104 protein-coding genes, 1 tRNA gene and 1 pseudogene (2 of these 106 cut by a window edge) are annotated in these 113,420 nt (G+C 74.1%); 57 read left to right on the forward strand and 49 right to left on the reverse strand.

From position 1 onward, the window contains the following. On the forward strand, positions 1-610 hold the 3' portion of the coding sequence (locus tag ABD353_RS02545) for a VOC family protein (protein ID WP_344621767.1). Its footprint begins 176 nt before the window's first position; only the last 610 of its 786 coding nucleotides appear in the window; its start codon lies off the left edge, out of view; its stop codon occupies positions 608-610. 106 nt (positions 611-716) lie between these two features. Here the strand turns inward: ABD353_RS02545 and ABD353_RS02550 are convergent, their stop codons facing one another. After that, positions 717-1,025, reverse strand: coding sequence for a hypothetical protein (locus tag ABD353_RS02550; RefSeq protein WP_344621768.1), 309 nt, complete (start codon positions 1,023-1,025; stop codon positions 717-719). A gap of 9 nt (positions 1,026-1,034) precedes the next feature. Next, positions 1,035-2,678, reverse strand: a complete 1,644-nt coding sequence (locus tag ABD353_RS02555; RefSeq protein WP_344621769.1) for a M6 family metalloprotease domain-containing protein — start codon at positions 2,676-2,678, stop codon at positions 1,035-1,037. 796 nt (positions 2,679-3,474) lie between these two features. Here ABD353_RS02555 and ABD353_RS02560 point away from each other — a divergent pair. Next, positions 3,475-3,777, forward strand: a complete 303-nt coding sequence (locus ABD353_RS02560; RefSeq protein ID WP_344621770.1) for a trypsin-like serine peptidase — start codon at positions 3,475-3,477, stop codon at positions 3,775-3,777. 66 nt (positions 3,778-3,843) lie between these two features. On the opposite strand, the gene ABD353_RS02565 is transcribed toward ABD353_RS02560, so the two are convergent. After that, positions 3,844-4,608: a DUF2470 domain-containing protein gene (locus ABD353_RS02565; RefSeq protein WP_344621771.1), complete on the reverse strand. Its 765-nt coding sequence runs from the start codon at positions 4,606-4,608 to the stop codon at positions 3,844-3,846. Positions 4,609-4,717: 109 nt separating this feature from the next. Then, on the reverse strand, positions 4,718-5,332 hold the full coding sequence (locus ABD353_RS02570; RefSeq protein WP_344621772.1) for a TetR/AcrR family transcriptional regulator: 615 nt from the start codon (positions 5,330-5,332) through the stop codon (positions 4,718-4,720). 126 nt (positions 5,333-5,458) lie between these two features. Between ABD353_RS02570 and ABD353_RS02575 the strand changes: the two genes are divergently transcribed. Genes ABD353_RS02575 through ABD353_RS02585 form a run of 3 tightly spaced genes read left to right on the forward strand, consistent with a single transcriptional unit; the run spans position 5,459 to position 7,970 of the window. Beyond that, the gene (locus ABD353_RS02575; RefSeq protein ID WP_344621773.1) at positions 5,459-6,214 is read left to right on the forward strand and encodes an SDR family oxidoreductase; all 756 of its coding nucleotides are present in this window, start codon (positions 5,459-5,461) and stop codon (positions 6,212-6,214) included. Continuing rightward, complete coding sequence (locus ABD353_RS02580) at positions 6,211-6,999, forward strand: SDR family oxidoreductase (RefSeq protein WP_344621774.1); 789 nt, start codon at positions 6,211-6,213, stop codon at positions 6,997-6,999. The genes ABD353_RS02575 and ABD353_RS02580 overlap by 4 nt, the downstream gene beginning before the upstream one ends. Before the next feature lie 5 nt (positions 7,000-7,004). Further along, the gene (locus ABD353_RS02585; RefSeq protein ID WP_344621877.1) at positions 7,005-7,970 is read left to right on the forward strand and encodes an NADPH:quinone oxidoreductase family protein; all 966 of its coding nucleotides are present in this window, start codon (positions 7,005-7,007) and stop codon (positions 7,968-7,970) included. A 73-nt stretch (positions 7,971-8,043) separates the two neighbouring features. Here ABD353_RS02585 and ABD353_RS02590 read toward each other — a convergent pair whose 3' ends face one another. After that, positions 8,044-8,592: a helix-turn-helix domain-containing protein gene (locus ABD353_RS02590; protein ID WP_344621775.1), complete on the reverse strand. Its 549-nt coding sequence runs from the start codon at positions 8,590-8,592 to the stop codon at positions 8,044-8,046. Positions 8,593-8,695: 103 nt separating this feature from the next. Between ABD353_RS02590 and def the strand changes: the two genes are divergently transcribed. Beyond that, positions 8,696-9,385, forward strand: a complete 690-nt coding sequence (gene def / locus ABD353_RS02595) for a peptide deformylase (RefSeq protein ID WP_344621776.1) — start codon at positions 8,696-8,698, stop codon at positions 9,383-9,385. Positions 9,386-9,505: 120 nt separating this feature from the next. Here the strand turns inward: def and ABD353_RS02600 are convergent, their stop codons facing one another. The 12 genes from ABD353_RS02600 to ABD353_RS02655 form a co-directional block, all read right to left on the reverse strand. Further along, a complete protein-coding gene (locus tag ABD353_RS02600) occupies positions 9,506-10,639 on the reverse strand; it encodes an acyl-CoA dehydrogenase family protein (protein WP_344621777.1) in 1,134 nt (377 codons plus the stop codon). Next, the gene (locus ABD353_RS02605; protein WP_344621778.1) at positions 10,636-11,820 is read right to left on the reverse strand and encodes an acyl-CoA dehydrogenase family protein; all 1,185 of its coding nucleotides are present in this window, start codon (positions 11,818-11,820) and stop codon (positions 10,636-10,638) included. Before ABD353_RS02605 ends, ABD353_RS02600 begins: the two co-directional genes overlap by 4 nt. Position 11,821: 1 nt before the next feature. Then, positions 11,822-13,045: an acyl-CoA dehydrogenase family protein gene (locus ABD353_RS02610; RefSeq protein WP_344621779.1), complete on the reverse strand. Its 1,224-nt coding sequence runs from the start codon at positions 13,043-13,045 to the stop codon at positions 11,822-11,824. 3 nt (positions 13,046-13,048) lie between these two features. Next, positions 13,049-14,077, reverse strand: a complete 1,029-nt coding sequence (locus ABD353_RS02615; RefSeq protein WP_344621780.1) for a phosphotransferase family protein — start codon at positions 14,075-14,077, stop codon at positions 13,049-13,051. A gap of 360 nt (positions 14,078-14,437) precedes the next feature. Then, positions 14,438-16,090, reverse strand: a complete 1,653-nt coding sequence (locus tag ABD353_RS02620; protein WP_344621781.1) for an APC family permease — start codon at positions 16,088-16,090, stop codon at positions 14,438-14,440. A 372-nt stretch (positions 16,091-16,462) separates the two neighbouring features. Continuing rightward, entirely contained in the window at positions 16,463-16,996 is a 534-nt protein-coding gene (locus ABD353_RS02625) for a COG4315 family predicted lipoprotein (protein WP_344621782.1), read from the reverse strand. Positions 16,997-17,173: 177 nt separating this feature from the next. Next, positions 17,174-17,419 (reverse strand): hypothetical protein, encoded by a 246-nt coding sequence (locus ABD353_RS02630; RefSeq protein WP_344621783.1) that lies wholly within the window; start codon positions 17,417-17,419, stop codon positions 17,174-17,176. A gap of 154 nt (positions 17,420-17,573) precedes the next feature. Beyond that, positions 17,574-18,143 carry a hypothetical protein gene (locus ABD353_RS02635; protein ID WP_344621784.1) on the reverse strand — a complete coding sequence of 190 codons (570 nt, stop codon included), beginning with the start codon at positions 18,141-18,143 and terminating at the stop codon, positions 17,574-17,576. Positions 18,144-18,288: 145 nt separating this feature from the next. Beyond that, positions 18,289-19,620 (reverse strand): glycoside hydrolase family 16 protein, encoded by a 1,332-nt coding sequence (locus tag ABD353_RS02640; RefSeq protein WP_344621785.1) that lies wholly within the window; start codon positions 19,618-19,620, stop codon positions 18,289-18,291. Between the two features lie 482 nt (positions 19,621-20,102). Then, complete coding sequence (locus ABD353_RS02645) at positions 20,103-21,128, reverse strand: NAD(P)/FAD-dependent oxidoreductase (protein ID WP_344621786.1); 1,026 nt, start codon at positions 21,126-21,128, stop codon at positions 20,103-20,105. After that, complete coding sequence (locus ABD353_RS02650; RefSeq protein ID WP_344621787.1) at positions 21,125-21,649, reverse strand: isoprenylcysteine carboxyl methyltransferase family protein; 525 nt, start codon at positions 21,647-21,649, stop codon at positions 21,125-21,127. Before ABD353_RS02650 ends, ABD353_RS02645 begins: the two co-directional genes overlap by 4 nt. Before the next feature lie 10 nt (positions 21,650-21,659). After that, complete coding sequence (locus tag ABD353_RS02655) at positions 21,660-22,724, reverse strand: type III polyketide synthase (protein WP_344621788.1); 1,065 nt, start codon at positions 22,722-22,724, stop codon at positions 21,660-21,662. 497 nt (positions 22,725-23,221) lie between these two features. On the opposite strand from ABD353_RS02655, the gene ABD353_RS02660 reads away from it, so the two are divergent. Together ABD353_RS02660 and ABD353_RS02665 are read left to right on the forward strand one after the other, a co-directional pair. Further along, positions 23,222-24,073 (forward strand): UbiA family prenyltransferase, encoded by an 852-nt coding sequence (locus ABD353_RS02660; protein WP_344621789.1) that lies wholly within the window; start codon positions 23,222-23,224, stop codon positions 24,071-24,073. A 173-nt stretch (positions 24,074-24,246) separates the two neighbouring features. Then, positions 24,247-25,230 carry an aldo/keto reductase gene (locus ABD353_RS02665; RefSeq protein WP_344621790.1) on the forward strand — a complete coding sequence of 328 codons (984 nt, stop codon included), beginning with the start codon at positions 24,247-24,249 and terminating at the stop codon, positions 25,228-25,230. 108 nt (positions 25,231-25,338) lie between these two features. Here the strand turns inward: ABD353_RS02665 and ABD353_RS02670 are convergent, their stop codons facing one another. Next, complete coding sequence (locus ABD353_RS02670; protein ID WP_344621791.1) at positions 25,339-26,130, reverse strand: hypothetical protein; 792 nt, start codon at positions 26,128-26,130, stop codon at positions 25,339-25,341. A 118-nt stretch (positions 26,131-26,248) separates the two neighbouring features. On the opposite strand from ABD353_RS02670, the gene ABD353_RS02675 reads away from it, so the two are divergent. After that, positions 26,249-26,758 (forward strand): pyridoxamine 5'-phosphate oxidase family protein, encoded by a 510-nt coding sequence (locus tag ABD353_RS02675; protein ID WP_344621792.1) that lies wholly within the window; start codon positions 26,249-26,251, stop codon positions 26,756-26,758. A gap of 70 nt (positions 26,759-26,828) precedes the next feature. Here the strand turns inward: ABD353_RS02675 and ABD353_RS02680 are convergent, their stop codons facing one another. From ABD353_RS02680 to ABD353_RS02695, 4 genes are all read right to left on the reverse strand, one after another. Beyond that, positions 26,829-28,391, reverse strand: coding sequence for an APC family permease (locus ABD353_RS02680; RefSeq protein ID WP_344621878.1), 1,563 nt, complete (start codon positions 28,389-28,391; stop codon positions 26,829-26,831). 137 nt (positions 28,392-28,528) lie between these two features. Further along, positions 28,529-28,990 carry an MmcQ/YjbR family DNA-binding protein gene (locus ABD353_RS02685; protein WP_344621793.1) on the reverse strand — a complete coding sequence of 154 codons (462 nt, stop codon included), beginning with the start codon at positions 28,988-28,990 and terminating at the stop codon, positions 28,529-28,531. Next, a complete protein-coding gene (locus tag ABD353_RS02690) occupies positions 28,983-29,429 on the reverse strand; it encodes a VOC family protein (RefSeq protein ID WP_344621794.1) in 447 nt (148 codons plus the stop codon). Before ABD353_RS02690 ends, ABD353_RS02685 begins: the two co-directional genes overlap by 8 nt. A gap of 66 nt (positions 29,430-29,495) precedes the next feature. Continuing rightward, the gene (locus ABD353_RS02695) at positions 29,496-30,344 is read right to left on the reverse strand and encodes a helix-turn-helix domain-containing protein (RefSeq protein WP_344621795.1); all 849 of its coding nucleotides are present in this window, start codon (positions 30,342-30,344) and stop codon (positions 29,496-29,498) included. Positions 30,345-30,475: 131 nt separating this feature from the next. Here ABD353_RS02695 and sigJ point away from each other — a divergent pair, with 131 nt between their 5' ends. Both sigJ and ABD353_RS02705 read left to right on the forward strand, forming a co-directional pair. Then, on the forward strand, positions 30,476-31,396 hold the full coding sequence (gene sigJ, locus ABD353_RS02700) for an RNA polymerase sigma factor SigJ (protein WP_344621796.1): 921 nt from the start codon (positions 30,476-30,478) through the stop codon (positions 31,394-31,396). A 62-nt stretch (positions 31,397-31,458) separates the two neighbouring features. Further along, positions 31,459-32,142 carry an NAD(P)-dependent oxidoreductase gene (locus tag ABD353_RS02705; RefSeq protein WP_344621797.1) on the forward strand — a complete coding sequence of 228 codons (684 nt, stop codon included), beginning with the start codon at positions 31,459-31,461 and terminating at the stop codon, positions 32,140-32,142. Positions 32,143-32,209: 67 nt separating this feature from the next. On the opposite strand, the gene ABD353_RS02710 is transcribed toward ABD353_RS02705, so the two are convergent. Beyond that, complete coding sequence (locus tag ABD353_RS02710) at positions 32,210-33,028, reverse strand: lysophospholipid acyltransferase family protein (RefSeq protein WP_344621798.1); 819 nt, start codon at positions 33,026-33,028, stop codon at positions 32,210-32,212. 41 nt (positions 33,029-33,069) lie between these two features. Further along, the gene (locus tag ABD353_RS02715) at positions 33,070-33,888 is read right to left on the reverse strand and encodes a GNAT family N-acetyltransferase (protein ID WP_344621799.1); all 819 of its coding nucleotides are present in this window, start codon (positions 33,886-33,888) and stop codon (positions 33,070-33,072) included. 472 nt (positions 33,889-34,360) lie between these two features. On the opposite strand from ABD353_RS02715, the gene ABD353_RS02720 reads away from it, so the two are divergent. From ABD353_RS02720 to ABD353_RS02730, 3 genes are all read left to right on the forward strand, one after another. Beyond that, the gene (locus ABD353_RS02720; RefSeq protein ID WP_344621800.1) at positions 34,361-35,587 is read left to right on the forward strand and encodes an AfsR/SARP family transcriptional regulator; all 1,227 of its coding nucleotides are present in this window, start codon (positions 34,361-34,363) and stop codon (positions 35,585-35,587) included. A gap of 146 nt (positions 35,588-35,733) precedes the next feature. Continuing rightward, positions 35,734-37,251 (forward strand): aldehyde dehydrogenase, encoded by a 1,518-nt coding sequence (gene adh, locus ABD353_RS02725; RefSeq protein ID WP_344621801.1) that lies wholly within the window; start codon positions 35,734-35,736, stop codon positions 37,249-37,251. Beyond that, positions 37,251-37,655: a DUF779 domain-containing protein gene (locus tag ABD353_RS02730; protein ID WP_344621802.1), complete on the forward strand. Its 405-nt coding sequence runs from the start codon at positions 37,251-37,253 to the stop codon at positions 37,653-37,655. Before adh ends, ABD353_RS02730 begins: the two co-directional genes overlap by 1 nt. A 19-nt stretch (positions 37,656-37,674) precedes the next feature. Here ABD353_RS02730 and ABD353_RS02735 read toward each other — a convergent pair whose 3' ends face one another. Beyond that, on the reverse strand, positions 37,675-38,661 hold the full coding sequence (locus ABD353_RS02735) for an aldo/keto reductase (RefSeq protein ID WP_344621803.1): 987 nt from the start codon (positions 38,659-38,661) through the stop codon (positions 37,675-37,677). Positions 38,662-38,857: 196 nt separating this feature from the next. Here ABD353_RS02735 and yidD point away from each other — a divergent pair, with 196 nt between their 5' ends. From yidD to ABD353_RS02750, 3 genes are all read left to right on the forward strand, one after another. Next, positions 38,858-39,394 carry a membrane protein insertion efficiency factor YidD gene (gene yidD / locus ABD353_RS02740; protein ID WP_344621804.1) on the forward strand — a complete coding sequence of 179 codons (537 nt, stop codon included), beginning with the start codon at positions 38,858-38,860 and terminating at the stop codon, positions 39,392-39,394. A 26-nt stretch (positions 39,395-39,420) separates the two neighbouring features. After that, positions 39,421-39,777 carry an MmcQ/YjbR family DNA-binding protein gene (locus ABD353_RS02745; protein ID WP_344621805.1) on the forward strand — a complete coding sequence of 119 codons (357 nt, stop codon included), beginning with the start codon at positions 39,421-39,423 and terminating at the stop codon, positions 39,775-39,777. Between the two features lie 214 nt (positions 39,778-39,991). Beyond that, on the forward strand, positions 39,992-41,680 hold the full coding sequence (locus tag ABD353_RS02750; protein ID WP_344621806.1) for an SWIM zinc finger family protein: 1,689 nt from the start codon (positions 39,992-39,994) through the stop codon (positions 41,678-41,680). Between the two features lie 324 nt (positions 41,681-42,004). On the opposite strand, the gene ABD353_RS02755 is transcribed toward ABD353_RS02750, so the two are convergent. Next, a tRNA-Leu gene (locus ABD353_RS02755) sits at positions 42,005-42,092 on the reverse strand. 882 nt (positions 42,093-42,974) lie between these two features. Between ABD353_RS02755 and ABD353_RS02760 the strand changes: the two genes are divergently transcribed. Then, positions 42,975-43,514: an ATP-binding protein gene (locus ABD353_RS02760; RefSeq protein ID WP_344621807.1), complete on the forward strand. Its 540-nt coding sequence runs from the start codon at positions 42,975-42,977 to the stop codon at positions 43,512-43,514. A 73-nt stretch (positions 43,515-43,587) separates the two neighbouring features. On the opposite strand, the gene idi is transcribed toward ABD353_RS02760, so the two are convergent. Continuing rightward, positions 43,588-44,229, reverse strand: a complete 642-nt coding sequence (idi, locus tag ABD353_RS02765) for an isopentenyl-diphosphate Delta-isomerase (protein ID WP_344621808.1) — start codon at positions 44,227-44,229, stop codon at positions 43,588-43,590. Between the two features lie 745 nt (positions 44,230-44,974). On the opposite strand from idi, the gene ABD353_RS02770 reads away from it, so the two are divergent. The 16 genes from ABD353_RS02770 (at position 44,975) to ABD353_RS02845 (ending at position 63,938) form a co-directional block, all read left to right on the forward strand. Beyond that, positions 44,975-46,762 (forward strand): DUF5941 domain-containing protein, encoded by a 1,788-nt coding sequence (locus ABD353_RS02770; RefSeq protein WP_425555062.1) that lies wholly within the window; start codon positions 44,975-44,977, stop codon positions 46,760-46,762. Further along, positions 46,759-47,514 carry a phosphocholine cytidylyltransferase family protein gene (locus ABD353_RS02775; RefSeq protein WP_344621809.1) on the forward strand — a complete coding sequence of 252 codons (756 nt, stop codon included), beginning with the start codon at positions 46,759-46,761 and terminating at the stop codon, positions 47,512-47,514. The genes ABD353_RS02770 and ABD353_RS02775 overlap by 4 nt, the downstream gene beginning before the upstream one ends. Beyond that, the gene (locus tag ABD353_RS02780) at positions 47,502-48,563 is read left to right on the forward strand and encodes an iron-containing alcohol dehydrogenase family protein (RefSeq protein ID WP_344621810.1); all 1,062 of its coding nucleotides are present in this window, start codon (positions 47,502-47,504) and stop codon (positions 48,561-48,563) included. The genes ABD353_RS02775 and ABD353_RS02780 overlap by 13 nt, the downstream gene beginning before the upstream one ends. 79 nt (positions 48,564-48,642) lie before the next feature. Then, positions 48,643-49,380, forward strand: a complete 738-nt coding sequence (locus ABD353_RS02785; protein WP_344621880.1) for a CDP-alcohol phosphatidyltransferase family protein — start codon at positions 48,643-48,645, stop codon at positions 49,378-49,380. Beyond that, the gene (locus ABD353_RS02790) at positions 49,377-50,261 is read left to right on the forward strand and encodes a glycosyltransferase family 2 protein (protein ID WP_344621811.1); all 885 of its coding nucleotides are present in this window, start codon (positions 49,377-49,379) and stop codon (positions 50,259-50,261) included. The genes ABD353_RS02785 and ABD353_RS02790 overlap by 4 nt, the downstream gene beginning before the upstream one ends. 58 nt (positions 50,262-50,319) lie before the next feature. Beyond that, complete coding sequence (locus tag ABD353_RS02795) at positions 50,320-51,240, forward strand: ABC transporter permease (protein WP_344621812.1); 921 nt, start codon at positions 50,320-50,322, stop codon at positions 51,238-51,240. Then, positions 51,233-52,048 carry an ABC transporter ATP-binding protein gene (locus ABD353_RS02800; RefSeq protein WP_344621813.1) on the forward strand — a complete coding sequence of 272 codons (816 nt, stop codon included), beginning with the start codon at positions 51,233-51,235 and terminating at the stop codon, positions 52,046-52,048. The genes ABD353_RS02795 and ABD353_RS02800 overlap by 8 nt, the downstream gene beginning before the upstream one ends. 184 nt (positions 52,049-52,232) lie before the next feature. Further along, positions 52,233-53,114 carry a squalene synthase HpnC gene (gene hpnC, locus ABD353_RS02805; RefSeq protein ID WP_425555061.1) on the forward strand — a complete coding sequence of 294 codons (882 nt, stop codon included), beginning with the start codon at positions 52,233-52,235 and terminating at the stop codon, positions 53,112-53,114. A gap of 41 nt (positions 53,115-53,155) precedes the next feature. Beyond that, on the forward strand, positions 53,156-54,013 hold the full coding sequence (gene hpnD, locus ABD353_RS02810) for a presqualene diphosphate synthase HpnD (protein WP_344621882.1): 858 nt from the start codon (positions 53,156-53,158) through the stop codon (positions 54,011-54,013). A 103-nt stretch (positions 54,014-54,116) separates the two neighbouring features. Continuing rightward, positions 54,117-55,517 carry a hydroxysqualene dehydroxylase HpnE gene (gene hpnE / locus ABD353_RS02815; protein ID WP_344621814.1) on the forward strand — a complete coding sequence of 467 codons (1,401 nt, stop codon included), beginning with the start codon at positions 54,117-54,119 and terminating at the stop codon, positions 55,515-55,517. 161 nt (positions 55,518-55,678) lie between these two features. Further along, a complete protein-coding gene (locus ABD353_RS02820) occupies positions 55,679-56,680 on the forward strand; it encodes a polyprenyl synthetase family protein (RefSeq protein ID WP_344621883.1) in 1,002 nt (333 codons plus the stop codon). 102 nt (positions 56,681-56,782) lie between these two features. Next, on the forward strand, positions 56,783-58,780 hold the full coding sequence (shc, locus tag ABD353_RS02825; protein WP_425555063.1) for a squalene--hopene cyclase: 1,998 nt from the start codon (positions 56,783-56,785) through the stop codon (positions 58,778-58,780). 37 nt (positions 58,781-58,817) lie between these two features. Beyond that, positions 58,818-59,483, forward strand: coding sequence for a phosphorylase family protein (locus ABD353_RS02830; RefSeq protein WP_344621815.1), 666 nt, complete (start codon positions 58,818-58,820; stop codon positions 59,481-59,483). Between the two features lie 2 nt (positions 59,484-59,485). After that, positions 59,486-60,511, forward strand: a complete 1,026-nt coding sequence (gene hpnH / locus ABD353_RS02835) for an adenosyl-hopene transferase HpnH (RefSeq protein WP_344621816.1) — start codon at positions 59,486-59,488, stop codon at positions 60,509-60,511. A gap of 126 nt (positions 60,512-60,637) precedes the next feature. Then, positions 60,638-62,548 (forward strand): 1-deoxy-D-xylulose-5-phosphate synthase, encoded by a 1,911-nt coding sequence (gene dxs / locus ABD353_RS02840; protein ID WP_344621817.1) that lies wholly within the window; start codon positions 60,638-60,640, stop codon positions 62,546-62,548. Then, the gene (locus tag ABD353_RS02845; protein ID WP_344621818.1) at positions 62,538-63,938 is read left to right on the forward strand and encodes an aspartate aminotransferase family protein; all 1,401 of its coding nucleotides are present in this window, start codon (positions 62,538-62,540) and stop codon (positions 63,936-63,938) included. Before dxs ends, ABD353_RS02845 begins: the two co-directional genes overlap by 11 nt. A 23-nt stretch (positions 63,939-63,961) precedes the next feature. On the opposite strand, the gene ABD353_RS02850 is transcribed toward ABD353_RS02845, so the two are convergent. From ABD353_RS02850 to ABD353_RS02870, 5 genes are read right to left on the reverse strand one after another with little or no spacing between them, the layout of a single operon-like run. After that, positions 63,962-64,774 carry an NAD-dependent epimerase/dehydratase family protein gene (locus ABD353_RS02850; protein WP_344621885.1) on the reverse strand — a complete coding sequence of 271 codons (813 nt, stop codon included), beginning with the start codon at positions 64,772-64,774 and terminating at the stop codon, positions 63,962-63,964. Further along, positions 64,771-65,931, reverse strand: a complete 1,161-nt coding sequence (locus ABD353_RS02855) for an enolase C-terminal domain-like protein (RefSeq protein ID WP_344621819.1) — start codon at positions 65,929-65,931, stop codon at positions 64,771-64,773. The genes ABD353_RS02850 and ABD353_RS02855 overlap by 4 nt, the downstream gene beginning before the upstream one ends. Positions 65,932-65,934: 3 nt before the next feature. Next, positions 65,935-67,236: an ABC transporter substrate-binding protein gene (locus tag ABD353_RS02860; RefSeq protein ID WP_344621820.1), complete on the reverse strand. Its 1,302-nt coding sequence runs from the start codon at positions 67,234-67,236 to the stop codon at positions 65,935-65,937. A gap of 59 nt (positions 67,237-67,295) precedes the next feature. Further along, positions 67,296-68,198, reverse strand: a complete 903-nt coding sequence (locus ABD353_RS02865) for a carbohydrate ABC transporter permease (RefSeq protein ID WP_344621821.1) — start codon at positions 68,196-68,198, stop codon at positions 67,296-67,298. An 8-nt stretch (positions 68,199-68,206) separates the two neighbouring features. Then, entirely contained in the window at positions 68,207-69,115 is a 909-nt protein-coding gene (locus ABD353_RS02870) for a carbohydrate ABC transporter permease (protein WP_344621822.1), read from the reverse strand. 254 nt (positions 69,116-69,369) lie between these two features. On the opposite strand from ABD353_RS02870, the gene ABD353_RS02875 reads away from it, so the two are divergent. Both ABD353_RS02875 and ABD353_RS02880 read left to right on the forward strand, forming a co-directional pair. Continuing rightward, entirely contained in the window at positions 69,370-70,323 is a 954-nt protein-coding gene (locus ABD353_RS02875) for a 5-dehydro-4-deoxyglucarate dehydratase (RefSeq protein WP_344621823.1), read from the forward strand. A gap of 57 nt (positions 70,324-70,380) precedes the next feature. Next, positions 70,381-71,581: pseudogene (locus ABD353_RS02880) on the forward strand (hypothetical protein). Positions 71,582-71,634: 53 nt separating this feature from the next. Here ABD353_RS02880 and ABD353_RS02885 read toward each other — a convergent pair. Together ABD353_RS02885 and ABD353_RS02890 are read right to left on the reverse strand one after the other, a co-directional pair. Beyond that, the gene (locus ABD353_RS02885; protein WP_344621824.1) at positions 71,635-72,150 is read right to left on the reverse strand and encodes a hypothetical protein; all 516 of its coding nucleotides are present in this window, start codon (positions 72,148-72,150) and stop codon (positions 71,635-71,637) included. Between the two features lie 125 nt (positions 72,151-72,275). Then, the gene (locus ABD353_RS02890) at positions 72,276-73,055 is read right to left on the reverse strand and encodes an IclR family transcriptional regulator (RefSeq protein WP_344621886.1); all 780 of its coding nucleotides are present in this window, start codon (positions 73,053-73,055) and stop codon (positions 72,276-72,278) included. A 181-nt stretch (positions 73,056-73,236) separates the two neighbouring features. On the opposite strand from ABD353_RS02890, the gene ABD353_RS02895 reads away from it, so the two are divergent. Further along, positions 73,237-74,760, forward strand: coding sequence for an aldehyde dehydrogenase (NADP(+)) (locus ABD353_RS02895; RefSeq protein ID WP_344621825.1), 1,524 nt, complete (start codon positions 73,237-73,239; stop codon positions 74,758-74,760). A 27-nt stretch (positions 74,761-74,787) separates the two neighbouring features. Here the strand turns inward: ABD353_RS02895 and ABD353_RS02900 are convergent, their stop codons facing one another. The 4 genes from ABD353_RS02900 to fabG form a co-directional block, all read right to left on the reverse strand. Beyond that, positions 74,788-75,063, reverse strand: coding sequence for a DUF6343 family protein (locus ABD353_RS02900; protein ID WP_344621887.1), 276 nt, complete (start codon positions 75,061-75,063; stop codon positions 74,788-74,790). A gap of 40 nt (positions 75,064-75,103) precedes the next feature. Next, on the reverse strand, positions 75,104-75,847 hold the full coding sequence (locus ABD353_RS02905; protein WP_344621826.1) for a phosphatase PAP2 family protein: 744 nt from the start codon (positions 75,845-75,847) through the stop codon (positions 75,104-75,106). 138 nt (positions 75,848-75,985) lie between these two features. Continuing rightward, a complete protein-coding gene (locus tag ABD353_RS02910) occupies positions 75,986-76,177 on the reverse strand; it encodes a hypothetical protein (protein ID WP_030272071.1) in 192 nt (63 codons plus the stop codon). A gap of 212 nt (positions 76,178-76,389) precedes the next feature. Further along, positions 76,390-77,157: a 3-oxoacyl-ACP reductase FabG gene (gene fabG, locus ABD353_RS02915; protein ID WP_030272069.1), complete on the reverse strand. Its 768-nt coding sequence runs from the start codon at positions 77,155-77,157 to the stop codon at positions 76,390-76,392. 484 nt (positions 77,158-77,641) lie between these two features. Here fabG and ABD353_RS02920 point away from each other — a divergent pair, with 484 nt between their 5' ends. Continuing rightward, positions 77,642-78,442 carry a MarR family winged helix-turn-helix transcriptional regulator gene (locus ABD353_RS02920; protein ID WP_344621827.1) on the forward strand — a complete coding sequence of 267 codons (801 nt, stop codon included), beginning with the start codon at positions 77,642-77,644 and terminating at the stop codon, positions 78,440-78,442. 150 nt (positions 78,443-78,592) lie between these two features. Here the strand turns inward: ABD353_RS02920 and ABD353_RS02925 are convergent, their stop codons facing one another. Beyond that, entirely contained in the window at positions 78,593-79,447 is an 855-nt protein-coding gene (locus ABD353_RS02925) for an aldo/keto reductase (protein WP_344621828.1), read from the reverse strand. Positions 79,448-79,787: 340 nt separating this feature from the next. Between ABD353_RS02925 and ABD353_RS02930 the strand changes: the two genes are divergently transcribed. From ABD353_RS02930 to ABD353_RS02980, 11 genes are all read left to right on the forward strand, one after another. Next, positions 79,788-81,650 carry an ABC transporter transmembrane domain-containing protein gene (locus ABD353_RS02930; RefSeq protein WP_344621829.1) on the forward strand — a complete coding sequence of 621 codons (1,863 nt, stop codon included), beginning with the start codon at positions 79,788-79,790 and terminating at the stop codon, positions 81,648-81,650. Beyond that, positions 81,629-83,419, forward strand: coding sequence for an ABC transporter ATP-binding protein (locus ABD353_RS02935; RefSeq protein ID WP_344621830.1), 1,791 nt, complete (start codon positions 81,629-81,631; stop codon positions 83,417-83,419). Before ABD353_RS02930 ends, ABD353_RS02935 begins: the two co-directional genes overlap by 22 nt. 156 nt (positions 83,420-83,575) lie before the next feature. Then, positions 83,576-83,836, forward strand: coding sequence for a LapA family protein (locus ABD353_RS02940; protein WP_344621831.1), 261 nt, complete (start codon positions 83,576-83,578; stop codon positions 83,834-83,836). 17 nt (positions 83,837-83,853) lie between these two features. Then, the gene (locus ABD353_RS02945; RefSeq protein WP_344621888.1) at positions 83,854-84,582 is read left to right on the forward strand and encodes an amino acid ABC transporter ATP-binding protein; all 729 of its coding nucleotides are present in this window, start codon (positions 83,854-83,856) and stop codon (positions 84,580-84,582) included. A 9-nt stretch (positions 84,583-84,591) separates the two neighbouring features. Beyond that, complete coding sequence (locus ABD353_RS02950; protein WP_344621832.1) at positions 84,592-85,503, forward strand: glutamate ABC transporter substrate-binding protein; 912 nt, start codon at positions 84,592-84,594, stop codon at positions 85,501-85,503. 75 nt (positions 85,504-85,578) lie between these two features. Continuing rightward, a complete protein-coding gene (locus tag ABD353_RS02955; RefSeq protein ID WP_344621833.1) occupies positions 85,579-86,223 on the forward strand; it encodes an amino acid ABC transporter permease in 645 nt (214 codons plus the stop codon). Then, a complete protein-coding gene (locus tag ABD353_RS02960) occupies positions 86,220-87,089 on the forward strand; it encodes an amino acid ABC transporter permease (RefSeq protein WP_344621834.1) in 870 nt (289 codons plus the stop codon). The genes ABD353_RS02955 and ABD353_RS02960 overlap by 4 nt, the downstream gene beginning before the upstream one ends. A gap of 136 nt (positions 87,090-87,225) precedes the next feature. Next, positions 87,226-88,131: a LysR family transcriptional regulator gene (locus tag ABD353_RS02965; protein ID WP_344621835.1), complete on the forward strand. Its 906-nt coding sequence runs from the start codon at positions 87,226-87,228 to the stop codon at positions 88,129-88,131. Positions 88,132-88,393: 262 nt separating this feature from the next. Next, positions 88,394-88,930: a cysteine dioxygenase family protein gene (locus tag ABD353_RS02970; protein WP_344621889.1), complete on the forward strand. Its 537-nt coding sequence runs from the start codon at positions 88,394-88,396 to the stop codon at positions 88,928-88,930. A gap of 5 nt (positions 88,931-88,935) precedes the next feature. Next, complete coding sequence (locus tag ABD353_RS02975) at positions 88,936-90,003, forward strand: YeiH family protein (protein ID WP_344621836.1); 1,068 nt, start codon at positions 88,936-88,938, stop codon at positions 90,001-90,003. Positions 90,004-90,054: 51 nt separating this feature from the next. Continuing rightward, positions 90,055-90,738, forward strand: a complete 684-nt coding sequence (locus tag ABD353_RS02980; RefSeq protein WP_344621837.1) for a spermidine synthase family protein — start codon at positions 90,055-90,057, stop codon at positions 90,736-90,738. Positions 90,739-90,756: 18 nt separating this feature from the next. On the opposite strand, the gene ABD353_RS02985 is transcribed toward ABD353_RS02980, so the two are convergent. From ABD353_RS02985 to ABD353_RS02995, 3 genes are all read right to left on the reverse strand, one after another. Beyond that, positions 90,757-93,009 (reverse strand): glycosyl hydrolase family 18 protein, encoded by a 2,253-nt coding sequence (locus ABD353_RS02985; protein WP_344621838.1) that lies wholly within the window; start codon positions 93,007-93,009, stop codon positions 90,757-90,759. 322 nt (positions 93,010-93,331) lie between these two features. Further along, positions 93,332-95,332, reverse strand: a complete 2,001-nt coding sequence (locus ABD353_RS02990; protein ID WP_344621839.1) for a hypothetical protein — start codon at positions 95,330-95,332, stop codon at positions 93,332-93,334. A 131-nt stretch (positions 95,333-95,463) separates the two neighbouring features. Next, a complete protein-coding gene (locus ABD353_RS02995) occupies positions 95,464-96,252 on the reverse strand; it encodes a TetR/AcrR family transcriptional regulator (RefSeq protein WP_344621840.1) in 789 nt (262 codons plus the stop codon). Positions 96,253-96,436: 184 nt separating this feature from the next. Here ABD353_RS02995 and ABD353_RS03000 point away from each other — a divergent pair, with 184 nt between their 5' ends. Next, on the forward strand, positions 96,437-97,090 hold the full coding sequence (locus ABD353_RS03000) for a molybdopterin-dependent oxidoreductase (RefSeq protein ID WP_344621890.1): 654 nt from the start codon (positions 96,437-96,439) through the stop codon (positions 97,088-97,090). After that, positions 97,074-97,736, forward strand: a complete 663-nt coding sequence (locus ABD353_RS03005; protein ID WP_344621841.1) for a cytochrome b/b6 domain-containing protein — start codon at positions 97,074-97,076, stop codon at positions 97,734-97,736. Before ABD353_RS03000 ends, ABD353_RS03005 begins: the two co-directional genes overlap by 17 nt. Here the strand turns inward: ABD353_RS03005 and ABD353_RS03010 are convergent. Beyond that, the gene (locus tag ABD353_RS03010) at positions 97,712-98,221 is read right to left on the reverse strand and encodes an NUDIX hydrolase (RefSeq protein WP_344621842.1); all 510 of its coding nucleotides are present in this window, start codon (positions 98,219-98,221) and stop codon (positions 97,712-97,714) included. The genes ABD353_RS03005 and ABD353_RS03010 overlap by 25 nt on opposite strands. Before the next feature lie 186 nt (positions 98,222-98,407). Here ABD353_RS03010 and ABD353_RS03015 point away from each other — a divergent pair, with 186 nt between their 5' ends. After that, a complete protein-coding gene (locus tag ABD353_RS03015; protein WP_344621891.1) occupies positions 98,408-99,634 on the forward strand; it encodes a serine hydrolase domain-containing protein in 1,227 nt (408 codons plus the stop codon). A 7-nt stretch (positions 99,635-99,641) separates the two neighbouring features. Here the strand turns inward: ABD353_RS03015 and ABD353_RS03020 are convergent, their stop codons facing one another. The 5 genes from ABD353_RS03020 to ABD353_RS03040 all read right to left on the reverse strand — a co-directional run bounded on the left by ABD353_RS03020 (position 99,642) and on the right by ABD353_RS03040 (position 104,872). Beyond that, a complete protein-coding gene (locus tag ABD353_RS03020) occupies positions 99,642-100,616 on the reverse strand; it encodes an acetylxylan esterase (protein WP_344621843.1) in 975 nt (324 codons plus the stop codon). 55 nt (positions 100,617-100,671) lie between these two features. After that, a complete protein-coding gene (locus tag ABD353_RS03025; RefSeq protein WP_344621844.1) occupies positions 100,672-101,025 on the reverse strand; it encodes a hypothetical protein in 354 nt (117 codons plus the stop codon). A gap of 36 nt (positions 101,026-101,061) precedes the next feature. Further along, positions 101,062-103,083, reverse strand: coding sequence for a glycoside hydrolase family 31 protein (locus ABD353_RS03030; protein ID WP_344621845.1), 2,022 nt, complete (start codon positions 103,081-103,083; stop codon positions 101,062-101,064). A gap of 239 nt (positions 103,084-103,322) precedes the next feature. Continuing rightward, positions 103,323-104,336 carry a LacI family DNA-binding transcriptional regulator gene (locus ABD353_RS03035; RefSeq protein WP_344621846.1) on the reverse strand — a complete coding sequence of 338 codons (1,014 nt, stop codon included), beginning with the start codon at positions 104,334-104,336 and terminating at the stop codon, positions 103,323-103,325. Positions 104,337-104,548: 212 nt separating this feature from the next. Further along, a complete protein-coding gene (locus tag ABD353_RS03040; protein ID WP_344621847.1) occupies positions 104,549-104,872 on the reverse strand; it encodes a nuclear transport factor 2 family protein in 324 nt (107 codons plus the stop codon). Between the two features lie 184 nt (positions 104,873-105,056). Here ABD353_RS03040 and ABD353_RS03045 point away from each other — a divergent pair, with 184 nt between their 5' ends. Then, positions 105,057-105,479 (forward strand): DUF6325 family protein, encoded by a 423-nt coding sequence (locus tag ABD353_RS03045; RefSeq protein ID WP_344621848.1) that lies wholly within the window; start codon positions 105,057-105,059, stop codon positions 105,477-105,479. A 304-nt stretch (positions 105,480-105,783) separates the two neighbouring features. Here the strand turns inward: ABD353_RS03045 and ABD353_RS03050 are convergent, their stop codons facing one another. Further along, the gene (locus tag ABD353_RS03050) at positions 105,784-106,734 is read right to left on the reverse strand and encodes a terpene synthase family protein (protein WP_344621849.1); all 951 of its coding nucleotides are present in this window, start codon (positions 106,732-106,734) and stop codon (positions 105,784-105,786) included. 280 nt (positions 106,735-107,014) lie between these two features. On the opposite strand from ABD353_RS03050, the gene ABD353_RS03055 reads away from it, so the two are divergent. From ABD353_RS03055 to ABD353_RS03070, 4 genes are all read left to right on the forward strand, one after another. After that, the gene (locus ABD353_RS03055; protein WP_344621850.1) at positions 107,015-109,975 is read left to right on the forward strand and encodes an ATP-binding protein; all 2,961 of its coding nucleotides are present in this window, start codon (positions 107,015-107,017) and stop codon (positions 109,973-109,975) included. 156 nt (positions 109,976-110,131) lie between these two features. Beyond that, complete coding sequence (locus tag ABD353_RS03060; RefSeq protein ID WP_344621851.1) at positions 110,132-111,199, forward strand: aldose epimerase family protein; 1,068 nt, start codon at positions 110,132-110,134, stop codon at positions 111,197-111,199. Positions 111,200-111,571: 372 nt separating this feature from the next. Then, entirely contained in the window at positions 111,572-112,855 is a 1,284-nt protein-coding gene (locus tag ABD353_RS03065) for an extracellular solute-binding protein (RefSeq protein WP_344621852.1), read from the forward strand. 73 nt (positions 112,856-112,928) lie between these two features. Beyond that, positions 112,929-113,420: the 5' end (the start) of a carbohydrate ABC transporter permease gene (locus ABD353_RS03070; RefSeq protein WP_344621853.1), read on the forward strand. Its footprint extends 510 nt past the window's final position; only the first 492 of its 1,002 coding nucleotides appear in the window; its start codon is at positions 112,929-112,931; its stop codon lies off the right edge, out of view.

Here is a 113,420-nt window from a genome sequence, read left to right on the forward strand (position 1 = left end):
GGTGGCCGGGCTCGGCGTGATGGCCGGCGACTGGCAGCCCCCGGTGGCCTGGACGACGTACTTCGGCATCGAGAGCGCGGACCGCGCGGCCGAGGGCGTCCGCGAGCGCGGCGGCACCCTCGCGGTCGGGCCGCTCGCCTTCGACGCCGGCCGGGTGGCGCTGGCCGCCGACCCCCTGGGCGCCGTCTTCGGCATCTGGGAGGGCGAGCCCGGCGTCGAGACCTGGATGAAGGAGCCGGGCGCCCCGGTCTGGATCGAACTGCGCTCCCCGGACCCGTTCGCCGCGGCGCTCTTCTACGGCGAGGTGTTCCGCTGGGACTCCCGGGACAGGGAGCACTTCGAGGTCCGCTACGAGCACGAGCGGGTGGTGCTCCGCTCGGAGGGCCGCAACGTGGCCGCGCTGCGGGCGGCCCGCGGCCAGGCGCCGCACTGGGAGGTGTTCTTCTCGGTGGCGGACACCGACGCGGCCGTCCTGCGCGCGGTCGAGCTGGGCGGCAGCGTCGCCGAGCCCACGGTGGACACCCCGTACGGCCGGACGGCGCGCCTCCAGGACACCGAGGGCGGCATCTTCTCGGTCATCGGCCCGGGCCACACCCTCGGCGACGGTTAGGGACGGCCTCCAAAGGCGCACGGGATGCCTCACGCGCCCCCTGGGAGGGCATTCGAGCCCTTTCGAGGGGCCGGCCGGGGCCGGCCCCCTCGTCCGCATGTCGGGCTCACCTCGGCGGCTCGACGGCGAAGGTGCCCGGATCGGGCCGCTTCTCGGCCATCGCCTCTCCCGAGGCGGCCAGCCTGGCCCTCGCCCGGACGGTGGACCCGGGCACCGCGTCCGCCAGGAGCCCGCCGGGCACGGCGAGCAGCAGGCGCTGCCCGACGTTCCTCGACAGCAGGTCGGCGTAGCCGGCCACCGGCTCGGCGCCGATGACATCGACCTCGGCCCGGTCCCAGCCCGCGAGCCGGGGGTGGGGTGCCGCCCGGACCAGCCGTGCGGTCAGGTCCGTGCGGTTGTCGGCTGTCTGCACCATGGGCGGAGGCTACCGGCGGGACGGGCCCCCGGACCGGGGTGTGCCGTGTCCGTTGCCCGCCTCGGCCAGCGGCGGCTGCGGCGCGGCCGCGGCACCCTTGAACTCGGGCCGCATGCTCCGCGCGAGGGCCGCCTCGGCGCCGGCCCAGGGTGCCACGGCCTGCTCCAGGGTGGCGAGCCGGTCCTGGAGGTCGTGGATCGTCCTGACCAGCCCGGGCGTGTCCTCCATCTCGGGCCCGGCCACGCCGGCGACGGGCCTGCGCACGGAGCCCGCCGCCGAGACCGACACCGTGGCGGTCATCGTGGCGTCGGGCGCCGAGATGTCGGTGATGGAGACACCGGTCGGGGCCCCGGCGTACGACTGGGAACCGGGCCTGCTGGACGGGCCGAAGGTGCTGTTGCCGGTGCTCCCGGGGTAGACGTCGCCCTCGTCGCCGCGGTTCGTCGCCCATTCGAGGTCGCGCCGGTTGTCCGCCTGGACCAGGCCCACCATGTAGTGGTTCTCGTTCGTGTTGTCGGGCTGGCCCTCGTCGACGTGCCAGATCTGCAGGCCGGGGGCGGGCAGGGAGACGTCGTACCCGGTCCGCTGGCGGTTCTCCACCAGGAAGTACTCCTTCCCGGGCCGGCCGTCCGTCCACAGCCGGTGCACCTCGAAGCTGTTCTTGACGTCGGGGATGGACAGCGTCCCGTCGCCCGTGACGTTGACGGCCTTGGCCCAGCCCTGCTGGATCTTGCACCACGCCGAGGGATGCGTCGGGACGTCACCGTCGCCACCCCATGAACCGGCGCCCATCAGGCACCAGTTGCCGACGCCCTCCGACGATCCGTCGACGTCGTACAGGTCGGGGAAGCCGAACAGCAGGTGCCCCAACTCGTGGGCGCAGACACCGATCCTGGCGTCCTCGGGGATCGTGAGGTAGCCGTAGATCCGGGCGCCGTCGGCGTTGTACGCGTTCGGCAGGACCCACTTGTGCGACCAGATGTCTCCCGGGTTGCCGGTGACCTCGCCTCCCGGGCCGGCGTGCAGGACGATGAACGCGTCGACGAAGCCGTTGCCGTCGTTGTCGTACGGCGCGTAGTTGATGAGCGGATCGGCGCTGACGGCGGCGTCCCGGGCCATGAGCTGCGCGCGCGGCTCGCCCGTCGGACGACCGATGCCGAAGTTGTCGTTGGCGTACCAGGAGAGCTCCTGCGGCAGCCGGACCGGGCCGATGACCTCGCCGACGATGTCCACCAGACCGTGCGTCACTTCGCGGTAGTAGTCGCGCACGCTTCCGTGCGGGAGCTCGCCGAGGGAGAAGAACAGCTTCTCGAAGTGCTCGTTGTCGGCCGTCATCGGCTTGTCCGGGAAGTCCGCCAGGATGACGGCGACCCGGACCGTGCCGGTCAGCGGGGGGCGGGTGGCGGCCGCGGTGCGGATGGCCTCGTGCGGAGTGCCCGGCGGGAACTCGCCGGCCGGGATGATGGTGCCGTCGTCGAAGCCGGGCATGCGGGGCGCGCCGCCGGGCCGGAACGCCCGGGTCAGGTCCGATGCGGCCCGCACCCGGTCCAGTTCCTGCAGCATCCTGCCGCGCAGCTCCGGGCTGGGGGCGATGGCACAGAAATCGGACCAGACGGCGACCGCGGAGTCTCGAACCGTGGCTGGGTCAGTCATGAGGAATCCTCCACACGGGGATGTTCTGGATCGTTCTTCGGGCGTGGCGCCGTTCACGCCGCGGCGCGGCGTGCCGACGGTGGTTCGGGGACCGGGCCCGGACGCTCGCCGGGCCGGGTGCGCGGCGGTCGACGGAGGGCCGTCCACCGTGTGCGCCGAACTCGGGGAAGGGGCGCCGGCCACGGGCGCAGGGTCGCCGCCGAAGCCGCGGACAGGACCGGCCGGCTCGTGACCAGGGCCACGACGCAAGTGATCCACGCGTGCAGGACGCCTGCAACACGACCACCCGTGCCGGTTGCCCGTCGCGGGGAACCGCGTCGACGGCGGAGAGCGGTATCCCCGTCGCCCGCCGGGTCCGTGCGCGGGGGAGCCCGGCGCCTCCGTGTCGCCCGGCCGGTCCGACTCGTCCGGGTCAACGGCCGGGCCCCGGAACGCGGAGCCGGGCGGAACTGCCGTGCACGGGACCGGGAATCCGGCTGCAACGGCATCGAACAGGCCATCGACACGTCCATGAGGGAGGATCCAGCGGATGTTCGGAAGGGCGGCGGTGTCCGCCGGGCTCCGGTGTGGACCGCCCGCAGCGGGGCGCGGGCCGAGGGCGCCGCCCCGGAGCTCCGTGCCCGCCGGCGCGGGCGGACCCCGGTCGCGAACTCCCGACCGCCGCTTCGCCGGTGGCGTCGGCGCCGGGGCTCCGGCCCAGGCCGCCCGACTCACTCCACCGGTGGCGACGACATGCGGGGTGCGGGCCTCGGCGGCACTCTCGGGGGTGGCACAAGAGTTGTCCGCCACAGGGTTGTTGACGCTTCATGCGACGTCGAGGACGTTCGCGGCGTCACGGCCCAACCGGCCCTGGCTGCACCTGAACTACCCGATCACCGACGACGACAACGACGGTGCCGGCGTGGAGCTGGAGTACCAGGCCGACACCGAGGGCGGCCAGAGCGGTGCTCCGGTCTTCGCGTGGTTCGACGGGGCGCCGTACGTGGTCGGCACCCACTCCGGAGGCGAGGACAACTTCGGTGAACCGCGGCAGAACGTCGCCGCGGGCGGCAACGCCCTGACGAACCTGCTGCACTGGGCGCGCAACAACTGGCCCTGACCGTCCGGGCGTCCCGTGTGAGGGACCTCCCCCGGGCGCGGCCGGCCGCTGACCACCTGCCGGTGGTCAGCGGTCCGCGGTGGCGTGGGCGAACAGCCGGCGCATCGCCTCCGGGAGGTCCTCGGCGGAGCGGACGGGGCGGCCGAACTCGAAGCGGGCGTCCAGCACCCGGCCGTCCTCGCCGACCAGCCGCAGCCGCAGGCCGAAGCGGTCGAGGGCGACCGGCCGGACGGCGCGGACGCCGTCGGCGCTCGGCGCGGAGCGCTGGCCGGCGGCCCGCAGTCCGAGGGCCCGCACCTGGTCGGCGTGCGAGGAGTCGAGGTGCTGCAGCAGCTGGGCCTCCTCGGCGGCGAGCGGGTCGGCGGAGGCGGCGGCGAACGCGGCCGGCTCGACGCAGCAGACCGAGCCCCACAGGTCCTCCACCGCGAGGTGCTCCGGCTCCAGGCAGAGCAGCACGTGGCCGGTCGCGCGGCGGCGCGGGAAGAGCGCGGCGACCCGGGCGGGGGTGGCCCGGGACATCACGGTCAGCCGGCCCTGCACCGCGGCCCGGCCGCGGATGCGGTGCGGCAGCGCGACGGGGGCCACGTCGACGGCGTCGAGCTCCGCGGTGACCGGGCCGTCGCGGCGGGCCAGCACCGCGATCCGGTGCACCGGCGAGCCGTCCTCGACCAGCACCGCCACCGCGCCGTCCGGCAGGACGGCGCAGTCCACCAGCGGCGGCGGCCCGGGCCGTTCGACCAGGTCGATCCCGGGTACGTCCAGCACCACCGAGGAGGCGAACTCCAGCAGCGTACGGATTCGTTCGGCGGCACTCGGCGCGGCGTCGGACATCGCCCCTCCTCGTCAGATTAGGTAAGCCTAGCCTAATTTCCGATGGGCGCCAGTGGCATGTGCGCACGTGTCCCGCGGGTCGGGGCCGGCCGGCGGTCCGTCGCCGCGGTCAGGCGGCCGCCGATCCGAGCATCCGCAGCACCAGGACGCCGTAGCGGCGGCCGAGCTCCTCGGGGCTCTCGGTGGAGCGGTCGGTGTACCAGCGGGCGACGTCGATGCCGAGCGAGGTCACGGCCCGGGCCGCCGTCCGGGAGTCCGGCACCTCGAACTCGCCCCGGGCGACGCCCTTCTCGATGATCCGGCGGACGGTGTCCTCGATCCGGATCCGCAGCTCGGCGACCTCGGCGAAGGCGTCCTCGGGCAGCGCGTGCAGCTCGTTGTTGACGATCCGGCCCACCGTGTGGCCGCGGGCGTGCCAGGCGGTGAACTCCTCCACGAGCCGCCGCATCTGCTCCACCGGCTCGCCGCTCGCCGCCTCGGCCCCCTCCACCAGGTCGAGGGTGGCCCGGTGGCCGGTACGGCTGATCTCGGAGAGCAGCGCCGCCTTGGACGGATAGTGGATGTAGAGCGCAGCGGGGCTCATCCCGGCGCCGGTGGCGATGTCCCGGGTCGTCGTGGCGTGGTAGCCGCGGCGGGCGAAGGACTCGACGGCCGCGAGCAGCAGGCGCCGGGCGGCCTCGGTGCGCTCCCCGGGCCACAGGTCGGCGGTCGCTTGGTCGGTCATGGCGTCAATCCTCGCAGACGGATCAAGGCCGGAGGCGCCCGGCTGTTGACAGTGTGGCCCGTCGCCAACATGCTAAGCAAGCGCTTAGTCAGCACCCTGTCGAGACGTACGGCGAAAGGTTCGGCGATGACACCCTCCTTCAAGGGCCAGGTGGCCCTGGTCACCGGCGCCAGCCGGGGCATCGGCCTCGGCATCGCCCGCGAACTGGTCCAGCGCGGGGCCAAGGTCTGCATCACCGCCCGCAACCCCGAGCCGCTCGCCGAGGCCGTCCGCGACCTCGGCGGCCCCGACCACGCCCTCGCCGTGGCCGGCAAGTCGGACGACGCGGCCCACCAGGAGGAGGCCGTCGCCCGCACCCTGGAGACCTTCGGCCGGCTCGACATGCTGGTCAACAACACCGGCATCAACCCCTCCTACGGCCCGGTGCTCGACACCGACCCCGCGGTCGCCGCCAAGATCCTCGCCGTCAACGTCCTCGCCCCGCTGGCCTGGACCCGCCGCGCCCACGCCGCCTGGATGGGCGAGCACGGCGGCGCGGTCGTCAACGTGGCCTCCATCGCCGGCATCCGCGCCTCCGCCAACATCGGCATGTACGGCGTCAGCAAGGCCGCCCTGATCCGCCTCACCATGGAACTCGCCGCCGACCTCGGCCCCGACATCCGGGTCAACGCGGTCGCACCCGCCGTGGTGAAGACCAAGTTCGCCGAGGCGCTGTTCGAGGGCCGCGAGGAGAAGGTGATCCGCGCCTACCCGCTCGGCCGCCTCGGCCTGCCCGAGGACATCGCCGGCGCCGTCGCCTTCCTGCTCTCCCAGGACGCCGCCTGGATCACCGGCCAGACCCTCGTCGTCGACGGCGGCGTCACCCTGGGCGGCGGGCTGTGACCGGCCTCGCCGGGCAGGGCGTCGTCGTCACCGGCGCCGGCCGCGGCATCGGCGAGGCACTCGCGGCCGCCTTCGCCGCCGCCGGCGCCCGCGTCGTCGTCAACGACCTCGACACCGAGGCCGCCGAGGCCGTCGCCGCCCGGATCGGCGGCATCCCCGCCCCCGGCGACGCCGCCTCGCCCGAAGGCGTCGCCGCCCTGATCTCCGCCGCCCGCGACGCCCTCGGCCGGATCGACGTCTACTGCGCCAACGCCGGCATCGCCCCCGTCGGCGGCGCCGACGCCGGACCGGAGGTCTGGGCCCGCGCCTGGGACGTCAACGTCATGTCCCACGTCCGCGCCGCCGAACAACTCCTCCCCGACTGGCTGGAGCGCGGCGAGGGCCGCTTCCTCGCCACCGTCTCCGCGGCCGGTCTGCTCACCATGCTCGGCTCCGCCCCGTACGCCGTCTCCAAGCACGGCGCCCTCGCCTTCGCCGAATGGCTCGCCGCCACCTACCGGCACCGCGGCCTCAAGGTCCACGCGCTCTGCCCGCAGGGCGTCCGCACCGCGATGCTGGAGGGCACCGGCGCCGCCGGCCAGGTCCTGCTCACCCCGAACGCCATCGAGCCCGACGAGGTCGCCGCCGCCACCCTCGCCGCGATCACCGAGGAGCGGTTCCTGATCCTGCCGCACCCCGAGGTCGCCGACTACTACGCCGCCCGCGCCACCACCCCCGACCGCTGGATCGGTGGCATGAACCACCTCCAGCAGGCCATCGAGACCAAGGAGGGCAGCCCCGCATGACCGGCATGAAGGCCTGGCAGGTCACCGAACTCGGCGAACCCGCCGCAGTGATGCGGCAGACCGAGACCGAACGCCCCGGAGCCGGCGAGGGCAAGCTGCTGGTCAAGGTCCGCGCCGCCGCCGTCAACTTCCCCGACGCCCTGATGTGCCGCGGCCACTACCAGGTCCGCCCGCCGCTGCCCTTCACTCCCGGCGTCGAACTCTGCGGCGAGATCGCCTCCGGCGACCGCGCGGGCGAACGCGTCGTCGGCACCCCGCTGCTGCCCGCCGGCGCATTCGCCGAGTACGCCCTGATGGACCCGGCCACCGCCTTCCCCGCCCCGGCCGCCCTCGACGACGCCGAGGCCGCCGCCCTCCACATCGGCTACCAGACCGCCTGGTTCGGCCTGCACCGCCGGGCCCGGATCCAGGCCGGCGAGACCCTCCTCGTGCACGCCGCAGCGGGCGGTGTCGGCAGCGCCGCCGTCCAGCTCGGCAAGGCCGCCGGCGCCCGGGTCATCGGCGTGGTCGGCGGGCCGGAGAAGGCCGCCGCCGCCGAGGCGCTCGGCGCCGACCTGGTGATCGACCGCCACCACGAGGACTTCATCGCCGCCGTCAAGGAGGCCACCGGCGGCCGCGGCGCCGACGTCGTCTTCGACCCGGTCGGCGGCGAGGCCTACACCGGCTCCACCAAGTGCATCGCCTTCGAGGGCCGGATCCTCGTCGTCGGCTTCGCCGGCGGCACCATCCCGGCCCCCGGACTCAACCACGCCCTGGTCAAGAACTACGCGATCCTCGGCCTGCACTGGGGGCTCTACAACGCCCACGACCCGCAGGCCGTCCGCGACTGCCACACCGAACTCACCGACCTCGCCGCCAAGGGCGTCGTCAAGCCCCTGATCGGCGAACGCTTCTCCTTCGACCGCGCCGCCGAAGCCGTCCAACGCGTCGCCGACGGCACCTCCATCGGCCGCCTCACGGTGCATCCGTAAAGCATCGGGCAGCCACCACAGGGGCGCGTGGGGAGAAACCCCGTGCGCCCCTGTTCCGTCCTGCCCGTGCAGTTCAGCCGTCGAGCAGCGGGAACAGCCGGGCGACCACCGCGACCGGCCGCGCCGCCGCCGGCCGCCGGGCCGGCAGGTCCTCACGGTCGCCGTACCGGGCGAGCAACTGCCGCACCTCTTCGGCGACCTGTGACATCTCCTCCGGCGTCAGGTGGACGACGGCGCTGAACGCCTCGTCGTGCCGCCACTCCTGGGGCGCCCGCCCGCGATGGGCCAGCCACTGCCGGTAGCTCTCGTCCTCCAGGCCCCGCGCCAGCTCGCCGAACTCCTGGCTCCCGCCCGGCTCTTCCGCCGTGCCGCCCGCCTGCCGCAGGCGCCAGGGCCTGGCGCGTCCGCCGGTCTGCGGCACCTCCTCGATCCGGCCGTGCCGGGCCAGCTGCCTGAGGTGGAACGAGCACAACCCCGAGCTGTACCCGAGGCGACCCGCCGCACTGGTGGCCGTGACCGTGCCCTCCTCCGCCAGCAGGCGCAGCAGCGCCGTCCGCACCTCGTGGTCGGACAGTTCTCCGCCGGGCCGTGCCGCTCGCCGAATTGACGCTTCCTCAGTCACTTTGCAAAGTCTGCTACTTTGCAAAGCGCCCGGCAAGCGCCGGCAGGCAGCCGAGGGCCCGTGCAGCCGAGGGCCCGTGCCCGACATGCGAGGGGGAACACCGATGCCGGAGCAGCGCCACCATCGGGCCCGGGCGGCCGACGGGCCGCGGGTCCTGGTCCAGGGCGAACCGGTCGACCACTGCCCGGTGCCACCGCCGGAGGCGACCCGCGGCTCGGTGCTGCGGATCACGGAGGCGGGTGAGGAGGTCCTGCACCGGCCCTGCCGCCCGGCCGGCGCGGAGTTCGGCAGCCCGGAGCTCGCCCGGCTGATCGACGACATGTTCGCCACCATGTACACCGCCGAAGGCGCCGGCCTGGCGGCCAATCAGGTCGGTGTCGACCTGCAACTCTTCGTCTACGACTGCCTCGACGACGCCGGCGTCCGCCACGTCGGCCACGTCCTCAACCCCGTGCTCGACCCGGAGGACGTGCGCGGGCGCCGCCTCCTCGACGACGACGAGGGCTGCCTCTCCGTCCCCGGCGCGGCCATGGAGGTGCCGCGCTCCGCCCGCACCGTCGTCCGCGGACAGGACCGCGACGGCCGTCCGATCACGGTCGAGGGCACCGGCTACTTCGCCCGCTGCCTGCAGCACGAGACGGACCACCTGCACGGCCGCCTCTACCTCGACCGCCTCTCCGGGCGGGACCGCCGCGAGGCCCTGCGGCAGACGGCGGAGCGGCGTGAGCGCGTCCTCGCGCAGCGCGCGGCGAGGGCGGAGCGGCTGCGCGCCGAGCACCCCGTCGTGCCGTGAACGGGCCGGGCGCCGCGGGGGAGACCGCCGTCGTCTCCCTCCGCGGCGCGGGGGGCGGGGGGGGGGGGGCGCCCCCCCCCCCCCCCCCCCCCGCCCCCCCCCCGCCCCCGCCCGTCCGTCTCAGCCGGCGACCGGCGCCGGCAGGTCGACCAGGCGGGCCAGCGCGGCCCGGTGGGTGCCGGGGGTGCCGAGGGCGATCTGGTCGGCCTTGGCGCGCTTGAGGTAGAGGTGCGCCGGGTGTTCCCAGGTCATCCCGATGCCGCCGTGCAGCTGCACGCACTCCTCTGCCGCCCGCACGGCCACCGCCCCGCAGTGCGCCTGCGCCACCGCCACCGCGACCTCCGCGTCGGCGTCGCCCCGCGCCAGCACGTCCGCCGCGTACCGGGCAGCGGCCCGCGCCCCGACGATCTCCAGCCACAGGTCGGCCAGCCGGTGCTTGAGCGCCTGGAACGAGCCGACCGGCCGGGCGAACTGGGTGCGGTCCTTCAGGTACGCCACGGTCGTCGACAGGCACCACTCGGCGATGCCCAGTTGCTCGGAGGCGAGCAGTCCGGCGCCGGTGAGCAGCGCCTGCCGCACCGCCTCCTCCGCGTCCGCGCCGACCGCGACGGCCCGTGCCGGCACGCCGGTCAGTGCCAGGTCGGCCAGCGGGCGGGTGAGGTCGAGCGAGGTGCGCCGTGCCACGGCCAGTCCGGCCGCGGCGGCCTCGACCGCGTAGAGCGCGGCGCCGTCCGGCCCGGCCGCGGGCACCAGCAGCACATCCGCCACCAGCGCGTCCGCGACCGAGGTGATCCGCCCGTTCAGCGTGCCGGCCCCGTCGACCCGGACGGTCGCCGGGAACCCGGTGCCGGGCGCGGTGGACAGCGGTACGGCGAGCGCCGCCGTCCGCTCCCCGCCGGCCAGCGCGGAGAGCAGCTCCTCGGCGCCGCAGGCGAGCAGCGCGGTCGTCGCCAGCACCGCACTGCCGAGGAACGGCACGGGTGCCGCGCTGCGCCCCAACTCCTCCAGGACGACGGCGGTCTCGCGCAGCGAGGCACCGGCCCCGCCGAGCGCCTCCGGCACCTGGAGGCCGGCCGCGCCGAGGTCGGCGGCGAGCTTGCGCCAGAGCGCGGGGTCGTACGGCGCGGGGCCCTCGCAGCGCGCGAGGATCGCCTCGGGCGGGCAGTGGTCGGCGAGCAACGCCCGTACGCTGCTGCGCAGTTCCTCCTCGACCTCGGAGTACAGCAGGTCGGCCGGGCCGGTGGCGTCGGTCATCGCGGCAGCTCCTTCCAGGGCACGTTCTTGTCGGCGCGCGGCTCGCCGGGCAGGCCGAGGACGCGCTCGGCGACGATGTTGCGCAGGATCTCCGAGGTGCCGCCCTCGATGGAGTTGCCCTTGGCGCGGAGGTAGCGGTAGCCGGCCTCGCGGCCGGTGAAGTCGACGTGGTCGGGCCGGACCATCGTCCAGTCGTCGTAGGCGAGGCCGTCCTCGGCGAGGAGTTCGACCTCCAGCCCGCTCAACTCCTGGGCGAGCCGGGCGAAGGCGAGCTTCATGGCGGCGCCCTCGGGGCCGGGCTGGCCCAGCGCGAGCTGCTGGCGCAGCCGTTCGCCGGTGAGCCGGGCGACCTCGGCGTCCACCCAGCCCTTGAGGAGCCGCTGGTGGAGGTCGTGGGTGCGCAGTTCGGGCCGGGCGCGCCAGGTCTCGGCGACGACGCCGACCATGCCGGCCTCGCGCGGGGCGGCCTGCCCGCCGATGGCGACCCGCTCGTTGTTGAGGGTGGTCTGGGCGACCTGCCAGCCCTCGCCGACGGCGCCGAGCCGGTGCGCGTCGGGGATGCGGACACCGGTGAGGAAGACCTCGTTGAACTCGGCCTCGCCGGTGATCTGCCGCAGCGGGCGGACCTCGACACCGGGGTCGGTCATGTCGCAGACGAAGTAGGTGATGCCCCGGTGCTTGGGCACGTCCGGGTCGGTGCGGGCGATCAGGATGGCCCAGCGGGCGGTGTGCGCGCTGGACGTCCAGACCTTCTGGCCGTCGACCGTCCAGGTGCCGCCGTCGAGGACGGCCCGGGTGCCGAGCGCGGCGAGGTCGGAGCCCGCGCCGGGCTCGGAGAAGAGCTGGCACCAGACCTCCTCGCCCGTCCACAGCGGCCGCAGGAAGCGCCGCTTCTGCTCCTCGGTGCCGTACGCGAGGATGGTGGGGGCGGCCATGCCGAGGCCGATGCCGATCTTCCGCGGGTCGTTGCCGGGTGCTCCGGCGGCGGCCAACTCGGCGTCCACGACGGCCTGCAGGGGTCGCGGTGCGCCGAGGCCGCCGAGCCCCTCGGGGAAGTGCACCCAGGCGAGTCCGGCGTCGAACCGGGCCCGCAGGAAGTCGAGCCGGTCGGTGGTCGCCGGGTCGTGTGCGGCGAGCAGGTCCGCCACCCGCTGCCGGAGGTCCTCTTCACGGACGGCCATGTCAGCCCTCCTTCTTCTGGTAGCGGCCGAGTTCGCGGCGGGCGAGCGAGCGGCGGTGCACCTCGTCGGGGCCGTCGGCGAGCCGCAGGGTGCGGTTGCCGGCCCAGAGCTGGGCGAGCGGGGTGTCCTGGCTGACGCCGGCGGCGCCGTGGGTCTGCACGGCCTTGTCGAGGATCCACTCGACGGTCTGCGGGACGATGATCTTGATGGCCTGGATCTCGGTGTGGGCGCCGCGGTTGCCGACGGTGTCCATCAGCCAGGCGGTCTTCAGCACCAGCAGCCGGGCCTGTTCGATCCGCACCCGGGACTCGGCGATCCAGTCCTGCACCACGCCCTGGTCGGCCAGCGGCCGGCCGAAGGCGACCCGGTCGACGGCCCGGCGGCACATCAGCTCCAGCGCCCGCTCGGCGATGCCCAGGGCCCGCATGCAGTGGTGGATCCGGCCCGGTCCCAGCCGGGCCTGGGCGACGGCGAAGCCGGAGCCCTCCTCGCCGATGAGGTTGGCGGCCGGCACCCGGACGTCCTCGAAGAGCACCTCGGCGTGCCCGCCGTGGTCCTGGTCCTCGTAGCCGAAGACGGTCATGCCGCGCTTCACCGTGACGCCCGGGGTGTCGCGGGGCACCAGGATCATCGACTGCTGCCGGTGCTTGGCGGCGGTGGGGTCGGTCTTGCCCATGACGATGAAGATCCGGCAGTTGGGGTTCATCGCGCCGGTGATGTACCACTTGCGGCCGTTGACGACGTACTCGTCGCCGTCCCGCTCGATCCGGGTGGTGATGTTGGAGGCGTCCGAGGACGCGACGTCCGGCTCGGTCATCGCGAAGGCGGAGCGGATCTCGCCGGCGAGCAGCGGCTCCAGCCACTGCTTGCGCTGCTCCTCGCTGCCGAACTGGTCGAGCACCTCCATGTTGCCGGTGTCCGGGGCGGCGCAGTTGAGCGCGGCGGGCGCCAGCAGCACCGAGCGGCCGGTGATCTCGGCGAGCGGCGCGTACTGGAGGTTGGTGAGGCCGGCGCCGGCCTCCCCGGGGAGGAAGAGGTTCCACAGGCCGCGTTCCCGTGCGCCGGCCTGGAGTTCGGCGACGACGGGCGGGATCGTCCACGGCTCGCGGGCCGGGTCGGCGAGCTGTGCGGCGAGCACCGGCTCGGCCGGGTACACGTGCTCGTCCATGAAGTCGAGCAGCCGGGAACGTAGCTCCTCGGTGCGGGCGTCGAAGGAGAAGTCCACGGGTCAGCGCTCCTTGAGTGCGGTGAGGCCGAACTGCACGAACAGCGGGACGAGTTCGCCGACCCGGTCGAAGCCGGCGCCGACCGTTCCGCCCTGGGTGAAGCGGTAGTGGATGCCCTCCAGCACGACCGCGAGCTTGAACGAGGCGAAGCCGGTGTACCAGCCGAGCGCCGAGACGTCCCGGCCGGAGCCGTCGGCGTACCGGGCGACCAGTTCGGCGGTCTGCGGGAAGCCCTCGGCGAGGGCGGCGCCGGGCAGCACGCCGTTGAAGCGGCGGGCCAGCTCGGTGTACATCACCAGCAGGCCGAGGTCGGTGAGCGGGTCGCCGAGGGTGGACATCTCCCAGTCGAGGACGGCACGGATCCGGTCGTCCGGGCCGACCAGGACGTTGTCCAGCCGGTAGTCGCCGTGCACCAGCGCGGGCGCGGGGGAGGCCGGCAGGGTACGGGCGAGCTGCTCGTGCAGCTCGTCGATGCCGGCCACCTCGCGGCTGCGGGAGGCGTCCAGCTGCTTGCCCCAGCGGCGCAGCTGGCGCTCCAGGAAGCCCTCGGGCCGGCCGAAGGCGTCGAGGCCGACCGCCGCGGGCTCGACGGCGTGCAGGTCGACCAGGGTGTCGACCAGGTGCAGGCCGAGCGCGTGCACCCGCTCCGGGCCGAGCGCGCCGAGCGCCCCGGCGTCCCGGTGCGGGGTGCCCTCGACGTACTCCATGAGGTAGAAGGGCGCGCCGATCACCTCGGTGTCCTCGACCAGCAGCAGCGGGCGCGGCACCGGGACGCGGGTGGGGTGCAGCGCGGCCAGCACGGTGTGCTCGCGGGTCATGTCGTGCGCGGTGGCGAGGACGTGGCCGAGCGGCGGCCGGCGCAGCACCCACCGCCCGGTGCCGTCCTCCAGCAGGTAGGTCAGGTTGGACTTGCCGCCCTCGAACAGCTTCGCCCGCAGCGGGCCGGTGACGGTGCCCGGCAGCTCTGCGTCGAGCCGCTCGCGCAGCCGGTCCAGGTCGAGACCGGGTGGGGTCTCGGGGGTGTCGGTCATGGGCCCTCGCCTCGGGAAGGACTGATCGGATCAAACACTGACGGAAGCACTGACGGGAAGCACTGTCGGAGAGTGCTGACTAAGCGCTTGCTTAGCTTCGCCGCGACGCCCTCCCCTTGTCAACGGCCCGCGCGGCCCCGCGGGCGTGCCGCGACCGCGTTCCGGCTGCGCCCCGGGAACGCCGCGAGCCGTCCGCGGCAGCGCTGCCGGGACGGCTCGTGGGGAGGGCGGGGCCTCGCAGGGCGGACGGGCGGCCCGGAGACCGGCGGAGCCCGGCCGCTGTGGGGCGGCCGGGCTCCTCGGGTGGTGCGGGCAGCAGGTCCGTTCGGTGACCCGACCGGTGCTGCCCGGAGGGTTGGATCAGTGGCCGCCCTCGTCGACGACCTCGACGTCCTCGATGTTCTGGTCGATCGCGTCGGCGGGCAGCGCCACGCGGATCGCCCAGTGGTAGATGCCGAGCGAGAACGCCGCGACGAGCAGCATGTCCCACCACATCGGGATGGTGCCGGTGCCGTCGCCGAAGCCGCCCAGCCAGGAGATCAGGCCGAGGCCGAGCAGGTACGCCGGCAGCCACTGCGCCGGACGCCAGTCGAGGCGCGGCGCGTTCGGCAGGCCCTTGCGGACGGCGTACGCGGCGTAGCTGCCGAGCAGCACGTAGCCGATGACGATGGCGATGCCGAGGCGGGCCAGGGTGTGCCAGCCGGTCCAGTAGATGATCAGGCTCGCCACGATGAAGGACAGCGGGGCGATGACCTCGCCGAACGGCAGGCGGTAGGAGCGCTCGCGGTCCGGCAGGCGGCGGCGCAGGGCGCCGAAGGCGAGCGGGGCGCCGGCGTACATCAGCACCGAGGCGGAGGTGATGAAGCCGACCAGCTCCTGCCAGCTCGGGAAGGGCAGGAAGCAGATGACACCGGTGACGAAGGAGATGATCAGGCCGAACCACGGCACGCCGCGCTTGTCGACCCGCTCGAACAGCTGCGGGGCGTAGCCGTTCTTGCTGAGGCCGTAGGAGATGCGCGAGGTGGAGGTGGTGTAGATCAGGCCGGTGCCGCCGGGGGAGACGATGGCGTCGAAGTACAGCACCCAGGCCAGCCAGCCGAGGCCGACCAGCGTGGCGAGGCCGGCGAACGGGCCGGAGATGCCGGGGAAGTCCAGGTTCTCCCAGCCCTTGGCGAAGGCGGTGCCGGGCAGCGCGGCGATGAAGACGACCTGCAGCAGGACGTAGATCAGGGTGCCGATGGCGACCGAGCCGAGCACCGCGCGCGGGATGTCGCGCTTGGGGTTCTTGCTCTCGCCGGCCAACTGGATGGCCTGCTCGAAGCCGAGCAGCGCGAAGATGATGCCGCTGGTGCTGATCGCGGCGAGCACGCCCTTGATGCCGAACGGCGCGAAGCCGTGCGAGGTGAAGTTGCCGCCGTGGAAGTTGGTCACCGCGAGCACGAGGATGGTGGCCAGCGGGACGGCGATCTTCAGCCAGGTCGCCACCGAGTTGGTGTGCGCCAGCACGCGGACGCCGAGGAAGTTGACCGCGACGAAGACGCCCATGAGCAGGACGGCGACGACGAAGCCGCTCGGGGTCAGGGTGCCGTTGTCGTTCAGGAAGCCCTTGGCGAACTCCCAGTGACCGGCGTAGCCGATCATGGCTTCGACCTCGATGGGGGCGACCGTCGCCGCCTGCAGCCAGGAGAACCAGCCGAACGACATGCCGGCGAGTCCGCCGAAGGCGTAGTGCGGGTAGCGGGCGGTGCCGCCGGCGACCGGGAAGAGGCCGCCGAGCTCGGCGTGGACGAACGCGAGCAGGACGATCGCGACCGCGCCGATGCCCCAGGAGACGAGGGCCGCCGGGCCGGCGACCATGACGGCGTTCTTGGCGCCGTACAGCCAGCCGGAGCCGATGATCGAGCCGACGGAGGCCCAGAGGAGGCCGATCAGCCCGACCTCGCGCCGCAGTGATCGGCTGCCTGAGCCGGTCGGCGGGGCGGAGGACGGGGCGAGCTGGTCGACAGAAGCCATGGGTGGGATTGACCTCTCCATGAAATGGCAGGGGTTGAGAGTTGCCCAAGGCTAGGCGGAGTGATTTGTCGAACAGAACCCCATGATTCCGAATAGTTATCTGGCTCGAACGAGAATGATCATGAGTATTCGTCAAAACCCTTGGAGCTCCCGGGAGTTGGCGTATGTGCAGGTAGGGCAAAGGTTTGTAAATTTGAGCTTCTCTTGAGGAATTGCCCGGCGGGGTATCGCCACCCGCCGCAGTGCATAATGATGAGGCGGACCGGTGGAGATTCCTGGGGTCCGTTGTGCAAGACTATGCAGGCCTCGAAAATGGTGCAGACCACCATTCAGTGCCGTTCGGGCGCTGCCGATCCGGGCCCCGCGCAGGGTTCAGCCGGCCGTCACCCTGTCGCCGAGCGCGTCCACCACGTACCACTGGTCCAGCTGCTGGCCGCCCGCGTCGCCGGGCGCCGCGTCCTCCGCGAAGTAGTACAGCGGGTGCCCCTTGTAGAGGACCTGGCCGACCCCGTCGGTCCGCTTCCCGACCCCCAGCAGCCCGTCGTCCACGCCGGTGCCCGCGACCGGGAAGCCGGTGGTGGTCAGCGGCGGCCACTGCCTCGCGCACTCGCCGTAGCAGGTCGACTGCGTGGAGGTGTCGCCCGCGAACAGGTAGAGGGTGCGGCCATGGGCGTCCACCAGGATCGGCCCGAACCCCGCACCGTCGGCCAGCGACACCTGGGTGCCCGGGGCCGGGGTCGCGGACGGCTCGGGCTCGGCGCTCGGGGCGGGGGACTCCGTCGACGGCTCCTGCTGCGCCGGCCGGCCCGGCAGCGGCGCCGGGTTCGGGTCGCCCGGGGCGCAGCCGAGGCAGACGGCGGCCAGCAGGGCGGCAACGAGAACGGCAGCCGGACGGACCTTGGGCATCGCGGACTCCTTCACCCGACGTGAGCGGTCAGCTACCACTACCGCCCCGCGCCGCCCGCCCGGCCACTCCAGCGGCCCGCCCCTCGGCGGATGGAGTGGCCCGATTGCCCTGGATGGCCGCCTCCGCCCGGGTGGACACCCGCCCGCGGGCGGGCTGCCCGCCGCGCGCGGCCCGCGTCAGTCCGCCGTCCAGACGGTGCGGTCGCCGCCGCGCCAGCCCACCAGGTCCGGGTCGTCCAGGTCCGGCTCGGACACCCCCGCGTGGCGGATGAACTCCGCCACGTCCTCCTCGCCGTACGCCCGGCCCACCAGCCGGCCGTAGATCTCGACCCGGCGGTACGGGCGGACGCCCCGGGTGGGCGGGCGCACCACGACGGGCGGGGTGAAGATGTCCCCGCCGCTCTGCTCCGGTGACGCTGCCATACCCCCAGTGTCACCCGCCGCGCACCCGAGCGGCCCGGTCGCGCCCCGGGCCGGACCCCCGGTTGCTCCGACCGGCCCACAGCGCGGCCCGTCGACCGGCCCGGTCCCCGCCCGGACGACGTTCCTCGGGCCGGCCGCTGCCGCAACGGTGTCGTCAGGCCGGCCGCTGCCGCGGTCGCTCCGGTGTGCCCTCGCTGAGCAGCGGCGCCCGGTACAGCGGCGGCGGCTCACCGGGCAGGTCGGCGAGGTACCAGTAGTGCCGCAGCATGACCTGCAGGATCCTTCGCACCCGTAGCAGCAGCAGCGCCGCCAGCGGCAGCTCCACCAGCAGGGCCGCGCCGACGCTCGCCCAGACGTCGTCCGTCCCCCAGGAGAGCATCACGTCGAACCAGGCGTCGCAGATCAGCAGAACGGCCGCCGCCAGCGCCCACGGCACCAGCAGCCGGCGCCGCCGCCAGCCGAACCAGGCGGTCGCCGCCAGCGCCACCAGCAGCCCGAGGTCGAAGCCGACCCAGGCCAGCCGCCACTGCCGGGCCTCGAAGTGCACCGGCAGCGTCGCCGCCAGGAAGCCGATCCACGGCAGCAGCGCCGCACAGCACACCACCAGCACGCCAAGGCCCCGGCGCCGGCGCCGGTCGATGCCCCGCAGCTCCTCCTCGGTGAGCCCGGCCCGCCAGTCGGTGGGGTGCCCGCAGTGCGGGCAGCTCTCGTGGTGCTGCGCCATGGCGTACTCCCTGGCCGGGCGGCCCCCTCCCGGCATTCTCCCGCGGCCCCCGTGACGCCGCAGGGCCCGCCCGGGCGGCCTCCGGGCCGCCGCGGGGGCGGGACCGGGGCGCCCGTGCGGGCCCTGGCGGGGATGGGGCGGTGGGTCAGTGCTGCCAGACCTTGACGTAGTCCACCTGCATGTCGGTGTCGGCGGTCACGGTGTCGGTCGTGTAGACGCCGTTGTTGAGGATCAGGTAGTGCGGGCTGCTGGTGATGCCCGTGGTGATCTGACCGACCTTCTTGCCGTCGTAGTAGTAGGTCACCGAACCGGGCGCCCACTCGGCGCCGTAGGTGTGCCAGCCGGTGTAGTCGCCGGGTGCGCAGCTGCCGGGGCCGCCGGAGGGCGAGTGGTAGTGGTAGCAGGCCTGGCCGCCCAGGCCCTCCATCACGTCCATCTCACCGTCGGTCGGCCAGCTCTGGCCGTCCGTCCAGAAGGCCGGCCAGTTGGAGATCTTGCCGCCGCTGCCGGGCAGGTAGATCCGGGCCTCGAAGGCGCCGTAGGTGAACTGCGCCTTGCCGTTGCTCTGCACCATGCCCGAGGTGTACGGGAAGGACTTGCCGTTCGCCGTCGCGGCCTTCGCCGTGGCCGTCAGGTGCAGGTTGCCGCCACTGACGGTCGCCTGCGAGGGCGCGTATGCGGCCTTCTCGTAGGAGTTCACGGGCGGGGTGGTGCAGGTCGCGCAGCCGAGCCAGTTCGCCGTCCACTTGGCGGAGTCGACCGAGGTGCCGTTGAAGTCGTCGGCGAAGACCTGGCGCCAGCTGCCCGCGATGCCCAGCGGGCCGCCGGTGCTGGGCGCGGTGGTCGCGGACGCCGAGGCGGTCGGGGCGGCGGTGGCGCTCGCGGACGGCGTCTGCGTGGCGCTCGCGGAGGTGCTGGGCGCGGCGGGCGTGGTCGGCGCGGTGCTCGCCGGGGCGGAGCTGCTCGCGGCGGCCGTCGGGGTCGGCGAGGCCGAGGTGGCCGGAGCGGACGGCGTCGGGTTCGGGGTCGTCACCGTGCTGCCGTTGGAGGTGAACGCCTTCTTCGGCGCCAGGTTGTGCCAGACGTTGTTCGCCTTGTAGGCGACGAACACGGTGTAGGCGCCGGCCGGGAACGTCCGGCTCTTGGGTACGAAGGTCTGCTGCGCCGAGGTCAGTGTGGTCGGGATCGCGCCGGCGAAGTCGTAGTTGGCGCCGCTCGAGGAGCGGACCGCGACGGTCAGCGCCTGGACGGCGGTCTGCTGGGTGGCGTGCACCTTGGCGGTGGCCGTCACCGTGGCGCCGGCGGAGGGTGCAGCGGGGGTGAGCGTCAGCGAGTCGACGACGACGGGGTCGGACGAGCCGCCCGGGGCGGCCCAGGCTGCGGCGCCGGTTCCGACGGCGGCGACGGCGAGTCCGAGGGCGGCGGCCCGGCGGGCGGTGAGTCGCGTGGTGCGGCGGTGCTTCGAGTTTCTGGGCATGGGGTGGGGGAACCTTTCGTACCCCCCTGCGGATGTGGCCCGCCCTTCCGAGACCGGAGGCGGACCGCTCAGCGCCAGAGCCTGCGCGACGGCCCGTCGGCGGCGCAAGCCCGCTGCACCGGCCGTACGGCGTCCCGATCGCGTGTACACGCCCAAAATCCCAGGTGGGGCGGCATGGCCGGGTGGTTGCTGTGATCTCGGGCACAGGAGGTTTATGTCCGAATTGATGCGAGTTGCCAGGGAATTGGGTGGTATCGGAGGTGCCTGCGGAGCGTCCCTGATGGCGCCTCACCCGTGCCGCGCCCCCGCTGTGCCGGGCCCGCGCTCCCGTGCTCCGCCCCCTGCGCCTGGCCCGGGGGCCGCCGTATGCCGTCCCCTTGAGGGGCGCCCGGGGGCGGTGCGGACCACCCGCCTCCCGGGCGACCAGACACCGCCCCGGGCGGCGCGCCGGGCGCCGCACGGGACACCCGTCCTGGACGGGCTCACGCCAGCAGGTTCACCCCGGCCTCGAAGGCCCGCGGCAGTCGGGCCGCGAGCGGCACGATCCGCGGGGCCAGCACCGGCCGCTGCCGCGCCCACAGCAGCGCGCCGGTCAGCAGCCGGTAGCTGCGCGAGGCGCGCCGCCACGCCCGCTCGTACGCCTCCGGCCGGCCCGTCCGCACGCAACGCACCAGCTCGTCCGCGCAGGCCAGGGCCACCGACAGGCCCTCCCCGGTGAGCGCGTCCAGGTAGCCCGCCGCGTCGCCCACCAGCAGCGCCCGCCCGGCGACCCGCGCCCGGACCCGCTGGTGCAGCGGCCCCGCGCCGCGCACGGCCGTGCCCGCCCCGGCCGGCAGTCGCGCCGCCAGCAGCGGGAACCGTGCCAACTGCTCGTCGAACGGCGCCCGGTCGCAGGTCAGCAGCGCCACACCCACCAGCTCCGGGCCGAGCGGGGTGACGTACGCCTCCGCCCGCGCCGACCAGTGCACCTCCACCGACCCGGACCACGGCGCCACCGGGTAGTGCCGACGCAGCCCGTACCGGACGGCGCGGCCCGGCGGCGCCGGCCGGTGCAGGCCGAGGGCGCGCCGGACGGGGGAGTGCAGCCCGTCCACGGCGACCAGGTGTCGGGCCGTCAGTCCGGCCGCCCGCACCGCGTGCGGGCCGACGTCCACCGCGCCGACCCGCAGCGGCAGCACCCGCACGCCGAGCTCCGCGGCCCGCGTTGCCAGCGCCGCGTGCAGCACCGTGCGCCGCACCCCGAGACCGTGCCCCGCGCGGAACCGTGCCTCGGCGGCCCGCGTCCCGGTCGCCTCCAGGTAGCGGATGCCGTGGAAGGCGTGGCCCTCCGGCGCCACGCCGAGCCCCGCCAGCGCCCGGACGGCGGCCGGCATCAGACCCTCCCCACAGGCCTTGTCCACCGGCGTCGGACGCGGCTCGGCCACCACCACCTCCAGGCCCGCGAGCGCCCCGTGCACGGCGGTGGCCAGCCCGGCCGGGCCGCCGCCCACCACCAGCAGGTCGATCACCGGGCGACCGCCGGCACCACCCCGCCGAGCGCGGCCTCCTCGCAGCGGATGCGCACGCCGAGCAGCCACAGGTTCAGCACCGTGAAGGCGCCCGCCGTCAGCCACGCCGAGTGCACCAGCGGCAGCGCCGCCCCCTCCACCACCACCGCCAGGTAGTTCGGGTGCCGCAGCCACCGGTACGGGCCGCGGGTGACCAGCGGCAGGCCCGGTACCACGATCACCCGGGTGTTCCAGCGCGGCCCGAGCGAGGCGATGCACCACCAGCGCAGCCCCTGCGCGGCGAGCACCAGCAGCAGCATCGGCACACCCAGCGCGGGCACGAACGGCCGTGCCAGCAGCGCCGGTTCGAGCAGACAGCCGACCAACAGCGCCTTGTGCAGCAGCACCATCGGCGGGTAGTGGCCGCGGCCGTGCTCGGTGCCGCCGCGGGCGAGGCTCCAGGCGGCGTTGCGGCGGGCGACCACGAGTTCGACGAGCCGCTCGGCGGCGACCAGCAGGACGAGCAGGGAGTACCAGGACATCGGGCCTCGATCACCAGCGGAGCAGGACGAGTTCGGACGAGAAGCCGGGCCCCAGCGCGAGCACCAGGCCGGCGGAGCCGGGCGGCGGGGGGCCGTCCGCCTGGACGTCGCGCAGGATGTGCAGCACCGAGGCGGAGGACAGGTTGCCCACCCGGGCCAGCGAGCGGCGGCTCGGCGTGAGCGCGGACTCCGGCAGGCCCAGCGCCTCCCCGAGAGCGTCCAGCACCTTCGGCCCGCCCGGGTGGCAGATCCAGGCGGCCACCTCGTCCGGCTTCAGGTCGTGCTCGGCGAGGAACGCCTCGACCTCCTCGGCCACGTGCAGCCCGGCCAGCTCCGGCAGCGCTCCGCCGAGGACGATCCGGAACCCGCGGTCGCCGATGTCCCACCCCAGCAGGTGCCCGGTGCCGGGGTACAGGCGGCTGCGGGTCGCCACCACCCGCGGACCGGGGGAGTCGTGGAAGTGCGGATGCTCCGGGCCGACCGCCAGCAGCGCGCCCGCACCGTCCCCGAACAGCGCCGAGGCCACCAGGTTGGCGGTCGAGGCGTCCGAGCGCTGCAGGGTCAGCGAGCACAGCTCGGTGGAGAGCAGCAGCGCGGCATGGCCGGGCCGGCCCGCCAGGTAGTCGTGCAGCCGGGCCAGTCCGGCCGCGCCCGCCGCACAGCCCAGCCCGAAGACGGGGAGCCGGCGGACGTCCTGCCGCAGCCCGAGCGGGCCGGCCAGTCGGGCTTCCAGCGACGGTGCCGCGATCCCGGTGACCGAGGTCGACACCACCAGCTCGATCTCCTCGGCGGCCAGCCCGGACTCCGTCAGCACCGTTCGCGCGGCCCGCTCGCCGAGCTCCAGGGCGGCGGCGATGAACGCGTCGTTGGCCTGCCCGAAGCCGTCGATGCCCGCGTACCGCTCCAGCGGCAGCGCCAGATGACGGGTCGCCACCCCGGCCCCGGCGTGCAGCCGCTCCAGCACCGCCCGGTCCGCGTCCGGCGGCAGGCAGAGCGCCGCCAGCGCCTCGGTGATCTCCTCCTGCCGGTAGCGGTGGACCGGCAGCACCCCGCTCACCGCCACAATTCGGGTCATCGGCTCAGCATAGGGAGGATTCGGTCTAATGTGACGAAATGGGGACTCTTGGGCGCGCCCGATTCGCTGTTCGGGGGTCGTGTCGCGTAGGTGATGCCGTGTCACTGTCGGGAGAGGGTGTTGGGTGGTGCGTGTGCTATGCCTTGGCGTTGGGGAGTCGCCGTTGCGGGAGTGATGGGGTGTAACCGTTGCTCTTGTGATGGTGTGTAACTGGAGCGATGGGGTGCCTGCGGTGCGGTCCGCTGTCACACCGGGGCGGCCGGTTGCTCTTGTGATGGTGTGTAACCGAGCGGAGAGCCTCTCGACGCGGCGTGCCCCCCGGCACCCGTCCCCCACCCGTAGCCATCGTGATGGCGTGTAACCGGAGGGACGGCCTGTCCGCCCCGCGAGCCCGCCTTCCTCGGGCCGCGACCCCCCGCGGCGCGCCCGGCCCGGACCCACCCCGCTCCCGCGTGCCGTTGCGGGGCGAACCGTCGGCGAGGCCCTAACCTGACGGCATGTCCAGTGGGATGGACGCGGCGGCGGCCGGGCGGTGGATCCGCCGGCCGGCCCTGTTGCTGGCCGCGTGCCACCCGGCCGCGGCCGCCGCCGTCACCGCCTTCGCCGCGGGGCTCGCCGCCGCCGCGGGCCGCAGCAGGGGTGTCGTCCTGCTCACCGCAGCCGCCACGGCGGCCGGCCAGCTGTCCATCGGCTGGTCCAACGACTGCATCGACTCCGCCCGGGACACCGCCGCCGGACGCGCCGACAAGCCACTCGCCCGCGGGGCCCTCACCGCCGGTGCCCTCACCCCCAGGGCGGTCGGCACCGCCGCCGCCGCCGCCCTCGCCGCCGCCGTCCCGCTCTCGCTCGCCTGCGGCACCCGGGCCGGAGCCGCCCACCTCACCGGCGTTGCCGCCGGTTGGGCCTACAACCTCCGGCTGAAGCGGACCGCCGCCTCCTGGCTCCCGTACGCGGTGGCCTTCGGGGCGCTGCCGGCCTTCGCCACGGCAGACGTCCCGCCCTGGTGGGTGACGGGCGCGGCGGCGCTGCTCGGTTGCGGTGCGCACTTCGCCAACGTCCTCCCCGACATTCCGGCGGACCGCGCCGCCGGCGTCCTCGGACTGCCCCAGCGCCTGGGCCGCCGCCCGTCCGCCGCGGTCGCAGCCGCCGCGACCTCGGCCGCCACCGCCGTCCTCGTCCTCGGCCCGGGACGGCCCGTCCCACCGGCGGAGGGCGTCGCGCTGGCCGTCGCCGTCGCCACCGCCCTGCTGGCCCCGATCGCGCCCGGCCGGATCCCCTTCCTCGCCACCATCGCCGTCGCGGGCCTGGACGTCGCCCTCCTGCTCGCCCGCGGCCCGGCCGCCGGCTGACCGGCCGCCGATCCGCCTGCTGCCCTGCTGCGCTGCCCCGCACATCGCCCGCTGCCCCGCACATCACCCCGGGAACCGTCCGACCGCCCGGCCCGCCGTCCGACCGCCCGGCCGCTCGGTACGGTGGGCGGTGATCGTGCACCTCCTTCCCGCTGGTCATTGAGAGGCTCCCCATGGAAAAGCGTGTCCTCGGCCGGACCGGCCGTCCCGTCTCCGTCGTCGGCCTCGGTACCTGGCAGTTGGGTGCGGACTGGGGCGACGTCCGCGAGCAGGACGCCCTTGCCGTGCTGGACGCCGCGGTCGAGAGCGGTGTCACCCTGTTCGACACCGCCGACGTCTACGGCGACGGCCGGAGCGAGCAGCTGATCGGACGTCACCTGAAGGAGCGTCCGGACGCGGGGGTGTTCGTCGCCACCAAGTTCGGCCGCCGGGTCGAGCAGCGGCCGGAGCACTACAACCTCGCCAACTTCCGTGCCTGGGCGGACCGTTCCCGGACCAACCTGGGTGTGGACCGGCTCGACCTGGTGCAGCTGCACTGCCCGCCGACCCCGGTGTACTCCTCGGACGAGGTCTTCGACGCCCTGGACACGCTGGTGGCTGAGGAGCGGATCGCCGCGTACGGCGTCAGCGTGGAGACGTGTGCCGAGGCGCTGACGGCGATCGCCCGGCCGGGCGTGGCCAGCGTGCAGATCATCCTCAACGCGTTCCGGCTGAAGCCGCTGGAGCAGGTGCTGCCGGCCGCCGCCGAGGCGGGCGTCGGCATCCTCGCCCGGGTACCGCTCGCCTCCGGTCTGCTCTCCGGCCGCTACACCCGGGACACCGTTTTTCCGGCGGACGACCACCGCACCTACAACCGGCACGGCGAAGCCTTCGACCAGGGCGAGACCTTCTCCGGGGTGGACTTCGCGACGGGCGTCGAGGCGGCCGTCGAGTTCTCGGCGCTCGCCCCGGAGGGTGCCACCCCGGCCGGGACGGCACTGCGCTGGATCGTCCAGCAGCTGGGCGTGACCACGGTGATCCCGGGTGCCCGCAACCCGGGGCAGGCCCGCGCCAATGCGGCGGCCGCCGCGCTGCCGCCGCTCTCCGACGCCACCCTGACGGCCGTCCGCGACCTCTACGACCGCCGGATCCGCCCGCAGGTCCACGACCGCTGGTGAGCCACCGCCGCCGCCCGGTCGGCGCACCGGCGTGGGTCGACGCACCCGCGCGGGTCGGTGCACCCGCGCGGGTCGGCGCGCATCCGTGTCAGGCGGTGCGCGCCCGCGTCAGAGTGCCACCACCGGGCGGCCGAACAGGTCGTCGCACCAGCCGCCGTCGTCGAGCAGCTCCGCGAGTTCCGGGTCGCGGTACGCGGTCGCCAGTGGCAGCCAGGCCAGGAACGAGCCGTAGCCGCCGCAGGTCGCGGACCCGCCGTCCCCGCCGCACATCACGCCCGGATCCGCGGTGACCTCCGGCCGGTACGGGTCCCGGGCGATGTGCAGCCCGAAGGCGTTCGGCCGGTGCTGCGGGCCGTCCGGGGCGCTGAACGGGTCGTCGGTGTCCGGGTGGGTGGCGCCCCAGCGGAAGAGCGTCGGCGCACCCGCCCCGCAGGCGTACTCCCACTCGTCGGGGGTGGGCAGCCGCCAGCCGTGTTCCTCGAAGTCCACCTCCCCGGCGTCGACCGCCTCGACGCCCACCAGCAGCGCCGGCAGCCGCACCGTCCGGACGGGGCTCAGCACCGCGGCCAGGTGCGTGCGCAGGTCCGCCGGGAAGCCGAAGCCGCGGCAGCTCTCCGCGTACGAGGCGGCCTGCTCCGGCGTCGCCTCGAAGGCGGCGGCATCGAAGCCCAGCTGCGCCTCGCCGCCGGGCACCAGCGCGAATTCCCGCCCGTGCAGCACCACGGTCGCGGTCCCGTCCGGCGCCACCGCCCAGCCGTCCGCCGCCAGCCGTTCCGCGGCCGTCCGAAGCACCCGGCCCTGCCACTCGTCCGTGCCGCCCCGCCACGCCCGCAGGGTCAGCTCCCCGATCTCCGTGCTCTCCACCCCCGCCGTACCCGCCATGCCTGCCATGCCAGCCATGCCCGGGATCCTGCCATCCGCCCACGACACCGGGGTGCCCCCGGTACGACCGCTGTGCGCCCCGAGGACACCCCTAGGCTGGAGGAAGGACCCGCCACCGTCGGAGGGAGAGGCCGCCATGACCGAGCCGACCGCCGGGCGCCCGCACATGCCCGGGTACGGCATCCGGCCCGCGGACGAGGGCACCGGTCTGCTCAGCTGGGAGTGGGCCGAGAAGCGTCTGACCGGGTCGCACGACTACTGGGTGTGCTCGGTGCGCCCCGACGGCCGTCCGCACACCATGCCGGTCTGGGGCGTGTGGCTGGACGGCGCGTTCTGGTTCTCCAGCAGCGTCTCCTCCCGCAAGATGCGCAATCTCGCGGAGCGGCCGGACTGCGTGGTCACCACCGAGGACCCGCGGGACCCGGTGGTGCTGGAGGGCCGGGCCGAGCCGACCGCCGACCGGGCCGAGATCGCGGGCTTCCTGGCGGCACTGAACGCCAAGTACTCGGTGGCGTACGGCATCGGCTTCCTCGACCCGGCGGTCAACGCCACCGTGCGGGTTCGCCCGGCGCAGGCCATCGGCCTGCTGCACACCGACTTCCGCGGTTCGCCGACCCGCTGGCGCTTCACCGACGGCGAGGACTGACCACGACGAGCGCTGACGGCGACGAGCGCTGACGACGACGAGGAACGACACTGACGAGCGGCGCCGGGCTTCAGGGCGCGGTGGCCGGGTCCGCCGCCTCCTTGGGCACGTCCGGCCGGCGGAACCAGGTGCCCTGCACGGCCCACTGCACGAGCATCAGGATCACGCCCAGCAGCAGCGCGCCGATGCCGATGACCGTCACGCCGCCGGTCTTGCCGAAGATCGGCAGGTCGATCGAGGTCGAGCCGTAGTCCGGGTCGGCGTACACGTCGAAGGCGCCGTAGCAGAAGAAGTACAGCAGCATCAGGCCACCCAGCAGCGGGGCGACGCCCTTGAGGACGAAGTCCTTGACGCTGCGGGTCAGCACCTTGCGGTAGTACCAGACGCAGGCGAAGCCGGTCAGGCCGTAGTAGAAGGCGATGCCGAGGCCGACCGAGGCGATCGAGTCGGCGAGGACGTTGCCGCTGATCGCGGTGAGCATCACGTAGAAGGCGATCGAGGCGAGGCCCATGCCGATGGTCGACCAGGTCGGGGTGAGGTGGCGGGGGTGCACCCGGCCGAAGTGCGAGGGCAGAGCCTTGTGGGCCGCCATCGAGAAGCTGGTGCGTGCGGTCGGCAGGATGGTCGTCTGGGTGGACGCTGCCGACGAGGTCAGCACCATGAAGATCATCAGTTTGCTGAGGAACCCACCGAAGCCGCTGGTGCCGAACACGGCGTCACCGAGCCCCGACAGCACGTCCCCCGAGTTGTCCTCGTTGCCGAGCCCGATGCCCTCCGTGCCGACGCCCGCGAAGGCCATCGCCGCGGTCGACACCAGGGCGTAGATGAGCAGCAGCAGGACGGTCGAGATGACGGCGGCCCGGCCCGGCGTGCGGGCGGCGTCCGCCGTCTCCTCGTTGACCGACACCGCGGTGTCCCAGCCCCAGTAGATGAAGACCGCGGAGAGGATGCCCGCCGTGAACGCCGTCGACGAGGACACCTCGAACGGGTTGAACCAGGAGGCGTCCACCGTGATGGCCGTGGACGGCGGGTTCGAGCCGTACACCTTGACCAGCGCCGTCACCGACAGCAGCACCAGCATCACGACCTCGATCGCCAGCAGCCACCGCTGCAGCGCCGCGGACAGCTCGATGCCGATGTAGCAGATCCAGGTCATGACGACGATCCAGACGACGCCGGCGACGGTCGTCCAGGTCGTCGAGTTCGCCAGTGAGTCCAGGCCGAACAGCTGGAAGCCGTACACGCCGGCGATCTGCGCCAGGTTCGCCATCACGATGATGTCGGCGACGATGATGCCCCAGCCGCCCATCCAGCCCGTTCGTGGGCCGAACGCCCGTGCCGCCCAGGTGAACGTCGTCCCGCAGTCCGGGTCGGAGGCGTTCAACTCCTTGTAGGAGAAGGCGATCAGCAGCATCGGGATGAACGCCAGGATGGTGATGATCGGCGCCTGCAGGCCGACCCCGACGACGAGGATGCCCAGCGTCGCCGCCAGGCTGTAGGCGGGGGCCGTGGAGGCCAGGCCGATGGCGACGGACGACACGAGGCCGAGCGCGCCGGTCTTCAGACCCTTCTCGCCGGCACCCGAGCCGGTCGAACGGGGTGCGGTGGAAGGAGTCTGACTGCCGGGAGGCATCGACACCGGACCCACCCCCTCTCTCCAGCCCGGAGGCTGTGACGGGGCCGCAAGGGCTCATACTCGCACCATCGTACGCCGGTACGTGCCACCCCACTCGGCATCCGCACCACCTGTGACCTGCGCAGACGTCAAGTTCACCCAGTGGGCCCAGCCCCCGTGGTGCCCTGCCGGGCCTCGGCGCGCAGCCGGGCGGGGGCCACCAGGAGGAAGGCGTCGAGCACCAGGTCCTCGACCTGCCGCCAGTCGACCTCGACGTCCAGGTACACCCCGATCCAGCCGCGGCCGCCCACGTACGGCGGGCGGAAGTACCGGTCCGGATCGGCCGCCACCAGGTGCTCCTGCACCCCGGCGGCGCCCCCCGCCCAGAAGGCCGTGCGGTCGTCGTGGTGCCGGTCCGAGGTCATGGCGAACATCGGCCGGCCCGCGAACCAGGCCGCCTCCCCGTGGCTCGGCCGCTCCTCGGCGCCGGGCAGCGCCAGGCACAGCCCGCGCAGCCGCTCCAACGCCGCCCGCAGCACCGCCCTGTCCCGGCCCGCAGTCTCGTCCCGGCCCGCAGCCCCGTCCGCCGCCTCCCCCTCGCGCGCCGTCTCAGTCACGGCCGCGCGGCTCGCCGCGGTACGTGCCGAAGTACCAGCGGTTGCCCTCCGGGTCGCGGGCGGCGAAGTCCCGCGAGCCGTAGTCCGTCTCGTGCAGGGCGTCCACGATCTCGGCGCCCGCGGCGACCGCCCGCGCGTGCACCGCGTCCGGGTCAGCCGTCACCACGTACGCCCCGAAGCTGCCCGGCGGGGTCGGACCGCTGCCCTGCGCACCGTCGACGCCGCCAGGGTCCTCGCGGACCGAGCCCAGCATCACCCCGCCGCCCTCCGGCCAGCTCAGCTGCGCGTGGTGCACCACGGAGCCCTCCCCGTACACCACCGTCTCCTCGAAGCCGAACGCCTCCACCAGGAAGGCGATCAGCTTGCGGGCGTCGTGCGACCGCAGCGTCGGCCACACCTGCGGTGCGGGCGTCCCGTCCGGGACCTGTGCCGTACCCATCACTCCACCTCCGTGCCGCGTCGGCCGGTGCCGGTCGCACCCGGGGCCGCCGCGCACCCCGTGCCGTCACACCCCAGCCTGTACCGCGGCCGGCACCCCGGCTTGGACGAATCGGAACTCCTCCGCCAGCCACACGCTCGGCGCGACGCCGGCGAGCGCCCGGAACTCCCTGGCCAGGTGCGCCTGGTCGAAGTACCCGCACCGTGCCGCGAGTTCGGCCAGCCTGCCGCCGTCCGACGCGGCCATCCGGCGGGCCCGGTCGAAGCGCACCACCCGGGCCGCGGCCTTCGGCGACAGCCCCGTCTCCAGCCGGAACCGCGCCGCGAGGTGCCGCTCGCTCCAGCCGACCTCCGCCGCCAGCGCCGACACCGGCAGCCGCCCGCCGCTGCGCCGCAGCAGCGCCCACACTCGCCGCACCTCCGGCGCCGCCTCGCCGTACGGCTCCGCGAGGCGCGGCAGCAGTGCGTCCAGCACCGCGAACCGCTCCGGCCAGCCGGGTGCGGCGAGCAGCAGCTCCCGGACCTCCCCGGCGAGCGGGCCCAGCAGGTCCTCGGCGGGCAGGTCCAGACCCGCCAGCTCGCCCGCCGGCAGGCCCAGCAGCGGTCGCGCAGCCAGCGGGTCCAGCGCCACCTGGATACCGGACTGCCGCCCGGGGTGGGTGATCAGCGCGGGCGTGGTGTGCAGCCCGCCCAGCAGCGCCGTGTAGTCCTGCGGCCCGCGGCCGGGTTCGGGATGCACCGCCACCGTCAGCGGGTCGTCCAGCGTGAAGATCAGCGTCAGCCACGGCGAGGGCAGGCCCCGGTGTCGGCCCGGCGGCAGACCGGCCTGCCGGTACCCGGAGTACCAGGCCGCGTACCGCGCCATCGCCCCGGTCGGCCGCACCCGGGGACCTTCGTCCACCACCGCCTCGTCCACCCCGCCAGTATCGGCCCGCCGGGCGCCGCGCGGGGTAGCCGGGTGAGACCCGGGTCACATCCGGCGGGGTGGATGTCACACCCGGCCCCCTGTGCTGCTCTCGATCGGTGACCGCACACGGGAGGCACACCATGACCGGCACCGCAGCGACCGGCAGCACGGACGACGGCGACGGGACGACCCAGGACTTCGTCGACCACCGAGACCTGCTCTTCTCGATCGTCTACAGCATGCTCGGCACCGTCGCCGACACCGAGGACGTGCTGCAGGAGACCTGGCTCGCCTGGTCCGGCCGCGGCACCGCGCTGATCGACAACACCCGCGCCTACCTGGTGCGGATCGCCGTCAACAAGGCACTCGCCCGCCGCGCCGCGGTCACCCGCCGCCGCGAGACCTACTTCGGCCCCTGGCTGCCCGAACCGCTCGTCGCCCCCGCCAATGCCGAACCGCCCGCCGGCACCGCGGAGGAGGCCGAGCGGGCCGAATCCGTCTCGATGGCCCTGATGGTCGTCCTGGAGACGCTCTCACCGCTGGAACGGGCCGTCTTCGTGCTGCACGAGGTCTTCGGCTACCAGCACACCGAGATCGCCGACCTGCTCGGCCGCACCCCCGCCGCCGTCCGCCAGACCGCCCACCGCGCCCGCGAGCACGTGCACGCCCGGCGCCCCCGTTACCGCACCGACGCCGCGCTGCGCCGCCGCGTCACCGAGCGGTTCGCCGCGGCCGTCGGCGGCGGCGACCTGCACGCCCTGCTCGACCTGCTCGCCCCCGACGTCACCCTGTGGGCCGACGGCGGCGGTCGCGCCCCGGCCGCCGGGCGGCTGCCCGTGCACGGCCGCGACCAGGTCGCCCGGACGCTGATGGCCGGCGCGGCCCGGAACGCCGCCACCCTGCACGTCCGCTGGGCGCGCGCCAACGGCGACCCCTCGGCCGTCCTGTTCGCCGGTGAGGAGCCGTTCGCCGTGCTGGTCGTCGAGCCGACGGCCGACGGCGACCACGTCCGCGACATCTATTTCGTGACCAACCCCGAGAAGCTCACCCGCATCCCCTGAGGCCCAGGGCCCCACAGACCAGACCAGAACAGACCGGACCGGACCGGACCAGGGAGACCACCGTGAAGATCACCGTCGTCGCCGCCACCGGCGGCATCGGCCGCCACCTCCTCGACCAGGCGCTGGCCGCCGGCCACCAGGCCACCGTGCTCGTCCGCAACCCCGACCGGCTGACCCCCGAGCAACGGGCGTCCGACCGGATACGGGTCGTCACCACCGACCTCGCCGACCCCGACCCGGCCGCCGTGGAACGCGCCGTCGCCGGTGCCGACGCCGTGCTCTCCGGACTCGGCGCCCGCTCCAACGCCGAGGCGGGCGTCGCCGAGCGCGGCACCCGCGCCCTCGTCCGCGCGATGCGCAGCACCGGCACCCGGCGGATCGTCGTGGTCAGCGCCGCACCCGTCGGCACCGTGCCCTCGCCCGGCCGCCCCACCCCGCCCCGGTACGACCCCGGCGACGGCTTCCTGATGCGCCACCTCTTCGGACCCGCCGTCAAGGCCGCGCTCCGGCCGCACTACGCCGACCTCGCCCGGATGGAGGACGAACTGCGGGGCAGCGGACTGGACTGGACGGTCGTCCGCCCGCCCCGCCTGACCGACGGACCGGCCACGGGCACCTCCCGGACGGCCCTCGGGCAGAACGTGCGCGGCGGCTGGACCGTCCCGCGGGCCGAGGTCGCCCGGCGGATGCTGCGGCTGCTCGACGACCCGCAGACCGTTCGCGAGGTGATCGCGGTGGCCCGCTGAGCCGTCGCCGTCGCCGTCGCCGTCGCTGGCGCTGTCGCCGTCGGCACCCGCCTTCGGCGTGCTGCGTTCAGGCGGAGGCCGGCAGCCGGTCGGCCATGTGCCGGACGCTCTCGACGGGAGCCGCCGGGGCGGGCAGGACAGGCGTGCCGAAGACCGCCGCCTGCGCGGCCGCGGCCAGCTCGCGGCGGCCCGCCGCACCCGCCGGGACCGGCGCACGGAACTCGACCTCCGCCACCAGCCCGCGGGCGGCGATCACCCGGCGCAGCGAGGCGAGCAGCCCGTCCTCGCCGACGAACGCCGCGACGGTCGCCGTCCGCCCGTCCGTGAGCCGGTAGTGCAGCGCCATCGGCTGGACGGTCGCGCCGGCCCGCACGACCGCCTCGAACAGCGCCGGCCGGAACCGTCCGCCGCGCCGCCCGCACCAGGTGCTGCCCTCGGGGAAGACCGCCACCCGCTCGCCGCGGCGCAGCGCCGCCGCGATCCCGTCCACGGTGGCCGGCAGCGCGCGCAGCCGGTCCCGGTCGAGGAACAGGGTGCCCGCCCAGGCCGCCAGCGGGCCGAGCAGCGGCCAGGCCCGTACCTCCGTCTTCGCCAGCATCCGCGCCGGCCGGACGGCCGCCACCAGCAGGATGTCCAGCCACGACACGTGGTTGGCCACCACCAGCACACCGCCGTCCGTCCGCGGGGCCCGGCCCGCCCGCAGCTCCACGCCGAACGCGGCGAGCAGCAGCCGTGCCCAGCGCTGCACCAGCCTCTCGCGCAGCGCCGGCCCGCAGCAGCCGCGGACCACCGGTGCCAGCGCCACCCCGGCCAGCAGCAGACCCGTGCAGGACGCGGCGCGCAGCAGCTGCCGCCCCGGGCCGACCACCGGGTCGGGGGCGGCCACGCAGTCCTCCGGCGTGCAGGGCGCCGTCGGCAGCCAGGCGCTCACAAGGCGGGCCCGGCGGACAGGAAGTGCCGCAGGTAGCGCGGGTCGGTCCGCTCCAGCGACAGCAGCACGTACAGGTCGGCGACGCCGAAGTCCGCGTCGTGCGCGGGCTCCCCGCACACCCAGGCGCCCAGCCGCAGGTAGCCGCGGAGCAGCGGCGGGATCGCGGCGCGGGCCGGCCGGGCGACGCCCTCGTGGTCCCAGGGGCGCAGCGGCGACACCCGGTACTCCTCCGGGGCGAGGTGCTTGGCGAGGACGGCGTCCCGGACGCCCGCGGCCTCCGTGCCGCCGTCCGCCAGCGGAACGGAGCAGCAGCCCGCCACCCAGGTGTTGCCGGTCGTCGTCAGGTAGCGGGCGATGCCGCCCCACATCAGGTTGATGACGGCTCCGCTGCCCCGGTGGTCCGGGTGGATGCAGGACCGGCCGACCTCCACCAGGCCGTCCCGCAGCCCGGCCAGCCGGGACAGGTCGAACTCGGTGTCGGAGTACAGCCGGCCGGCCCGGCGCGCCGCCTCCGGGCGCAGCAGCCGGTAGGTGCCGACCACCTCGTTGGTGCCGTTCTCGCGGACCAGCAGGTGGTCGCAGTGGTCGTCGAAGGCGTCGACGTCCAGGCCGGGCAGCGGGCTGTCCAGGACGGCGCCCATCTCCTCGGCGAACACCCGGTGGCGCAGCCGCTGCGCGGCCCGCACGTCGCCCTCGTCCTGGGCCAGCGCGACGCTGTAGCCGACGGGCACGGGGGCCTGCGGGGTCCGGGCGGCGGCCTGGGGAGCGGCGGCCCGGTCGGGGACGGACGGTGTGAGGACGGGGGCGGTGGTCATCTCGGCTCTCCCTGCTCGTGGACGGGACTGGACGCACTGCGCTCCGGACCGGCCCTTGTCCCGTCACGCTCATGACGGGCGGGTCACCCGTATGTCTCCCGTGGCAGGTCGGCATCGAGGTGGCCGTCCGACAGAGCGCAGATGTGGACCGGCTGAACGCCTGGCGCGCCCTCGCACCGCCCGCCGCCGGGGCCCCCGGGAGCCCGTCCCGACCCGTCCGCCCTCGGGCCGGCCCGTCCACCCGACCCGTCCCCTCGGGCCGCACCCCCGCTCGCACGGGTGCACCACACCGGACGGGTCGGTCCCACCGGAACGGGTCGGCCCCGCCGGCCCGGGGCATCCCGACTTCGCGGTGCGGCGTGCTGGCCGCACCCGCCGGGGGTCGGCCACACTGGCCCGATCGGGACGGGCGGCCCCGCGGGCGGGGCCGGCCGTGCCCGCCGTCGACGACGAGGTCGAAGGGGTCGATGCTGTGCGTGGAGATCTTCGCCGGCGCAGGGCCGCGCTGGAGGACGAGTGGTCCCGCTGGGTGCCCCACCGGGCGGCCCGGCCGCAGCACGCCGCGGACGGCACCGGGGTGCGCCCCGAGGTCGCGGACTCCTGGCTCCGCTCGCTGACCACCGTCGACCCCGCCCGCACCGCCGCCCCGCCCTCCGACCCCGGCGCGCACGGCCCCGACTGGGCGCACTCCCCGCTCCGCGTCCCGGTCGACGCCGTCGCCGACGAACTCCGGGCCATCGCCGACGACGCGGGCTTCATCGCCGCCGTCACCGACGAGGCCGGCACCATCCTGTGGACCTGCGGCGGCCCGGTCATGCAGCGCAAGGCGGAACGGGTCAACTTCGCGCCCGGCGCGCGCTGGGACGAGCAGGCGATGGGCACCAACGCCCTGTCGCTCGCCCTGAGCACCGGCCGCGCCGCCACCGTCTTCTCCGCCGAGCACCTGGTCTCCGTCCTGCACGGCTGGGTCTGCTACTGCGCGCCGATCCGCCGCCCGGACGGCAGCATCGCCGGCACCCTCGACCTCTCCACCACCTGGGACCGCTCGCACCCGCTCGCGCTGTCCACCGTCCGCACCCTCGCCGCCGCCGTCGGTGCCGCCCTGCCCGCGACCCCCGGCACCACCGCCCGCCCCGAGGGACTGCGCCTCACCTGCCTCGGCCGTGAACAGGCCACCCGCGACGGCGTCCCGCTGCACCTGCCGCCGCGCCGCCTGGAGATCCTCACCCTGCTCGCCCTGGAGGCCGACGGATTCACCGCCGAACGGCTGCGCACCGCCGTCTACGGCGACCGGCCGGTCACCGCCACCACCGTCAAGGCCGAGATCTCCCACCTGCGCCGCGACCTCGGCGGCGCCGTCTCCGCCCGCCGCTACCGGCTCACCGCGCCCGTGCAGTGCGACGCGGCCGAGGTGCGCCGCGCCCTCGCCGCGGGCGACACCGCCACCGCCGTGCGGCTGTACACCGGCCCGCTGCTGCCGCACTCCGACGCACCCGCCGTCGTCGAGCACCGCACCTACCTGGAGGTCGCCGTCCGCGCCGCCGTCCTCGCCGCGGCCGACCCCGCGCCCGCCCTGCGGTACGGCGAACTCGCCCGGTACGACGCCGAGGTGCACGAACACGCGCTGCGGCTGCTCGCCCCCGGCGACGGGCGGCGCGCGGTGGCGCTCAGCCGGCTGCACGCCGCCCTGCGCGACTGACGACCGTTCCGGCCGGGGGCCGCCGGGCGGTGCCAACCTTTCACCAACCCGAAGGGGTGAGAGTGGCCACCGTCCACGGCGGCCGCCCCTGGGACGACGGCCGTCGGACGCCACCCGTACGCGTCTTCCGACGAGGAGAGCCGCCCATGGTCTACGCCCGGCCCGGAACCGAAGGCAGCATCGTCAGCTTCGCCCCCCGCTACGACAACTTCATCGGCGGCAAGTGGGTCGCCCCGGTGGAGGGCCGCTACTTCGACGACCCCTCGCCGATCACCGGGCAGACGTTCTGCCAGGTCGCCCGCTCCTCGGCGGCCGACGTCGAACTCGCCCTGGACGCCGCGCACAACGCCGCCGAGGCCTGGGGCCGCACCTCCGTCACCGAACGCGCCAACATCCTCAACCGGATCGCCGACCGGATCGAGCAGAACCTCGAGAAGCTCGCCGTCGCCGAGAGCTGGGAGAACGGCAAGCCCGTCCGGGAGACGCTCGCCGCCGACCTCCCGCTCGCCGTCGACCACTTCCGCTACTTCGCGGGCGTGGTGCGTGCCCAGGAGGGCGGCATCGCCGAGATCGACGCCGACACCGTGGCGTACCACTTCCACGAGCCGCTCGGCGTGGTCGGCCAGATCATCCCGTGGAACTTCCCGATCCTGATGGCCACCTGGAAGCTCGCCCCGGCGCTCGCGGCCGGCAACTGCGTCGTCCTCAAGCCGGCCGAGCAGACCCCGGTCTCCATCCTGCTGGTCGTCGAGCTGATCGCCGACCTGCTGCCGCCCGGCGTCCTCAACGTGGTCAACGGCTTCGGAGTGGAGGCCGGCAAGCCGCTCGCCTCCAGCCCCCGGGTCGCCAAGGTCGCCTTCACCGGCGAGACCACCACCGGCCGCCTGATCATGCAGTACGCCAGCGAGAACATCATCCCGGTCACCCTCGAACTCGGCGGCAAGAGCCCGAACATCTTCCTGCCGGACGTCATGGCCGCCGACGACGAGTACCTGGACAAGGCCGTCGAGGGCTTCGTGATGTTCGCCCTCAACCAGGGCGAGGTGTGCACCTGCCCGTCCCGCGCGCTCGTCCACGCCTCCATCTACGACGAGTTCATCGCCCGCTGCATCGCCCGCACCGAGGCGATCACCGCCGGCGACCCGCTCGACCCCGCGACCATGATCGGCGCCCAGGCCAGCAACGACCAGTACGAGAAGATCCTGTCCTACCTGGACATCGGCCGGCAGGAGGGCGCCGAGGTGCTCACCGGCGGCGGCGCCCGCACCGTCCCCGGCCTGGAGGGCGGTTACTACATCGAGCCGACGATCTTCCGAGGCCGCAACGACATGCGGATCTTCCAGGAGGAGATCTTCGGCCCGGTGGTCTCCGTCGCCACCTACGACACCGTCGAGGAGGCCCTGCACATCGCCAACGACACCCTCTACGGCCTCGGCGCCGGCGTCTGGACCCGCGACGGCAACACCGCCTACCGCCTCGGCCGGGCCATCAAGGCGGGCCGGGTGTGGACCAACTGCTACCACGCCTACCCGGCGCACGCGGCCTTCGGCGGCTACAAGAAGTCCGGCATCGGCCGCGAGACCCACAAGATGATGCTCGACCACTACCAGCAGACCAAGAACCTGCTGGTCAGCTACTCCGGCCGGAAGCTCGGCTTCTTCTGATGAAGCCGGCTCCCGCCAGGATCGAACTCACGGGCGCAGCCGAGGAGTTGCTGCGGACACTGGTGGTCGTGCACGGGCCGGTGATGTTCCACCAGTCCGGCGGCTGCTGCGACGGCAGCGCACCGATGTGCTACCCCCGCGGCGAGTTCCGGGTCGGCGCCTCGGACCTGCTGCTCGGCCGCGTCGCCGAGGACACCCCGTTCTGGATCAGCGCCGACCAGTACGCGTACTGGCGGCACACCCACCTCACCGTGGACGTCGTCCCCGGCCGCGGCAGCGGATTCTCCCTGGAGGCACCCGAAGGCGTCCGCTTCCTGCTCCGCTCCCGCCTCTTCACCGAGACCGAGGCCGAACTCCTCGCCGCCCAGGGGCCGCCCCCGACCGGCGCCGAGCACCAGCCCTAAGCGTTCGTTCGACGGCGGATCAGTGCGCGGCATCCAGCCGTGCCCGCTGGTCCGCCGTCAGCTCCAACCCCACGGCCGCCAGGCTCTCGTCCAGCTGCGCCACCGAGGACGCCCCCACCAGCGGGATCACCGGCACCTCGCCGCCGATCAGCCAGGCCAGCACCACCTGGTTCGCCGTCGCGCCGGTCTCCGCCGCGACCTCCCGCAGCACCGCCAGCCGCTTCGCCGTCCCCGCGTGGTCGAAACCCTCGCCCAGCGGCTTGTCCGACCGCACGTAACTCCCGCCCAACAGCGGCGAGTACGCCACCATGGCCAGCCCCGGCTCCGACCGCAGGTAGCTCAGCACCTCGCCGCCCGCCACCCCGACCGAACCGTCCGCGGACCGCAAAGTCGGCAGATCGGTGCGGTGCCGCAGATAACTGTGGTGGTACTGCAGCACCTCCCACCCCGGCAGCCCGGCCGCGGCCGCCAGCGCCCGGCCGCGCTCCACCCGCCACACCCAGTGGTTGCTCACCCCGAGCAGACCGACCGAGCCCTGTGCCGCCAGCGACCCGAACGCCTCGACCGTCTCGGCGAGTTCGGTCCGCGGGTCCTCGATGTGCGCGTACAGCAGGTCGATCCGGTCCGTGCCGAGCCGCTCCATGCTGCGCTCCGCCGACTCCCTGACCGTCTTCGCCGACAGGCCCTCGACGTCCAGGGTGAATCCCCGCGACGGCGCGTGCGGCCGGGCCCCGAGCTTGGTGGCGATCACCACCTCGTCACCGATCCCGCGGCTGCGCCGCCACCGGCCGAGCAGTGCCTCGCTCTCGCCACCCTGCGAACCCTCCACCCAGAACGCGTAGTTGTTCGAGGTGTCGACGAAGGTGCCGCCCGCCTCGACGAACCGGTCCAGCAGCGCGAACGAGGTCCGCTCGTCCACCGCCGTGCCGAACAGCATCGCGCCCAGGCTCAGCACGCTCACCTCGCGGCGGGTCGACGGGTCGGTGCCGATCGTGCGGTACTCCATCGCTGCTCCTCGGTTCTCGCCTGCCCCTTGTGGGAACGAACGGTTCGGAGTCTGGTGGTTGGAGTGCACGCGAAGTCAAGGCCGGCAGGCGGACGGTGGAGGGAACCCGCAGGTGCGCTACCGTCGTCCGACCCACCGGGCCGGCCGCCACCGCGGCCGCCCGACCCGCACCCGGACGGAAGGCAGGCCCGCAGCCGTGTCCCAGCACCACCCGCACCACGTGCAGCAGCAGAGCGGCCCGCCGCCGCGCCCCGGTCGGGCCTGGTGGTGGCTGCCCGAGCACGAGCGTCGCCGCCGCCGGGAGCAGCGCCGCGCCCGCGAGGAGTGGAAGCGCCGCAACAAGCGGACGAAGGGCGACAACGACTGCTGCGACGCCTGCGACTGCCTCGGCGAGATCGCCGACCCCTGCATGATCGCCCTGATCCCGATCATGTTCGCCTCGGTGCTCAAGGCCGCCGTCGGCCGCGGCCACGGCCGGAGTGCCGCCGACCCGGCCGCCCCCGTCCCCGCAGGGCCGCTCGCCGCCGGCCTCTACGACGCCGTCCGCTTCTACCGCACCCGGATCAGCCCCACCCGGGCGGCGTGCTGCCCCTACACCCCGTCCTGCTCCACCTACGCCGTCCAGGCACTGCACCGGCACGGGGCAGTGCGCGGCAGCCGCCTCACCGCCGGCCGCCTCCTGCGCTGCCGCCCGGGCACGCACGGCGGTCACGACCCCGTTCCCGGGCGCTGAGCCCCGCGGACCGGCAGGCTGGTCGGATGGTCACCGTCGACGACGTGCGCCGCCTGGCGCTCTCGCTGCCCCGGACGGAAGAGGCGCTCGTCCGCGACCGGGTCAAGTTCCGGGTCGGGAGGATCGTCTACCTCGCCTTCAACCGCGACGAGTCCGTCCTCGGCTTCGCCTTCCCCAAGGAGGAACGGGCCGCCCTGATCGCCTCCGCCCCGGACACCTTCCTGCCGCCCGACCCGCCCGACGAACGCTTCAACTGGGTCCAGGTCAGAACGGCGGCCATCGACACCGAAGAGATGCGTGAACTCGTCCTGGACGCCTGGCGCATGGTCGTCCCCCGCCGCGTCGCCGACGAACACCTCGGCGGGGGCGGCGCCGGTCGGTGACGTGGGCGCCCGGGCATCAAGGCCGTCGTCAGTGTGCGGCACAACCGAGCGCACCATCCCGACCAGCCCTTGGAGCGGCATGCCCGACATCGGCGCGGTGTCCGCTCGCCATCGGTGTCCGGCCTGTCACGGCCGTGACCACCGGCTGAGCCCACTCCGCGGAAAACCGAAGCCGCGACGCCGCGGTGGCCCTTCCTCCGCTTGAATGAAGGCCATGACGAGCGCCAGCGCATTCACCGAGGACGACCTGCGATCGCTGGCCGGACCGCGCTCCTTCGAACGCGGTCTGGGCTATCAGGACGCTGTCGAAGAGTTCGAGGTGTCGGGAGGCCGGTTCACGGCCACCGTCTACGGGAGCGATGCCTACGAGGTCGTCCTCAGGCTCGACGGGGAGCACGGTTTGTCAGGGGAGTGTGACTGCCCGTACGGCCTGGACGGCAACTTCTGCAAGCACTGCGTGGCGGTCGGTCTGGTCGTGCTGGGGCTCGGGGCGGAGCTGCCCCGCCTGCGCGCGGACTCCGAGAGCCTGGTCGGGAGCCTTGAATCCTGGCTGGAATCGCGTTCCCAGGAGGAGCTGCTGGCCCTGGTGCGTGAACTGATCGATGAGGACCGGGGCCTGCGTCGCCGTCTGGAGTTGCGTGCCGCGACGGTTCAGGCCGATCCCGTCCGGATCCGCGAGCGGATCGTGGGCCTTCTCGCCACCGGGCGCTTCAGCCGGTACGGGTACATCGAATACGCCGATGTCCAGGCCTACGCGAAGCAGGCCGGCGAGGCGGTAGCCGCGATCAGCGCGCTGATCGCGGCCGGCCAGGCGGCCCGGGCGGTCGACCTGGCGCGGGAGGCGATCCGCCTGCTCGGGCGGGTGTACGACGACATGGACGACTCGGACGGCGCCGTCGGCAGCGTCGCCGACGATCTCGGCGAGGTGCACCTTCGGGCGTGCCTGGCGGCATCGCCCGATCCGGTACGGACCGCCGAGTGGCTGGTACAGCACCTGCTGGGCGATCAGGGTCACCTGCCCGAGGTCGAGCTGGACGACTACCGGGAACTCCTCGGCCGGACAGGGCTCGTACGAGTCCGGCAGCTCGCGGAAGAGGCGTGGCGGCGCAATCCGTCCGGCTGGGCCGAGAAGCACCTGATGGAACATCTGATCAAGACGGAGGGGGACCTCGATGCGCTGATCGCCATGCGCTCTGCCGACCTGGCCCCCTCGGGCTGGACACACCTGCTGATCGCCCGGGAACTCGATGCGGCAGGCCGCGAGGCCGAGGCGCTGCAGTGGGCCGAGCGGGGCATCCGCGACACCGCGGGACGATCGCATGTCGACGACCGGCTCCTGGACTACCTCACCGGCCGCTACGCCTCGACGGGGCGCTTGGCCGAAGCGGCGGCGCTGCGCCACGAACGGTTCCGGGCCTCGCGCTCACTGGATGCCTACCGGAAGCTGCGGGAGGCGTCCAGCGCCGCCGGTACCTGGGACGGTGATCGCGCCGCCGCGCTGGACCTGCTGCGCGCGGACGCCGGCCAGCGCCCGGACGGCGGCTGGCACCGGAACGGCGGGTCCGTACTGATCGACGTTCTGATCGACGACGGAGACCTGGACGCCGCGTGGGAGGCCGCGCCGGGCCGGGCCGGTACCCGGCAGTGGCTGACCCTGGCCGACCATGTGCGGGACACCCGCCCGGCCGACGCTTTGATGGTGTACCTGCGCGCCATCGAGCCGCTCAGGCAGATCACCGGGGACGCCAACTACCAGGAGATCGCGAGACTGCTCCTCAAGGCCCGTGCCTGCCACCGGGTGCTGGGCACGGAGCCGGCCTTCGCGGACTATCTCACAGCCCTGCGTGCCGACCAGAAGCGCAAGCGCAACCTCCTGAAGGTCCTCGATCGGCACGGCCTGTGACACCCCGGCAGACCCTTTCCGCGTGGCGCCCGAGGGCGGACCACGACTTCTGGTTGCGGTCCGTCGATTCCCTGTGCGTGATGGGGCGGGGTGTCATCCGCGGATCAGCACCTGATCGGGAACGGCGGTGAGAAGCGGCGGCTCGCGGTCGCCCGCGTAGCCGAAGTGCAGGTCGTGCCGTGCGCGGGTGGCGAGGACGTAATAGGTCATCCGCAGGGCCGCGGACGACGACGGTGTCGAATCAGATGTCGGTGTCCTGCCATGTCCGATGGCGGCGGAAACAAAAAATCCCCGCGGAGCTCCTTGAGCTCCGCGGGGATCCGCTGGTGTCCGAGGGGGGACTTGAACCCCCACGCCCGATAAAGGGCACTAGCACCTCAAGCTAGCGCGTCTGCCATTCCGCCACCCGGACGGGGTGTGTTGCCTCGGGGTTTCCGTTTCCTTCGCCCCCTGGCGACAGAGAGAACATTACCAGGCCGCGGGAGTGCTTCTCACCTGCGTTTCTGCCGCTCAGGGGCGGAGAGTGCAGAGCGAATCGGGCATATAGGCATGGATCGCCTTCAAAGGGGCATCGGCGGCCGTCGACCCGGAGGGGCTCACTCGGGTCGCCGCGCTCCTCCTCCCGGGCATCGGCATCTCCGGCCCGTGGGCGGGCAGCGAGCGGCAGGCACACCCGCCGGCCAGGTGCAGCTGCGCGGCGTCCTCGGCTCCGTGATCGGGCCGGCGGCGCCGGCTGGCCGGCCGGGCCGCCCGCACCCCGCGCCGGGCCGCCGCTGCGCGCCGCCCCCGTGTTCGGAGGTCCGGCCTGGTCAGCATCGGTGCGGGCCGCAGGCCGGTGCCCGGCGGCCGACCGGCGGCCGGGCGGCGGCAGTGGGGGAGTCGTGCGGCGGTGAACCGGCGCCGCCGGCGGTGCGGGCGGTCCGGTCGCGGGGCGGGGTCGTACCGGAGCGTACGCGGCGGCCGCCGGGCGCCCCGGCGGATGCCCCGGCGGGCGTGGAGAGCCCGGTGTCCGCCCGTGCTGATCTGGGAAAACCTCCCACGGTGTGACCGATCCGCTGGTACAACGAATCGTGACCGGGCCGAAGTGGTCCGATCGCGTTCGCATGTGGTCTGAACAGTTCACCCGCCGCCAGTTTCCAGTCCCTGGGCCAGTGGCCGACGGGTGCTCTCCTAGCCTCTGTGGACCAAGGGAGCCTTGAGCGGAACGCCCGATTCCCGAAAGGCCGCCGGCCCGCGCCGCCGTGCGTACGGCTCGCGGCAGAGCCTCCCGTCATGATGCGAAGGGTGGCTTGACGTGGAACAGATCAGCGGGGCGGCCTCGAGCACTTCGACGGACCCCGGCTCCCCGGACGGGGCCGCGGCCAGACGGCCGGGCGTCGGCCCGGAACCGGGCGCCTGGCGGTTCGTCGCCGATGCGCAGGAGGCCGCCGTCCCGCAGACCCGCCACGCGGTCCGTGACCGCCTCCTCGCCCAGGGCATGGCCGGCGAGCGCTACCAGGAGCTGATCGACGACCTGCTGCTGATCGTCTCCGAGCTGGTGAGCAACGCGGTGACGCACGCCGCCGTCGTCTCGCCCCGCCTCAGCACCGAGCTCGCCATCGGCGAGGGCTGGGTGCGCATCGCGGTGGAGGACCTCCACCCGTACCGGCCGAAGGCGCTGGAGAGCGACCTGGGCAACCTCGGCGGCCGCGGCCTGCTGCTGGTGAAGAGCGTGACCCTGCAGGCGGGCGGCACCTGCGACGTGGAGCGCACCGAGGGCGGGGGCAAGGTCATCTGGGCCTCGCTGCCGCTGCCGGCCCCGCGTGCGGCGGAGCCGGACGGCCACCTCTGGTGACGTGCGGCAGGCCCGGAGCGGTGGAGACCCGCCCGCGTCGGCAGCAGGGCCGCCCGAGCCCGCTGCGGGAGGACTACCAGCCGCGTCCGGTGATCTCCCGGATGCCCGGCCGCGCGGCCTCGAAGACCGTCCGGAACCAGGCGGAGAACGGCTTCTCCGCCTCCAGCTCCTTCAGCTCCTCCTCGGTGACGAAGCGGGTCTCGGCGATCTCGTCCGGGTCCGGCGCGAGGTCGGCGGTGACCAGGCCGACGAAGAGGTGGTTCCACTCGCGCTCGATCAGGCCGGAGGCCTCGTCCGGCAGGTCGTAGCGGACGGTGCCGGCCTCGCAGAGCAGGGCGGGGGCGATGCCGAGCTCCTCCGCCGTGCGGCGGGCGGCCGCGACGAAGGGCTGCTCGCCCGGGTAGGGGTGGCCGCAGCAGGTGTTCGACCACACGCCGGGGGAGTGGTACTTGCCGAGGGCGCGGCGCTGGAGCAGCAGCCGGCCCTGCTGGTCGAAGAGGAAGACCGAGAACGCGCGGTGCAGCCGGCCCGGCTGCTGGTGGGCGGAGAGCTTCTCCGCGGTGCCGATGGTGAAGCCGTCGTCGTCGACCAGTTCCAGCAGGATCTCGGTGGCGGGCTGCGCGGCACCGCCGGCGCCCGCACCGGGGCCTCTGTCGAGATCCGTGTCGATCTCCGGGAGGAGGTGCGTCCGGCTGGTCGACGAGATGTCGGACATGGGGTCCCCTTCGCAAGTGGCGTCGGGCCCCAAGTCTGCCGCATGCTCCGGGGTTCGACGGCCGCGACGCACGTGGGGCCCGGGAAGGGGCGAATGACCGGACGATGTGTTCGCACCCTGACCGAATTCGTTGCGCCGCCTTCACCTTGTGTCCGTTCGAAGGTCGTACGTACGCCCGATGTCCGTCCCTCCACGGCTTGAATGCCGGGCTCACCGTCCGGAATGATGACCCGCACGACCGGGCGGTCGAAACGGCCGCCGACCGCGGTGCCGCGCCGCCCGCCCGCACTGCCGGGTACCCGCGCGCGGCGCCCCGTGGGGCCGGGGATGCCCCGTTTCGGGGGCAAACGGGCCGTCCGGTAGCCTCAACCGGTGCGCCGGGCCCCGCAGGGCGGCGCCGCCACCACACCCCGTCCCACCGCTCGCCGTTGCGGCCGGAACCCCGTCCGTACCGTCGAACGTTCGCACCGTCAGGGAGTGAGTCCCGCTGTCCACTGTGATCGTGACCGGCTCCGAGCCGTCGGCCGTCCCGGGAGTCGGCGACCCGCTCCCGCTCAGCACCACCGGTGGGTACGGGACGGCCGCCACCGCCACCGTGACCACGGTGCCCATCCCGGCCCAGGCCGACCGCAGCCCCGACCGCGCCGCTCCCGCCGACCCGGCCACCGACCGGGCCGCCGGCCGCACCGCCGTCACCGCCCCCGGTCCGCTCGCCGCCGACCTCGCGGCGATCGGCTTCGGCCGGATCCTGCACGCCCGGGACGCCGTCGAACTCGCCGACCTGCTCGCGGCCGCCGACCCGGCCGAGCGGATCGCCGTCATAGACGCCGGCTTCGTCGGCCACCGGCACGCCCTGCGCCTGGCCCTCACCGACCCCCGCTTCCCGGCCGGCGCCGTCCCCGGCGCCGTCGCGGTCAACGGCAGCGCGGCTCGCGAGGCCCTGGACGCCGCCGCCCACGGCCTCACCGGCCACGAGCCGAACCTCCCGGACGCCCTGGCCGGCGCCGTCCAGCGCGGCGGCATCCCCGTCCAGCGCCCGGAGCTCGGCACCCTGGTCGCGACCGTCCCCGCCACCGCCGACGAGCTGGCCGCCGCCCGCGCCGCCGTCGCCGAGGTCGACGAGGAGGCGGTGCGGCTGCGCCGCGCGGTGAAGGCCCGCGACGGCTTCTTCACCACCTACTGCGTCAGCCCGTACTCGCGCTACATCGCCCGCTGGTGCGCCCGCCGCGGCCTCACCCCGAACCAGGTCACCACGGCCTCACTGGTCACCGCGCTCGCCGCGGCCGCCAGCGCCGCCACCGCGACCCGGCCCGGGTTCGTCGCCGCCGGCCTGCTGCTGATCCTCTCCTTCGTGCTGGACTGCACCGACGGGCAGCTCGCCCGCTACTCGCTGCAGTACTCCACGGTCGGCGCCTGGCTGGACGCCACCTTCGACCGGGCCAAGGAGTACTCCTTCTACGCGGGCCTCGCGATCGCGGCCACCCGCACCGGCGACCACGTGTGGGCGCTCGCCCTGGCCGCGATGGTGCTGATGACCTTCCGGCACAGCGTCGACTTCGCCTTCATGGCCGCCGACCAGGAGACCGCCCGCAACCCCGCCACCGCCGGCAGCAAGGCGCAGGCGGCGAACTCCAGCCCCACCGCCCAGCTCTCCAACCGGCTCGACCGGGTCGGCTGGACGGTCTGGGCCCGCCGCATCGTCGTGCTGCCGATCGGCGAGCGCTGGGCCCTGATAGCCCTGCTCACCGCCGTCACCACCCCCCGCACCACGCTCACCGTGCTGCTGATCGGCTGCGCCCTGGCCTGCTGCTACACCACCGCGGGCCGGGTGCTGCGCTCGATCAACCGGCGCCGTCCGCGCGCCGACCAGGCCGCCCGCGAGGTCGCCGTCCTCGCCGACGGCGGACCGCTCGCCGAGCTGCTCGCCCCGCTGCTGCGCCCCGTCGCCCGCCGGCTGCCGGGCCTCGCCGTCCCGGTGGTCGCCGCGCTCGCCTCGGCCGGCCTGCCCGTCGCCGTTTATTCGCTCGGCGGCACCTGGGCCTCGGTCGGCGCCGCCGCCGGCTACGTGCTGCTCAGCTCGCTCGTCCTGGCCAGGAAGCTGAACGGCGCCCTGGACTGGCTGGCCCCCGCGTTCTTCCGCGCCGGCGAGTACCTGACCGTCCTCGCGCTCGCGCTGCGCCTGGACACCGCCTCCCTCCCGGCCGCGTTCGGGCTGGTCGCGGCCGTCGCCTACCATCACTACGACACGGTGTACCGCCTCCGCGGCGGCACCGGCGCGCCGGCCCGCTGGCTGGTTCGCGCGACCGGCGGCCAGGAGGGACGGGCCCTGCTCGTCACCCTCTTCGCCGCTCTCGTGTACGGCGGCGCCCCCACCGGGGCGGTCGGGCACGAGGGGCCCGGAGCTGCCGCCCTGCAGGGCGGTCTGGTGGCCCTGGCCGCCGTCCTGGCCCTGGTCGTCGTCGCCGAGTCCATCCACTTCTGGGTGTTCGGCGACGCCACGGCAGAACACGACGAATCAGGAGACACCGCATGATCGGCCTCGTCCTGGCCGCCGGCGCAGGCCGCCGGCTCCGCCCGTACACCGACACCCTGCCCAAGGCGCTGGTGCCGGTCGACGGGGACCGGACCGTCCTGGACCTCACCCTCGGCAACTTCGCCGAGGTGGGGCTGCGCGAGGCCGCCGTCGTGGTCGGCTACCGCAAGGAGGCCGTGTACGACCGCAAGGACGCGCTGGAGCAGAAGTACGGCGTCAAGCTCACCCTGGTCGAGAACGACAAGGCCGAGGAGTGGAACAACGCCTACTCCCTGTGGTGCGCCCGCGAGCTGTTCGGCGAGGGCCTGCTGCTCGCCAACGGCGACACCGTGCACCCGGCGTCCGTCCAGCGCACCATGCTCGACGGCAACGACCGGATGGCCAAGGAGGGCAGCGCCCCCGGCATCCTGCTCGCCCTGGACACCGTGAAGAAGCTCGCCGACGAGGAGATGAAGGTCGTCGTCGACCCCGCCCTCGGCATGCGCCGCATCACCAAGCTGATGGACCCGGCCGAGGCGACCGGCGAGTACATCGGCGTCACGATCATCAACCCGTCCGCCAAGGACGCCCTCGCCGACGCCCTGCAGGCCACCTTCGAGCGCGACCCGCAGCTCTACTACGAGGACGGCTACCAGGAGATGGTGAACCGCGGCCTGCGGATCGACGTGCAGCCGATCGGCGAGGTCTCCTGGGTCGAGGTGGACAACCACGACGACCTGGCCCGCGCGCGGGAGATCGCGTGCCAGTACTGACCCGGCTGCTGCCCTCGCCGGTCTTCGTGGAGATCCGCGCGGGCGCCCTCGACGCGCTCGGCGGGATCCTCGCGGACCAGCGGCTGTCCGCCTCCGGGCGGATAGCGGTGGCGATCAGCAACGGCTCCGGCGCGGTGCTCCGGGAGCGGCTCGAACCGCTGCTCCCGGGCGCCGCCTGGTTCGAGGTCGCCGACGGCACCCTCGACGCGGCCGTCCGGCTCGCCGACGAGATGCGCGGCGGCCACTTCGACGCGCTGGTCGGCCTCGGCGGCGGCAAGATCATCGACGCCGCGAAGTACGCCGCGGCCCGGGTCGGCCTGCCGATCGTCGCGGTGGCCACCAACCTCGCGCACGACGGCATCTGCTCACCGGTCTCGATCCTCGACAACGACGCCGGGCGCGGCTCCTACGGCGTGCCCAGCCCGATCGGGATCGTCGTCGACCTCGACGTCATCCGCAGGGCGCCGCAGCGCTTCGTCGCGGCCGGCATCGGCGACGTCATCTCCAACATCTCGGCCTGCGCCGACTGGGAGCTGTCGAACCGGGTCACCGGCGAGCCGGTCGACGGCCTGGCCGTCGCGATGGCCCGCTCGGCCGGCGAGAACCTGCTGCGCCACCCCGGCGGCCTGGAGGACGAGGACCTCCTGATGGCCCTGTCGGAAGCCCTGGTACTGTCCGGCATCGCGATGAACATCGCGGGCAGCACCCGGCCCTCGTCGGGCGCCTGCCACGAGATCTCGCACGCCCTGGACGTGCTGTACCCCAAGCGGTCCGCCCAGCACGGCGAGCAGGTCGGCCTCGGCGCCGCCTTCGCCAGCCACCTGCGGGGCGAGCACGAGCTGACCGGTCTGATCGTGGAGCGCCTGGCGAGCCACGGACTGCCGGTGACCGCGGACCGGATCGGCTTCACCGAGGCGGAGTTCACCGAGGCGGTGCACTACGCCCCGAACACCCGCCCGGGCCGCTTCACCATCCTGGAACACCTCGACCTCTCCCCATCGGACATCAGGGACGCGTACGCCGACTATGTCAAAGCAGTCCACCGCTGACTCCCCCTCGGCCGCCCCGGTCGACCTGACCCGCCGCCCCTCCATCGAGGAGCTGCGGGCCGTCATCCACCCCGAGGGGATGCTGCAGCGCCGCAGCGCCGAGCACTGGGCCGGCCGGCTCTACATGCGGAAGATCTCGCTGCGGATCACCCGCGTCCTCAGCACCGTCACGGTGATCACGCCCAACGGGCTGACCTACCTGATGATGTTCACCGGCATCCTGGCCGGCGCCGCCCTGGTGATCCCGGGCATCACCGGCGCCGTCCTGGGCGCCCTGCTGATCCAGGTCTACCTGCTGCTCGACTGCGTGGACGGCGAGGTCGCCCGCTGGCGCCGGCAGACCTCGCTGACCGGTGTCTACCTGGACCGCGTCGGCCACTACATGTCCGAGGCCGCGCTGCTCACCGGCCTCGGCCTGCGGGCCGCCGACCTGTTCCACCAGGACGGCACCGCCACCGCCTGGCAGTGGGCCTTCCTCGGCACCCTCGCCGCGCTCGGCGCGATCCTGATCAAGTCGGAGACCGACCTGGTCGACGTGGCCCGCGCCCGCAGCGGCATGACCGCCGTCGAGGACAGCGCCTCGGTGCCGCGTTCCTCCGGCGTCGCCAAGGCCCGCCGGGCCGCCTCGCTGCTGAAGTTCCACCGCCTGATCGGCGCGGTCGAGGCCTCGCTGTTCATCCTCGCCGCGGGCATCGCGGACCAGGTGCACGGCGGCATCTTCTTCACCCGCCTGGCCGTGGTGGTGCTCGCCGCGATCGCCATGCTGCAGACCGTGCTGCACCTGCTGAGCATCGTCCTGTCGAGCAGGCTGCGATGAGCGACGCCCTGCGGCTCGGAGCCGTCATCATCACCCAGGGCAACCGCCCGGCGGAGCTGAACGCCCTGATCGAGTCCGTCCGGGCCCAGGACGGCCCGCCGGTCGAGCTGGCCGTGGTCGCCAACGGCGCCCCGCTGCCGCCGCTGCCCGCGGACGTCCGCACCGCCGAGTCGCCGGAGAACCTCGGCATCCCCGGCGGCCGCAACGTCGGCATCGAGCTGTTCGGCCCGGACGGCCGGGACGTCGACGTGGTGCTCTTCCTCGACGACGACGGCCTGCTGCCGGGCCGCGACTCCGCGGAGCTGCTGCGCCGGGCCTTCGCGGAGGACCCGCGGCTCGGCATCGTCTCCTTCCGGATCGCGGACCCGGACACCGGCGTCACCCAGCGCCGGCACGTCCCCCGGCTGCGCGCCAGCGACCCGCTGCGCTCCTCCCGGGTGACGACCTTCCTGGGCGGCGCCAGCGCCGTCCGCACGGCGGTCTTCCCCCAGGCCGGACAGCTCCCCGGCGAGTTCTTCTACGCGCACGAGGAGACCGACCTGGCCTGGCGCGCGCAGGACGCCGGCTGGGCCATCGACTACCGGGCCGACGTGGTGCTGCACCATCCCACCACCTCGCCGGCCCGGCACGCCTCGTACTTCCACAACGTGGCCCGCAACCGCGTGTGGCTGGCCCGGCGGAACCTTCCGGTCCCGCTGGTGCCTCTCTACTTGGGAACCTGGTTCCTGCTCACCCTGGCCCGCCGCCCGTCCGGTGACGCGCTCAAGGCCTGGCTGGGCGGATTCCGGGCCGGCTGGACGGAACCCTGCGGTCCGCGACGGCCGATGCGATGGCGTACTGTATGGCGACTGACCCGCCTGGGCCGACCGCCGATCATCTGATCGCTGCCACCGGCAAGCCCCCTGCCGGTCGAACCAAACTCCGTGATCAAGGACGAATGTGTCGACATTGAGTGACCCGCTCAGCCTCTCGGCCCCGAGGGGTGCCGACGCGGGCCTGACCCCCCAGCAGCTCGTGGCCAAGTACGGCCTGACGGTGAGCGGGGCGCGGCCACCGCTGCCCAAGTACGTCCAGCAGCTGTGGTCCCGGCGCCACTTCATCATGTCCTTCGCGACCGCCAGGCTGGTCGCGCAGTACAGCACGGCGAAGCTCGGCCAGGTCTGGCAGGTCGTGACCCCGCTGCTCAACTGCGTGGTCTACTTCCTGGTCTTCGGCCTGATCCTCTCGGGCAGCAAGTCGATCGGCAACTACGTTCCGTGGCTGTGCATCGGCGTCTTCATCTTCCAGTTCATCCAGACCGCGGTGCAGAGCGGAACCCGCTCGATCTCCGACAGCCTGGGCCTGATCCGGGCGCTGCACTTCCCCCGTGCGTGCCTGCCGATCGCCTTCACCATCATCCAGCTGCAGCAGCTGCTGATCTCGATGGTGGTGCTGGTCGGCATCGTGCTGGCCAGCGGGATCACGCCCGGTCTGAGCTGGCTGCTGGTGATCCCGGCGATCGCCCTGCTGTGCCTGTTCAACACGGGCATCGCGCTGGCCATGGCCCGGGTCGGTGCGAAGACCACCGACATGGCGCAGCTGATGCCGTTCATCCTGCGCACCTGGATGTACCTCTCGGGCGTGTTCTACAGCATCGAGCGGAACATCGAGACCTGGCCGAAGTGGATCCAGCTGGCCGCCGACGTGAACCCGGCAGCCGTCTACATGGACCTGGTCCGGTTCGCGTTCGACCCGAGCATCGACAACCGTCACTCGCTGCCGCCGCACGTCTGGGCCGTGGCGGTCGCCTGGGCGCTCGTCGCCTTCGTGCTCGGTTTCGTGTTCTTCTGGAAGGCGGAAGAGGAGTACGGCCGTGGCTGACACCGCAACGACCAACGTTCAGGAGGCGGCTCCGGTGGACGCCCAGCACGCCCGCGTGCCCACCGTCGTCGTGGACGACGTCCACATCGTCTACAAGGTGCACGGCGCGGGCTCCGGCCGCGGCAGCGCCACCTCTGCGCTGAGCCGGATCATCTCGCGCAAGCGCTCGCCCGCCATCCGCGAGGTGCACGCCGTCCGCGGCGTCAGCTTCGTGGCGTACAAGGGCGAGGCGATCGGCCTGATCGGCTCCAACGGCTCCGGCAAGTCGACCATGCTGGCCGCCATCGCGGGCCTGCTGCCGACCGAGGCGGGCGGCATCTACACCAACGGGCAGCCCTCGCTGCTCGGTGTGAACGCCGCGCTGATGAACGACCTGACCGGCGACCGCAACGTGGTGCTGGGCTGCCTGGCGATGGGCATGTCCCCCGCCGAGGTGCGGTCCCGCTACCAGGACATCGTCGACTTCTCGGGCATCAACGAGAAGGGCGACTTCATCACCCTGCCGATGCGCACCTACTCGTCCGGCATGGCGGCCCGCCTGCGGTTCTCCATCGCCGCGGCGAAGACGCACGACGTGCTGCTGATCGACGAGGCGCTGGCCACCGGTGACCAGAAGTTCCAGAAGCGCTCCGAGGCCCGCATCCGCGAGCTGCGCAAGGAGGCCGGCACGGTCTTCCTGGTGAGCCACAACAACAACGCGATCCGCGACACCTGCGAGCGCACCATCTGGATCGAGAAGGGCGAGCTCGTCATGGACGGGCCGACCGACGTCGTGGTGAAGGCGTACGAGCGCGGCGAGCGCCCCTGAGGGGTCCGCGGCGATCCCGCCGAGGCCGGTGCCGGGACTCTCCCGGCACCGGCCTCGGCGTGATCGGACGCGGTGCCCGGTACGCGTGTCCGAAGGGGACCGCCGGGCGGGAGCGGTGTAGAACGGGGGAGTGACGGCAGTGGTGGCTTCGGCCAAATCAGACAATCAGACAGATGGCGCCACGTTGCAGAAGGCGGACCTGGAGAACTTCCCGGTCGCGCCGTCCTTCCTGCCCGCCGCCTGGCGCACCGACCTGATGGCGGTCTACGGCTTCGCCCGGCTGGTCGACGACGCCGGCGACGGCGACCTCGCCGAGCCGGAGCGGGTGGCCGCACTGCTGGACGTCCCGGTCGTCGCCGACCGCACCGCCTTCCGGCTCGGCCTGCTGGACGGCCTGGAGCGCGACCTCGACCGCGCCTTCGAGACCGCCCTCGGCCAGGGCGGCGAGCCGCCCCGCCACCCGCTGATGCAGGCGCTCGTCCCGCTCGCCGACCGCCACCCCGTCACCCCGGAGCCCTTCCGCCGCCTGATCGAGGCCAACCGCGTCGACCAGACCACCACCCGCTACGCCACCTACCGCGACCTGATCGGCTACTGCACCCTCTCCGCCGACCCGGTCGGCCGGCTGGTGCTCGCCCTCGCCGGCGTCGCCACCCCCGAGCGGATCGTCCTCTCCGACGCGATCTGCAGCGGCCTGCAGGTCGTCGAGCACATCCAGGACGTCGCCGAGGACCTCGGCCGCGGCCGGATCTACCTGCCCGCCGACTCCCTCGAACGGTTCGGCGTCACCGAGGACGACCTCGCCGCGCCGACCGCCGGACGGCGGGTCCGCGAGCTGATCGCCTTCGAGGCCGAGCGGGCCCGGACCCTGCTCGACCGCGGCGCACCGCTGGTCGGTACGGTTCACGGGAGGCTACGGCTGCTGCTCGCGGGATTCACCGCGGGCGGGTACGCGGCCCTGGCGGCCGTCGAGGCCGCCGGGTACGACGTGCTCGCCCAGCAGCCCAAGCCGGACAAGCGCCGCCTGGCACTGCGGGCGGCGGCACTCTTCGCGAAGGGAAGGTGAACGCCCGAGTGGCGGCATCCCCACTGGCGTCGGCGCCGGTCATGGCGGCCTACCGGTACTGCGAGGCGGTCACCGCGCTGCAGGCCCGCAACTTCAGCTACGGCATCCGGCTGCTGCCGGAGCCCAAGCGCCTCGCCATGTCCGCGCTCTACGCCCTGGCCCGCCGGGTGGACGACATCGGCGACGGCGACCTGCCCGAGGACCGCAAGGCCGAGCAGCTGCTGCGCACCCGCGAGCTGCTGGACGAGGTCCGGGCCGGCGCGGTCGGCGAGGACGACACCGACCCGGTCAAGGTCGCCCTCGCGGACGCCGCCCGGCGCTTCCCGATCCCGCTCGGCGGCTTCGACGAGCTGATCGACGGCGTCGAGATGGACCTCAAGGGCGTCGAGTACCGGACGTACGAGGACCTCAAGGTCTACTGCCGCTGCGTCGCCGGCGCCATCGGCCGGCTGTCGCTCGGCGTGTACGGCTGCGAGGACCCGGAGCTCGGCGCGCACTACGCCGACACCCTCGGCCTCGCGCTGCAGCTCACCAACATCCTGCGCGACCTGCGCGAGGACGCCGCCAACGGCCGCACCTACCTGCCCACCGAGGACCTCGTCCGGTTCGGCTGCCAGGAGGGCTTCGCCCTGCCCGAGCCGCCGGTCGGCGCGGACTTCAGCGGGCTGATCGCCTTCGAGGCGCAGCGGGCCCAGCAGGCCTTCGAGGAGGGCCTGCGGCTGCTGCCGATGCTGGACCGCCGCAGCCGCGCCTGCACCGCCGCGATGGCCGGCATCTACCACCGCCTGCTCGGCCGGATCGCGGCCGAACCCGAGTCCGTCCTGCGCGGCCGGGTCTCCCTGCCGGGCTGGGAGAAGGCGTACGTGGCGCTGTCCGGGCTCGCCGGAGGGCGTTCTTGATTCTTCCGCCAGTTATGTCACGCTGTGTCAACAGGGAATCACGGGCATATGCGGTGATGTTGTCCACGAAACGACGGCGAGACCAGGGCAGGGGGTGGCACCGATGACCGCACGGGCGACGGCCGAGCGGCCCACCGCCGTCGTGGTCGGCGGCGGGCTCGCCGGCATCACCGCGGCCCTGCGCCTCGCCGAGGCCGACCACCGGGTCACCCTGCTGGAGACCAGACCCCGGCTCGGCGGCCTCGCCTTCTCCTTCCGCCGCGGCGACCTGGTCGTCGACAACGGCCAGCACGTCTTCCTGCGCTGCTGTACCGCCTACCGCGGCCTGCTGGACCGACTGGGCGCGGGCCGTCTGGTGGATCTCCAGCCGCGCCTCGACGTCCCGGTGCTCTCCGTCGCCCCCGACGGTCGGCGCACCTTCGGCCGGCTGCGCCGCGCGGGTCTGCCGGTGCCGCTGCACCTGGCCGCCAGCCTCGCCGGGTACCCGCACCTCGGCCCGGCCGACCGGCTGCGCGTGGTGCGGGCCGCCCTCGCCCTGCAGGCGCTCGACCTCGCCGACCCGGCGCTGGACGGGATCTCCTTCGGCGCCTGGCTGCGGCAGCACGGCCAGACCCCCGCCACCGTCGCGGCCCTGTGGGACCTGGTCGGCGTCGCCACGCTCAACGCCACCGCCGAGCAGACCTCGCTGGCGCTGGCCGCCATGGTCTTCAAGACCGGCCTGCTCTCCGACCCGGGCGCCTCCGACATCGGCATGGCCAACGTGCCACTCGGCCGGATCCACCACGACGCCGCCCTGGCCGAGCTGGAGCGCCTCGGCGTGCAGGTCCGGCTGCGCACCCGGGCGGCCGAGATCAAGCCCGCCGACCGGCACGGCGTCCGGCTGGAGGACGGCGAGCTGCTCTCCGCCAACACCGTGGTGCTCGCCGGCGCCCAGGAGTCCGCGGCGGCCCTGCTGCCGCCGGGCGCGATCCGCGACCAGCAGCGGATCGCCGGGCTCGGCCACGCGCCGATCCTGAACGTGCACGTGGTGTACGACCGCACCCTGCTGCGCCGCCCCTTCTTCGCCGCGCTGGGCTCGCCCGTGCAGTGGGTGTTCGACCGGACGGCCCATTCGGGCCTCGACGTTCCCGGCGCCCAGTACCTGGCGCTCTCGCAGTCCGCGGTGCAGGCCGAGATCGACCTGCCGGTGGCCGAGCTGCGCGAGCGCTACCTGCCGGAGCTGGCCCGGCTGGTGCCCGGTGCCCGCGAGGCGGAGGTGCTGGACTTCTTCGTCACCCGCGAGCGGACGGCCACCTTCGACCCGGCCCCCGGCACCGCCCCGCTGCGGCCCGCCGCGGCCACCGACGTGCCCGGCCTGCTGCTGGCCGGTTCGTGGACGGCCACCGGCTGGCCCGCCACCATGGAGAGTGCGGTGCGCAGCGGCCACGCCGCCGCGGACGCCGCGCTCGCCCGCACCGGCCGGCGGCTGCCCGCCGACCGCGGCGACGGACGGTGGCCGCGATGACGCCGCCCCGCCGGACGACCATTGACACCGCACCACGCCTGGCGCCCACGGCGGCCGGGCATCCGCACGGAGAGGGAACGTACGTGGAGGCTCGCACCCAGGGCGCCGGCTCGGTGAAGGACACCCCGTCGGTGCTGGACCTGCTGGCACGCGGCCGGACCATGTGCACCCCGTCGCTGCGGTCCGCAGTCGCCCGTTTGGCCGCACCGATGGACACCGTCGGCGCCTACCACTTCGGCTGGATCGACCGGGACGGCCGGCCCGCCGCCGGGGACGGCGGCAAGGCCGTGCGGCCCGCGCTGGCGCTGCTGTCGGCCGAGGCGGCCGGTGCTCCGGCCGAGGCCGGCGTGCCCGGAGGCGTCTCGGTCGAGCTGGTGCACAACTTTTCGCTGCTCCATGATGATCTGATGGACGGTGACGAGACCCGGCGGCACCGGGCCACCGCGTGGACGGTCTTCGGACCGGCCCAGGCGATCCTGGTCGGCGACGCGCTCGCCACGCTGGGTACCGAGGTGCTGCTCGACGCGGCGGTCACGGGCGGTGCGACCGCCGCGGACGCCGCACGCGCCGTCCGGCTGATCACGACCGCCACCCGCAAGCTCATCGACGGCCAGGCCATGGACGTCGCCTTCGAGCAGCGCGACGTGGTGACGGTGGAGGAGTGCCTGGAGATGGAGGGCGGCAAGACCGGCGCCCTGCTCGCCGCCTCCGCCGCGATCGGCGCCGTGCTCGCGGGCGCCGACGACCGGGTCTCCGACGCGCTGCAGCGCTACGGGTACCACCTCGGCCTGGCCTTCCAGGCGGTGGACGACCTGCTCGGCATCTGGGGAGCGACGGAGGTGACCGGCAAGCCGCACTGGGGCGACCTGCGCCAGCGCAAGAAGTCGCTGCCGGTGTGCGCCGCGCTCGCCGAGGGCGGCGCCGCCTCCCGCAAGCTCGCCGACCAGCTGGCCGACCCGCAGGGCCGCGGCGAGGAGAGCGAGCAGGTGCTCGCCGCCCGCGCCGGGCTGATCGAGGAGGCCGGCGGCCGGGCCTGGACGCAGGACGAGGCCCGCCGCCGGCACCAGACCGCCCTCGCCGCACTGGACGAGGTACCGATGACCGACGAGGTGCGCGAGCACTTCGTCGCACTCGCCGAATTCGTGGTGGTACGAGAGAGGTGACGTGAATTGACAGCAACCGCGGGCGGCCGGCTCGACCCCGAGTACGATTCCGAGCCGGTCGCGGTGGGTGACCGCCCTCCCGACCGGGTGGCCGATCGCCAGGTGCCGCTGCCGGACGGCCTCGTCCCGCCCCCCGAGGAGGAGCGGGCGGCCGACGGCCGGACTCCGGTAGGACGATCGGACGATGTGCCCGTCGAGGCGGCACTGGCCCGGGCCACCGCCCACCTGCTGTCACTGCAGAACCCCGACGGCTGGTGGAAGGGCGACCTGGAGACCAACGTCACCATGGACGCCGAGGACCTTTTACTGCGTGAGTTCCTGGGCATCCGCACCTCGGACCAGACCCGGGCCACGGCAGCCTGGATCCGCTCGCAGCAGCGCGCGGACGGCACCTGGGCGACCTTCCACGGCGGGCCTCCCGAACTGTCCACCACCGTCGAGGCGTACGTCGCCCTGAGACTCGCCGGGGACGACCCCGGCGAGGAGCACATGCGGTCCGCCGCCCGCTACGTCCGCGAGCACGGCGGCATCGCGGCCACCCGGGTCTTCACCCGCATCTGGCTCGCCCTGTTCGGCTGGTGGCCCTGGCAGCGCCTCCCCGAACTACCGCCGGAGATCCTCTTCCTGCCGAGCTGGGCCCCGCTCAACATCTACGCCTTCGGCCAGTGGGCCCGGCAGACCATCGTCCCGCTGACCGTGGTCTCGGCCCACCGCCCGGTACGCCGGGCCCCGTTCGACCTCACCGAACTGCACACCGACCCGGCCGACCCGTACCCGGCGCCGCCGATGGCCCCGGCCGTCAGCTGGGAGGGCCTCTTCCAACGCTTCGACCGGCTGATGCACCACTACCACCGGTACGCCGTGCGGCCGCTGCGCCGCAGCGCGCTCGCCCGGGCCGGCCGCTGGATCGTCGACCGCCAGGAGGCCGACGGCTGCTGGGGCGGCATCCAACCGCCCGCCGTCTACTCCCTGATCGCCCTGCACCTGCTCGGCTACAAGCTCGACCATCCGGTGATGAAGGCCGGACTGGCCGCCTTCGACGGCTTCACCGTGCACACCGAGGACGGCAGACGCTGGATGGAGGCCTGCCAGTCCCCGGTCTGGGACACCTGCCTGGCCACCATCGCGCTGCGCGACGCCGGGCTGCCCGCCGACGACCCGGCCGTCGTCCGGGCCGCCGACTGGATGCTCGACGAGGAGATCACCACCCGCGGCGACTGGTCGGTCAAGCGGCCGCGCCTGGCGCCCGGCGGCTGGGCCTTCGAGTTCCACAACGACACCTACCCCGACATCGACGACACCGCCGAGGTGGTGCTGGCGCTGCGCCGGGTCGCCCATCCGGAGCCCCCGCGGCTGAACGGCGCCGTGGAACGCGCCGTCCGCTGGTGCCTCGGCATGCAGTCCCGCGACGGCGCCTGGGGCGCCTTCGACGTCGACAACACCAGCCCGCTCCCCAACAAGCTGCCGTTCTGCGACTTCGGCGAGGTCATCGACCCGCCCTCGGCCGACGTCACCGCGCACGTGGTGGAGATGCTGGCCGAGGTCGGCGGCGCCGCCGACCCGCGGGCCCTGCGCGGCATCGCCTGGCTGCTCGACCACCAGGAGGAGGACGGCTCCTGGTTCGGCCGCTGGGGCACCAACTACATCTACGGCACCGGCTCGGTGCTGCCCGCCCTGGTCGCCGCCGGGATCCGCGGCGACCATCCGGCCGTCCGCCGGGCCGTGCACTGGCTGGAGAGCCGGCAGAACCCGGACGGCGGCTGGGGCGAGGACATGCGCTCCTACGACGACCCGGCCACCTGGGCCGGGCGCGGCGACTCCACCGCCTCGCAGACCGCTTGGGCGCTGATGGCGCTGCTCGCCGCCGGCGAGGCACCGGACGGCCCGGGCAGCGGCAGCGAGGCCGTGGAGCGCGGCGTCGCCTGGCTGGCCCGCACCCAGCGCGCCGACGGCACCTGGGACGAACCGCAGTTCACCGGGACGGGCTTCCCGTGGGACTTCTCGATCAACTACCACCTGTACCGCCTGGTGTTCCCGGTGACGGCGCTCGGCAGGTACGTGACCGGGCGACCGCTCGGGGCAGGAGGCGGTGACCGGTGAGAAAACGTCACTTCACCGAGACGGCCGGAGGTGTGCGATGACGGGTGAGCCCCTGCTGGTGCTGTGTGCGCTCGGGCCGGAGGCCTGGGCCCTGCGCGGCGGCGACTGGGCCGGTGCGATCGGCGGCTCGCCCGTCCTGGTCCGCACCGGGATCGGCCGCGGCCGGGCCGGGCAGGTCGTCCGGACCTTGCTCTCCACCGGCGACTACGGCGCCCTGGTGGTCGCCGGGTTCGGCGCCTCCGTCGCCCCCGGCACCGCCCCCGGCGAGGTCATCGTCGCGGACGCCGTCCGCGACTCGGAGGGCGGACGCTTCGCGCTCGACAGCGCCCCGACCCTCGCCAAGGCCCTGCAGGCCTGCGGTCTGACCACGCACACCGGACTGCACCACACCGCCGACCACGTGGTGCGCGGCTCCCAGCGCCGGGCGCTGCACGCCCGCGGCGCCCTCGCCGTCGACATGGAGGCCGCCGCCGTCCTCGCCGCCCGTGCCGAGACCCGGCCCGAGCTGCCGGCCGCGGTGCTCCGGGTGGTCGTCGACACACCCGAACGCGAGCTGATCCGGCCCGGCACCCTGCCGGCCGGCGTGGGCGCCTGGCGCGCCCTGCGGGCCGCCGTACCGGCCCTCACCGAGTGGCACCGCCTGGTCGCCACCGCAGCACCCCGTCCACCACAGCCCTCGACACTCCCGCAGGAGGCGAGTTAGCCATGGCCATGCCGCTGCGTCAGTCCGTCCGCGTGTCCACCTACCTGCTACAGCAGAAGCTCCGGCGCCGTGAGAAGTTCCCCCTGATCGTCGAGCTCGAGCCGCTGTACGCCTGCAACCTGGCCTGCGAGGGCTGCGGCAAGATCCAGCATCCGGCCGGGGTGCTCAAGCAGCGGATGCCGGTCGCCCAGGCGGTCGGCGCCGTCCTGGAGTCGGGGGCGCCGATGGTCTCCATCGCCGGCGGCGAGCCGCTGATGCACCCGCAGATCGACGAGATCGTCCGCCAGCTGGTCGCCCGCCGCAAGTACGTCTTCCTCTGCACCAACGCCCTGCTGATGCGCAAGAAGCTCGACAGATTCACTCCTTCGCCGTACTTCACCTTCACCGTCCACATCGACGGCCTGCGCGAGCGGCACGACGCCTCGGTGGCCAAGGAGGGCACCTTCGACGAGGCGGTGGAGGCGATCCGGGAGGCCAAGTGGCGCGGCTTCCGGGTCACCACCAACTCCACCTTCTTCAACACCGACACCCCGCAGACCATCATCGAGGTGCTCGACTACCTCAACGACGAGCTCAAGGTCGACGAGATGATGATCTCCCCGGCCTACGCCTACGAGAAGGCGCCCGACCAGGACCACTTCCTCGGCGTCGAACAGACCAGGGAGCTCTTCCGCAAGGCCTTCTCCGGCGGCAACCGGCGCCGCTGGCGGCTCAACCACAGCCCGCTCTTCCTGGACTTCCTGGAAGGGAAGGTCGACTTCGACTGCACCGCCTGGGGCATCCCCAACTACTCCCTCTTCGGCTGGCAGCGCCCCTGCTACCTGATGGCCGACGGCTACGTCCCCACCTACCGCGAACTCATCGAGAAGACGGACTGGGACAAGTACGGCCGCGGCAGGGACCCGCGCTGCGACAACTGCATGGCGCACTGCGGCTACGAACCCACCGCCGTCCTCGCCACCATGGGCTCGCTCAAGGAGTCCCTGCGCGCCGCCCGGGAGACCCTGGGCTCCGGCCGGATCAACTGACGCCCCGGGGCCCGCGGCGTGCGCCCGGCGCGCGCCCGGGCCCCCGGACAACAGGCGAGCCGACCGCACCGGCCGCACCCTGGACACAGACGGTCATCGCTCTCCACCGAGTCGCGAGGTGAAGCCATGTCACTCCTGTCCACCATCAAGGGGCCCGCCGACCTGAGACGCCTGCCCGCCGGCGACCTCCCCCTGCTCGCCGACGAGATCCGCGACTTCCTGATCGACGCCGTCACCCGCACCGGAGGGCATCTCGGACCCAACCTCGGCGTGGTCGAACTGACCATCGCCGTCCACCGCGTCTTCGACTCCCCGCGCGACCGCATCCTCTGGGACACCGGCCACCAGGCCTACGTCCACAAGCTCCTCACCGGCCGGCAGGACTTCAGCCGCCTGCGCGGCCGCGGCGGCCTCTCCGGCTACCCCTCGCGCGCCGAGTCCGACCACGACCTCATCGAGAACTCGCACGCCTCCACCGCACTCGGCTACGCCGACGGCATCGCCAAGGCCAACCAACTGCTCGGCCGCACCGACCGGCACACCGTCGCCGTCGTCGGCGACGGCGCGCTCACCGGCGGCATGGCCTGGGAGGCCCTCAACAACATCGCCGAGGCCGACGACCGCCCCCTGGTCATCGTCGTCAACGACAACGAACGCTCCTACGCCCGCACCATCGGCGGCCTCGCCCACCACCTCGCCACCCTGCGCACCACCCGCGGCTACGAACGCTTCCTCGCCTGGGGCAAGGAGGCCCTGCAGCGCACCCCGATCGTCGGCCAGCCCATCTTCGGCGCCCTGCACGGCGCCAAGAAGGGCTTCAAGGACGCCTTCGCCCCGCAGGGCATGTTCGAGGACCTCGGCCTCAAGTACGTCGGCCCGATCGACGGCCACGACATCGGCGCCGTCGAACAGGCACTGCGCCGCGCCAAGCGCTTCGGCGGCCCCGTCATCGTGCACTGCATCACCGAGAAGGGCCGCGGCTACCGCCCCGCCGAACAGGACGAGGCCGACCGCTTCCACGCCGTCGGCGCCATGGACCCGTACACCTGCCTGCCGGTCTCGCCCTCCCGCGGGACCTCCTGGACCTCCGTCTTCGGCACCGAGATGGTCGAACTCGGCAAGGAACGGGCCGACGTCGTCGCCGTCACCGCCGCCATGCTCCAGCCGGTCGGGCTCGCCGACTTCGCCGCCGCCCACCCCGACCGCACCTTCGACGTCGGCATCGCCGAACAGCATGCCGTCGCCAGCGCCGCCGGCCTCGCCACCGCCGGACTGCATCCGGTCGTCGCCGTCTACGCGACCTTCCTCAACCGGGCCTTCGACCAGGTGCTGATGGACGTCGCCCTGCACAGGCTCGGCGTCACCTTCGTCCTCGACCGGGCCGGCGTCACCGGCAACGACGGAGCCTCCCACAACGGCATGTGGGACATGTCGATCCTCCAGGTCGTCCCGGGCCTGCGGCTCGCCGCCCCGCGCGACGCCGAACAGCTGCGCACCCAGCTCCGCGAGGCCGTCGAGGTCCCCGACGCACCCACCGTGCTGCGCTTCCCGAAGGGCGACCTCGGCCCCGGCGTGCCCGCCCTGGAACGGGTCGGCGGCGTCGACGTGCTGCACCGCACCGGGCCAGCGCCCGAGATCCTGCTGGTCGCCGTCGGCGCGCTGGCCCCCGCCTGCCTCGACGCCGCCGCCCTGCTGCTCGCCGAGGGCTTCACCGCCACCGTCGTCGACCCCCGCTGGGTGAAGCCGGTCGACCCCGCCCTGGTCGACCTGGCCGCCGCCCACCGGCTCGTCGTCACCGTCGAGGACAACGGCCGCACCGGAGGCGTCGGCGCCGCCGTCGCCCAGGCCATGCGCGACGCCGGTGTCGACACCCCGCTGCGCGACCTCGGCGTCCCGCAGGAGTTCCTGGCGCACGCCGGCCGCGGTGAGATCCTCGAGGAGATCGGACTCACCGGCACCGGCGTCGCCGCCCAGACCGCCGCCCACGCCAAGCAGCTGCTACCGATCCGAGGAGCGAACCAGCACCATGCCGGCTGACCGTCCCACCGGGGGCCTCGACCTCGCCGCCCTGCTCGCCGACCGCGCCGCCGAGCGCTACGAGCTGCACGCCAAGTACCTCAACCCGCAGCTGCCCCGGATGCTGCACACCATCGGCTTCGACAAGTACTACGAGCGCGCCGAGGGCCCGTACTTCTACGACGCCGACGGCAACGAGTACCTGGACATGCTGGCCGGGTTCGGGATCTTCGCGCTCGGCCGGCACCATCCGGTGGTGCGCGCCGCGGTGCAGCAGGTGATGGACCTCGGACTGCCCGACCTCACCCGCTTCGACTGCTCCCCGCTGCCCGGCCTGCTCGCCGAGCGGCTGCTCGCCGAAGCCCCCGGCCTGGACCGGGTGTTCTTCGGCAACAGCGGCACCGAGGCGGTCGAGACCGCGCTCAAGTTCGCCCGCTGCGCCACCGGCCGGCGGCGGATCCTCTACTGCGACCACGCCTTCCACGGCCTGACGGCGGGCTCGCTCTCGGTCAACGGCGAGAGCGGCTTCCGCAAGGGCTTCGAGCCGCTGCTGCCGGACACCGCGGTGCCGCTCGGCGACCTCGGCGCGCTGGAGAAGGAGTTGAAGAAGGGCGACGTCGCCGCACTGATCGTCGAACCGATCCAGGGCAAGGGCGTGCACGCCGCCCCGCCCGGCTGGCTGTACGCCGCGCAGGAACTGCTGCACGCCCACAAGGCGCTGCTGATCTGCGACGAGGTCCAGACCGGCATCGGCCGCACCGGCGACTTCTTCGCCTACCAGCACGAGGAGGGCGTGCGGCCCGACCTCGTCTGCGCGGCCAAGGCGCTCTCCGGCGGCTACGTGCCGATCGGCGCGACCCTCGGCAAGGACTGGATCTTCGACAAGGTGTACTCGTCGATGGACCGGGTGCTGGTGCACTCCGCCAGCTTCGGCTCCAACGCGCAGGCGATGGCGGCCGGCCTCGCCACGCTCCACGTGATGCGCGACGAGCAGGTGGTGGCCAACGCCCGGAAGGTCGGCGACCTGTTCCGCGGCCGGCTCGCGGAACTGGTCGACCGGTACGAGCTGCTGGCCGACGTGCGGGGCCGCGGGCTGATGATCGGCATCGAGTTCGGCCGGCCCAAGTCGCTGAAGCTGCGCACCGGGTGGACGGCCCTGCAGGCCGCCCGCAAGGGGCTGTTCGCGCAGATGGTGGTCGTGCCGCTGCTGCAGCGGCACCGGATCCTCACCCAGGTGTCCGGCGACCACCTGGAGGTGATCAAGCTGATCCCGCCGCTGATCATCACCGAGAAGGAGGTCGACCGCTTCGTCGACGCCTTCACCGAGGTGATGGACGAGGCGCACCGCGGCAGCGGCCTGATGTGGGACTTCGGCCGCACCCTGGTCAAGCAGGCGGTCGGCGGGCGGTGAACTCCGCGCCCTGACCCGACCGCTCAGCGTGGTGGTTCGATCTCGGTGAAGGCGCCGCCGAGGAAGCGGGCGTCGACGCCGTCCGGCTCCAGTTCGCCGTGTTCGGCGATCACCTCGGCGGCGTACGCCTCGGCGTCGTCCTGCGGTTCGTAGCCGAGCGCCCGGGCCGGGGCCAGGTCCCACCAGGCGCGGGTGTTGGCACTGATGCCGTTGACCACCACGTGCCCCTCGACGGGGGCGGTGAGGGCGGCGTGCACCAGCCGGGCGCAGTCGGCGGGGCTGAGCCAGGTGGAGAGCATCCGGGTGGAGCGCGGCTTCGGGAAGCAGGAGCCGATCCGGATCGAGACGGTGTCGATGCCGTACTTGTCGGCGTAGAGCTGGGCCAGGCCCTCGCCGAACACCTTGGACAGGCCGTAGTAGGTGTCGGGCCGGGGCGGTGTGCCGGTGCCGATCAGGCCCCGGTCGCCCGGGCCGAGGCCGTGCAGCGGGGTGAAGCCGACGGCGTGGTTGGAGCTGGCGAAGACCACCCGCCGCACCCCCTCCAGCCGGGCGGCCTCGTAGAGGTGGTAGGTGCCTTCGACGTTGGCGCCGAGGATGCGGGCGAAGGTGTCCTCCAGCGAGATGCCGCCGAGGTGCACGACCGCGTCCACGCCGCGGACGGCCGCGCGGACGGCATCGGCGTCCCGCAGGTCGAAGGCGAGGGCGTCCGGGGCGTCCGGGACCGGTGCGAGGTCGGCGAGCCGGAGGCGGTGGCCGTACGCGGGCAGCAGCTCGCGCAGCATGGTGCCGACGCCGCCGGCCGCGCCGGTGAGCAGGATGGTCTGTGGCATCGTCAGTCCGTGGTGATCGTGTGGCGCTTGATGTGGTCGAGGTCGAGGTGGTCGCCGAGGCCCGGCCGGTCGGGGAGCCGGACGGTGCCATGCTCGTCCATCGCGTCCACGATCGCGTGGAGGTGCGGCGGCACGGCGTCGAAGTCGGTGTGGGGGTGGAGCAGCCCGCGTTCGTACCAGCGGTTGTTGGTGGTGGCGCCGAGCAGCGAGAGGTTGGCGGAGCCGTTGCCGTGCACCTCGCAGTCCATGCCGAAGGCCTCGGCGAGGTGCAGGGTGCGGACGGCCGGGGTGATGCCGCCGACGTCGGTGGTGCCGGTGCGCAGGATGTCGCAGGCGCCGGAGGTGATCCACTCGGCGCGGGTGAAGTTCTTGCCCCAGGAGGTCTCGGGGCCGATCACCGGGATGTCGAGCTGCCCGGCGAGCCATCGGTACGAGGAGACCGAGGCCTCCTCCATCGGCTCCTCGAACCAGTAGTAGTCCAACTCCTGCAGCGCCCGGCCGAGTCGGAGCGCCTCGGTGCGGGAGTACCAGTGGTTGGCGTCCAGCATCAGTTCGACGCCGGGGCCGACGGCCTCGCGGACGGCGGTGCAGGCGGCGATGTCCAGGGCGACGGAGGGCGCACCGGACACCGGCGGCATCCAGGTGTGCAGTTTGATCGCCCGGTAGCCGCGCTCGACCAGCTGCACCGCGAAGTCGGCGTAGTCGGCGGGGGTGGCGAGGCCGCCGGGGACCTCGTCGCCGCACATGGTGGAGGCGTAGGCGGGCACCTCGCTGCGGGCGCCGCCGAGCAGCTTCCACACGGGCAGGCCGAGGCGCTGCCCGGCGAGGTCCCAGAGGGCGAGGTCGACGAAGCCGAGGGCGCGGTCGGTGAGGCCGCCGTGGGCGCCGCGCTGCCGCCGGGCGAGCGAGGTCCACAGGCGTGTCCGGTCCAGCGGGTCCTGTCCGAGCAGGACCGGGCGGACGTGCCCGTCGAGCACGGCGGGGCGCAGGTGGTCGGGCTGGACGAGGACGCGTCCGGCCGTGCCGTCGGTGTCGGTGACGGTGAGCAGGGCCTCGCGGACGCCGCGCGGCGCGCAGGGGTGCCGGTGGCCGTGGGCGTCGACGGCGGTGCGGGCCTCGGTGGTGAAGACGGTGAGCTCGATGCGTTCGATCGTCGCGGTCATCGGTCAGCCGTTCTTCGCGCGGTAGGTCTGCTGGGCCTTGGTGAAGGCGTCGGCGAGGGACTCGGCGAAGTCGGCCGCGGACATCCTGCCGAGCAGCACCTTCTGGAAGTTCGGCTCCGCGTCGGTCTTGGTGATCTTCGAGTACTGGGGGAGGTGGACCGGTGGCTGGACGAGCCTGGCGGTGGTGGAGTTGAGCGCGTCGCCGGCCTGCTTGGTGATACCGGACCTGACGTACCAGTCGTCGGCGTACGCCTCGGTGTTGGCGGGGATCTGGCCGACGTTCTCGTTCCAGTAGCTGTTGGCGGTGTGCGAGTCGAGGTACTCCATGAAGGCCCAGGCCTGGTCCTTGTGCCTGCTCTTCTCGAACAGGCCGAAGCCGTCGACCGGGTTGGCGAGGATGGCGGTGCCGTCCGGGCCGGCGGGCAGCAGCATGCCGGCCACCTTGTCGCCGAGCGCCGTCCTGACGTCCCTGGTGGAGCCCAGGTTGTGGTGGACCGTCATCACCTGTCCGGCCTGGAACTGGGCGAGCATCTGCGGGTAGGCGTTGGAGACGTCGGCCTCGGGGGTGGTGGCCTTGTACTGGGCGGCGATCTTCTCGATCAGGGCGATGTTGCGCGGATCGGCGACGGTGGAGGTGCCGTTCGCGTCGAACATCGCGTCCAGGCCCGAGTAGGCGTAGGCCTCGGAGAGGATCTGGAAGCCGGAGCCGGCGCCGCCGCGGATGGTGAAGCCGTACTGGTTCTTCGACCGGTCGGTCAACCTCGCCGCGGCGGCGAAGAGTTCGTCCCAGGTCCTGGGCGTGGCGAGGCCGGCCTCCTTGAACTTGTCGGCGCGGTACCAGATGACGTCCTGGTTGCCGGAGGACGGCAGCTGGTAGAGGCCCTTGCCGCCGGCGGCGCTCCTGGAGATGGTCAGGAAGTTGGCGGACAGCTTGCCGTTCAGCGGGCTCCCGGCGTACCGGTCGTCGAGCTTCGCCAGCGCCTTCTGCGCGGTGAGCGAGGCGAGCAGGGCGGTGGTGACGCCGCCGACGTCGGGCGTGGAGCCGGAGGCGATCGCGGTGTTGTACTTCTCGGCGATCTCGGAGCTGGTGACGCCGACGTACTTCACGGTGATGCCGGGGTGGGACTTCTCGAAGCCGTCGATCAGGTGCTGCATCAGCGGGGTCCTGGCCGGGCCGGCGTTGTTGTCCCAGTAGGTGAGGGTGACCTCGCCGCCGGTGTCCGAGGAGGAGCCGGCGGAGGAACAGGCGGTCAGCAGTCCGAGGGCGGCGAGGGCTGCGGCGGTGGTGCGCAGGGTGCGGCTCATGGGCGGTGTCCTGTCGGGATCGGCGTGGATCGGAGGGGGGACGGGTGCGGTGGCCGGGGTCAGCCCTTGACGGCGCCGGCGCTCATGCCCTGGACGAGGTACTTCTGCACCACGGCGAAGACCAGCACCACCGGGACGGCGGCGACCACGCCGCCGGCGGCGAGTGCGCCGAAGTCCACGGTGTTCTCGCCGATGGTGGTCTGCAGGCCGACCGGGACGGTCTGCAGCTCCGGGTCGTTGAGGAACATCAGCGCGAAGAGGAAGTTGTTCCAGCTGCCGATGAAGGCGAAGGAGCCGACCGCGACGATGCCGGGCCGCAGCAGCGGCAGCACGACCGCGAGGAAGGCGCGCAGCCGGCCGCAGCCGTCCACCGTCGCCGACTCCTCCAGCTCGACCGGGACGTTCTTCACGAAGCCGCTCATCAGGATCATCGCGAGCGGGAGCTGGAAGGTCGTCTCGGCGACGATCAGGCTCCACCGGGAGTCGATCAGGTGGAAGGTCCGGAAGATCTCGAACAGCGGGATGAGCATCATCGCGCCCGGCACGAACTGGGTGCACAGCAGCGCCAGCATGAACACCCGGCGGCCGCGGAAGTCGAACCGGGCGAGCGCGTAGCCGCCCATCAGGGCGAAGAAGGTGACGAACAGCAGGGTGAGCAGGGCGATCCACACGCTGTTGCGGACGTAGGTGCTGAAGCCCATGCCGTTCCACACCGTCGCGAAGTGCTCGGTGGTGATCGGCCAGGGCAGCAGCGAGGTGGAGCCGGCCGGGCGGAGGGCGAAGAGCAGCATCCAGTAGAACGGCACCAGGGTGAAGAGCAGGTAGAGGCCGAGCGGCAGGAACAGCCGCAGGAACCGGCCGTCGCGCCGCCGGGCGGGACGGCCCGTGCCGGCGGCGGTGCGGGCCGGGGTGGGCAGGGCGGCGGTGGTCACGGGGGCGCGCTCCAGGTCGGGGGCGGTCATCGGCGCCGTCACTTCCCGCTGCCGAACCTGCTGAGCCGCAGGTAGAGGATCGAGCAGAACAGCAGGATCACGAAGGCCGCGCAGGTCAGCGCCGAGCCGTAGCCGAAGTCGTAGGACTTGCGGGCGAGTTGGGCGACGTACAGGGGCAGGCCGGTGGTGGCGCCGGCCGGGCCGCCGTTGGTGAGGGTGTAGAGCAGGTCGACGTTGTTGAACTCCCAGACCCCGCGCAGCAGGGTGGCCAGCACGATCGCGTCGCGCAGGTGCGGCAGGGTGACGTGCAGGAAGCTGCGGACCCGGCCGGCGCCGTCCATCGAGGCGGCCTCGTAGAGCTCCCGGGGCACGGACTGCAGGTCGGCGAGGACGAGGATGGCGAAGAACGGTACGCCGCGCCAGAGTTCGGCGACGACGACGGCACCGAACACGGTGTCCGGGTTGCCGAGCACGGAGGTGCCGGCGTCGCCGACGCCGAGCTCCGCCAGGTGGTGGAGGACGCCGGTGGCCGGGTTGTAGAGCAGGATCCAGATGCCGGTGGTCAGGACGCCGGAGACGGCCCAGGGGGAGAAGACCAGGGCCCGGGCGACGGCGCGTCCGACGAAGGTCTCGTTGACGATCAGGGCGAGTGCGAGGCCCAGCAGCAGCTGCAGCACGACCTCGGCGGCCACCCACTTCGCCGAGAAGGCCAGACTGCGCCAGAACTGTTCGTCGCCGGCCATCCGGCGGAAGTTGTCGAGGCCGACGAAGGCGTCGTCGTAGGGCTCGTTGACGACGTGGTGCTGGAGCGCGGAGTACAGCACGCTGCCGACCGGGACGACCAGGAAGACGGCCAGCAGCAGCACGGTCGGTGCGATCAGGGTGTACGGGGTGAGGGCCCGGCGCAGTCGGGGGCCGCGGGAACGGGGGGTGCCGGCGAGAGCCACGCGTGTGCTCGCCTCCTCTCTGCCCGGGGACGGGAGAAGACATGCCCTTGGAGGTTGTTCACAGGTGTGGACACCCTAGGAAGGGGCTGTTAGGGCGTCAACCCCCCGTGCAGCGAATTAGCGTTCATGGATGTGGACTGTGGTCATGGTGATGTATAACCCTGTCGAGGGGCGCCCGGGTCGCCCGGGCACCCGCCTCCGCCGCACACCGTTCGCCGCGCCCCGTTCGCCGCACCCCCTGGAGAGCGACCCCCATGCCTGCTGACCTGCCCGCCGCCCCGATCGCGGACCGCACCCCGCTCGCCGACCGCCTCGACGGACTGCTCTTCTTCCCCGTCACCCCCTTCGCCCCGGACGGCGCCGTCGACCACGCCGCCCTCCGCGCCCACGTCCGCGCCCGCCTCGACGCCGGCGCCGCCGCCGTCTTCGCCGCCTGCGGCACCGGCGAGTACCACGCCCTCGGACTCGACGAGTACGAGGCTGTCATCGCCGCCGCCGTCGAGGAAACAGCCGGAGCCGTCCCGGTCGTGGCCGGTGTGGGCCACGGCACCGCCCTCGCCCTCGACTTCCTGCGGCGCGCCGAGCGCGCCGGCGCCGACGGCGTCCTCGCCCTCCCGCCGTACCTGGTGAAGCCCTCCCAGGAGGGGCTGTACCGGCACTACGCCGCCCTCGCCGCCGCCACCCCGCTGGAGATCGTCGTGTACGCCCGCGACAACGCCGTCCTCGACCCGGAGACCGTCGTCCGCCTCGCCGGCCTCGACAACGTCGTCGGCTTCAAGGACGGCGTCGGCGACATCGACCGGATGCAGCGGATCGTCAGCGCCGTCCGCACCGCCCGGCCCGACCGCCCGTTCTGCTGGTTCAACGGCCTGCCCACCGCCGAACTCACCGGACTCGCCTACCGGGGCATCGGCGTCACCCTCTACTCCTCCGCCGTCTTCTGCTTCGCCCCCGACATCGCGCTCGCCTTCCACCGCGCCCTCACCACCGGCGACGACACCACCGCCAACCGGCTGCTCGACGGCTTCTACCGGCCGCTGGTCGAACTTCGCGCCCAGGGCAGCGGCTACGCCGTCTCGCTCGTCAAGGCCGGGGTGCGGCTCGACGGCCTGGACGCCGGACCCGTCCGCCCGCCGCTCACCGAACCCGCCCCCGAGCACGTCGAGCAGCTCGCCCGCCTGGTCGAGCACGGCCGCAGCCTGATCTGACCCCGCCCGCCCGGGTGCCCGGCCGGACGCCGGGCACCCCCGATCCACGGAGCCGCCGTGCGCACCTCCGCCTTCCTCTACCCCTGGGACGTGCTCGGCGACCCGCACGCCGCCGACCGCCTCGCCGACCTCGGCCCCGACCGGGCCACCCTCGCCTCCGCGTACCACTCCACCCGCGCCCTGACACCCCGCCACCCCGCGCGGCGGATCGTCACCGCCCGCCACTCCGCCGTCTACTACCCGGCCTCGCCCGCCCGCTGGCGGGGCCGCCGGCTGCGCCCGTACGCCCAGGACTGGCTGCCGTCCGCCGACCCGTTCGGCGAAGCGGCCGGGGCGCTGCTCGGCGCCGGCGTCGAGGTGCACAGCTGGGTGGTGCTCGCCCACAACTCCCGGCTGGGCGGCGAGTTCCCGGCGAGCACGGTGCACAACGCCTACGGCGAGCCCTACCCGTGGGCGCCGTGCATCGCCCGGCCCGAGGTGGTCGAGTACGCCGCGGACCTCGCCGCCGAGGCCGCCGTCCGGCCCGGCGCGACCGGCACCGAACTGGAGTCCTGCGGCTGGTACGGGCTGGCCCACCTGCACGCCCACGACAAGACCGGCGGCGTTCCGCTCGGCCCGGTCGGGCAGTTCCTGATGTCGCTCTGCTTCTGCGGGGTCTGCCGCCGCGGCTACGGGGACGGCGCCGACGCCCTGCGAGCGGCCGTCCTGGCCGCGCTGGAACCGCTGTGGCGCGGCGCCCCCGACCCGGCGGCCGGCGAGGAGTGGGCCGCGGTCGGGGCCGCGATCGGCGCGGGCCCCGCCGGTGCCGCCCCCCGCCCTCGGCCGGCGGCCCGCCCGGCCCCTCGGCCCGCCGGACCCGGCCGCCGCCGCCCTCGCCCATCGGACGGCGGCCGCCCTGGCCCTGCAGCGCGCGGCGGTCGCGGCGGTGCGCTCCGCCGCTCCGCCCGGGGTCCGGGTGCGGCTGCACGGCGACCCGCTGGTGCACCGGTCCGGTCCGAACCCCGGGGTCGACGCGGCCCGGGTGCTGGAGTTCGCCGACGGGCTGGTGCTGCCCGACCCGGCCCGCACCCTGCCGCTCACCGCGTCCCACCGGCGGCCCGGCACGGTGCTCGCGGCCAACCTGCCGGTGGTCGCCGGGCTGGGCGGGGCCCCGCCGCGGGCCGTCCCGGGCGCCGACGAACTACGGCTCTACCACGCGGGCCTGGCCTCCGACGCGGACCTGGCGGCGGTGCGGCGGCTGCTGCGGCCGGCGGGCTGACACGCACGCGGGCCCCGACCGGAGGACGGTCGGGGCCCGCGGCTGTCGACGGGTCAGATGCGGGTGCACAGGCCCGAGGCCTGCACGGCGGCGAGGATCTTCTCCGAGACCTCCGGGCCGAAGCCCTTCGGGTGCGCGGCGGAGGTGAAGGTGCTGCCCGCCACCGCGACCAGCCTGGCGTGGTCCTTCGGGTAGTTGTAGACGGCCTGGCACTGCTTGCGGGCCGCCTCCACCGTCTTCGCCGGCCCCGCCGAGACGATGTCCGGGTCCAGCGCCTTCAGCGCCGCGACCAGCTTGGCGGCGGTCGCGGAGTCCGGCTCGGCGGGCAGCCCGGCGTTCGACGGCGGCGCGGGCTTGGCGCCGGCCGGCGTGCCGGCAGCGGCGTCGCCGGAGGTGGCCCCGGACGCGGCAGGGGCGCCGGAGGCGGCCGGGGCGGCGGAGGCCGCCGGGGCGGCGGAGGCGGGTGCGGCGGGGTCGGCCTTCGACGCGGAGTCGGTGGAGCCGGAGCATCCGGCCAGCCCGATCACGGCGGCGGCCGCGACGGCCACGGTGAGGGAACGTGTGCGCATGGCGGACAGACTGTCATGCCCGCTGCGATCGGGGGAGGGGTGGACCGGGATCGGGCCGTCGGCCGGGCCCGCCCCGCGCCCGGCCGGTGCGGTGCGGTGCGGCCGGTGCGGTGCGGGGCGGCCGGTCAGAGGTGCCGGGTGGCGAGGGTGAGGCGGTCGCGGGCGTCCATCAGGGCGTCGCGGATCGTCTGCTCGCGGCCCGGGGTCAGCCGGGCGACCGGCACCGACACGCTCACCGCGTCCCGCGCGGGATGCCGGTAGGGGATCGCCACGCCGAAGCAGCGCACGCCGAGGGTGTTCTCCTCGCGGTCCACGGCGTAGCCGAGCTCGCGCACCCGCTGCAGCTCCTCGATGAGCTCCTCGCGGTCGGTGTGGGTGTGCTCGGTGAGCGGCTCCAGCTTCTCCGGCAGCAGCCGGCGGATCTGCTCGTCGGTGCGGGTGGCCAGCAGTGCCTTGCCGTGCGAGGTGCAGTACGCGGGCAGCCGCCGGCCGATCCGGGTGAAGGGCCGCAGGCTGTGCTGGGACTGACGGGTCGCCAGGTACACCACGTTGGTGCCGTCGAGGCGGGCGAGGTGGATCGTCTCGCCGGTGTCGTCGGCCAGCCGGTCCAGGGTCGGGCGGGCCGCGGCCACCGCCTCGTCGCCGTCGATGTACGAGCTGCCGACCAGCAGGGCACGGACGCCGATGCCGTAGCGGGTGCCGGTCGCGTCGGTCTCCACCCAGCCGAGTTCGACCAGGGTGCGCAGCAGCATGTACAGGCTGGACTTGGGGTACCCGGTCTGCTCCTGCACCTCGGCCAGGCTGTGCATGCCGGTGTTGCCGGCGAAGTACTCCAGGAGTTCCACGGTGCGCACCGCGGACTTGACCTGGGCGCCGCCGGGCGCGGCGTCCTTGGGCGAGGGCATGTCCTTGACCCCTTCCGTCACGCGGCGTATCGTCCCGCGAGTTCAAGTAGTCGTACCGCGTTCAGCATACTGAACAGCCGGGCGGTGCGGGAGACGGGGAGACCGGCCCGCACGCGCCACCGCCGCGGACGCACCTCCGCCGCGGACGCTACCCGACCGGCACCGCGCTGAGGAGGCCCGCGTGCACACCGCCGACGACCGGCCCGCCCCCGTCCACTCCACCGACCCGAGGACCGGCGAACCGCGCGGCCCGGTCGCCACGGAGGCCGGCGCCGCCCGGGTCGACGCCGCCGTCCGCGCGGCCGCCGCGGCAGCCCCGGCGCTCGCCGACCGCGCACGCCGGACGGCACTGCTGCGCGCCGCCGCCGACCACCTGGAGGCCGCCGCCGGCGAGATCGTCACCGCCGCCGACGCGGAGACCGCCCTCGGAACCGCCCGGCTCACCGGCGAACTCGCCCGCACCACCTACCAACTGCGCGCCTTCGCCGACCAGGTCGACGAAGGGTCCTTCCTCGACATCGTGATCGACCACGCCGACCCGGCACTCGGCCGGCCCGACCTGCGGCGGACGAAGCTGCCGCTCGGCGTCGTCGCCGTCTTCGCGGCGAGCAACTTCCCGCTCGCCTTCTCCGTGTCCGGCGGGGACACCGCCAGCGCCCTCGCCGCGGGCTGCCCGGTCGTCGTCAAGGCGCACCCCGACCACCCGGAGACCGGTGCGACCACCGCCCGGCTGATCCGGGCCGCCGCGGAATCGGTGGGCCTGCCCGCGGACGTCCTCGGCCTGGTGCACGGCTTCGACGCCGGCCCGGCCCTCGTCCGCCACCCGCTGACCGCCGCCGTCGGCTTCACCGGCTCCGTCCGAGGCGGCCGTGCCCTGTACGACCTGGCCGCCGCCCGGCCCCGGCCGATCCCCTTCCACGGCGAACTCGGCAGCCTCAACCCCGTCGTCGTCACCGAGCGGGCCGCCGCCACCCGCGCCGAGGAGATCGGCGCCGGGCTCGCCGGATCGTTCACCCTCGGCAACGGCCAGTTCTGCGTCAAGCCCGGCCTGGTCCTCGTCCCGGCCGCCGATCCCGGCGTCGAGAAGGCCGTGGTCGCCGCCGCCGCGCAGGCCCCGGCCGCCCCGATGCTCGATCCGCGGATGCGCGCGGCCTTCCTGGAGGGCGTGCGCGAGCGCGCCGCACGCCCCGGGGTGGAGGTGCTGCTCGCCGCCGGCGCGGCGCCCGCCGACGGTGCACCGCTCGCCGTCCGGCCGGGCGTGCTCGCGGTCGCCGCCGACCGGCTCGCCGACCTGCTGCTGGAGGAGTGCTTCGGCCCGGTCACCGTGCTCGTCCGCTACCGCGACGCCACCGAACTGGAGACCGTCCTCGCCCGGCTCGACGGCACCCTCACGGCCACCGTCCAGCTCGCCGCCGACGAGCGCGGACCGGACGCCGCCGCGCTGCTGCAGCGCCTCCTGCCGCTGGCCGGCCGCCTGGTCGTCGACGGCTGGCCGACCGGTGTCGCCGTCGCCCCCGCCATGCAGCACGGCGGCCCCTACCCGGCCACCACCTCCACCTCGACCTCGGTCGGCGCCACCGCGATCGAGCGCTGGCTCCGCCCGGTCAGCTACCAGAACACCCCGGAGGAGCTGCTGCCGCCCGAGCTGCACGACGCCAACCCGCTCGGACTGCCCCGCCGGGTCGACGGACGCCGCGAGCCCTGACGTCCGCGGCGAGCGCCGGGCCGGGCGTCACAGCTCGGTGCGGCGGCGCCGGACCACCACGTACAGGTCCACCGCGGCGAACACCGTCAGCACCCCGGAGAGCACTGCGAAGCCCGTCAGCGCACCGCTGCTCGGCAGGTCGGAGCCGGTGCTGAGGGAGGCCCAGAGCGCGAACCCGGCCGTCATCGCCACGAACACCGGCAGGAACATCACCGACAGCAGGAAGCGCAGCTTCAGATCGCTGCGGGCGGTCGCCGGCTCGGTGCCGCTGCGCCAGTACCGGGGTGTCCTCGCCGGACGCATGGCGCTCACCTCCAGCCCCCCTTCCATGGTAGGCCGGGGGTCAGCGCCCGGTGCGGCCGGCCGGGCCGTGGTACAGCGCGGTGATCCGGCGGTCCGCGGCGTCCACCAGCGGCTCGGCGAGCGGCAGGGCGAGCAGCACCAGCAGGCCGGCCGTCCAGCCGGCCACCACGTCCGAGATCCAGTGGGTGCCGAGGTAGACGGTGGTGAGGCCGATCGACGCCGCCGTCAGCCCGGCCAGCACCGCCCCGGTGCGCCGCCACCGCACCGCCAGGTAGGCGAGGACGCCCCAGGTCACCACCGCGTTGGCGGTGTGCCCGGACGGGAAGATCGTTCCTCCGGCGAACAGCTCGGGGGAGTCGATGACGTGCGCATAGTGCGGGCCGAGCCGACCGGTGACGATCTTGACGCCGCCCACGGTGATGTTGAGGAGCAGCAGGGCCGCGCCCATCACCAGCAGCGGCCGCACGGTGCGGCTGCGCCAGGAGCGCCAGCCGAGCCAGAGGCAGGCGGCGATGGCGGAGGGGCCGCGCTGGCCCGCCACGATCCACACGTCGAGCAGCGGCCGCACCTCGGGCCACCGCTTGTACGGCTTGAGCAGCTCCAGCCACCAGTCGAAGCGGACCAGGGCGGTGTCGGCGAGCACCCCGACCACGACCGCCGCGTACACCAGCGCGGTGGCGGCGATCAGCAGCACGCGCCCGCGGCCGATCGGCGTCCGGGCCGGCTCCGCCGGCGGGACGGCCGCGGGCCGCCGGTCGAGGGGGGATTCGGTCAGGACTCGCACCCCAGAGACCCTACCCGCTGCACCACGGCGGTCCGGGTGGGGCCGGGACCGCCGGTTCCCCCGCCGGAGCCGCGGCGGCGGAACGCGAGAGGCCCCGCGGACGCGGGGCCTCTCGGCGGCGGCGGTACGGACTCCAGGTCAGGGGAGCAGGCGCTCCACGGCGACCCGGCCGTACTTCTGGAGGTCCTGCCGGGCCTTCTCGATGAGCTCCGGGGTGGGGGTGCGGCCGGAGGCCATCACCAGGTCCTCGGGGTCGACGGGGTGCTCCGCCCCGGTGTGGAGCAGGTGGTCCGGGGTGGGCATCGATCGGCTGTCAGTGGACTCGGACATGGAGGCCTCCAGTGGTACGAGTGCCGGCCGTGCCGTCGGCGACCGGTCGGCTGCGGCTCCGCGGCCCTCCTCGGGCAGCGGACGTCTGCTACCGAGTGTGGACCATCGGAGGGCCTGTGCGCACTGCGACGCTCTGGCTTCTTCCGCACCCTCGGCGACCGGCACGTCCGCGCCGGTCGCCGCGGGTACGGTCCGCAGCACCCGTCCGCGGGTCAGTCGAGCGGGCCGCCGGCCACGTACACGACCTGGCCGGAGACGAAGCCGGCGCCCTCGCTCGCCAGGAAGGAGATGGTGTGGGCGATGTCCTCGGGGGTGCCGACCCGGTTCACCGGGATCTGGGTCGCGGCGGCCTGCTTGAACGCCTCGAACTCCATGCCCACCCGGGCGGCGGTGGCCGCGGTCATGTCGGTGGCGATGAAGCCGGGGGCGACCGCGTTGGCGGTGATGCCGAACTTGCCGAGCTCGATCGCCAGGGTCTTGGTGAAGCCCTGCAGACCGGCCTTCGCGGACGAGTAGTTGGCCTGGCCGCGGTTGCCCTGGGCGGACGAGGAGGAGAGGTTGACGATCCGTCCGAAGCCGGCGTCCACCATGTGCTTCTGCACCGCACGGGTCATCAGGAAGGCGCCCTTGAGGTGCACGTTCATGACGGTGTCCCAGTCGGACTCGGACATCTTGAAGAGCAGGTTGTCGCGGAGCACACCGGCGTTGTTCACCAGCACCACGGGGGCGCCGAGTTCGGCGGCGATCCGGTCGACGGCGGCCTGCACCTGCTCGGCGTTCGAGACGTCGGCGCCGACGGCGAGCGCACGGCCGCCCGCGGCCACGATGGCGTCCACGGTCTGCTTGCCCGCGGACTCCTCCAGGTCGACCACGGCGACGGCGTAGCCGTCGGCGGCCAGGCGCAGGGCGGTGGCGGCGCCGATGCCGCGGGCGCCACCGGTGACGACGGCGACCCGGGTGGCGGGGGACTGCTCGGTCATGCTCGTACTCGTCTCTCTCGGAGGGGAGGGAGGCCGGCACCGGGGGCGGCGGCCTCCCCGCGCGCCCCGGCCGATGAGCCCGGGGCGAAAGGTGGTACACAGCGCGCTGCGGCGACACCCTACCGGCGGGTAGTCTCGTGGGCCAGGGTGTAGAGCCGCAGGTGACGGAGGGTGAGGGCGGGCAGCGGCCGGACGGGCGAAACCCGACCTGTCGTGGGCCCGACAGATGGCGGAAATATGCCAACTTTGCCGAACATGCGACTACTATCAGCCCCTGCCTGCCAGGGCGGCTGAACCGTTTGTATAGTGTGCGCCAGCAGCCACCGGCTGCACGGCTGACGCGCCCTCCCACACAGCGGGACGCTTACTCGCCGTTACTGCCCCGCTCGGGTGTCCCACACACACCGAGCGTGACACCGGGACGGATTTCATGGTGCTGGGGGAGATCCCGACAACCCGAGTGGCCCAGCAGGTGCACACCCGCTTGTGGTCCGAGCACGTCGGAGCCGATCTGACGGCTCCGCAGTTCGCCGTGCTCCTCGCGCTCGCCCTCGAGCCCGGTGCCGATCAGCGCACCGTGGGCGAACGGGCCTCGCTGGACAAGGCGACGATGGCCGAGATGGTGGCCCGACTCGTCCGACGCGGCCTGGTGCTGCGCCGGCGCGACCCGGCCGACGGCCGGCGCAAGCTGCTGGCCCTGTCTCAGAACGGCGCCCAGGCGGTCCGCGAGGCCACCGGCGGAGTCGTCCGCGTGCAGCGGACGCTCTTCGAGCCGCTCACCCCCGACGAGCAGATCGAGATCGTCCGGGTCATGGCCAAGATAGCCCGGCTGGAACCGGCCGCGGTCGCAGCGCTGACCGACGCGCGTCCGCTGCTCGACGCCCAGCGGGCGATCGGCTACCTCATTCGGGTGGCCCAGCAGGTGCACACCAAGCTCTGGTCCGACAAGGTCGGCGCCGAGCTGACCGCGCCCCAGTATGCGGTGCTGGAGGCGCTGGAGACGGAGCCGGGTGCGGACCAGCGCACCGTCGGCGAACTCGCTTCGCTCGACAAGGCGACGATGGCCGAGATGGTCAGCCGGCTCGTCCGGCGCGGCCTGGTGCTCCGCCGCCGCGACCCCTCGGACGGGCGGCGCAACCTGCTGTCGCTCTCGCCCGCCGGGCAGGACCTCCTGCACCGGTCGGCGGCCGGAGTGCGCGAGGTGCAGGAACTGCTCCTCGCTCCGCTGGAGCCCGAGGAGCACGAGCAGGCACTGGCCCTGCTCGCCAAGACCGCCCGGCTGTAGCCGGGGCGGAACGATTCGGCAGGTGCGCGGCCCCGGCCGCGCAACCGCCCGAGGGCCGTCACCTGTGCGGAGTGACGGCCCTCGGGCGTACCGTGCGGCGGCCGGCCCCACCCGCGGGTGGGGCCGGCCGCCGCACGGACCGGGACCGGTTCAGTTCCAGTCGAAGCCCTGCGGGTCCGGGCCGATCCGGCGGCCGGTGTCGATCGAGGCGATCGCCGCGAGGTCCTCGGCGTCCAGCTCGAAGCCGGCCACGTCGAGGTTCTCCCTGATCCGCGACGGGGTGACCGACTTCGGGATCGCGATGACGCCGCTCTGCAGGTGCCAGCGCAGCACCACCTGGGCCGGGGTGCGGCCGTGCTTGGCGGCCACCTTCGCCAGAGCCGGCTCGTCGAGCAGCGACTTGCCCTGGCCGAGCGGGCTCCACGCCTCGGTCGCGATGCCGTGCTGCGCGTGGAACGCCCGCAGCTCGTGCTGCGGGAAGTAGGGGTGCAGCTCGACCTGGTTGAGCACCGGGGCGACCGAGCTCTCCTGCAGCAGCACCTCCAGCTGCTGCGGACCGAAGTTCGAGACGCCGATCGACGTGGCGCGGCCGTCCGCCGCCAGCTGCTCGAAGGCCTTCCAGATGTTGCCGAAGGAGCCGTGCATCGGCCGCGGCCAGTGGATCAGGTACAGGTCGACGTGGTCGAGTCCGAGCTTGGCCAGCGAGTCGTCGAACGCGCGGAGCACGGCGTCCCGGCCCTGCTGCCCGGACCAGTCGACGGTGCCCGAGTTCCACAGCTTGGTGGTGACGAACAGCTCCTCGCGGGCCACGCCCGACTCGGCTATCGCGACGCCGGTGCCGGTCTCGTTCTCGTACACGGCCGCGGTGTCGATCGAGCGGTAGCCCGCCTCGATCGCCGCGCGGACCGCCGGAGCGGCCTCCGCGTCCGGAACCTGCCAGACGCCGAAACCGAGCTGCGGGATCACCGCGCCGTCGTTGAGCGTGACGCTGGGGATGGTGCTCACGGGAAGGGGTGCCCTCCTGGTCGTCCGATGCTTCCGAAGGCGGCCAACGGGAGCGGCAGGGAAAACATTCCCGGTGTGCGGATATTCCCTCGATCCGGTGAGACCCGCCGCCGCCCTGGCCGGAATTCCGCGGGTCGCCCGGAAAACCTGTTGCGTGCGCCACACCCCGACGGGGACGCTCGGTGACCATGACGTCCTGAACCGTGTCCGGCGCCCGCACCCCCGACGGGCCCGCCCCCGCCTCCCGAAGCCCTGGTCGCGCCCGAGCGCCGGGCCCTCCGCCGTGCCCGCGACCCGGGCCGCGCGCCCGACCTGCCCGTACCACCCGTAACGGAGCGTCATGCCGCTCGCACACCTGCCGCTGGACGACCCCGGCAGACCCGACCTCTCCTCCCCGCTGGGCCTGCTGCGCTGGCTCTCCCGCGCCCAGCGGCGCGGGCAGGTCCTCGCCACCTGCTGGGGCGTCCTCGAAATGGGCTGTCAGGCGGCCCTGCCGCTGGCCCTCGGCCTCGGCATCCAGGCCGCGGTCGACGAGGACACCGCCGGCATCTGGCGGGCCGGCGGCCTCGCCGTGCTGCTCGCCGTCCTCCAGGCCATCGGCACCGTCCTGCTGCACCGCCAGGCGGTGTGGAACTGGATCACCTGCGCCGCCCAGGTCCGCCAGCTCGTCGCCCGTCAGGCCTCCCGCCTCGGCGCCGGCCTCTCCCGCCGGATCGCCACCGGCGAGGTGGTCGCCGTCAGCAGCGGCGACGTCGAGAAGATCGGCTGGTACGTCGAGCTGATGGCCCGGGTCCGCGCCGCCGTGCTGGTCTGGCTCGCCGTCAGCCTCGTCGTGCTCGTCCGCGAGCCGCTGCTCGGCACCGCCGTCCTGCTCGGCGTGCCGGTGCTCGCCGCCGCCGTCTGGCCGCTGCTCGGCCCGTTCGAACGGCGCTACTCCGAGCAGCGCGCCCTCGGCGGCAAGGCCACCGAACTCGCCGCCGACACCGTCGCGGGCCTGCGCGTGCTGCGCGGCATCGGCGGCGAGGAGCTCTTCCTGGAGCGGTACCGCACCGCCTCGCAGAAGGTCCGCCGGGCCGCCGTCCGGGCCGCCCGCACCTGGTCCCTGATGCAGGCCCAGCAGGTCCTGCTGCCCGGCCTGTTCGTCGTCGGCGTCACCTGGTACGGCGCCCACCTCGCCGCGACCGGTGCGCTCGGCATCGGCGAGCTCGTCGCCGTCTACGGCGCGACGGCCTTCCTCGCCGCGCCGCTGCGCATCCTCGGCGAGGCCGCGCACGCCTGGTCGGTGGCCCGGGTCTCGGCCGGCCGCGCCGCCCGCGTCCTCGCGCTCAGCCGCACCGCCCCCGGCAGCGACTTCCCGGAGAGCATCGTCCGGCCCGAACGCGGCGACCTGCACGACCCGGTCACCGGCCTGACCGCCCGGGCCGGCCGGCTCACCGCCGTGGTCTGCGGCGACCCGGACGTCGCCGGCGCACTCGCCGCCCGGCTCGGCGGACACGTCCCGCTCGGCGAGGACGAACGGCCGCAGCCCTCCGTCCGGCTCGGCGGCGTCCCGCTGGACGGCGTGCCGCTGGCCGACGCCCGGGCCGCCGTGCTCGTCCACGACAAGGAGCCGGTGCTGCTCTCCGGCACGCTGGCCGAACTGCTGGACGTCCCCGGCGCCGGGCGGGTGGACACCGCCGAGGCGCTGGCCGCCGCCCGCGCCGAGGACGTGCTCGACGCCCTCGTCGACGGCTCGCCCGAGTGCGGCGGCGACCCGATGGCCGCCCGGATCACCGAGCGCGGCCGCTCGCTCTCCGGCGGCCAGCGGCAGCGGCTGGCCCTCGCCCGCTCGCTGGTCGCCGACCCGCCGGTGCTCGTCATGGACGAGCCCACCAGCGCCGTCGACGCCCACACCGAGTCGCGGATCGCGGCCGGTCTGCGCAAGGTCCGGGACGGCCGCACCACGGTGGTCTTCGCCACCAGCCCGCTGCTGCTCGACCAGGCCGACGGCGTCGTCCTCGTCCAGGACGGCCGGGTCGCCGCGACCGGCACCCACCGCGCCCTGATCGCCGACGACGCCCGGTACCGGGCCGTCGTCACCCGCGAGGAGGACGCCGGCCCCGCTCCCGCCGGCCCCGCCGTCGCACGTCCCGCGCCGGACGCCGACACCCCCGCACCGAACCAGACCGTGAAGGAGGCGGCATGCGGCTCCCCCGAGGCCTGAAGCCACCCACCGTCCAGGAGCAGGGGACCGCCACCATGCTCCCGGTGGCCCGCCCGGCCACCGTCCGCGCCTACGTCCGGCTGCTCGCCCGGCGCCACCGCGGCGGCTTCGCCGCCGTCGTCGCGCTGCACTCGGTCGCCACCGTGGCCGGCCTGGTCGGCCCGTGGGTGCTCGGCTCGCTCGTCGAGTCGCTCTCCGCCGGCACCACCGAGGGCCGCATCCTCACCGCCGTCGGCTGGTACCTCGCGGCCCTGGTCGTGCAGTCCGTGTTCATGGGACTGTCCCGGCTGCGCGGCGGCATCCTCGGCGAGGAGGTGCTGGCCGACCTGCGCGAGGACTTCCTCGTCCGGTCGGTCGCGCTGCCGCCCGGCGTCCTGGAGCGGGCCGGCACCGGCGACCTCGTCTCCCGCGGCACCACCGACGTCGACCGGCTCGCCAAGTCGGTCCGCGAGGCCGTCCCCGAGCTCGCCGTCGCCGTGGTCTCCGTGGTGCTCGTGCTCGGTGCACTGGTGCTGACCTCGCCGCTGCTCGCCGCCACCGCGGTGATCGGCCTGCCGCTGCTGCTCGCCAGCTCCCGCTGGTACTTCCGGCGCGCACCGCAGTCCTACCGCGCCGAGTCGGCCGGGTACGCGGCGGTCAACACCGTCCTCGCCGAGACGGTCGACGCCGGCCGCACCGTGGAGACGCTGCGCCTCGGCGAGCAGCGGGTCCGGCTGACCGACCGCAAGATCGGCGAGTGGGTGGCCTGGGAGCGGTACACGCTCTGGCTGCGCTCGGTCTGGTTCCCGACCGTCGACGCGACCTACGCGCTCGCCGTGCTCGGCACGCTCACCCTCGGCGGGGTGTTCACCGTCCAGGGCTGGATCGACGTCGGCCGGCTCACCGCCGGCGTGCTCTACGCGCAGGCGCTCGTCCACCCGGTCGACCTCATCCTGCGCTGGTACGACGAGCTGCAGATCGGGCAGGCGTCGCTGGCCCGCCTGGTCGGCGTCCGCGAGGTGGAGGACCCGGACACCGACGAGACGCTCAGCCCCGACGGTCGGCGGGTGCGGGCCGAGGAGGTCCGCTTCGGCTACCGCGAGGGCGCCGACGTGCTGCACGGCATCAGCCTGGACGTCGCACCGGGCAGCCGGGTCGCCCTGGTCGGCCCGTCCGGCGCCGGCAAGTCCACGCTCGGACGGCTGCTCGCCGGCATCTACGCACCGGGCCGCGGCCGGGTCACCCTCGGCGGCGCCGCCCTGGCGGAGATGCCCGCCGAGCGGGTCCGGGCCGAGGTCGCCCTGGTCAACCAGGAGCACCACGTGTTCGTCGGCACGCTCCGGGACAACCTGCGGCTCGCCCGGCCGGGCGCCGACGACACCGAGCTGCGGGCCGCGCTCGCCGCCGTCGACGCCGAGGACTGGGCCGACGCCCTGCCCGAGGGCCTGGACACCGAGGTCGGCTCGGGCGGCACCGCGCTCACCCCGGCCCAGGCCCAGCAACTGGCGCTCGCCCGGCTCGTCCTCGCAGACCCGCACACCCTGGTGCTGGACGAGGCGACCTCGCTGCTCGACCCGCGGGCCGCCCGCCACCTGGAGCGCTCGCTCTCCCGGGTGCTGGAGGGCCGCACGGTGATCGCCATCGCGCACCGCCTGCACACCGCGCACGACGCCGACGTGATCGCGGTGGTCGAGCAGGGCCGGATCAGCGAGTACGGCAGCCACTCCGAGCTGGTCGCGGCCGGCGGGCCGTACGCGGCGCTCTGGCGCTCCTGGCGGAACGAGCGCTGAGCGCGTCCGGCCCGACCGGTGAGCGTGTCCGGCCCGGCCGGTGAGCGTGTCCGGCCCGGCCGGTGGGGAGCACGGAGCAACCGGCATTGCGCCGCCCGGGTCGTACCGGGCGGCGCGATACCGGCAAACCGGTACGGAACGGAGCAGACTGATGGTGTGACCAAGACTTCGGGTGGTTCCCCGGGCGGCGCGTCCGGCGGCGGGCCGCGCGGCGAGATCGCGGGAGTGCCCACCAGGTGGATCGCCGGCGGGGTGATCGCGGTACTGGCGATCTGGTTCCTGTTCGCCAACCTCGACGACGTGCAGATCCGGTTCTGGGTGTTCACGGTGACCGCACCGCTGTGGATCGCCCTGCTCGGCACCCTGCTCGTCGGCGGCGCGGCCGGCTGGCTGCTCAGGGGGCGTCGCACCAAGTGACCACCGCCCGCCCGCCGCTGATCGAACTCGCCGGGGTGAACAAGCACTTCGGCGAGCTCCACGTGCTGCAGGACATCGACCTGGTCGTCGGCCGGGGCGAGGTCGTGGTGGTGATCGGCCCCTCCGGCTCCGGCAAGTCCACCCTCTGCCGGGCGATCAACCGGCTGGAGACCGTGGAGAGCGGCCGGATCAGCATCGACGGCCGTCCGATGCCGCAGGAGGGCCGGGCGCTGGCCGCGCTGCGCGCCGAGGTCGGCATGGTCTTCCAGTCCTTCAACCTCTTCGCGCACCGGACGGTGCTGGACAACGTCACCCTCGCGCAGACCAAGGTCCGCCGGCGCTCCCGCGCGGACGCCGAGCGGCGCGGCCTCGACCTGCTGGACCGGGTCGGCCTCGCCGCACTCGCCGACCGCTACCCGGCGCAGCTCTCCGGCGGCCAGCAGCAGCGGGTGGCCATCGCCCGCGCCCTCGCCATGGACCCGAAGGCGCTGCTCTTCGACGAGCCGACCTCCGCCCTCGACCCGGAGACGATCACCGAGGTGCTGGACGTCATGCGCGGCCTCGCCCGGGACGGGATGACCATGGTCGTGGTCACCCACGAGATGGGCTTCGCCCGCGCCTCCGCCGACCGCGTGGTCTTCATGGCCGACGGCCGCATCGTGGAGGACCGCCCGCCGGAGGAGTTCTTCGCCGCCCCGCGCAGTGCCCGGGCCCGGGACTTCCTCGCCAAGATCCTCCAGCACTGAGGCGGCCGAGTGAAGCGACCCGCCCGCACGGCCGCCGCCGTCCTGCTCGCCGTCCTCGCCCCGCTCGCCACCACCGCTGCCTGCGGCAGGCCCGGCACCCCGCCGCCCAAGGGCCCGCAGCCCGGCGCCCTGCCGCACTACCCCGTCCGGGACGCCTCCGACGTGCAGGGCTCGCCGACCCTGGACGCCGCCCGCCGCCGCGGCCACCTGGTCGTCGGCGCCAAGGAGGACCAGCCCTACCTCGGCCAGAAGGACCCGGCCACCGGCGCCTACTCCGGCTTCGACATCGAGATCGCCCGGATGGTCGCCGCGGACCTCGGCTTCGCCCCGGAGGACGTCGAGTTCCGCACCGTCGCCTCCGCCAACCGCGAGACCGCCCTGCAGAACGGCCAGGTCGACTACTACGTCGGTACCTACACCATCAACGACCGGCGCAAGAAGCTGGTCGGCTTCGCCGGCCCGTACTTCGTCGCCGGGCAGAGCCTGCTGGTGCGCCGCGGCGACCACAGCATCCACGGCCCCGAGGACCTGGCCGGGCGCAAGGTGTGCTCCGCGGCCGGCTCCACCCCCTACCGGCGGATCGCCGAGGAGTACCCGAAGGCCGAGCTCGTCGCCTACGACACCTACTCGGCCTGCGTGGACAACCTGATCTCCGCCCAGGTCGCCGCCGTCACCACGGACAACGCGATCCTCCAGGGGTACGCGGCCAAGGCGCCCGACGAGATGAAGGTGGTCGGCGCGCCCTTCTCCGAGGAGCCCTACGGGATCGGCACGCCCAAGGGCGACACCGTCCTGCGCGGTGCGATCAACGACGCCCTCGCCCGGCACGAACGGAACGGCGACTGGCGCAAGGCCTACGACGCCACCCTCGGCCTGTCCGGCGTGCCCGCCCCCGCCCCGCCCCCGATCGACCGCTACTGACCGGCGGCCCGCCCCGCCACCGGCCGACCACCACCGGCCGGCCGCCACCGCCCCACTGCCCCGGAGGACGCCCGCATGAAAGTGCTGATCGACAACTGGTCGACCTACTGGCACGGCTTCCTCGGCACCCTGGCGCTCACCGGGGTCAGCGCCGCCCTGGCGCTCGCCGCCGGCGTGCTGGTCGCGTCCTTCCGGGTGTCGCCGGTGCGGCCCCTGCGGGCCTTCGGCACCGGCTGGGTGACGGTGCTGCGCAACACCCCGCTGACCCTGCTCTTCTTCGTGGTCGTCCTCGGCCTGCCGCGGTTCGGCATCGTGCTGCCGTTCTTCACCTTCGCCGTGCTGGCGCTCGGCTGCTACACCTCGGCCTTCGTCTGCGAGGCGTTCCGCTCCGGCATCAACACCGTGCCGGCCGGGCAGGGGGAGGCGGCCCGCAGCCTGGGCCTGACGTTCGGCCAGACGCTCGGCCTGGTGGTGCTGCCGCAGGCGTACCGGGCGGTCGTCGCCCCGCTCGGCAGCGTGATGATCGCCCTGGCGAAGAACACCGCGATCGCCGGCTCGTTCAGCGTCGTCGAACTGCTCGGCACCTACCGCACCGTCAACGAACTCGGCTACAGCGTGATCTGGGCCTTCGTCTGGATCGCGGCCGGCTACCTGCTGCTCACCCTGGCGATCAGCGCGCTGTTCGGCGTACTGGAACGGCGCGCGGCGGTGAGCCGGTGAGCACCGAGGCCTCCGCGCTCTACGACGCCCCCGGCCCGCGGGCCCTCGCCCGGCACCGGCTGTACGGCCTGCTCGCCGCCCTGGCCCTCGCGGCCCTGCTCGGCTGGCTGGTCGTCGAACTCTTCGACACCCACCAGTTCACCGCCGAGAAGTGGACGGCCTTCCAGTACCGCGGCATCCAGGAACTCCTCCTGCGCGGGCTCGCCAACACCCTGAAGGCCTTCGGCTGGACGGTGCTGCTCGCACTGCCGTTCGCGGCGCTGTTCGCGGCCGGGCGGCTCTCCGAGCACACCGCGGTGCGGCGGATCAGCGGGGCGGTGGTCGAGTTCTTCCGGGCGATGCCGCTGCTGGTGATGATCTTCTTCATCTTCGTGGCGCTGAAGGCCGACCCGCTCCAGGCACTGGTCGCCGGACTCGTCCTCTACAACGGCTCGGTGCTGGCCGAAGTGCTGCGCGCCGGCGTGCTCGCCGTACCCGCCGGCCAACGGGAGGCCGGGTACGCGCTCGGCATGCGCAAGACCCAGGTGATGGCGTACGTCCTGGTGCCGCAGGCGAACCGGGCGATGCTGCCCAGCATCATCAGCCAGCTGGTGGTGGCGCTGAAGGACACCTCGCTCGGCTTCCTGATCACCTACGAGGAGTTCCTGCACGCGGGCAAGCTGATCGCCACCAACCTCGACTACGGCCTGCCGTTCATCCCGGTGGTGATGGTCGTCGCCCCGGTCTACATCGGCCTCTGCCTCCTGCTGTCCTGGCTCGCCCGCACCGTCGAACGGCACGGCCGCCGCAGCCCGAAGACCCGCGGCGGGGCGCCGGTCGCCCCGGCCGAAGCCGTGACCGGCCTACCCCCGGACGCCCAGGGCTAGGAGCTGTCTTCAAAGGGCGCTCGGGTGGTCGATTCAGGGGCGCGTGGGGGCACCTGGGTGTGTCTCTCGGCGCGTACGGTGACCGTGAGCTGACGGTGCGTCGTCCGGGGACCCAACCTCCGCTTATGATTCGTTGGTGTTCGATTCACGGCACATCAGGACCTTCCACCAGGTGGTCGTCTCCGGTTCGTACTCGGCGGCGGCCCGCACGCTGGGCTACACCCAGCCGGCGATCACCCAGCAGATGAAGGCGCTGGAGCGCTCCGTCGGCGTGCCGCTGTTCACCCGGGCGGGCCGCGGCCTCCGGCTCACCGAGGCGGGCGAGGCGCTGGCCCGGCACGCGGAGACGATCCTCGACAGTCTCGCCTCCGCCCAGCAGCAGCTCGGCGCACTCGCCCGGCTGCGCGCCGGGAAGGTCAGGGTGTGCGCCTTCCCGAGCGCCAACGCGACCCTCATTCCGGAGACGATGGCCCGGCTGCTCGCCGACCACCCCGGCATCCGGGTGGAGCTGCTGGAGGCCGAGCCGCCCGACTCCGTGGAGCGGCTGCTGCGCGGCGAGTGCGACATCGCGCTGGCCTTCCAGTACCCGGGCCTGCCGGTAGAGGTCCCGCCCGAGGTGGTCGAGACGCCGCTGCTGGAGGACCAGCTCACCGTGCTGCTGCCGGTCGGCCACCCGCTGGCCCGCCGGAGCGCCGTCCGGCTCGCCGACCTCGCGGAGGAGCGCTGGATCGCCGGCTGCCCGCGCTGTCGCGCCAACCTGCTGCAGATCTGCGCGGAGCAGGGCTGGACCCCGGACATCGTCTTCACCACCGACGACAACCTCGCCGTGCAGAGCCTCGTCGCCGCGGGCGTGGGGATCGCGCTGATGCCCGCCCTGGTGCTGTCCTTCCTGTGCCACGCCAAGGTCACCGGCCGCCTGGTCGAGCCGCACCACCGCCGCCGGGTGCTCGCCTACGCCCTGCGCGAGCACCTGCGGATGCCGGCCACCGCGCTGGTGCTGGACGAACTCCGCCGCGCGGCCGCCGCCCGGGACGGCTGCTGACCGATCCGCCTGGGGCCGCCGACCCATAAGTGGGAGTTGGTCAACCCCCTACGGACTGTCGTTGGACGTGATGGGTCGTCGCGCCGACCCTGCTGCCATGGCCACCGCCGCGAAAACCGCCGCCGTCCCCGCCGCCACCCCGGCCGGTACGGCCGCCCCCGCCGCCGCCCGCACCGCTCCCACTGCCGTCCCCGTCCAGGCCGCCGCCCCCCTTGCCGACGCCGCCGGCCGGCTCGTCGCCACCACCCCGGCCACCCCGCGGATGCAGCAGCTGATCGCCGACATCCGCGCCGCCGTCGGACGCGGCCTCGACCCCGACACCACCGCCCGGCTGGTCGCCGACCGCCTCGCCCCGCACCTCGGCCCCGACGACCTCCTCACCCCCGAGCAGCGCCTCGGCGACCCCGCCCGCTACCGGCAGCACCTGGTGCACGCGGAGGCCGACGGCTCCTTCTCCGTCGTCGCCCTGGTCTGGCTGCCCGGCCAGCAGACCCCGATCCACGACCACGTGGCCTGGTGCGTGGCCGGCGTCCACCGCGGCCAGGAGAGCGAACTGCGCTACCGGCTCGTCCCCGACGGCCCGACCGCGCGGCTGGAGTTCACCGAGGCCGCCGTCAGCCCGCAGGGCTCGGTCGCCGCCTTCGCCCCGCCCGGCGACATCCACCTCGTCCGCAACCCCGGCCCCGGCACCGCGCTGTCCATCCACGTCTACGGCGCCGACATCTCCCGGCTCACCACCAGCATCCGCCGCACCTACCACCTGCCCGCCGGGCCCGGCCCGGCCACCGGCGGGAGGTGAGCCCGATGGCCCTCACCCTGCGCACCACGGCCGGGCCCACCGCACCGCCGCTGCTCCACCGCACCGGCCCCGGCCTGCTCCTCGCCTGCCTCGGCACGGCCGCCGCCTGGGCGGTGCACGCCGCCGTGCCCGCCGTCCCGCGACTGACCGCCGCCGTGGTGCTCGGCATCGCGGCCGCCCATCTGCCGGGCCTGCGCCCGATCGTCCGCGGCCCGGCCCGCCCCGGGCTGTCGCTGGCCGGCCGCCGGCTGATGCGCGCCGGCATCGTGCTGCTCGGACTCGCCCTCGGCCTCGACGACCTGCTCGGCCTGGGCTGGGCCACCGTCGCCATGGTGCTCGCCGTGGTCGCCGCGACCTTCGCCGGCACCGTCTGGCTGGGCCGCCGCCTCGGCCTGCCCGGCGACCAGCCGCTGCTGGTCGCCACCGGCTACTCGATCTGCGGGGCCTCCGCGATCGGCGCGGTCGCCGAGACCGCGGGCAGCGACGAGGAGGACGTCGCGGCGTCCGTCGCCCTGGTCACCCTCTGCGGCACCCTGGCCATCGCCGTCCTGCCGCTGCTCCACCATCCGCTCGGGCTCGACGCGCCCGGCTTCGGCCGCTGGGTCGGCGCGAGCGTCCACGACGTCGGCCAGGTGGTCGCGACCGCGCAGACCGCCGGGCCGGTGGCGCTGCGCGAGGCGGTCGTCGTCAAGCTGATGCGGGTGCTGCTGCTCGCCCCGCTGGTCGCCGGCACCGCCCTCGCCCTGGCCCGCCGCGCCCGGCCGTCCGGCGTGGCAACGGCCCCCGGCGGCAAAGGGAGCGCCGGTGCCCGGCGGCCCTCCCCGGTGCCGCTGTTCGTGGCCGGCTTCCTGCTCGCCGTCGCCGTCCGCTCCACCGGCCTGCTGCCCGACGCGGCCCTGAACCTCGCCCAGGACGGCCGTGAACTCCTGCTCGCCGCAGCCCTGTTCGGCCTCGGCAGTGCGGTCGACCTGCCCGCCCTGCTGCGCACCGGCGGCCGGATCGCGCTGCTCGGCCTCGGCTCCTGGGCGGTGGTCGCCGGGGTGTCCTATATCGGTGTCCTGCTGACCCGCTGAGCGGTTAGAGTCGGTCGCGTCCGACCTGTCCGACCCCCGAGGTGCGCAGCGATGAACCGCCCGCCCGTCCGCGAAGACGCCGCCCCCGTCACCCTGGACCGGCGGGAGGGCCCGTACGGCGAGGTGGCGCTCCGCCGCCGCGGCGAGCACCTGGAGATCATCGCCAACGGCTGCTTCCTGATGGACACCGCGGACGGCCGCTCCGAACGGCTGCTGGTGCAGGCCGCGTTGGACGCGCTCGCCGCACCCCGGCCGTCCGTGCTGATCGGCGGGCTCGGCGTCGGCTTCTCGCTGGCGCACGCGGTGGCCGAGCCCCGCTGGGGCCGGATCGCGGTGGCGGAGCGGGAGGCGGCCGTCATCGACTGGCACCGCACCGGCCCGCTCGGCGCGTTCTCCGCCGGGGCCCTGGACGATCCGCGGGTCAGCGTGCTGCACACCGACCTGGTGGCGCACCTGGCCGGCGGCGGCGAGGCGTACGACGCGCTCTGCCTCGACATCGACAACGGCCCGGACTGGACGGTGGACGAGACCAACGACGGGCTGTACGGTCCGGCCGGCCTGGCCGCCGCGCATCGCCGGCTCAACCCCGGCGGCGTCCTGGCGGTGTGGAGCGCCCGGCCCTCCGCCGCCTTCGAACAGGCGTTGCGCAGGGCCGGGTTCGCGGAGGTGCACACCCTGGAGGTGGCGGTCGCGCGCGGCGTGCCGGATGCGGTGCACCTGGCACGCCGCGCGTGAATCCCTTTGGGGCGACGGCTACTTGAGGCCGTTGTCCACCGCGGTCATCAGCTCACCGCTCGTGGTGTCGCCGTCGAAGGACCAGATCATGGCCCCCGCCAGCCCCTGTGCCTTGATCCAGGCGGTCTTGCGGGCGATCTCCGTCGGGTCGTCGTAGGTGTAGAGGACGTTCCCGTTGTAGATGTAGGCGAAGCCCGCCACCGGGTCCCGGTAGATCGTGTAACCGCCGCTCGCGGCCATGTCCTTGAGCTTGTGGTAGTCCTCGTAGCCGGCCTCGTAGGTGCCGGGGGCGGCGCCGGTCGAGGTCTGGAACAGACCGTTGGTGGTGCCGCGCGGCACCCCCTGCCAGCCGCGTCCGTAGAACGGGATGCCGAGGGTCAGCTTGCTCTTCGGGGCCCCGGCCGAGACGTAGGCGTTGATGGCGATCTCGGAGCTGAACCGCTGGTTCGCCGGGCTCGGGTCGCCCGCCGGCAGGGTCAGCGCCGACTGCTGGTTGGTGGTGGTCTCCCAGGCGCCGTGGTAGTCGTAGCCCTGGATCGTGGCGAAGTCGAACGCCCCGAACAGGCCCGGGACGTCGATGCCCGCGGAGATCTTCGCCGGGTCGGCCGGCAGGAAGGCGCTCAGCGTGTAGTGCTTGCCGGTGGTGGCGCCCAGCGCGTCCAGCTGGCGGCGGAACTCCTGGGCCAGCAGGGTGTAGTTGGCCTTGTCGGCGGGCTTGTAGATGTTGCCGAGGTGGCCGTCCGAGTTCGGCCACTCCCAGTCGAGGTCGATGCCGTCGAAGATGCCGGCCGCGGAGCCGGCGCCGCCGCGGCCGTCGATCACCGGCAGGTTGCCCTTGATGTACATGTCGATGCAGGAGCTCACCAGCGCCTTGCGGGAGGCGTCGGTGGCGGCCGCGTCGGAGAACCACTTGCTGTACGACCAGCCGCCGATGGAGATCTGGATCTTCAGGTTCGGGTGCTTGGCCTTCAGCTGCTTGAGCTGGTTGAAGTTGCCCGCCAGCGGCTGGTCCCAGGTGTCCGTGGTGCCGGCCACGGAGCTGCCCGCGTCCCAGCCCTTGCCGAAGTCGGCCCAGGCGTCACCGGCGCCGTCGCCCGCGTTCGGGTCGGAGTCGTTGCCGGCCGCCTTGTTGGTGATGAAGCACTGCTTGGTGGTCGGGTGGATGTTGGCGAAGGCGTAGTTGAGCGTGGTGAGCTTCGCCGCGCTGCCCGAGGTCTCCAGCTGCTTCACGCTGTAGCCGCGGGAGTAGATCGACCACTGGGTGAAGTAGCCGATCTTCATGGTGCCGCCGCCCCCGCCGCCGGTCTGGGTGCGGGCGGTGACCGGGCCGGAGGCGGCCGAGGCGTTGCCCGCCGCGTCCCGGGCCTTCACGGTGAAGGTGTACGAGGTGTCGGCGGCCAGCCCGCCGACGGTGGCCGAGGTGCCGGTGACGGTCGCGGCGATCGTGCCGCCGTTGTACACGTCGTAGGCGACCACGCCGACGTTGTCGGTGGAGGCGCCCCAGGTCAGCGAGACCGAGCTGGACGTGGTGCCGGTGACGGTCGGCGTGCCGGGCGCGGTCGGCGGCTGCGGGTCGGTCGTGGTCGGGACGGTGACGGTCACCGGCCCGGCCGCGGCGGAGCGGTTGCCCGCCGCGTCGAAGGCGACCACGGTGAAGCTGTGCGCGCCCGCGGACAGCCCGGTGACGGTGGCCGAGGTGCCCGTCACGGTGGCCCGCTTGGTGGTGCCCTCCAGTACGTCGTAGCCGGCCACCCCGACGTTGTCGGTGGAGGCCGTCCAGGACAGCGCCGCGCCGTTGCTGCCGCTCGGCGTCCCGGTCAGGTTGCCCGGGACGGTCGGCGGAGCGGTGTCGCCGCCCCCGCCGCCGCACGGCGTGCCGTTGAGCTTGCAGTTGGCGAGCGGCACGTAGGCGCCCGAATAGGCGATGTTGAAACCGAAGTTGTACGAGCCGCCGGCCGGGATGCTCGGCTGCCAGCTCGGGTTCTTCACCGTCACGTGCGAGGACGCCACCGTGTAGGTCGCGTTCCACAGCGAGGAGACGGTGTTGTTGGCGGGCAGGTCGAACTCGAGCGTCCAGCCGTTGACGGCGCTGGTGCCGCCGTTGGTGATGGTGTAGCTGCCGCCGTACCCGGTGCCCCAGTCCTGGTCCTTGGTGAAGGTGGCGGTGGCGCCCGCGGCATGGGCCGCGGTGGCGGGCAGGGCGACGGCGACGAGCGGTGCGAGCAGGGTCCCCGCGGCGATCAGCGGGAGGCGGAACCGACGTTTGCGCATGGGTGAGAGCTCCTGTCCGGGAGCACGCCGGACCGCGTACGGCCCAGGGCTCCGCTACCTGTGGGGGAGGTGCCAGGTGCAGGGCTCCGGACGCGCGGGCGCGGCGGAGCCGGGTCCTCGGGCCGTCGGGTTGCCGCGGAGGTCCTGTCCAGGAGGTTAGGGAGGGTGCGGCCGCTGCGCAATAGGTCTGGACCATGCGGTGTCGTCGGGTGGTGACGTTGCGTCAGCCGTTGGGCAGTGACGGGAGATCCGGAAACGGCCGACGGCCGGGCGGGTGGGGGAGACCACCTGCCCGGCCGTCGGCCGTGCACCACTGATCCGGTCAGCCGAAGGGGCTGTACGACGGGGGCTCCTCGGGCGCCGGCGGCGCGGCGGGAGCGGCCTGGGCCGAGGGCGCGGGCGGGGCGAAGGGGTTGAAGTCCGGCGGGGGGACGCGGACCGGGGTGCCCTTGCCCGGACCGGGCGGAGCCTCCTGTGCGGCCGGCTCGGCAGCGGCGGGGGCCGGTGCCGGCGGGGCGAAGGGGTTGAAGTCCGGCGGGGGCACCCGGACGGGCGTGCCCTTGCCCGGACCGGGCGGGGCCGCGGCGGTTGCCGGTGCGGGGGTGGCCGGTGCCGGGGCGGGCGCCGCAGGAGCGGCAGCCGCCGGAGCCGGCCGCGAGGTCACCGTGCCGAACGGGTCCTGCGGCTCGTTGGTGACCACCGTGCCGAACGGGTCGGCCTTCGCGGGCGCCGCCGGAGCGGGGGCCGCTGCCACGGGGGCTGGTGCCGGCGCGGCGGGAGCGGCCTGGGCCGAGGGCGCGGGCGGGGCGAAGGGGTTGAAGTCCGGCGGGGGGACGCGGACCGGGGTGCCCTTGCCCGGACCGGGCGGAGCCTCCTGTGCGGCCGGCTCGGCAGCGGCGGGGGCCGGTGCCGGCGGGGCGAAGGGGTTGAAGTCCGGCGGGGGCACCCGGACGGGCGTGCCCTTCGGCCGCTCCGGGGCGGGTGCGGGCGCCGCCTCCGCGACCGAGGCGAGGACGGGCTCGGCCGCGACCGGCGCGGGCGGCACCGGTGCCGGGGCGGGAACGGGCTCGGCGGCGGGTGCGGGCACCACCGGCGGGGCCGGGGGCATCGGCGGCACGGCCGGCGGCTGCTCGAAGACGGCCTGCGGCAGCGTCGGGGCGGTGACGGACGGCTCGACGGGCACCGGAGGAGCAGGCACCAAAGGCGCGGGGGGCGCAGGCGGTGCGGGCGCGGCGGCGACCGGCTCCGCGACCGGCTGCGGCCGGGCCGCGCCGACGCCGTCCCAGCCGAGCTGCACGCTCTGCAGGACGTCCGCGAAGACGCCCGCGTACAGCTCCCAGTCCTCGGCCTGGACGGTGCCGAGCTGCAGGACCAGGGTGGTGGCGCCGTCCGGCAGCGGGAGCACCGCCTGGGCGACGGAGCTGACGGCCCATCGGCGCCGGCCGTCGGCGGCCAGCTCTGCGGGCACCGGGGAGGTGCGCGGCTCGACCAGCAGCGCGGCGGGGCCGGCCGGCAGCAGGACCGTCCACACCTCGGCGTGCGGCCGTGCGTCGGCGAGCCGGACGGCCAGCTGGTCGGCCGGCCCGCTGTGCCGGTGGAGCGAGACGGTGAGCGAGGCGTGGCTCGTCCGGCCCTCGGCGGCGAGCGCGCAGAGCCCGGCGAAGACCACCCCGGCCGCGGCGGCCTCGCCGGCCAGCGAGGCGGCGATCACCGACCAGTCGCGGCGCGCGGCGGGACCGGCGCCGGCGAACAGCTCCTCCGCGACCTCGGCCAGGTGGGCGGCGACCGAGGCGCCGTCGCCGCGGGCGGTCAGCGGGTGGAAGACCGGCGGCACCACGAGGCGCACCTCGGTGCCGGAGCCGGTCGACAGCTCCTCGGGTGCGCGGGTGGGCCGCTCGGAGGCGAGTGCGGCCAGGGCGGCCGTGAACGGCGGGCGGAGCTTGACGTCGCCGGGCTCCGGCACCACCGGCAGCCGGAAGGCGCCCGGGACGGCGTCGCCCGCCGCTGCGTCGACCGCGACCCCGCGGACCTCGCCGGCGCCGAACCGGGCGGCCAGTGCGGCCGTCGCGCCGGCGGCGGACCCGGTGCCGCGGGCCGTGCCGCCCTCGACCACCGTGCCGAGCCCACGGACCGTCAGCACACCGGGCCCGCCCGGGGCGATCCGCAGGCCGAACAGGGCGTCGGCGGACGGGTGGTCGTCGCGCCGGAAGGCCGTCAGCGACCCAGCGGCGTAGTGGGTGGCCCGTTCGTCCAACAGCGCCTCGGCCAGTACGTCCAGTGTCGCGGCGATCCGCTCCGCGCCGGCGAAGCCGTCCAAAGTCATGCGCCGAGCCCCCCTCGTTCCCGGTGGAAAATCTGTCCACTTTCTATCAGACCGGGCCGACGTCGGGGTGACCCCCCGAGGCCCACCGGCCGTCCGTCCCCGCCCTGTTGCGGCCGGCCCGCGGTGTGCGGTCAGGCCCCCGATGCCAGGTGCCCGAGGGCGTCGGCGATGCCGTCGACCGCGAGCAGGCCGGCGAGGTCGCGGACGAGTCCGGCGCACGGGCCGTCCGGGCGCTCCTCGGCGAAGAAGGCGGCGAACTCCACGGCGAGTGCGGGTTCGCGGGAGGCGGTGACGGCCAGCGCCGCGACCAGCTCCTGCACCAGCTGGAGCTGCAACTCCTCGCGGGGGACGGCCCGTTCGCCCAGCCAGTCGAGGGAGCTGATCTCCGCGTTGGCGATCCAGGCGCGGACGGTGCGGCGCACCCCGGGGCTCGCCTTCGGCAGCGCCAGGTGCAGCAGGATCTGCTCCTGCGCGGCCCGCCGCACCTCGTCGATCACCGCGTTGGTGCCCGGGCTGGCGGCGACCGAGCCGCCGCGCAGCAGGGCGGCGAAGCCGGGGCCGTGGCTGTCCACGAAGTCCAGGTAGCGGCCCATGACCCGCAGCAGCCGCTCGGACAGCGGCCCGTCGGCGGGCTCCTCGAAGCGGGCGGTGAGCTCCTGCCCGGCGCGGCGCAGCGACTCCTCGTAGATCGCCTGCTTGCCGGGGAAGTAGTGGTACACCAGGGGCCGGGAGGCGCCGGCCGCCGCGGCGATGTCGTCGATCGACACCTCCTCGGGCGGGCGCCGGCTGAACAGCTCCAGCGCCACCGCGATCAACTGCTCCCGCCGCTCGTCGACGCTGAGCCGGCGCCGGGGCGCCTTGTCGGCACGGCTGGGCTGATCCTCCGACCGGGGCGCCGCCGAGGGCGTACGGGAAACCATGGCGCCACCCTATCCAGCCCGGACCGTCGGATGATCACTCGATCATGGGATTCCCGCCGGGTGGCGGAGGTGACGAAAGTCTGACGTCCGCCGGTAGCCCCTGGTCGGCGGGCCCGGCGGGTGGTCGAATCGAGGGGTGAACGAATCCAGCGGTACGCCGGTCGGGCGGCGGGTGGTGCTCGGCATGCTGGGCCTCGGGGCGGCGGGCGTCGCCGTGGGCCCGCACCTGCAGCGCGTCGTCGAGGCGGTCACCAGCCGCGACCCGACGGGCCTGAGCGACCTGGTGCCGGGCGGCGGCGGGTTCCGCTACTACTCGGTCGTCGCCTCGGTGCCCGGGCGCACGGCCGCCGACTACGAGCTGCGGATCGACGGCCTGGTCGACCGGCCGGCCACGCTGCGGCTCGCCGACCTCGAGGCGCTGCCGCAGACCCGGATCGTCCACGACGTGCAGTGCGTCACCGGCTGGCGGGTGCCGGCGACCCCGTTCGAGGGGGTGCGCCTGAGCCTGCTGCTGGAGCGGGCCGGTGTCCGCGACGGCGCCGCCGCCGTGCGGTTCAGCTGCTTCGACGGCGCGTACGGCGAGAGCCTCACCCTCGACCAGGCGCGCCGCGACGACGTGCTGGTCGCGCTGCGCATGCAGGACCGCCCGCTCGGCCACGCGCACGGCGGCCCGGTGCGGCTGTACGTCGCGCCGATGTACTTCTACAAGTCGGCCAAGTGGCTCTCCGGCATCACGGTGACCCCCGAGGTCCGCCCCGGCTACTGGGAGCGCCTCGGCTACGACGTCGACGCCTGGGTCGGCCGATCCAACGGACGCGACGATGCACCCACCGGCTGACCCCGGGCGCGCCGCCCGTCCCGCCGCCCGGGTGGCTCGCTTCGCCCGCGCCGAGCGGCTGGTGCACCGGGCCACCGCCGGCCTGCTGCTGACCTGCCTGGCCACCGCGCTGATGCTCTACTACCCGCCGCTGTCGGAGCTGGTCGGCCGCCGCCGGCTGGTCGTCGTGGTGCACGAGTGGTGCGGCCTGCTGCTGCCCGTCCCGCTGCTGCTCGGCCTCGTCTCCCGGGCGCTGCGCGCCGACCTGGCCCGGCTGAACCGGTTCACCGCGGCGGACCGGCGCTGGCTGCGGGCCGTCCGCCGCCGCTCCCACGACCGCCCGGCCGGCAAGTTCAACGCCGGGCAGAAGCTGTACGCGGCGTGGATCGCCGGCGCGGTGCTGGTGATGCTCGGCACCGGGCTGCTGATGTGGTTCACGCACCTGGCGCCGCTGGTGTGGCGTACCGGGGCGACCTTCGTCCACGACTGGCTGGCGGTCGCCGTGGGGGTGGTGGTGGGCGGCCACGTCTGGATGGCGGTGCGCGACCCGGAGGCCCGGCGCGGCATGCGCACCGGGCTGGTCGACCGGCGCTGGGCCGCCCGCGAGCACCCCGAGTGGGACCTCGGCGACGAGCGGGCCGCTCAGGACGGACGGGACTCCAGGTAGCGCCGGTACGCCTCCCGGCCGTCGGCCACGAAGTCCCACTCGGCGAGCCGCTCGGCGAGCTCCTCCTCGGTCAGCCAGCCGTGCCAGGCCACCTCCTCGACCTGCGGGGAGACCGGGCCGGCCCAGCGGGCCTCGTGCATGTCGCAGAACCAGGACAGCCCGTCCTGCTCGAACAGGAAGCGGAACAGCGGCACCGGCTCGATCCCGCGCACCCCGAGCTCCTCCTCGGCTTCCCGGACGGCCGCCTCGGCGTACGACTCCCCGGAGCCGACGACCCCGCCGACGAAGCAGTCGTAGGCGCCGGGGGCGAACAGCTTGGTGTCCGTGCGGCGGTGCACGAAGATCCGGCCCTGCGGGTCGCGGACCAGGATGAACACGCAGCGGTGGGTGAGGCCGTCCCGGTACGCCTCGGCGCGGGTCGCGGTGCCGACCACCTCGTCCCGGGAGTCCACCACGTCGAGCAGTTCTTCGGCGGGATTCGTCATGCTCGGGACACTACCGCCGGACGGGGCCGCGCCGCGGGCGGTGCGGGCGCTCCCGGCGGTCCGGCTCCCGCTCGGCCCGGCACCCCGGCGGCACCGGTAGGACCGTCCGACTATCGTTCCAACCGGAGGCGTGGGCGAGGAAGCGACCGGACGCACGGGCGAGGAACGGCGGGGAACGTGACAGCGGTGGAGATCTGGGGCGAGACGGCGGAGGGCTTCGAACCCGTCCGCGAGGCCTTCGCCCGCAACTTCCGCGAGTACGGCGAACTCGGCGCGGCCTTCGCGCTCTACCTGGACGGCCGCAAGGTGGTCGACCTGTGGGGCGGCGACGCCAGGCCCGAGGTCGGCGGGCGACCCGCCCCCGCCGTGCCGTGGACCGCCGACACCGCCCAGGTGCTGCGCTCCGTCACCAAGGGGCTCACCGCCGCCACCGCCCTGCACCTCGTCCAGCAGGGCCTGCTCGACCTGGACGCCCCGGTCGTCTCCTACTGGCCCGAGTTCGCCGCCGCCGGCAAGGAGCGGATCCCCGTCCGCTGGCTGCTCTCGCACCAGGCCGGACTGCCCGTCCTGGACGTGCCGCTGCGCCTGGAGGACCTGCTGACCTGGGAGCCGGCCGCCGCCGCCGTCGCCTCCCAGGCCCCCGCCTGGGAGCCGGGCACGGCTCACGGCTACCACCCGTACACCTTCGGCTGGCTGGTCGGCGAGATCGTGCGGCGGGTCAGCGGCCGCAGCATCGGCCACTACCTGGCCGAGGAGATCGCCCAGCCGCTCGGCCTCGACCTGTGGATCGGCCTGCCCGCGGGGGCGGCGCCGCGGGTCGGCCGACTGGTCGACCTGCCCGCGCCCGAGGCCGCGCAGACCGGCCCGAGCGGCATGAAGGTCCGCCCCAAGGCCTCCGTCGTACGGGCCTACCAGGACCGCACCTCGCTGACCGCCCGGGCGTTCGGCGCGGTGCTCGCCGCCGTCGACCTGAACGACCCCGCGGTGCAGGCCGCCGAGGTGCCCGGCGCCGGCGGCATCGGCACCGCACGGTCGGTGGCCCGGTTCTACGCCTCGCTGATCGGCGCCGCCGACCGGCACGGCGGGGCGCCCGGCGAGCGGCTGCCCGCACTGTTCGGCCCCGAGGTGCTGAAGGAGGCGATGGGCCCCGCGGTCAGCGGCCCGGACAAGGTGCTGATCGTCAACACCACCTTCGGCCACGGCTTCTTCCGGCACGCCGCCACCTCCCCGATGGCCACGCCGGCGAGCTTCGGCCACCCCGGCCGCGGCGGCTCGCTCGGCTTCGCCGACCCGGAGCTCGGCATCGGCTTCGGCTACGTCACCAACGGCATGCAGCCCGGCGTGACCGGCGACATCCGCTCCCGCAGCCTGATGACCGCCGTCCGGGCCTGCCTGGAAGGCCGGACGGGCTGACCGTCCGTCAGTTCGCCGCGCTCAGGCCTTGTTCGCGCAGCCACTCCAGCTGACGCTGCTGCTGGGAGGCCCGCCCGCCGGCGTGGTCGCCGAAGCGCCACACCTCGATCGCGGCCGGGCCGCCGTAGCGGTGGTAGGTGGCGAAGACCGTGGACGGCGGGCAGACCGGGTCCATCAGCGCCGCGCTGAACAGCGCGGGCGCGGTGGCCCGCGGCGCCAGGTGCAGGCCGTCCACGTACGCCAGGGTGGCGAAGACCTGCTCGACGGCGTCCCGGCGGTGCAGGCCGAGGTACTCGGCGATCTCCGGGTACGGGCCCGCCGAGGCGGTCTCCACCGCCCGGGGGAAGTGCTGCAGGAAGGGCACGTCCACCAGGGCGGCGGCCACCGCGTCCCCGGCCAGCGCGGCGGCGGCCAGGGCGAGCCCGCCGCCCTGGCTGGCGCCGCCCACGACCACCCGCTCCGGATCGATCCGCGGCAGGCCGCGGACGAAGTCCACCGCCCGAACCGCGTCGGTGTACAGCCGCCGGTAGTAGTAGCCCGCGGGCGAGTCGATCCCGCGGGTCATGAACCCGGCCGCCCACTGCGGGCCGCCCGGGTGCGGGTCCGGGGTGTCGTGGCCCTGGCCGCGGGTGTCCATGACCAGGTGGGCGTAGCCGGCCGACACGTACAGCAGCCGCTCCAGCGGCAGCCCGCGGCCCTGGCTGTAGCCCAGGTACTCGACGACCACCGGCAGCGGCCCGCGGGCGCCGCGCGGCAGCAGCAGCCAGCCGGCGACCGGCTCGCCGCCGTAGCCGGGGAAACGCACGTCGTGCACCTCGGCGCCGCGCAGCAGGCTGTCGCCGACCGGGGTGACCGAGGCCGGGCCGCCGTGCGCCCGGGCCTCGGCGAGCGTGTCGTCCCAGAAGGCGTCCAGGTCGGCGGGGGCGGCCGGCTCCGGGCGGTAGCGCAGCAGGTCCTCGTAGGGCAGGTCGGTCAGCGGCACGGGTTCTCTCTCCTGTTCGGGTGCCGTCGGCTCCTGCCGTGGAGCCGACGGGCGGTCAGATCAGGCCGCTCCGGGCGGCCCAGACCGCGGCCTGCAGCGGGGTGCGCACCCCGATCCGGTCGCAGAGCACCCGGATCCGGCGGCGCAGCGTCCGGCTGGAGGTGGACAGCCGGCGGGCGACGGCGTCCAGCGGCAGCCCCTCGGCGAGCAGGAGCAGCAGCTGGTGCTCCTCTGGGGCGAGCAGCCCGGCGGCGGGGCGGCGGGTCTGCGGCACGGGCTGGGCCTGCCGGTACGGCGCCGCCGGCGACGGGCCGAACCGGCCGGTGGGGGCGGTACGGCCGCGGTTCAGCGCGGCGGGGCGCTGCACGGCGGCCGGGTGCGGTGTCTGGTGCAGGGCGGTGGGGTGCATGGTGGCCTCCTTGCCACGGAGTGGGGCGGGCCCGGGTCAGATCGGCAGCCGGGCGCCGTCGCGCAGGTAGAGCGGGATCCGGTCGAGCGGGGCGTCCGCGGTCACCGTGGTGCCGCCCGGGTGCACCTCGTCCGTCCAGGCGCAGCGCCAGGTCGCCCCGGCGGGCAGCAGGACGGTGCGCTGCCGGGCACCGGCCTCGACCACCGGCGCGACCAGCAGGTCCGGCCCGAGCAGGAACTGGTCGCCGACCTCCCAGGCCGCCGGGTCCTCGGGGAACTCCACGAACAGCGGCCGCATCGGCGGCACGCCGGTCTCGGCGGTGTGCCGCATCTGCTCCTGGATGTACGGCCGCAGCCGCTCGCGCAGGTGCAGGTAGCTGCTGAAGATCCCGTACGCCTCCTCGCCGTACGACCAGACCTCGTTGGGGCCGCCGGTCATCGCCGGGCCGAGCGGCATCCACGGCTCGCGGTAGCCGTGCAGCCGGAACAGCGGACAGAAGGCGCCGTACTGGAACCAGCGGACGATCACCTCCCGGTAGGCCGGGTCGTCCGGGTCGCCGCCGTGGAAGCCGCCGATGTCGGTCGTCCACCAGGGGATCCCGGAGACCATCACGTGCAGACCGGCCCTGATCTGGTCGCGCAGGGTGGCGAAGTCGGTGCCGATGTCGCCGGACCACAGCGCGGCGCCGTAGCGCTGGGCGCCGGCCCAGGACGAGCGGTTGAGGGTGACCACCTCGCACTCGCCGGCGGCGAGCATGCCCTCGTGGAAGGCGCGGGCGTTCTCCCGCGGGTACAGGTTGCCGACCTCCAGGCCGGGCCCGGCGTGGTAGCGCAGGTTGGCCTGGTGGCCGGGGTTGATCTCCGGCTCGCAGGCGTCCAGCCACCAGACCTTGATGCCGTGCGCGAGGTAGTTCTGCGCGATCCGCTCCCAGAGGAACTCCCGGGCCTCCGGGTTGGTGGCGTCGTAGAAGGCGACCTGGACGGTGGAGTCGACGCCCTTGTCCGGCCACTCGGCGTGCGCCATCGGGCCGTACTCGGTGCCGATCAGCAGGCCGCGGCGCTCCATCTCGGCGTGGTTCTCGCTGAGCGGGCTGACGGAGGGCCAGACGGAGACCATCAACCGCACGCCCATCTCGTCCAGTTCGCGGACCATGGCGGCCGGGTCGGGCCACTCGGCGGGGTCGAGCTTCCACTCGCCGAGGTGCGTCCAGTGGAAGAAGTCGTTGACGATCACGGACAGCGGCAGACCGCGCCGCCTGTGCTCGCGGGCGACGGAGAGCAGCTCCTCCTGGGTGCGGTAGCGCAGCTTGCACTGCCAGAACCCGGTGGCCCACGACGGGAGTTCGGGGGAGTGGCCGGTGGCGTCGGCGTACCGGGCCAGGGTCTCGGCCGGCTGCCCGGCGGTGATCCAGTAGTCGAACTGGCGGGCGCTGTCCGCGACCCAGCGGGTGCCGTTGACGGCCAGCTCCACCCGGCCGATCGCCGGGTTGTTCCACAGCAGCAGGTAGCCGCGGTCCGAGAGCAGCACCGGGATCGACACCTCGGCGTTGCGCTGCACCAGGTCGATCGTGGCGCCCTTCTGGTCGAGCAGCCCGTGCCGGTGCTGACCGAGGCCGAACAGCTTCTCGCCGTCGTACGCGGCGAAGCGCTGCTCCAACCGGTGGTAGCCGTTGCCGGTCGGCGTGTAGAGCCGGGCGCCGGGCCACCAGAAGTGCGCGGGCTGCTCGGAGAGCAGTTCGCTGCCGTCGGCCCGCAGGAATCGGACGATGCCGCGCTCCGTGACCTCGGCGGTGATCGCGCCGTTGACGATCCGTCCGACGCCGCCCTCGGTCTTCACCGCTGCCTGCGGCGCGGCCGGCGGCCGCTCGGCGAGCGCCCCCGGCAGGTCGGGCCGCAGCCGCCCGCCGCGCACCGCCCGCACCCGGATCGCGTCCGGGCCCCAGGGCTCCACCCGCAGGGTCTCCAGGTGGCCGTGCCACTCCAGGGCGCCGTCGTGCTCGCGCAGCACACCGGGGGCCTCGGGCTTCTCCGGCGGGGGGATGGGCAGGGGGTGGTTCACGGGACGGCTCCTGGGGGTTGCGCGCGGGCAGCGCGGGGCGCGCCGGTGCGGGCTGCGCCCCGGCGTGCGGGATCGGTGGGGGTACGGGCGCGTGCGGGTGCGCCCGGCTCCCGGTGATCGGCGATGCGCGCGAGCGGCCGGGTGGAGCGGGTGGAGCGAGCGGAGCGGGTGGTGCGGGTGGTGCGGGTGGTGCGGGGGATCGGGTGAGGGGACGGCCCGGCGGTGCGTCGGTCGGTGCGTCAGTCGGTCCGCGGGGCGGGACCGCTGGACTCCCGCATGGTGAGGGTGGGGCGCAGCAGGGTCAGCCCGGAGGTGTCCTCGCCGCCGGCCTGGGCCATCAGCAGCTCGACCGCGCGCCGGCCCATCTCCTGCGCGGGGATGGAGACCGAGGTGAGCTGCGGGGCGGAGTGCAGGGCCACCTCGTCGGGGCAGACCGCGACGACGGAGACGTCCTCCGGCACGGCCCGCCCGGACTGCCGGAGCTGGCCGAGCAGGTGCGGCAGCGCGGCCTCGTTCTGCACCACGAAGCCCGTGGTGTTCGGCCGCTCCTGCAGGATCCGCGAGAGCGTCCCGCTGGCCGCCTCGTGGCCGGCCCCGCAGGGGCGGTGCAGGAAGCCCAGGCCACGGGCGGCCGCCTGCTGCCGGAAGCCGGCCAGGGTGCGCTCGGCGAACCCGGTGTGCCGGCGGTAGACCGACTCGGCGGCCCCGATCAGCGCCACCTCGCGGTGGCCGAGGTCGGCGAGGTGGTCGGCGGCCAGCGCGCCGGTGGCCTCGAAGTCGAGGTCGACGCAGGTGAGGCCGGCCGGGTCGGCGGGCAGGCCGATCAGCGCGGCCGCCGCCCCGGTCTGCCGCAGCAGCGGGATCCGCTCGTCCTCGAGTTCGACGTCCATGAGGATCATCGCGTCGGCCAGTCCGCTGGCGGCGACGCGCTTCACCGCGGACGGGCCCTCCTCGCTGGTCAGCAGCAGCACGTCGTGGCCGAACCGGCGGGCGGTGGTGGTGATCGCGATGGCGATCTCCATCATCACCGGCACGAACATGTCGGTGCGCAGCGGGATCATCAGGGCGATCACGTTGGAGCGGTTGCTGGCCAGCGCCCGGGCCCCCGCGTGCGGGTGGTAGCCGAGCTCGGCGATGCTGCGCTCCACCCGCAGCCGGGTGTTCTGCGAGATGGACCGCTTGCCGCTGATGACGTACGAGACCGTGCTCGGGGACACCCCGGCGTGCCGGGCGACCTGGGCGAGCGTGACCATCTGGTGCTCCATCTCGCGACACGGCCGGGCGCCGGTGGTGAAGCGCTTCGACGATGTCTGCTGTGCGGCTCGATGCTGTCCTGCCCGGAGAGCTTAGAGAGGCAGATGGACTGTGTCCAGACCCGGTGTCGAAGCGCTTCACCACCTGTGCCCGGCGGGCTGCGCGGGGGCGGCGCCGGGGCGTTCAGGGGTCCGCGGGCGGGCTGCGGAGCCTACGCCTGGCCGGTCTCGAAACGGCTGATCCGCTCCCCGTCCACGGTGAACCGCCACGCGGTGCGCATCTCGCCCCAGGTGTCGTTGCGGTAGTTGGCGATCAGGGCGAGGCCGCCGTCCTTCTCCGTCTGGACGTCGATGTGGCCCCGGGAGGAGAAGATCTCCCGCTCCGCCCAGGCCGCCAGCGGGCGGTCCGAGCCGTCGTCGGACATCGTGGCGTCCGGGGTCAGCACGGCGAAGAACGCCGTCGGGTCGCCCCCGTTGATCGCGGCGACCAGGGCACGAACGGCGGGATTGGACAGCTTGGCGGCGGGGATCGTCATGGTCGGGGCCTCCTCGTCCCGGATGCACGGCACGGTGCCGTGCTTTCCAGAGACCACGGGGCCCGGCCGCCCGCCAGCGGCGTGCGCCGTCCGCGCCCCGCCTCCGCGGCGCCGGGCCCGGGCTGTGCTTTGATCCGCATCCGGGGGCCACCGCGGGGAACCGCCGACGGAAGGAGCGCCCTGGATGGGGCCGGCCGAACTGATCGTCCTGACGTTCCCGCAGGAGGCCATCACCGCCGAGAGCGCCCGCGCCCTCGCCGCCCTGCGGACGGCCGGGGACATCCGGGTGGTCGACGCCCTGGTGGTCACCCGCCGCGCCGACGGCACCGTCGAGTACGCGGAGGTCGGCGAGGTGGAGCACCTGCAGGGGGTGGTCGCGGCCGGCGGGCACGAGCTGCCGCTGATCGGACCGGCCGACGCGCAGGAGGCGGCCGCCCTGCTCGCCCCGGGCAGCGTCGCCGTGGTGGTGCTGATCGAGCACCTGTGGGCGCAGAGCGCGGCGGCCGCGCTCGGTGCGGTCGGCGGGCGGATTGCCTCCGGCGTGCGGATCCCGCCGGAGCGGATCGAGGAGGCCGTCCGCGCGGCCCGGGCCCGCAGCGGGCGGTGAGGCACCTCGGGGGCGCGGGGCCGGGAGGGCTGCGGCGGACACCTCAGGGGGTGCGGGGAACTGCGCAATGCGGATGGGCGCGCCGTACGGATCAGGGCTCAGCCCGAATCGCATTGGGACCCACCCCCGGACTGTGCAGTTCTCCCCCCGGCCTTCGGCCGGGAGGTGCCCCCACGCGCCCCTGAGGTGCTGCCCTTGCATTGCGCAGTTCTCCGCGCCGCTGGTGCGGCCGAATTCTCCGTACACGTGTGCCGGGGGCTCTGGTCGCCGGGCTCCGGGTCCGCTACGGTGGGTGCATTGCCGGTCACGCGGTGCGGTAGCGGCCCGTCCGCCGTTCCCAGTGCAGGTAGCCCGCCAGCCAGGCGGTCATGCCGTCGGCGTAGCGCTGCGCGATGCCGCGCTGCTCCTCGTCGAGTTCCAGCTCGCGGAAGGCGCAGGGCAGTTCGGCGAGCAGCCGGGCGTAGCGGTCGACCAGCAGCTGCGCCTCGGTGAGGACGATCGAGCAGGCTTCCTCCGGCGGGCAGGAACGTTCCCGCTGGACGATCATCACCAGGTTGTACACGTCCCCGCGCGGCGCCTCCAGCGGGTAGGAGCGGACGTCGTTGCTGTACGAGGGGATGTCCGCGGCGACCTGGCGCAGTTGCCGCAGCACGGGGTGGTGGAACGTGCCCTGCGGCACGGTGAATCCGCCGAGCCGTTCCACCATGTCGAAGATGGTCTCCATGGCCGCCGTTCCCCGACGGAGCATCAAGTAGCCCTCGCGGTCCGGGATCCGGCCGGAGAGCCGGCCGGCGGCCTCGGCGGGGTGGCTGGCGAAGTACCACTCCCAGTTGGCGGCGGCCCGGGCCCGCCAGCGGCCGGGCATGCCGGCCGTGGACCGTCTCCAGAGGTCGGCGAAGGCCCGTTCCACGCCGGAGGTGCCGTCCGGCAGGGCGCCGTAGAGGATCGCGGTCAGCCGTTCGCAGATCCGGGACACCTCGGTCGGGCGCCGGCCCAGGGCGCTGTCGAACTGGTCGTCGAAGAGGAAGAAGAAGCCCAACATGTCCGCGGCGAGGGCGAGTTCGTCCGGTCCCGCGTCCGGATGGCTGAGCGCCGCGAGCTCGGCGACCTCCCAGTGGCCGTACACCGCCGCGTCCGCGACGTCCGCGAGTTCGCGGTGGCGGGCGAGCCAGGAGCGGTGCCGCTCTGCGGCGTGGGCGTGGTGCCCGCTGCGCCGGTGCGGGAACGGGAAGTCGAGCGAGCTGTCGTCGGACATGGTGCTCCCAGCAAGGTGACTCTCGGATCCGGTGCTGTGCGTTCGCGTCGTGCGGTGACCCCGATGCTGATACTGGGACGTGCGGAAGATCCACTGCGCCGTCCGGCCCGGCAGACTACCCGATCGGATCATCGGATGGCATGCGCACCAGGGCATTTGCCCGGGCCCTGCAGCCTCAACCCTCGACTCCCGTTCGGCCTGCACGAATGGCGCCCGCGCGGGCGTGCACGGCGCTAGGGTCGTGGGCGGAACGAGGAACGGAAGAGGCGGAGGCGCGGCGGTGTCGGCAGATCAGAACGGGCAGGGCGAACAGGAGTACGTCACCTCTCCGGCCGAGGAGACACTGCGCGAGCGGGACACCGAGCTGCACACCGCCGACGAGGCGGTCGCCCGGCTGTGCCGCAAGTTCGCCGCCGGCGGCACCGAGATCGGCGAGGTGCTCTGCTACTCCGGCCCCGGCGGCATGGGCAAGACCTCGCTGCTGCACCGGGTCCGCCGCCTGGGCAAGCTCCAGCCCGGCTGCACCGTGCTCTTCGCCCGCGGCGGCGAGCGCCAGCGCAACGAACCCTTCCGCGTGCTGCGGCAGTTGCTGCAGCCGGTGCTCGGCTCGCTGCCCGAGGAGGAGAAGCAGGAGGTCTTCGGCAACTGGTACGGCATCGTCGGCCCCGCCATCGGCCTCGTCCCGCCGTCCGACGAGCTGGAGCCCCTCGACCCGCAGGGCGTGCGCGACGGCCTCGACTTCGTCTTCACCCAACTCGCGCCGCGTCGTGCCCCGTTGGTCATGGTCGTCGACGACCTGCACTGGGCCGACCAGGAGTCCCTCAGCTGGCTCGCCGCGTTCGCCGTCCGCTCGCGCGAACTGCCCGTGCTGCTCGTCCTCGCCTACCGCGACGAGTTCGACCACAAGACGCTGCCGCTGCGCCACCAGATCGAGTCCATCGCCCAGCACCGCCACGAACTGCGCCGGCTCACCCCGGACACCGTCGCCGACCTCGTCCGCGCCGAACTCGGCCCGCACGCCGAGGACGCCTTCTGCCGCCAGGTCTGGGCCGTCACCGGCGGCACCCCGTACGAGGTCGTCGCGCTGCTCCGCGAGGTCCGCGACCAGGCGCTGGAGCCCAGCGAGGAGAACGCCCGCAGGCTGCACGACCTCGCCGCCGCCGCCCGCGGCGAGACCCTGCAGCACTGGCTGGACAAGCTCGGCCCGACCACCCTGCGGTTCGCCTGGGCCGCCGCGCTGCTCGGCACCGACATCCGGCAGACCCTCGCCGCCGCGATCTCCGCCCAGGGCCCGGACCAGGCCGAGGAGTCCGTCCGCCAGCTGCGCCGCCAGCGCGTCCTCACCAGCCAGCCCAACGGCCGGCTGGAGTTCGTCCACCCGCTGATCGGCACCTCGATCTACCTCACCATGCCGGCCGCCACCAAGACCGCCATGCACGGCATCGCGGCCACCGCGATCGAGAACGCCGGCGGGACCATGCTCGCCGCCTCCCGGCACCTGCTGGAGGTGCTGCCCGAGGGCGACGACGCGATCGTCCGCAAGCTGCGCAAGGCCGCCCAGGAGCACCTGGCCATCGGCGCTCCGGACGCCGCCAAGCGCTGCCTGGAGCGCGCCCTCAACGAGCCGCCGGACGACGACATCCGCGCCGAGGTGATGTACGAGCTCGGCTGCTCCGCCCTGCTCACCGACCCGGCCGCCACGGTCAACCAGCTCACCGTCGCCCTGGAGCCGGAGAACGGCCTGAGCCCCGCGCTGCGGGTCGACGCCACCTTCCGGCTCTCCGAGGCGCTCGCCCACGCCGGCCAGCTGACCCGGGCCGCCGCGGTCTGCCACGAGGAGGCGCAGCGCACCCCGCAGGGCCCCGGCCGGCTCCGACTGGAGGCCGCGCACTTCATGTGGGCCGCCTTCCAGCGCGACGAGGACGACGCGGTCGGCCGCTCCCGTCGGCTGGAGGACATGGCAACCGCGCTCACCGGCCGGGACAGCGCCGAGCGCGCCCTGGTGGCCATGCAGGCCTGGGACCTCACCCTGCGCGGCGGGTCCGCCGCCCGCGCCGTGGAGCTCGCCGACCGGGCGCTGGTCAACGGCCGGCTGCCCGCCGAACTCCGCTGGACGGGCACCATCTGGGGCTTCGAGCTGCCCGCCCTGATCGGCCTCACGCTCACCTACACCGACGAGCTCATCCGCGCCGAGCGGCTGTTCTCCGACGCCATCATGGAGTTCGAGGTCGCCGGGTGGAGCGGCGCGCACCGCGGCTTCGCCTACTTCCTGATGGGCCTCGTCCGGTTCCGCCGCGGCTTCCTGCTGGAGGCCGAGGACTTCCTCCGCCGCGGACTGCGGATCTCCGAGCGGATCGCCCCCGACCTGCCGCTGCAGTGGGACATCGTCGGCGTCCTCGCCGACACCCTGCTCGCCCGCGGCCGCGTCCAGGAGGCCTGGGAGCTCGCCGAGCAGTACCGCTTCGCCCCGCCGTACCACGAGACCGCGATGGTGCTGCCCGACGCGCCCACCCTCTACGGCAAGCTGCTGCTCGCCCGCGGCGACCGCGCCCGGGCCGTCGAGGTCCTCACCGAGGTCGGCCGGCAGCTCGACGCCCGCGGCCGGTACAACACCGTCTGGGCGCCCTGGGCCGGCCACCTCGCGCTCGCCCTCGCCCCGGACGAGCCGGAGGAGGCCCGCAAGCACGCGCAGGACGCCGTCGACCGGGCGCGCACCTTCGGCTCGGCCTCCGCGGTCGGCGCCGCCCTGCGGCTGCAGGCCGCCGTCACCGACGGCCCGGTCGCGGTCGAGCTGCTGGAGGAGGCCGTCGCCGTGCTCGGCCAGTCCCCGGCCGGCCACGAGCACGCGCACGCCCTGGTGGACCTCGGTGCCGCGCTGCGCCGCAGCGGCCGGCTGGTCGACGCTGGCGAGTACCTCTACCAGGGCATGGAACTCGCCCAGCAGTGCGGCGCCGACGGCCTGGTCGCCCGTGCCCGCCGCGAGCTCGCCGTCTCCGGGCTGCGCCCGAACCGGCTGCGCACGCTCACCAAGGACGCCCTCAGCCAGCACGAGTGGGAGGTCGCCGAACTCGCCGTGCGCGGCCTGCCGCCGCAGCGGATCGCCGACCACCTCGACCTGCCGCTCAGCCTGGTGCACCGCCGACTGGCCGCCGTGCACCGCAAAGCGGGCACCGGGCCGGAGGGCCTGGCCGCCGCCCTCGGGCTGCCCGACAAGGACTCCCGCACCGGCGACGACGGCTGAGCCCGTCCGGAACCCGCGACCGGCCGGGGCACGCACCGCGCAGCAGCGCCGTACCGGGCCCCGGCCGGGCTAGGCTGCTCCGGGGCGACAAGATCGCTCATAATCGAACAGCAGTCGAGGTGAGGCGGTCGCGGCCGCTTCGGTGAGGAGCAGGCCATGGCGGCATCCGCACAGGCCACGGAGGTCCGGCACGGGCCCTTCGAACCCAGTGGTGCGGGCGCGGCGATCGAGCGCTGGACCCTGCGCAACGGACCGCTGGAGGCCAGCGTCCTCACCCTCGGCGCCACCCTGCACACCCTCACCGCGCCCGACCGCTCCGGCACGCCCGCCCAGATCCTGCTCTCCACCGAGGACCTCCCGCAGGTCCTCGGCGCCGCCCGCCACTACGGCAGCACCGTCGGCCGCTACGCCAACCGGATCGCCGACTGCCGGATCACCCTCGACGGCGAGGACCACTCGCTCGCCCCCACCGGCAACGGCGTCACCCTGCACGGCGGCCCGGACGGCTTCGCCCACCGGATCTGGGAGGCCGAGGAGATCCCCGGCGGCGTCCGGCTCAAGCTGCACAGCCCCGACGGCGACCAGGGCTTCCCCGGCGGCCTCGACGTCACCGTCTCGTACACGCTCTCCGCCGACGCGGTGACCATCGACTACCACGCGGTCACCAGCAAGCCCACCGTCGTCAACCTGACCAACCACGCCTACTTCAACCTCGCGGGCGAGGGCAGCGGCGACGTGCTCGGCCACCTGCTCACCCTGGACGCGGACCACTACACCCCGGTGGACGCCCGGCAGATCCCGCTCGGCCCGTTCGAGGCGGTGGCCGGCACGCCCTTCGACTTCACCACCGCCCGGCCGCTCGGCAAGGGCATCGCCGAGAACCACCCGCAGGTGGCGGCGGCCCACGGCTACGACCACAACTGGGTGCTGCGCGAGCGACCCACCGACGGCGGCCCGTCCCGCGCCGCCCTGCTGGAGGACCCGGAGAGCGGCCGCACCCTGGAGGTGCTCACCACCGAGCCGGGCATCCAGGTCTACACGGCCAACGGCTTCCAGGGCGCGGTCACCGGCGCCCGCGGCGTCCCGTACGGCCCGTACGCCGGCGTCGCGCTGGAGACCCAGCACCACCCGGACTCGCCGCACCAGCCCTCGTACCCGTCGACGGTGCTGCGCCCGGGCGAGGAGTTCCACTCGACGACGGTGCTGCGCCTCGGCACCGCCTGAGGCCCGGCGACCGTCCGGGAGGGGCCGCGGCCCGTCCGACTGAGAGCGGTTGCTGCAAACCACCGCAACGACGGCCCGTGCCGCCGGGGACGACCCGGACGGCGCGGGCCGTTCGCATGCCCCGGCCGGGCAGGAGCGATGCAGGCCACGGGGGTCGAGGGGGCGGTTCGCGCGACGGCAACTCGGAGGACACGCGGATGTAACGATCTGAATCACGCTTGCAGAAAGTTGCTGCAAGGGCTTTCAGGTTGGCTTTCGGCGCTGTTACGTTCCTCCACAAGCCCGACGGCCGCAACGGCGCAGTCGGCACGGGACAGCCATTATGCGCGGTCCTCCACCAATTCGGGCACCCCCACCTTCCTAGGAGTTCTCATGCGGCGTGGCATCGCGGCCTCCGCTCTCGTTGCGGCCCTTGCGGTTTCTCTTGCAGCCTGTGGCAGCAGCGGCTCCGGCTCGGACGCCAAGGGCGACGGCGGTCCGGTCACCATCACCTACTGGGACACGTCCAACGCCACCAACGAGGCTCCGACCTACCAGGCGCTGGTCCAGAAGTTCGAGGCCGCCAACCCGAACATCAAGGTCAACTTCGTCAACGTGCCGTTCGACCAGGCGCAGAACAAGCTGCAGACCGCGATGGGCGCCAAGGGCGCACCGGACGCCTTCCGCTCCGAGGTCGGCTGGACCTCCGCCTTCGCCAAGGCCGGCTTCCTGGAGCCGCTGGACGGCACCCCGGCGCTCCCCGACGCGTCGGCCTTCCAGCCGAGCCTGGTCCAGCAGGCGAAGTACGAGGGCAAGACCTACGGCGCGCCGCTGGTCACCGACACCCTCGGCCTGCTCTACAACAAGGACCTGTTCGCCAAGGCCGGCATCACCAAGGCCCCCGCGACCTGGGACGAGCTCAAGGCCGACGCCGCCCTGGTCAAGGACAAGGCCGGCGTGGACGGCTTCTTCATGCGGGCCGGCGACGGCTACTACGCGATGCCGTTCCTCTTCGGCGAGGGCACCGACATGGTGGACGCCAAGGGCAAGAAGATCAGCATCAACTCGCCCGAGGCCACCAAGGCCGTCGAGACCTACAAGACGATGTTCACCTCGCCGGGTACCGTCAAGGCCGATACCACGACCGACTCGTACGCCCACATGATGGACGCGTTCAACACCGGCAAGGTCGCGATGATCATCCAGGGCCCCTGGGAGATCACCAACATCTACAAGGGCGCCGCGTTCAGCAACAAGGCGAACCTGGGCATCGCGCCCGTCCCGGCCGGCTCCACCGGCAAGGCGGGCGCCCCCACCGGCGGCCACAACGTCTCCGTCTACGCCGGCTCCGACGCCGCCCACAAGGCCGCTGCCGAGAAGCTCGCCGCGTTCCTGACCTCGGCCGAGAGCCAGACCACCCTCGCGCTGAAGAACTCCACCCTGCCGACCCGCGGTGACGCCTACACCGCCGAGGTCAAGGCCAACCTGGGCATCGCGGGCTACCAGGCCATCCTGGGCTCCGCCCAGCCGCGGCCCGAGCTGCCCGAGTACGGCTCGCTGTTCGCCTCGATCGGCACCAACCTCGCCAAGATCGTCCAGGGCCAGGCCGACACCAAGGCCGGCCTGGACGCCACCGCCGTCGACTACGCGAAGCTCCTCCCCGGCTTCGCCAAGTAACACCCCCGGCCGCCCCCGTACGAAGACCCAGTCGCCGACGCGAGGCGGCGGACCTCCCGAAAAGGTGTCAACAATGGCAGTCGCCGTGCAGGGCGCTCCCGGCAAGAGCAGCCGCGGCCGCGAACCGCGTCCGGGCCTCGTGGAGCGCATCAAGCTCTCGTACAGCAAGTACTGGTACGCCTACGCCATGATCGCGCCGGTCGTGGTCGTGCTCGGCGTGCTGGTCGGCTACCCGCTCGTGCGCGGCGTCTACCTGACGCTCACCGACGCCACCAGCCTCAACACCGGCCGCCAGATCGGCGTCAACCACATCCCGGACAGCTTCAAGTTCGTCGGCCTGCACAACTACGCCGACGTGCTCTGGGGCCCCGGCTCGTACGACCGCTTCTGGTCGCACTTCGTGTGGACGATCGCCTGGACGGCCATCTGCGTCGTCCTGCACTACACCATCGGCCTGGCGCTGGCCATGCTGCTCAACCAGAAGCTCCGCGGCCGCGGCCTCTACCGCATGCTGCTGATCCTGCCCTGGGCCGTGCCGACCTTCGTCACCGTCTTCTCCTGGCGC

It is taken from the genome of Kitasatospora arboriphila (assembly GCF_039528095.1).
Lineage (GTDB): Bacteria > Actinomycetota > Actinomycetes > Streptomycetales > Streptomycetaceae > Kitasatospora > Kitasatospora arboriphila.

Coding starts and splice junctions, on each gene's coding strand:
- ABD353_RS02865 (WP_344621821.1), bottom strand. CDS start 68,198: ATGACCGCCCCCGACCTGGAGCGCGCCCCCGTGACCACCGCCGCCCTG.
- ABD353_RS02585 (WP_344621877.1), top strand. CDS start 7,005: ATGAAGGCCTGGCAGGTCACCGAACTCGGCGAACCCGCCGCAGTGATG.
- ABD353_RS02910 (WP_030272071.1), bottom strand. CDS start 76,177: ATGTCCGAGTCCACTGACAGCCGATCGATGCCCACCCCGGACCACCTG.
- ABD353_RS02875 (WP_344621823.1), top strand. CDS start 69,370: ATGCCTGCTGACCTGCCCGCCGCCCCGATCGCGGACCGCACCCCGCTC.
- ABD353_RS03005 (WP_344621841.1), top strand. CDS start 97,074: ATGCACCCACCGGCTGACCCCGGGCGCGCCGCCCGTCCCGCCGCCCGG.
- ABD353_RS02820 (WP_344621883.1), top strand. CDS start 55,679: ATGTGCACCCCGTCGCTGCGGTCCGCAGTCGCCCGTTTGGCCGCACCG.
- ABD353_RS02620 (WP_344621781.1), bottom strand. CDS start 16,090: ATGGCTTCTGTCGACCAGCTCGCCCCGTCCTCCGCCCCGCCGACCGGC.
- ABD353_RS02935 (WP_344621830.1), top strand. CDS start 81,629: ATGCGGCTCCCCCGAGGCCTGAAGCCACCCACCGTCCAGGAGCAGGGG.
- ABD353_RS03045 (WP_344621848.1), top strand. CDS start 105,057: ATGGGGCCGGCCGAACTGATCGTCCTGACGTTCCCGCAGGAGGCCATC.
- ABD353_RS02930 (WP_344621829.1), top strand. CDS start 79,788: ATGCCGCTCGCACACCTGCCGCTGGACGACCCCGGCAGACCCGACCTC.
- ABD353_RS02985 (WP_344621838.1), bottom strand. CDS start 93,009: ATGCGCAAACGTCGGTTCCGCCTCCCGCTGATCGCCGCGGGGACCCTG.
- adh (WP_344621801.1), top strand. CDS start 35,734: ATGGTCTACGCCCGGCCCGGAACCGAAGGCAGCATCGTCAGCTTCGCC.
- ABD353_RS03050 (WP_344621849.1), bottom strand. CDS start 106,734: ATGTCCGACGACAGCTCGCTCGACTTCCCGTTCCCGCACCGGCGCAGC.
- ABD353_RS03025 (WP_344621844.1), bottom strand. CDS start 101,025: ATGCACCCCACCGCCCTGCACCAGACACCGCACCCGGCCGCCGTGCAG.
- ABD353_RS02600 (WP_344621777.1), bottom strand. CDS start 10,639: ATGACCGACGCCACCGGCCCGGCCGACCTGCTGTACTCCGAGGTCGAG.
- ABD353_RS02715 (WP_344621799.1), bottom strand. CDS start 33,888: ATGACCACCGCCCCCGTCCTCACACCGTCCGTCCCCGACCGGGCCGCC.
- hpnE (WP_344621814.1), top strand. CDS start 54,117: ATGACCGCACGGGCGACGGCCGAGCGGCCCACCGCCGTCGTGGTCGGC.
- ABD353_RS02955 (WP_344621833.1), top strand. CDS start 85,579: ATGAAAGTGCTGATCGACAACTGGTCGACCTACTGGCACGGCTTCCTC.
- ABD353_RS02830 (WP_344621815.1), top strand. CDS start 58,818: ATGACGGGTGAGCCCCTGCTGGTGCTGTGTGCGCTCGGGCCGGAGGCC.
- ABD353_RS03060 (WP_344621851.1), top strand. CDS start 110,132: ATGGCGGCATCCGCACAGGCCACGGAGGTCCGGCACGGGCCCTTCGAA.
- ABD353_RS02980 (WP_344621837.1), top strand. CDS start 90,055: ATGAACCGCCCGCCCGTCCGCGAAGACGCCGCCCCCGTCACCCTGGAC.
- hpnH (WP_344621816.1), top strand. CDS start 59,486: ATGGCCATGCCGCTGCGTCAGTCCGTCCGCGTGTCCACCTACCTGCTA.
- ABD353_RS02650 (WP_344621787.1), bottom strand. CDS start 21,649: ATGTCCTGGTACTCCCTGCTCGTCCTGCTGGTCGCCGCCGAGCGGCTC.
- ABD353_RS02995 (WP_344621840.1), bottom strand. CDS start 96,252: ATGGTTTCCCGTACGCCCTCGGCGGCGCCCCGGTCGGAGGATCAGCCC.
- ABD353_RS02680 (WP_344621878.1), bottom strand. CDS start 28,391: ATGCCTCCCGGCAGTCAGACTCCTTCCACCGCACCCCGTTCGACCGGC.
- ABD353_RS02565 (WP_344621771.1), bottom strand. CDS start 4,608: ATGTCCGACGCCGCGCCGAGTGCCGCCGAACGAATCCGTACGCTGCTG.
- ABD353_RS02550 (WP_344621768.1), bottom strand. CDS start 1,025: ATGGTGCAGACAGCCGACAACCGCACGGACCTGACCGCACGGCTGGTC.
- dxs (WP_344621817.1), top strand. CDS start 60,638: ATGTCACTCCTGTCCACCATCAAGGGGCCCGCCGACCTGAGACGCCTG.
- fabG (WP_030272069.1), bottom strand. CDS start 77,157: ATGACCGAGCAGTCCCCCGCCACCCGGGTCGCCGTCGTCACCGGTGGC.
- ABD353_RS03035 (WP_344621846.1), bottom strand. CDS start 104,336: ATGGTCACGCTCGCCCAGGTCGCCCGGCACGCCGGGGTGTCCCCGAGC.
- ABD353_RS02890 (WP_344621886.1), bottom strand. CDS start 73,055: ATGCCCTCGCCCAAGGACGCCGCGCCCGGCGGCGCCCAGGTCAAGTCC.
- ABD353_RS02635 (WP_344621784.1), bottom strand. CDS start 18,143: ATGGCGCAGCACCACGAGAGCTGCCCGCACTGCGGGCACCCCACCGAC.
- ABD353_RS02640 (WP_344621785.1), bottom strand. CDS start 19,620: ATGCCCAGAAACTCGAAGCACCGCCGCACCACGCGACTCACCGCCCGC.
- ABD353_RS02885 (WP_344621824.1), bottom strand. CDS start 72,150: ATGCGCACACGTTCCCTCACCGTGGCCGTCGCGGCCGCCGCCGTGATC.
- ABD353_RS02855 (WP_344621819.1), bottom strand. CDS start 65,931: ATGACCGCGACGATCGAACGCATCGAGCTCACCGTCTTCACCACCGAG.
- hpnD (WP_344621882.1), top strand. CDS start 53,156: ATGGCGGCCTACCGGTACTGCGAGGCGGTCACCGCGCTGCAGGCCCGC.
- def (WP_344621776.1), top strand. CDS start 8,696: ATGCCGGAGCAGCGCCACCATCGGGCCCGGGCGGCCGACGGGCCGCGG.
- ABD353_RS02860 (WP_344621820.1), bottom strand. CDS start 67,236: ATGAGCCGCACCCTGCGCACCACCGCCGCAGCCCTCGCCGCCCTCGGA.
- ABD353_RS02745 (WP_344621805.1), top strand. CDS start 39,421: ATGGTCACCGTCGACGACGTGCGCCGCCTGGCGCTCTCGCTGCCCCGG.
- ABD353_RS02605 (WP_344621778.1), bottom strand. CDS start 11,820: ATGGCCGTCCGTGAAGAGGACCTCCGGCAGCGGGTGGCGGACCTGCTC.
- ABD353_RS02975 (WP_344621836.1), top strand. CDS start 88,936: ATGGCCCTCACCCTGCGCACCACGGCCGGGCCCACCGCACCGCCGCTG.
- ABD353_RS02675 (WP_344621792.1), top strand. CDS start 26,249: ATGACCGAGCCGACCGCCGGGCGCCCGCACATGCCCGGGTACGGCATC.
- ABD353_RS02625 (WP_344621782.1), bottom strand. CDS start 16,996: ATGCCCAAGGTCCGTCCGGCTGCCGTTCTCGTTGCCGCCCTGCTGGCC.
- ABD353_RS02785 (WP_344621880.1), top strand. CDS start 48,643: ATGCTGCAGCGCCGCAGCGCCGAGCACTGGGCCGGCCGGCTCTACATG.
- ABD353_RS03040 (WP_344621847.1), bottom strand. CDS start 104,872: ATGACGATCCCCGCCGCCAAGCTGTCCAATCCCGCCGTTCGTGCCCTG.
- ABD353_RS02775 (WP_344621809.1), top strand. CDS start 46,759: ATGATCGGCCTCGTCCTGGCCGCCGGCGCAGGCCGCCGGCTCCGCCCG.
- ABD353_RS02555 (WP_344621769.1), bottom strand. CDS start 2,678: ATGACTGACCCAGCCACGGTTCGAGACTCCGCGGTCGCCGTCTGGTCC.
- ABD353_RS02615 (WP_344621780.1), bottom strand. CDS start 14,077: ATGACCGACACCCCCGAGACCCCACCCGGTCTCGACCTGGACCGGCTG.
- idi (WP_344621808.1), bottom strand. CDS start 44,229: ATGTCCGACATCTCGTCGACCAGCCGGACGCACCTCCTCCCGGAGATC.
- ABD353_RS02845 (WP_344621818.1), top strand. CDS start 62,538: ATGCCGGCTGACCGTCCCACCGGGGGCCTCGACCTCGCCGCCCTGCTC.
- ABD353_RS02790 (WP_344621811.1), top strand. CDS start 49,377: ATGAGCGACGCCCTGCGGCTCGGAGCCGTCATCATCACCCAGGGCAAC.
- ABD353_RS02900 (WP_344621887.1), bottom strand. CDS start 75,063: ATGCGTCCGGCGAGGACACCCCGGTACTGGCGCAGCGGCACCGAGCCG.
- ABD353_RS02670 (WP_344621791.1), bottom strand. CDS start 26,130: ATGGCTGGCATGGCAGGCATGGCGGGTACGGCGGGGGTGGAGAGCACG.
- ABD353_RS03010 (WP_344621842.1), bottom strand. CDS start 98,221: ATGACGAATCCCGCCGAAGAACTGCTCGACGTGGTGGACTCCCGGGAC.
- ABD353_RS02735 (WP_344621803.1), bottom strand. CDS start 38,661: ATGGAGTACCGCACGATCGGCACCGACCCGTCGACCCGCCGCGAGGTG.
- ABD353_RS03000 (WP_344621890.1), top strand. CDS start 96,437: ATGCTGGGCCTCGGGGCGGCGGGCGTCGCCGTGGGCCCGCACCTGCAG.
- ABD353_RS02660 (WP_344621789.1), top strand. CDS start 23,222: ATGTCCAGTGGGATGGACGCGGCGGCGGCCGGGCGGTGGATCCGCCGG.
- sigJ (WP_344621796.1), top strand. CDS start 30,476: ATGACCGGCACCGCAGCGACCGGCAGCACGGACGACGGCGACGGGACG.
- ABD353_RS02655 (WP_344621788.1), bottom strand. CDS start 22,724: ATGACCCGAATTGTGGCGGTGAGCGGGGTGCTGCCGGTCCACCGCTAC.
- ABD353_RS02665 (WP_344621790.1), top strand. CDS start 24,247: ATGGAAAAGCGTGTCCTCGGCCGGACCGGCCGTCCCGTCTCCGTCGTC.
- ABD353_RS02730 (WP_344621802.1), top strand. CDS start 37,251: ATGAAGCCGGCTCCCGCCAGGATCGAACTCACGGGCGCAGCCGAGGAG.
- ABD353_RS02575 (WP_344621773.1), top strand. CDS start 5,459: ATGACACCCTCCTTCAAGGGCCAGGTGGCCCTGGTCACCGGCGCCAGC.
- ABD353_RS02630 (WP_344621783.1), bottom strand. CDS start 17,419: ATGGCAGCGTCACCGGAGCAGAGCGGCGGGGACATCTTCACCCCGCCC.
- ABD353_RS02570 (WP_344621772.1), bottom strand. CDS start 5,332: ATGACCGACCAAGCGACCGCCGACCTGTGGCCCGGGGAGCGCACCGAG.
- ABD353_RS02750 (WP_344621806.1), top strand. CDS start 39,992: ATGACGAGCGCCAGCGCATTCACCGAGGACGACCTGCGATCGCTGGCC.
- ABD353_RS02970 (WP_344621889.1), top strand. CDS start 88,394: ATGCAGCAGCTGATCGCCGACATCCGCGCCGCCGTCGGACGCGGCCTC.
- ABD353_RS03065 (WP_344621852.1), top strand. CDS start 111,572: ATGCGGCGTGGCATCGCGGCCTCCGCTCTCGTTGCGGCCCTTGCGGTT.
- ABD353_RS02990 (WP_344621839.1), bottom strand. CDS start 95,332: ATGACTTTGGACGGCTTCGCCGGCGCGGAGCGGATCGCCGCGACACTG.
- ABD353_RS02690 (WP_344621794.1), bottom strand. CDS start 29,429: ATGGGTACGGCACAGGTCCCGGACGGGACGCCCGCACCGCAGGTGTGG.